This window comes from Pseudomonas sp. Mn2068, from assembly GCF_049319725.1.
Classification (GTDB): Bacteria; Pseudomonadota; Gammaproteobacteria; order Pseudomonadales; family Pseudomonadaceae; genus Aquipseudomonas; species Aquipseudomonas gingeri.
In genome coordinates this window covers 113,194-228,116 of sequence record NZ_JBMOUG010000006.1, presented here as the reverse complement: position 1 = coordinate 228,116, position 114,923 = coordinate 113,194, and the positions used below count along the sequence as shown (strand labels likewise).

At 64.0% G+C, this 114,923-nt stretch carries 95 protein-coding genes and 1 riboswitch (1 of these 96 running past the window's edge); of the genes, 53 read left to right on the top strand and 42 right to left on the bottom strand.

Going from position 1 to position 114,923, the window contains the following annotated elements:
* Positions 1–21: 21 nt before the first annotated feature.
* The 15 genes from gltB (at position 22) to gspM (ending at position 18,712) form a co-directional block, all read left to right on the top strand.
* Positions 22–4,470, top strand: coding sequence for a glutamate synthase large subunit (gene gltB / locus ACL9RJ_RS16110; RefSeq protein ID WP_177119840.1), 4,449 nt, complete (start codon positions 22–24; stop codon positions 4,468–4,470).
* Between the two features lie 31 nt (positions 4,471–4,501).
* Positions 4,502–5,920 (top strand): FAD-dependent oxidoreductase, encoded by a 1,419-nt coding sequence (locus ACL9RJ_RS16105; protein WP_017126906.1) that lies wholly within the window; start codon positions 4,502–4,504, stop codon positions 5,918–5,920.
* A 238-nt stretch (positions 5,921–6,158) separates the two neighbouring features.
* A complete protein-coding gene (gene hemE, locus ACL9RJ_RS16100) occupies positions 6,159–7,226 on the top strand; it encodes a uroporphyrinogen decarboxylase (RefSeq protein ID WP_017126905.1) in 1,068 nt (355 codons plus the stop codon).
* Between the two features lie 457 nt (positions 7,227–7,683).
* The gene (locus ACL9RJ_RS16095) at positions 7,684–9,132 is read left to right on the top strand and encodes a lytic polysaccharide monooxygenase (RefSeq protein ID WP_244861803.1); all 1,449 of its coding nucleotides are present in this window, start codon (positions 7,684–7,686) and stop codon (positions 9,130–9,132) included.
* A gap of 244 nt (positions 9,133–9,376) precedes the next feature.
* Complete coding sequence (locus tag ACL9RJ_RS16090; RefSeq protein ID WP_212811162.1) at positions 9,377–9,886, top strand: type II secretion system protein N; 510 nt, start codon at positions 9,377–9,379, stop codon at positions 9,884–9,886.
* Positions 9,887–11,797, top strand: coding sequence for a type II secretion system secretin GspD (gene gspD / locus ACL9RJ_RS16085; RefSeq protein WP_177119059.1), 1,911 nt, complete (start codon positions 9,887–9,889; stop codon positions 11,795–11,797).
* Positions 11,794–13,257, top strand: a complete 1,464-nt coding sequence (gspE, locus tag ACL9RJ_RS16080) for a type II secretion system ATPase GspE (RefSeq protein WP_422765462.1) — start codon at positions 11,794–11,796, stop codon at positions 13,255–13,257. The genes gspD and gspE overlap by 4 nt, the downstream gene beginning before the upstream one ends.
* 2 nt (positions 13,258–13,259) lie before the next feature.
* A complete protein-coding gene (gspF, locus tag ACL9RJ_RS16075) occupies positions 13,260–14,471 on the top strand; it encodes a type II secretion system inner membrane protein GspF (protein WP_177119061.1) in 1,212 nt (403 codons plus the stop codon).
* Positions 14,472–14,474: 3 nt separating this feature from the next.
* Positions 14,475–14,915: a type II secretion system major pseudopilin GspG gene (gene gspG, locus ACL9RJ_RS16070; RefSeq protein WP_177119062.1), complete on the top strand. Its 441-nt coding sequence runs from the start codon at positions 14,475–14,477 to the stop codon at positions 14,913–14,915.
* A gap of 3 nt (positions 14,916–14,918) precedes the next feature.
* On the top strand, positions 14,919–15,389 hold the full coding sequence (gspH, locus tag ACL9RJ_RS16065; protein WP_177119063.1) for a type II secretion system minor pseudopilin GspH: 471 nt from the start codon (positions 14,919–14,921) through the stop codon (positions 15,387–15,389).
* Complete coding sequence (gene gspI, locus ACL9RJ_RS16060; protein ID WP_177083477.1) at positions 15,379–15,759, top strand: type II secretion system minor pseudopilin GspI; 381 nt, start codon at positions 15,379–15,381, stop codon at positions 15,757–15,759. The genes gspH and gspI overlap by 11 nt, the downstream gene beginning before the upstream one ends.
* Positions 15,752–16,297, top strand: a complete 546-nt coding sequence (gene gspJ / locus ACL9RJ_RS16055) for a type II secretion system minor pseudopilin GspJ (protein WP_177119064.1) — start codon at positions 15,752–15,754, stop codon at positions 16,295–16,297. The genes gspI and gspJ overlap by 8 nt, the downstream gene beginning before the upstream one ends.
* Complete coding sequence (locus ACL9RJ_RS16050) at positions 16,297–17,154, top strand: type II secretion system protein GspK (protein WP_422765460.1); 858 nt, start codon at positions 16,297–16,299, stop codon at positions 17,152–17,154. Before gspJ ends, ACL9RJ_RS16050 begins: the two co-directional genes overlap by 1 nt.
* Positions 17,151–18,245 carry a type II secretion system protein GspL gene (gene gspL / locus ACL9RJ_RS16045; RefSeq protein ID WP_177119066.1) on the top strand — a complete coding sequence of 365 codons (1,095 nt, stop codon included), beginning with the start codon at positions 17,151–17,153 and terminating at the stop codon, positions 18,243–18,245. Before ACL9RJ_RS16050 ends, gspL begins: the two co-directional genes overlap by 4 nt.
* The gene (gene gspM / locus ACL9RJ_RS16040) at positions 18,242–18,712 is read left to right on the top strand and encodes a type II secretion system protein GspM (protein ID WP_017126894.1); all 471 of its coding nucleotides are present in this window, start codon (positions 18,242–18,244) and stop codon (positions 18,710–18,712) included. The genes gspL and gspM overlap by 4 nt, the downstream gene beginning before the upstream one ends.
* 16 nt (positions 18,713–18,728) lie before the next feature.
* Here the strand turns inward: gspM and ACL9RJ_RS16035 are convergent, their stop codons facing one another.
* The gene (locus ACL9RJ_RS16035) at positions 18,729–19,973 is read right to left on the bottom strand and encodes an MFS transporter (RefSeq protein WP_420902250.1); all 1,245 of its coding nucleotides are present in this window, start codon (positions 19,971–19,973) and stop codon (positions 18,729–18,731) included.
* 151 nt (positions 19,974–20,124) lie between these two features.
* Here ACL9RJ_RS16035 and ACL9RJ_RS16030 point away from each other — a divergent pair, with 151 nt between their 5' ends.
* Positions 20,125–21,024 carry a LysR substrate-binding domain-containing protein gene (locus tag ACL9RJ_RS16030; RefSeq protein WP_422765458.1) on the top strand — a complete coding sequence of 300 codons (900 nt, stop codon included), beginning with the start codon at positions 20,125–20,127 and terminating at the stop codon, positions 21,022–21,024.
* A gap of 100 nt (positions 21,025–21,124) precedes the next feature.
* On the opposite strand, the gene ACL9RJ_RS16025 is transcribed toward ACL9RJ_RS16030, so the two are convergent.
* The 22 genes from ACL9RJ_RS16025 to ACL9RJ_RS15920 all read right to left on the bottom strand — a co-directional run bounded on the left by ACL9RJ_RS16025 (position 21,125) and on the right by ACL9RJ_RS15920 (position 40,253).
* Positions 21,125–21,571, bottom strand: a complete 447-nt coding sequence (locus ACL9RJ_RS16025) for an excinuclease (RefSeq protein ID WP_177117847.1) — start codon at positions 21,569–21,571, stop codon at positions 21,125–21,127.
* Positions 21,572–21,607: 36 nt separating this feature from the next.
* Complete coding sequence (locus ACL9RJ_RS16020; RefSeq protein WP_017126890.1) at positions 21,608–22,051, bottom strand: hypothetical protein; 444 nt, start codon at positions 22,049–22,051, stop codon at positions 21,608–21,610.
* A 28-nt stretch (positions 22,052–22,079) separates the two neighbouring features.
* A complete protein-coding gene (locus ACL9RJ_RS16015) occupies positions 22,080–23,306 on the bottom strand; it encodes a beta-ketoacyl-ACP synthase (RefSeq protein ID WP_017126889.1) in 1,227 nt (408 codons plus the stop codon).
* Complete coding sequence (locus ACL9RJ_RS16010) at positions 23,306–24,034, bottom strand: 3-ketoacyl-ACP reductase FabG2 (RefSeq protein ID WP_017126888.1); 729 nt, start codon at positions 24,032–24,034, stop codon at positions 23,306–23,308. Before ACL9RJ_RS16010 ends, ACL9RJ_RS16015 begins: the two co-directional genes overlap by 1 nt.
* Positions 24,027–24,491: a hotdog family protein gene (locus tag ACL9RJ_RS16005; RefSeq protein WP_017126887.1), complete on the bottom strand. Its 465-nt coding sequence runs from the start codon at positions 24,489–24,491 to the stop codon at positions 24,027–24,029. Before ACL9RJ_RS16005 ends, ACL9RJ_RS16010 begins: the two co-directional genes overlap by 8 nt.
* The gene (locus ACL9RJ_RS16000; protein WP_422765457.1) at positions 24,488–25,684 is read right to left on the bottom strand and encodes a beta-ketoacyl-[acyl-carrier-protein] synthase family protein; all 1,197 of its coding nucleotides are present in this window, start codon (positions 25,682–25,684) and stop codon (positions 24,488–24,490) included. Before ACL9RJ_RS16000 ends, ACL9RJ_RS16005 begins: the two co-directional genes overlap by 4 nt.
* On the bottom strand, positions 25,681–26,163 hold the full coding sequence (locus ACL9RJ_RS15995; RefSeq protein ID WP_422765456.1) for a DUF3261 domain-containing protein: 483 nt from the start codon (positions 26,161–26,163) through the stop codon (positions 25,681–25,683). Before ACL9RJ_RS15995 ends, ACL9RJ_RS16000 begins: the two co-directional genes overlap by 4 nt.
* Positions 26,160–26,894, bottom strand: coding sequence for a class I SAM-dependent methyltransferase (locus ACL9RJ_RS15990; RefSeq protein ID WP_178992216.1), 735 nt, complete (start codon positions 26,892–26,894; stop codon positions 26,160–26,162). The genes ACL9RJ_RS15995 and ACL9RJ_RS15990 overlap by 4 nt, the downstream gene beginning before the upstream one ends.
* Positions 26,891–28,138, bottom strand: coding sequence for an NAD(P)/FAD-dependent oxidoreductase (locus ACL9RJ_RS15985; RefSeq protein ID WP_017126883.1), 1,248 nt, complete (start codon positions 28,136–28,138; stop codon positions 26,891–26,893). The genes ACL9RJ_RS15990 and ACL9RJ_RS15985 overlap by 4 nt, the downstream gene beginning before the upstream one ends.
* Complete coding sequence (locus ACL9RJ_RS15980; protein WP_178992215.1) at positions 28,129–29,286, bottom strand: sodium:proton antiporter; 1,158 nt, start codon at positions 29,284–29,286, stop codon at positions 28,129–28,131. The genes ACL9RJ_RS15985 and ACL9RJ_RS15980 overlap by 10 nt, the downstream gene beginning before the upstream one ends.
* Positions 29,283–31,622: an MMPL family transporter gene (locus ACL9RJ_RS15975; RefSeq protein WP_422765455.1), complete on the bottom strand. Its 2,340-nt coding sequence runs from the start codon at positions 31,620–31,622 to the stop codon at positions 29,283–29,285. The genes ACL9RJ_RS15980 and ACL9RJ_RS15975 overlap by 4 nt, the downstream gene beginning before the upstream one ends.
* Positions 31,606–32,202 (bottom strand): outer membrane lipoprotein carrier protein LolA, encoded by a 597-nt coding sequence (locus ACL9RJ_RS15970; protein ID WP_256347745.1) that lies wholly within the window; start codon positions 32,200–32,202, stop codon positions 31,606–31,608. Before ACL9RJ_RS15970 ends, ACL9RJ_RS15975 begins: the two co-directional genes overlap by 17 nt.
* Positions 32,203–32,309: 107 nt before the next feature.
* Positions 32,310–32,735: an acyl-CoA thioesterase gene (locus ACL9RJ_RS15965; protein ID WP_017126879.1), complete on the bottom strand. Its 426-nt coding sequence runs from the start codon at positions 32,733–32,735 to the stop codon at positions 32,310–32,312.
* Positions 32,728–34,272: an HAL/PAL/TAL family ammonia-lyase gene (locus ACL9RJ_RS15960; RefSeq protein WP_017126878.1), complete on the bottom strand. Its 1,545-nt coding sequence runs from the start codon at positions 34,270–34,272 to the stop codon at positions 32,728–32,730. Before ACL9RJ_RS15960 ends, ACL9RJ_RS15965 begins: the two co-directional genes overlap by 8 nt.
* A complete protein-coding gene (locus ACL9RJ_RS15955) occupies positions 34,253–35,191 on the bottom strand; it encodes a glycosyl transferase (RefSeq protein WP_177109766.1) in 939 nt (312 codons plus the stop codon). The genes ACL9RJ_RS15960 and ACL9RJ_RS15955 overlap by 20 nt, the downstream gene beginning before the upstream one ends.
* On the bottom strand, positions 35,188–35,922 hold the full coding sequence (locus tag ACL9RJ_RS15950; RefSeq protein ID WP_042935678.1) for a glycosyltransferase family 2 protein: 735 nt from the start codon (positions 35,920–35,922) through the stop codon (positions 35,188–35,190). Before ACL9RJ_RS15950 ends, ACL9RJ_RS15955 begins: the two co-directional genes overlap by 4 nt.
* Positions 35,923–36,025: 103 nt before the next feature.
* Positions 36,026–37,696, bottom strand: coding sequence for an AMP-binding protein (locus ACL9RJ_RS15945; protein WP_422765454.1), 1,671 nt, complete (start codon positions 37,694–37,696; stop codon positions 36,026–36,028).
* Positions 37,693–38,238: a membrane protein gene (locus ACL9RJ_RS15940; RefSeq protein ID WP_017126874.1), complete on the bottom strand. Its 546-nt coding sequence runs from the start codon at positions 38,236–38,238 to the stop codon at positions 37,693–37,695. The genes ACL9RJ_RS15945 and ACL9RJ_RS15940 overlap by 4 nt, the downstream gene beginning before the upstream one ends.
* Positions 38,235–38,489 carry an acyl carrier protein gene (locus ACL9RJ_RS15935; RefSeq protein WP_010453727.1) on the bottom strand — a complete coding sequence of 85 codons (255 nt, stop codon included), beginning with the start codon at positions 38,487–38,489 and terminating at the stop codon, positions 38,235–38,237. Before ACL9RJ_RS15935 ends, ACL9RJ_RS15940 begins: the two co-directional genes overlap by 4 nt.
* Before the next feature lie 9 nt (positions 38,490–38,498).
* Positions 38,499–38,771, bottom strand: coding sequence for a phosphopantetheine-binding protein (locus ACL9RJ_RS15930; RefSeq protein WP_010453729.1), 273 nt, complete (start codon positions 38,769–38,771; stop codon positions 38,499–38,501).
* Positions 38,740–39,558, bottom strand: coding sequence for a lysophospholipid acyltransferase family protein (locus ACL9RJ_RS15925; protein WP_017126873.1), 819 nt, complete (start codon positions 39,556–39,558; stop codon positions 38,740–38,742). The genes ACL9RJ_RS15930 and ACL9RJ_RS15925 overlap by 32 nt, the downstream gene beginning before the upstream one ends.
* Positions 39,534–40,253, bottom strand: coding sequence for a beta-ketoacyl synthase chain length factor (locus ACL9RJ_RS15920; RefSeq protein WP_017126872.1), 720 nt, complete (start codon positions 40,251–40,253; stop codon positions 39,534–39,536). The genes ACL9RJ_RS15925 and ACL9RJ_RS15920 overlap by 25 nt, the downstream gene beginning before the upstream one ends.
* A gap of 362 nt (positions 40,254–40,615) precedes the next feature.
* On the opposite strand from ACL9RJ_RS15920, the gene ACL9RJ_RS15915 reads away from it, so the two are divergent.
* Positions 40,616–41,389, top strand: a complete 774-nt coding sequence (locus tag ACL9RJ_RS15915; protein WP_017126871.1) for a ParA family protein — start codon at positions 40,616–40,618, stop codon at positions 41,387–41,389.
* On the opposite strand, the gene trxC is transcribed toward ACL9RJ_RS15915, so the two are convergent.
* Positions 41,386–41,826 (bottom strand): thioredoxin TrxC, encoded by a 441-nt coding sequence (gene trxC / locus ACL9RJ_RS15910; RefSeq protein ID WP_017126870.1) that lies wholly within the window; start codon positions 41,824–41,826, stop codon positions 41,386–41,388. The two genes, ACL9RJ_RS15915 and trxC, sit on opposite strands and share 4 nt — an antisense overlap.
* A 227-nt stretch (positions 41,827–42,053) precedes the next feature.
* Here trxC and ACL9RJ_RS15905 point away from each other — a divergent pair, with 227 nt between their 5' ends.
* Positions 42,054–42,344, top strand: coding sequence for a type II toxin-antitoxin system HigB family toxin (locus ACL9RJ_RS15905; RefSeq protein ID WP_017126869.1), 291 nt, complete (start codon positions 42,054–42,056; stop codon positions 42,342–42,344).
* 2 nt (positions 42,345–42,346) lie between these two features.
* Positions 42,347–42,748 carry a helix-turn-helix domain-containing protein gene (locus ACL9RJ_RS15900; protein ID WP_017126868.1) on the top strand — a complete coding sequence of 134 codons (402 nt, stop codon included), beginning with the start codon at positions 42,347–42,349 and terminating at the stop codon, positions 42,746–42,748.
* Positions 42,749–42,769: 21 nt separating this feature from the next.
* Here ACL9RJ_RS15900 and selO read toward each other — a convergent pair whose 3' ends face one another.
* From selO to ACL9RJ_RS15880, 4 genes are all read right to left on the bottom strand, one after another.
* Entirely contained in the window at positions 42,770–44,233 is a 1,464-nt protein-coding gene (selO, locus tag ACL9RJ_RS15895) for a protein adenylyltransferase SelO (protein ID WP_422765453.1), read from the bottom strand.
* A 53-nt stretch (positions 44,234–44,286) separates the two neighbouring features.
* Positions 44,287–47,637, bottom strand: coding sequence for a mechanosensitive channel MscK (gene mscK, locus ACL9RJ_RS15890; RefSeq protein WP_177083446.1), 3,351 nt, complete (start codon positions 47,635–47,637; stop codon positions 44,287–44,289).
* A 36-nt stretch (positions 47,638–47,673) separates the two neighbouring features.
* Positions 47,674–49,416, bottom strand: a complete 1,743-nt coding sequence (locus ACL9RJ_RS15885; RefSeq protein WP_017126865.1) for a potassium/proton antiporter — start codon at positions 49,414–49,416, stop codon at positions 47,674–47,676.
* Positions 49,417–49,518: 102 nt separating this feature from the next.
* Positions 49,519–51,321 carry an acyl-CoA dehydrogenase gene (locus ACL9RJ_RS15880; protein WP_422765452.1) on the bottom strand — a complete coding sequence of 601 codons (1,803 nt, stop codon included), beginning with the start codon at positions 51,319–51,321 and terminating at the stop codon, positions 49,519–49,521.
* 222 nt (positions 51,322–51,543) lie between these two features.
* Here ACL9RJ_RS15880 and ACL9RJ_RS15875 point away from each other — a divergent pair, with 222 nt between their 5' ends.
* Positions 51,544–52,626, top strand: coding sequence for an anthrax toxin-like adenylyl cyclase domain-containing protein (locus tag ACL9RJ_RS15875; RefSeq protein ID WP_422765451.1), 1,083 nt, complete (start codon positions 51,544–51,546; stop codon positions 52,624–52,626).
* A gap of 50 nt (positions 52,627–52,676) precedes the next feature.
* Here ACL9RJ_RS15875 and putA read toward each other — a convergent pair whose 3' ends face one another.
* Entirely contained in the window at positions 52,677–56,630 is a 3,954-nt protein-coding gene (gene putA, locus ACL9RJ_RS15870) for a trifunctional transcriptional regulator/proline dehydrogenase/L-glutamate gamma-semialdehyde dehydrogenase (protein ID WP_422765450.1), read from the bottom strand.
* A 457-nt stretch (positions 56,631–57,087) separates the two neighbouring features.
* On the opposite strand from putA, the gene putP reads away from it, so the two are divergent.
* Positions 57,088–58,572, top strand: a complete 1,485-nt coding sequence (putP, locus tag ACL9RJ_RS15865; RefSeq protein ID WP_017126861.1) for a sodium/proline symporter PutP — start codon at positions 57,088–57,090, stop codon at positions 58,570–58,572.
* 61 nt (positions 58,573–58,633) lie between these two features.
* On the opposite strand, the gene ACL9RJ_RS15860 is transcribed toward putP, so the two are convergent.
* A complete protein-coding gene (locus tag ACL9RJ_RS15860) occupies positions 58,634–59,902 on the bottom strand; it encodes an O-acetylhomoserine aminocarboxypropyltransferase/cysteine synthase family protein (protein WP_017126860.1) in 1,269 nt (422 codons plus the stop codon).
* 171 nt (positions 59,903–60,073) lie between these two features.
* The gene (locus ACL9RJ_RS15855; protein WP_017126859.1) at positions 60,074–60,568 is read right to left on the bottom strand and encodes a DUF2165 family protein; all 495 of its coding nucleotides are present in this window, start codon (positions 60,566–60,568) and stop codon (positions 60,074–60,076) included.
* A 147-nt stretch (positions 60,569–60,715) separates the two neighbouring features.
* On the opposite strand from ACL9RJ_RS15855, the gene ACL9RJ_RS15850 reads away from it, so the two are divergent.
* Complete coding sequence (locus tag ACL9RJ_RS15850; RefSeq protein WP_177083438.1) at positions 60,716–61,552, top strand: 23S rRNA (adenine(2030)-N(6))-methyltransferase RlmJ; 837 nt, start codon at positions 60,716–60,718, stop codon at positions 61,550–61,552.
* A 164-nt stretch (positions 61,553–61,716) separates the two neighbouring features.
* Here the strand turns inward: ACL9RJ_RS15850 and msrA are convergent, their stop codons facing one another.
* The 4 genes from msrA to aceE all read right to left on the bottom strand — a co-directional run bounded on the left by msrA (position 61,717) and on the right by aceE (position 70,078).
* On the bottom strand, positions 61,717–62,364 hold the full coding sequence (gene msrA / locus ACL9RJ_RS15845; protein ID WP_017126857.1) for a peptide-methionine (S)-S-oxide reductase MsrA: 648 nt from the start codon (positions 62,362–62,364) through the stop codon (positions 61,717–61,719).
* A 79-nt stretch (positions 62,365–62,443) separates the two neighbouring features.
* Entirely contained in the window at positions 62,444–65,137 is a 2,694-nt protein-coding gene (locus tag ACL9RJ_RS15840) for a sensor domain-containing phosphodiesterase (protein ID WP_212810406.1), read from the bottom strand.
* A gap of 328 nt (positions 65,138–65,465) precedes the next feature.
* Positions 65,466–67,421 (bottom strand): dihydrolipoyllysine-residue acetyltransferase, encoded by a 1,956-nt coding sequence (gene aceF / locus ACL9RJ_RS15835; protein ID WP_103032944.1) that lies wholly within the window; start codon positions 67,419–67,421, stop codon positions 65,466–65,468.
* A gap of 11 nt (positions 67,422–67,432) precedes the next feature.
* Positions 67,433–70,078 (bottom strand): pyruvate dehydrogenase (acetyl-transferring), homodimeric type, encoded by a 2,646-nt coding sequence (aceE, locus tag ACL9RJ_RS15830; RefSeq protein ID WP_017125128.1) that lies wholly within the window; start codon positions 70,076–70,078, stop codon positions 67,433–67,435.
* A gap of 384 nt (positions 70,079–70,462) precedes the next feature.
* Here aceE and glnE point away from each other — a divergent pair, with 384 nt between their 5' ends.
* The 16 genes from glnE to ACL9RJ_RS15750 all read left to right on the top strand — a co-directional run bounded on the left by glnE (position 70,463) and on the right by ACL9RJ_RS15750 (position 89,378).
* Positions 70,463–73,402, top strand: a complete 2,940-nt coding sequence (gene glnE, locus ACL9RJ_RS15825) for a bifunctional [glutamate--ammonia ligase]-adenylyl-L-tyrosine phosphorylase/[glutamate--ammonia-ligase] adenylyltransferase (RefSeq protein ID WP_017125127.1) — start codon at positions 70,463–70,465, stop codon at positions 73,400–73,402.
* 60 nt (positions 73,403–73,462) lie between these two features.
* Positions 73,463–74,497: a lipopolysaccharide heptosyltransferase II gene (gene waaF / locus ACL9RJ_RS15820; protein WP_177083432.1), complete on the top strand. Its 1,035-nt coding sequence runs from the start codon at positions 73,463–73,465 to the stop codon at positions 74,495–74,497.
* A gap of 1 nt (position 74,498) precedes the next feature.
* Positions 74,499–75,563 (top strand): lipopolysaccharide heptosyltransferase RfaC, encoded by a 1,065-nt coding sequence (gene rfaC, locus ACL9RJ_RS15815; RefSeq protein WP_177108395.1) that lies wholly within the window; start codon positions 74,499–74,501, stop codon positions 75,561–75,563.
* A complete protein-coding gene (locus ACL9RJ_RS15810; RefSeq protein WP_422765449.1) occupies positions 75,563–76,687 on the top strand; it encodes a glycosyltransferase family 4 protein in 1,125 nt (374 codons plus the stop codon). Before rfaC ends, ACL9RJ_RS15810 begins: the two co-directional genes overlap by 1 nt.
* Positions 76,684–77,490: a lipopolysaccharide core heptose(I) kinase RfaP gene (gene rfaP / locus ACL9RJ_RS15805; RefSeq protein ID WP_017125123.1), complete on the top strand. Its 807-nt coding sequence runs from the start codon at positions 76,684–76,686 to the stop codon at positions 77,488–77,490. Before ACL9RJ_RS15810 ends, rfaP begins: the two co-directional genes overlap by 4 nt.
* Complete coding sequence (locus ACL9RJ_RS15800; RefSeq protein WP_017125122.1) at positions 77,490–78,224, top strand: lipopolysaccharide kinase InaA family protein; 735 nt, start codon at positions 77,490–77,492, stop codon at positions 78,222–78,224. Before rfaP ends, ACL9RJ_RS15800 begins: the two co-directional genes overlap by 1 nt.
* Complete coding sequence (locus ACL9RJ_RS15795) at positions 78,221–78,973, top strand: lipopolysaccharide kinase InaA family protein (RefSeq protein WP_017125121.1); 753 nt, start codon at positions 78,221–78,223, stop codon at positions 78,971–78,973. The genes ACL9RJ_RS15800 and ACL9RJ_RS15795 overlap by 4 nt, the downstream gene beginning before the upstream one ends.
* Positions 78,973–80,424: a lipopolysaccharide kinase InaA family protein gene (locus ACL9RJ_RS15790; RefSeq protein WP_017125120.1), complete on the top strand. Its 1,452-nt coding sequence runs from the start codon at positions 78,973–78,975 to the stop codon at positions 80,422–80,424. Before ACL9RJ_RS15795 ends, ACL9RJ_RS15790 begins: the two co-directional genes overlap by 1 nt.
* A gap of 168 nt (positions 80,425–80,592) precedes the next feature.
* Entirely contained in the window at positions 80,593–82,350 is a 1,758-nt protein-coding gene (locus ACL9RJ_RS15785) for a carbamoyltransferase family protein (protein ID WP_017125119.1), read from the top strand.
* Positions 82,334–83,464 (top strand): glycosyltransferase, encoded by a 1,131-nt coding sequence (locus tag ACL9RJ_RS15780; protein ID WP_017125118.1) that lies wholly within the window; start codon positions 82,334–82,336, stop codon positions 83,462–83,464. The genes ACL9RJ_RS15785 and ACL9RJ_RS15780 overlap by 17 nt, the downstream gene beginning before the upstream one ends.
* On the top strand, positions 83,464–84,360 hold the full coding sequence (locus tag ACL9RJ_RS15775; protein WP_017125117.1) for an antimicrobial resistance protein Mig-14: 897 nt from the start codon (positions 83,464–83,466) through the stop codon (positions 84,358–84,360). Before ACL9RJ_RS15780 ends, ACL9RJ_RS15775 begins: the two co-directional genes overlap by 1 nt.
* The gene (locus tag ACL9RJ_RS15770) at positions 84,357–85,769 is read left to right on the top strand and encodes a PIG-L deacetylase family protein (protein ID WP_177117825.1); all 1,413 of its coding nucleotides are present in this window, start codon (positions 84,357–84,359) and stop codon (positions 85,767–85,769) included. The genes ACL9RJ_RS15775 and ACL9RJ_RS15770 overlap by 4 nt, the downstream gene beginning before the upstream one ends.
* A gap of 57 nt (positions 85,770–85,826) precedes the next feature.
* Positions 85,827–86,711, top strand: a complete 885-nt coding sequence (locus ACL9RJ_RS15765) for a DUF6625 family protein (protein ID WP_017125115.1) — start codon at positions 85,827–85,829, stop codon at positions 86,709–86,711.
* Complete coding sequence (locus tag ACL9RJ_RS15760; protein ID WP_017125114.1) at positions 86,708–87,862, top strand: glycosyltransferase family 4 protein; 1,155 nt, start codon at positions 86,708–86,710, stop codon at positions 87,860–87,862. The genes ACL9RJ_RS15765 and ACL9RJ_RS15760 overlap by 4 nt, the downstream gene beginning before the upstream one ends.
* The gene (locus ACL9RJ_RS15755; RefSeq protein WP_017125113.1) at positions 87,859–88,743 is read left to right on the top strand and encodes a glycosyltransferase; all 885 of its coding nucleotides are present in this window, start codon (positions 87,859–87,861) and stop codon (positions 88,741–88,743) included. The genes ACL9RJ_RS15760 and ACL9RJ_RS15755 overlap by 4 nt, the downstream gene beginning before the upstream one ends.
* A 14-nt stretch (positions 88,744–88,757) precedes the next feature.
* Positions 88,758–89,378: a CatB-related O-acetyltransferase gene (locus ACL9RJ_RS15750; protein WP_017125112.1), complete on the top strand. Its 621-nt coding sequence runs from the start codon at positions 88,758–88,760 to the stop codon at positions 89,376–89,378.
* A gap of 48 nt (positions 89,379–89,426) precedes the next feature.
* Here the strand turns inward: ACL9RJ_RS15750 and ACL9RJ_RS15745 are convergent, their stop codons facing one another.
* Positions 89,427–91,286, bottom strand: coding sequence for an O-antigen ligase family protein (locus tag ACL9RJ_RS15745; protein WP_422765448.1), 1,860 nt, complete (start codon positions 91,284–91,286; stop codon positions 89,427–89,429).
* Between the two features lie 157 nt (positions 91,287–91,443).
* Between ACL9RJ_RS15745 and msbA the strand changes: the two genes are divergently transcribed.
* The 4 genes from msbA to hldE all read left to right on the top strand — a co-directional run bounded on the left by msbA (position 91,444) and on the right by hldE (position 96,269).
* Positions 91,444–93,249: a lipid A export permease/ATP-binding protein MsbA gene (gene msbA, locus ACL9RJ_RS15740; protein WP_422765447.1), complete on the top strand. Its 1,806-nt coding sequence runs from the start codon at positions 91,444–91,446 to the stop codon at positions 93,247–93,249.
* 186 nt (positions 93,250–93,435) lie between these two features.
* Positions 93,436–94,140 (top strand): sulfotransferase family 2 domain-containing protein, encoded by a 705-nt coding sequence (locus tag ACL9RJ_RS15735; protein WP_042934909.1) that lies wholly within the window; start codon positions 93,436–93,438, stop codon positions 94,138–94,140.
* A complete protein-coding gene (gene cysC / locus ACL9RJ_RS15730) occupies positions 94,133–94,783 on the top strand; it encodes an adenylyl-sulfate kinase (RefSeq protein ID WP_017125108.1) in 651 nt (216 codons plus the stop codon). Before ACL9RJ_RS15735 ends, cysC begins: the two co-directional genes overlap by 8 nt.
* A gap of 64 nt (positions 94,784–94,847) precedes the next feature.
* On the top strand, positions 94,848–96,269 hold the full coding sequence (hldE, locus tag ACL9RJ_RS15725; protein ID WP_042934908.1) for a bifunctional D-glycero-beta-D-manno-heptose-7-phosphate kinase/D-glycero-beta-D-manno-heptose 1-phosphate adenylyltransferase HldE: 1,422 nt from the start codon (positions 94,848–94,850) through the stop codon (positions 96,267–96,269).
* 90 nt (positions 96,270–96,359) lie between these two features.
* Here the strand turns inward: hldE and ACL9RJ_RS15720 are convergent, their stop codons facing one another.
* The 4 genes from ACL9RJ_RS15720 to ACL9RJ_RS15705 all read right to left on the bottom strand — a co-directional run bounded on the left by ACL9RJ_RS15720 (position 96,360) and on the right by ACL9RJ_RS15705 (position 99,754).
* A complete protein-coding gene (locus ACL9RJ_RS15720; protein WP_017125106.1) occupies positions 96,360–97,325 on the bottom strand; it encodes a hypothetical protein in 966 nt (321 codons plus the stop codon).
* Between the two features lie 41 nt (positions 97,326–97,366).
* Entirely contained in the window at positions 97,367–98,179 is an 813-nt protein-coding gene (locus tag ACL9RJ_RS15715) for an aldo/keto reductase (protein WP_017125105.1), read from the bottom strand.
* Positions 98,176–99,351: an NAD(P)/FAD-dependent oxidoreductase gene (locus ACL9RJ_RS15710; protein WP_017125104.1), complete on the bottom strand. Its 1,176-nt coding sequence runs from the start codon at positions 99,349–99,351 to the stop codon at positions 98,176–98,178. The genes ACL9RJ_RS15715 and ACL9RJ_RS15710 overlap by 4 nt, the downstream gene beginning before the upstream one ends.
* Before the next feature lie 70 nt (positions 99,352–99,421).
* Entirely contained in the window at positions 99,422–99,754 is a 333-nt protein-coding gene (locus tag ACL9RJ_RS15705) for a DMT family transporter (protein WP_017125103.1), read from the bottom strand.
* 108 nt (positions 99,755–99,862) lie between these two features.
* Here ACL9RJ_RS15705 and ACL9RJ_RS15700 point away from each other — a divergent pair, with 108 nt between their 5' ends.
* A complete protein-coding gene (locus ACL9RJ_RS15700; protein ID WP_177083402.1) occupies positions 99,863–100,747 on the top strand; it encodes a LysR family transcriptional regulator in 885 nt (294 codons plus the stop codon).
* Positions 100,748–100,769: 22 nt separating this feature from the next.
* On the top strand, positions 100,770–102,047 hold the full coding sequence (gene waaA / locus ACL9RJ_RS15695; protein ID WP_103033104.1) for a lipid IV(A) 3-deoxy-D-manno-octulosonic acid transferase: 1,278 nt from the start codon (positions 100,770–100,772) through the stop codon (positions 102,045–102,047).
* A 94-nt stretch (positions 102,048–102,141) separates the two neighbouring features.
* On the opposite strand, the gene ACL9RJ_RS15690 is transcribed toward waaA, so the two are convergent.
* Positions 102,142–103,581 (bottom strand): TolC family outer membrane protein, encoded by a 1,440-nt coding sequence (locus ACL9RJ_RS15690; protein WP_017125100.1) that lies wholly within the window; start codon positions 103,579–103,581, stop codon positions 102,142–102,144.
* Between the two features lie 188 nt (positions 103,582–103,769).
* Positions 103,770–103,875, top strand: a riboswitch (TPP riboswitch).
* A gap of 146 nt (positions 103,876–104,021) precedes the next feature.
* Here ACL9RJ_RS15690 and thiC point away from each other — a divergent pair.
* Both thiC and cytX read left to right on the top strand, forming a co-directional pair.
* On the top strand, positions 104,022–105,911 hold the full coding sequence (gene thiC, locus ACL9RJ_RS15685) for a phosphomethylpyrimidine synthase ThiC (protein ID WP_017125099.1): 1,890 nt from the start codon (positions 104,022–104,024) through the stop codon (positions 105,909–105,911).
* A gap of 116 nt (positions 105,912–106,027) precedes the next feature.
* The gene (cytX, locus tag ACL9RJ_RS15680; protein WP_017125098.1) at positions 106,028–107,320 is read left to right on the top strand and encodes a putative hydroxymethylpyrimidine transporter CytX; all 1,293 of its coding nucleotides are present in this window, start codon (positions 106,028–106,030) and stop codon (positions 107,318–107,320) included.
* Here the strand turns inward: cytX and ACL9RJ_RS15675 are convergent.
* Complete coding sequence (locus ACL9RJ_RS15675) at positions 107,289–108,029, bottom strand: RsiV family protein (RefSeq protein ID WP_017125097.1); 741 nt, start codon at positions 108,027–108,029, stop codon at positions 107,289–107,291. The genes cytX and ACL9RJ_RS15675 overlap by 32 nt on opposite strands.
* Positions 108,030–108,239: 210 nt before the next feature.
* On the opposite strand from ACL9RJ_RS15675, the gene ACL9RJ_RS15670 reads away from it, so the two are divergent.
* The 7 genes from ACL9RJ_RS15670 to parC all read left to right on the top strand — a co-directional run.
* On the top strand, positions 108,240–108,860 hold the full coding sequence (locus ACL9RJ_RS15670; RefSeq protein WP_017125096.1) for an NUDIX domain-containing protein: 621 nt from the start codon (positions 108,240–108,242) through the stop codon (positions 108,858–108,860).
* Complete coding sequence (locus ACL9RJ_RS15665; RefSeq protein ID WP_017125095.1) at positions 108,851–109,306, top strand: DUF1249 domain-containing protein; 456 nt, start codon at positions 108,851–108,853, stop codon at positions 109,304–109,306. Before ACL9RJ_RS15670 ends, ACL9RJ_RS15665 begins: the two co-directional genes overlap by 10 nt.
* Positions 109,307–109,444: 138 nt before the next feature.
* Complete coding sequence (gene cpdA, locus ACL9RJ_RS15660) at positions 109,445–110,263, top strand: 3',5'-cyclic-AMP phosphodiesterase (protein ID WP_178991073.1); 819 nt, start codon at positions 109,445–109,447, stop codon at positions 110,261–110,263.
* A 176-nt stretch (positions 110,264–110,439) separates the two neighbouring features.
* Positions 110,440–111,048: a YqiA/YcfP family alpha/beta fold hydrolase gene (locus ACL9RJ_RS15655; protein ID WP_042934918.1), complete on the top strand. Its 609-nt coding sequence runs from the start codon at positions 110,440–110,442 to the stop codon at positions 111,046–111,048.
* Between the two features lie 39 nt (positions 111,049–111,087).
* The gene (gene parE, locus ACL9RJ_RS15650) at positions 111,088–112,992 is read left to right on the top strand and encodes a DNA topoisomerase IV subunit B (protein WP_103033103.1); all 1,905 of its coding nucleotides are present in this window, start codon (positions 111,088–111,090) and stop codon (positions 112,990–112,992) included.
* The gene (locus ACL9RJ_RS15645; RefSeq protein ID WP_178991071.1) at positions 112,992–113,990 is read left to right on the top strand and encodes an esterase-like activity of phytase family protein; all 999 of its coding nucleotides are present in this window, start codon (positions 112,992–112,994) and stop codon (positions 113,988–113,990) included. Before parE ends, ACL9RJ_RS15645 begins: the two co-directional genes overlap by 1 nt.
* Positions 113,991–114,107: 117 nt before the next feature.
* Positions 114,108–114,923, top strand: the beginning of a protein-coding gene (parC, locus tag ACL9RJ_RS15640; protein ID WP_177083390.1) for a DNA topoisomerase IV subunit A. Its footprint extends 1,443 nt past the window's final position; the window shows 816 of its 2,259 coding nt (coding positions 1–816); its start codon is at positions 114,108–114,110; the stop codon falls past the right edge of the window.

The window sequence follows — 114,923 nt, the reverse complement described above, 5'->3', positions numbered from 1 at the left end:
CAGCCTGGTGAGAAAGTGTCTATGAAAGCAGGTCTGTACCAACCAGATGAATTCAAGGATAACTGCGGTTTCGGCCTGATTGCTCACATGCAAGGCGAGCCCAGTCATCACCTGTTGCAGACGGCCATTGAGGCCCTGACCTGCATGACCCACCGCGGTGGGATCAACGCCGACGGCAAGACCGGTGACGGTTGCGGCCTTCTGATTCAGAAGCCGGACCAGTTCCTGCGCGCCGTCGCCAAATCGACATTCGGTAGCGATCTGCCCAAGCAGTATGCGGTGGGCATGGTGTTCTTCAACCAGGACCCGGTCAAAGCCGAAGCCGCCCGCGAACACATGAATCGCGAAATCCTCGCGGCCGGCCTGCAACTGGTGGGCTGGCGCAAGGTGCCGATCGATACCAGCGTCCTCGGCCGCCTGGCCCTGGAGCGCCTGCCGCAGATCGAGCAGGTATTCATCGGCGGCGAAGGCCTGAGTGACCAGGCCTTCGCCATCAAGCTGTTCAGTGCCCGTCGTCGTTCGTCGGTGGCCAACGCCGCCGATACCGACCACTACATCTGCAGCTTTTCGCACAAGACCATCATCTATAAGGGCCTGATGATGCCGGCGGACCTGACCGCCTTCTATCCGGACCTCAACGATCCGACGCTCAAGACCGCCATCTGCGTGTTCCACCAGCGTTTCTCCACCAACACCCTGCCGAAATGGCCGTTGGCGCAACCGTTCCGCTTCCTGGCGCACAACGGCGAGATCAACACCATCACCGGCAACCGCAACTGGGCCCAGGCCCGTCGCACCAAGTTCGCCAACGACCTGATCCCCGATCTCGACGAACTGGGCCCGCTGGTCAACCGCGTCGGTTCCGACTCCTCGAGCATGGACAACATGCTGGAGCTGATGGTGACCGGCGGTATCGATCTGTTCCGTGGCGTGCGCATGCTGATTCCGCCGGCGTGGCAGAACGTCGAGACCATGGACGCCGACCTGCGCGCGTTCTATGAATTCAACTCGATGCACATGGAGCCGTGGGACGGTCCGGCTGGCGTGGTGATGACCGAAGGTCGCCACGCGGTCTGCCTGCTCGACCGTAACGGCCTGCGCCCGGCGCGCTGGGTGACCACCAAGAACGGCTATATCACCCTGGCGTCGGAAATCGGCGTATGGAACTACCAGCCGGAAGATGTCATCGCCAAGGGCCGTGTAGGTCCCGGGCAGATCTTTGCCGTGGACACCGAGACCGGCCAGATCCTCGACACCGATTCCATCGACAACCGCCTGAAGTCGCGTCATCCGTACAAGCAGTGGCTGCGCAAGAACGCCCTGCGTATCCAGGCGACCATGGAAGACAACGACCATGGTTCGGCGTTCTACAACGTCGAGCAACTCAAGCAGTACATGAAGATGTACCAGGTCACGTTCGAAGAGCGCGACCAGGTGCTGCGGCCGTTGGGCGAGCAGGGCTACGAGGCGGTCGGCTCCATGGGCGACGACACGCCGATGGCGGTGCTGTCCCAGCGCGTGCGCACGCCGTACGACTACTTCCGTCAGCAGTTCGCCCAGGTGACCAACCCACCGATCGACCCGCTGCGTGAAGCCATCGTCATGTCGCTGGAGATCTGCCTCGGTGCCGAGCGCAACATCTTCGAAGAGTCGCCGGAACACGCCTCGCGGGTGATCCTCAGCTCGCCGGTGATTTCCCCGGCCAAGTGGCGCTCGTTGATGAACCTCGAGCGTCCGGGCTTCGAGCGCCAGATCATCGACCTGAACTACGACGAGAGCGTCGGCCTGGAAGCGGCCGTGCGCAACATCGCCGACCAGGCCGAGGAAGCCGTGCGCTCCGGGCGGACCCAGATCGTCCTCAGCGACCGTCATATCGCGCCGGGCAAGCTGCCGGTGCACGCGTCCCTGGCGACCGGTGCCGTGCACCACCGCCTGACCGAAAAGGGCCTGCGTTGCGACAGCAACATCCTGGTGGAAACCGCCACCGCCCGCGACCCGCATCACTTCGCGGTGCTGATCGGCTTCGGTGCGTCGGCGGTCTATCCGTTCCTCGCCTATGAAGTGTTGGGCGACCTGATCCGTACCGGCGAAGTGCTGGGCGATCTGTATGAAGTCTTCAAGAACTACCGCAAGGGCATCACCAAGGGCCTGCTGAAGATCCTCTCGAAAATGGGGATCTCCACCATTGCCTCGTACCGCGGTGCGCAATTGTTCGAGGCCATCGGCCTGTCCGAGGAAGTGGTCGGCCTGAGCTTCCGTGGCGTGCCGAGCCGGATCAAGGGTGCCCGTTTCGTCGACCTCGAAGCCGAGCAGAAGCTGCTGGCGACCGAAGCCTGGAGTGCGCGCAAGCCGATCCAGCAAGGTGGCCTGCTGAAGTTCGTCTACGGCGGCGAATACCACGCCTACAACCCGGATGTGGTCAGCACCCTGCAAGCCGCCGTGCAGCAGGGCGACTACGCCAAGTTCAAGGAATACACCGCGCTGGTGGACAACCGTCCGGTGTCGATGATCCGTGACCTGTTCAAGGTGAAGACCCTGGACACGCCGCTCGCGATCGACGACATCGAGCCGCTGGAGTCGATCCTCAAGCGTTTCGACTCGGCCGGTATCTCCCTCGGTGCGTTGTCGCCGGAGGCCCATGAAGCCCTGGCCGAAGCCATGAACCGCCTGGGCGCACGCTCCAACTCCGGTGAGGGCGGCGAAGACCCGGCGCGCTACGGCACGATCAAGAGCTCGAAGATCAAGCAGGTCGCGACCGGCCGTTTCGGCGTGACCCCCGAGTACCTGGTCAACGCCGAAGTGCTGCAGATCAAGGTGGCCCAGGGCGCCAAGCCCGGTGAAGGCGGCCAGTTGCCTGGCGGCAAGGTCAACGGCCTGATCGCCAAGCTGCGCTACGCGGTTCCGGGCGTGACCCTGATCTCGCCACCGCCGCACCACGACATCTACTCCATCGAGGACTTGTCGCAGCTGATCTTCGACCTCAAGCAGGTCAACCCGCAGGCACTGGTCTCGGTCAAGCTGGTGGCGGAAGCCGGCGTCGGCACCATCGCGGCTGGCGTGGCCAAGGCCTATGCCGACCTGATCACCATCTCCGGCTACGACGGCGGCACCGGCGCATCGCCGCTGACCTCGATCAAGTACGCTGGTGCGCCGTGGGAACTGGGCCTCGCCGAAACCCACCAGACCCTGCGCGGCAACGACCTGCGCGGCAAGGTCCGGGTACAGACCGACGGTGGCCTGAAAACCGGCCTCGACGTGATCAAGGCGGCCATCCTCGGCGCCGAGAGCTTCGGCTTCGGCACCGCGCCGATGATCGCCCTGGGCTGCAAGTACCTGCGTATCTGCCACCTGAACAACTGCGCCACCGGCGTGGCGACCCAGAACGAGAAACTGCGCAAGGATCACTACATCGGTACCGTCGACATGGTGGTGAACTTCTTCACCTACGTCGCCGAGGAAACCCGTGAGTGGCTGGCCAGGCTCGGCGTGCGCAGCCTCGAAGAGCTGATCGGGCGTACCGACCTGCTGGAAATCCTCCAGGGCGAAACCGCCAAGCAGAACCATCTGGACCTGACCCCGCTGCTCGGCAGCGATCACATTCCGGTGGACAAGCCGCAGTTCTGCCAGGTTGACCGCAACCCGCCGTTCGACAAGGGCCTGCTGGCCGAGAAGATGGTCGAGATGGCCCGGCCTGCGATCAACGACCTGAGCGGTGCCGATTTCTCCCTGGATATCTGCAACTGCGACCGTTCCATCGGTGCGCGGATTTCCGGCGAAATCGCCCGTGTCCACGGCAACCAGGGCATGGCCAAGGCGCCGATCACCTTCCGCTTCAAGGGCACGGCCGGCCAGAGCTTCGGCGTGTGGAACGCCGGCGGCCTGAACCTGTACCTCGAAGGCGATGCCAACGACTACGTGGGCAAGGGCATGACCGGCGGCAAGCTGGTGATCGTTCCGCCCAAGGGCAGTGCCTACAAGACCCAGGACAGCGCCATTATCGGCAACACCTGCCTGTACGGCGCCACCGGTGGCAAGCTGTTCGCCGCCGGTACCGCGGGCGAGCGTTTCGCGGTGCGCAACTCCGGCGCCCACACGGTCGTGGAAGGCACCGGCGATCACTGCTGCGAGTACATGACCGGTGGTTTTGTCTGCGTACTGGGCAAGACCGGCTACAACTTCGGTTCGGGCATGACCGGCGGTTTCGCCTACGTGCTGGACCAGGACAATACCTTTGTCGACAAGGTGAACCACGAGTTGGTGGAGATCCAGCGGATCAGCGGCGAAGCGATGGAAGCCTATCGCAGCCACCTGCAACGCGTGCTGGACGAGTATGTCGAGGAGACCGACAGCGAATGGGGTCGTAACCTCGCCGAGAACCTGGACGACTATCTGCGGCGCTTCTGGCTGGTCAAGCCGAAGGCGGCCACTCTGAAGTCGTTGCTTTCCAGCACCCGTGCCAACCCGCAGTGATGCGCCTGAAGAGTTTGATGAGGTTTTTGTAATGGCTGAACGTCTGAGTAACGACTTCCAGTTCATCGATGTCGGGCGCAAGGATCCGAAGAAGAAACTGTTGCGTCAGCGCAAGAAAGAGTTCGTGGAAATCTACGAACCCTTCAAACCCCAGCAGTCGGCCGACCAGGCCCACCGCTGCCTGGGTTGCGGCAACCCGTATTGCGAATGGAAGTGCCCGGTGCACAACTTCATTCCCAACTGGCTGAAGCTGGTGGCCGAGGGCAATATCCTCGCCGCCGCCGAGCTGTCCCACCAGACCAACACCTTGCCGGAAGTCTGCGGCCGGGTGTGTCCGCAGGACCGCCTGTGCGAGGGTGCCTGCACCCTCAACGACGGTTTCGGCGCGGTCACCATCGGTTCGGTGGAGAAGTACATCACCGATACCGCCTTTGCCATGGGCTGGCGTCCGGACATGTCCAAGGTCAAGCCGACCGGCAAGCGCGTTGCGATCATCGGTGCCGGGCCTGCGGGCCTGGGTTGTGCCGACGTGCTGGTGCGCGGCGGGGTGACCCCGGTGGTGTTCGACAAGAACCCGGAAATCGGTGGCCTGCTGACCTTCGGTATCCCCGAGTTCAAGCTGGAAAAGACCGTGCTGAGCAATCGTCGCGAAGTCTTCAGCGGCATGGGCATCGAGTTCCGCCTCAACACCGAGGTGGGCAAGGACGTGACCATGGAAGAGCTGCTCGCCGAATACGATGCGGTGTTCATGGGCATGGGCACCTACACCTACATGAAGGGCGGCTTTGCCGGCGAGGACCTGCCGGGCGTGTACGACGCCCTGGATTTCCTTATCGCCAACGTCAACCGCAACCTGGGCTTTGAAAAGTCGCCGGAAGATTTCGTCGACATGAAGGGCAAGAAGGTCGTGGTGCTCGGTGGTGGCGACACGGCGATGGACTGCAACCGCACCTCGATCCGCCAGGGCGCCAAGTCGGTGACCTGTGCCTATCGTCGTGACGAGGCGAACATGCCCGGCTCGCGCAAAGAGGTGAAGAACGCCAAGGAAGAAGGCGTGAAGTTCCTCTATAACCGCCAGCCGATCGCGATTGTCGGTGAAGACAAGGTCGAGGGCGTGAAGGTGGTCGAGACCCGTCTCGGCGAGCCGGATGCCCGCGGTCGCCGCAGCCCCGAGCCGATCCCGGGTTCCGAAGAGATCATCCCGGCGGATGCCGTGGTCATCGCTTTCGGTTTCCGCCCGAGCCCGGCGCCGTGGTTCGAGCAGTTCAGCATCCAGACCGACAGCCAGGGCCGTGTGGTGGCTCCGGAGCAGGGTCAGTTCAAGCACCAGACCAGCAATCCGAAAATCTTTGCCGGTGGCGATATGGTGCGTGGTTCGGACCTGGTGGTGACGGCGATCTTCGAGGGGCGCAATGCCGCCGAGGGGATCCTCGATTACCTGGGCGTTTGACCCGCATTCCAATATTGGACTGCTGTACCTGTGGGAGCTGGCTTGCCAGCGGTGAATGATAACGCGGTGTACCTGATACACCGTGTCGCCTGAATCGCCAGCAAGCCGGCTCCTGCACAGGTCGTGTCGCTCTCGATACCCGCGACAAATTGACCCGATAGACAAAAGGCACGGCTCTTGCCGTGCCTTTTGCGTCGCGCTCTGAGAAAATGCCCGCACTTTTTTTCCGGATGCCGACATGACTGCCCTGAAGAACGACCGTTTCCTGCGCGCCCTGCTCAAGCAACCCGTAGACGTCACTCCCGTGTGGATGATGCGTCAGGCCGGCCGCTACCTGCCTGAATACCGCGCCAGTCGCGCCAAGGCCGGCGACTTCATGAGCCTGTGCATGAACCCGTCGTTCGCCTGCGAAGTCACCCTGCAGCCCCTGGACCGCTACCCGGGCCTGGATGCCGCCATCCTATTCTCCGACATCCTGACCATCCCCGATGCCATGGGCCAGGGCCTGTATTTCGAGACCGGCGAAGGCCCGCGCTTCAAGAAAGTCGTCAGCACCCTGGCGGATATCGAAGCCCTGCCGATCCCCGATCCACAGAAGGACCTGGGTTATGTCATGGACGCGGTCAGCACCATTCGCCGTGAACTCAATGGCCGGGTGCCGCTGATCGGCTTCTCGGGCAGCCCCTGGACCCTGGCGACCTACATGGTCGAAGGCGGCTCGTCGAAAGACTTCCGCAAGACCAAGGCCATGCTCTACGACAACCCGCAGGCCCTGCACCTGCTGCTGGACAAGCTGGCCCAGTCGGTGACCTCGTACCTCAACGGGCAGATCCTGGCCGGTGCCCAGGCCGTGCAGATCTTCGACACCTGGGGCGGCAACCTGTCGGCGGCGGCCTATCAGGAGTTTTCCCTGGCCTACATGCGCAAGATCGTCAGCGGGCTGATCCGCGAGCATGAAGGGCGCAAGGTGCCGGTGATCCTGTTCACCAAGAACGGCGGCCTGTGGCTGGAAAGCATTGCCGAGGCGGGCGCCGATGCCCTGGGCCTGGACTGGACCTGTGACCTGGGCGAAGCCCGTCGTCGGGTGGGCGGCAAGGTCGCGTTGCAAGGCAACATGGACCCTACCGTGCTTTATGCCAAACCCGAGGCGATCCGTGCCGAAGTGGCGCGGATCCTCGGCAGCTACGGCGAGGGTTCGGGCCACGTGTTCAACCTGGGCCATGGCATCACCCCGGAAGTCGATCCGGAACATGCCGGCGCCTTTATCAACGCCGTGCACGAGTTTTCCGCGCAGTACCATCGCTGACCCCTCGGCCAAAGCCCCGCCCCGGCGGGGCTTGCGGCCTGTCTCGCTTTATCCCGCCTTGTCTCTTCTTTCTCCTGGAATACGGGTTTTCCAGGGGTTGATGCCTGATTGCTGACCGATCCTTCCTCATAGTCGGAGTTATCCGACAGCTAAAAAACTAAATATTCGTACAATACAAAGCCTGATTCTTATTCGGAAAGTTACAGCGGCGCATCTCTCGATAACTTTGCTGTAGGACTATTTGTTTTCGCTTGTACGAACAATGAGAAGTTTTTCTCCGGACTTCTGATGTTCGAACGTCTTGTATCTTTCAGGTTCGCATAGTTTCGAATAGATGAGGTTGGTCATCATGAACATGATGTTCGTGATAATTAAAAGTGGCATCGATAAGGAAGCGGCGTGCTTCGCACAGGGAGAGTGCGTGGCCTCGTCAAATATGACTCTGGAGTTGGATTGCATGATAAAAAGACGTTCAAGTTCGGTATCGGGAGGGGCTTCTTCCCTGGCCATGCTGGCGGCGCTGATCGCTTCGCAACAGGTGGCGGCCCATGGTTACCTGAGTGATCCACCTTCACGGGCCTATGCCTGTCAGCAAGGCCTCAACAAGGATTGTGGAGGCGCGCAGTACGAGCCGCAAAGCGTCGGCGAGACATTCAAGGGATTCCCTGCGGGGGCGGGCGGCAACCCGTTGCAAGGTCCCGTCGATGGCCGGATCGCCAGTGGCGGCGCGGCCAATTTCTCCGCGCTGGACGCCCAGAGCGCGACGCGTTGGCACCTGACCGAAATCAAGGACCGCGAGATCCAGTTCGCCTGGCAGTACACGGCGGCGCACCCGGCGACCCGGCACGAGTATTTCATTACCCGCTCCGGCTGGAACCCCAACCTGCCACTGAGCCGTGCCTCGTTTGACGGCACGCCCTTCTGCACGGTCGATGGCGGCAACGCGCTGCCGGTTTCCGGCGCCCGGCATGCCTGTGTCATTCCGCCGGACAAGAGCGGCCAGCACGTCATCCTGGGCGTATGGACGGTCGGCGATACCGATGCGGCCTTCTACAACGTGGCCGATGTGAACATCCTGGCCGAGGCGGTCGCGCCGGACGGCTGGAACACCGTCGGCCACATCACCCCGGCGCCGGCGGCCTTGCTGGTGGGGGACGCGGTCAAGGCCCGGGCCTTTGGCGCCGATGGCGAGATCAACGAGCGGCGTGTCGGGATCAGCATCGATACCGCCGAGGAAGGCCGACCGGAAAACTGGTCGTTCAAGCTGGCCGAGCAGATCAACCGCACCCAGGAACTGGTCCGCGCCGGCGTGCGTGACGAGGACGGCAACATCCATCCGATCAAGGGGGCGAACAAGGTCTTTGCCAAGGCCGAAAGTGGCGTCAGGCGCTACGAATTGCAGATGGAGTTGAAGGAAGATGCCGACGCCGACCTGCGCATCTCGGCAATCAGCAACGACTACGCGCTGGACAAGGGGCGGGTGAGCCTGCCGGTGCCGATCCTTGGCAACCGTGCGATGAATGTCGAGGTCACGGTCTTCGACGCCGGCAACAAGCCCGTGGGTTCCGTCACGCAGCAGGTGGAAGCCGGTTCGACCTGGCTGAACGTGGATGTGCGCAGTGCGCCGGGCACTCACCAGCTCAAGCTGGTCGGCACGACCGTCGATGGACGGACCACGCGCCAGGACCTGGTATCCATCGAGCTGGGCGGCGAAGGCAGCGATCAGGAATACGACGCGGTCTATCCGCAGGGCATTGCCGACTACAAGCCCGGTACCACGGTATTGCAGGGTGACAAGGTCTACGAGTGCAAGCCTTTTCCCGCCGGAGATTGGTGCAAGATCAATAGTCACCACTATGTACCCGGACATGGTTCCAACTGGCAGGATGCCTGGATAGCCAGATAACCCGAGTATCAGGAATCTGAGGCAACGTCTGGATAAGTTGCTTCAGATTCGTGTGATAGTTTTTTAACGTGTTATTGATTTTTTATTGTTCTGTTTTTGTTTGTGATGTTTTAAATGACTTTTAAGTGACTGTTTTTGAATGAGTGGTTTATATAAATAATGAGTATTTATTTTTGATCGGGGTGCCGGTACTTGTGAATACAAAGAATTCGATTCTCTGGCGCATGGTCTGGTGAATATCCAGATGGGGCGGTACGCCACGATTCTGCTGCGTGTCCTGTTGTGCCTGGCGCCGCTGGTGTATGGCGGCTGGCTGGGCTGGCGCGAGTGGGTCTTTCGCCAGGACCTGCCGGCGGCTCCGGTCTTCAACTTCATTTCGACGGCCCCGGCGCCCCGGCCCGAGCCCCTCGACCCGGTAGCAGTGGCTACGGTGCTTGGCCTGTCGCCCACCGATGCGCTGGTCCGTAGCGCCGAGGCGCTGCAACTGCGCGCCAGTTTCGTCGCCAGTTCAGGGGCGTCACGGGCGTTGCTGGGCGGGGCGCAGGGCCAGCGAATCTATCAGGTCGGCGATCGCCTGCCCGGCGGTAGTGTCCTGCGCCGGGTCGAGGTCGGGCGCGTGGTGCTCTGGCGCAACGGACGCGAGGAGTCGCTGGCCCTGGAGCAGCCTGCGAGGCTGCTGCTGGCGGCCGGCGGGAGTGCCGCTGCCGGGTCTTCCCTTTACCTGCGGCCAACGGCCCAGCATCAGAGTGAGTGAATGAAGCCGTCCGCCGCAACCGCTGCGTGGTGCCTGATGGTCCCCGGCCTGCTCTTGTCGATGCTGCTCCTGGTCACCGCGGCGGGCGCCGAGGAGCCGCAATGGCAACTGGCGATGAACGATGCCGAGCTGCGCGACGTGGTCCGGGAAATGTCCTCGATACTCGGCACCACGGTGGTCCTCGACCCACGGGTGCAGGGGCGTGTCACCGTGCTCTCGGAGCAGGCCCTGGACCGTGAGGGTGTGCGGCGGCTGTTCTATTCGGTACTGGATGCCCACAACTTCACGGTCATCGATGAAGGCGATCGTATCCTGGTCACGCCGGTGGCGGATGCGCGCACCCGTGCCAGTGGTATCGACAACGCTGCGGCCGGGACCGGGCAGTTCGTCACCGAAGTGGTGGCCTTGAACAACAGCGTGGCCACGGATATCGCCGCACTGGTGCGCCCGCTGGTGTCGGTCAATGGTTATGTCGGCCCCTCGGCCTCGGCCAATGCGCTGGTGATCACCGATGGTGCGGCCAATGTCCGGCGGGTCGCGAAGATCGTCCGGCAACTGGACGCGGGCCACAAGAATACCCACGGCGTCGTGCAACTGAAGCACGGTCTGGCGGCTGACCTGGCCCGCGTGATGGAGCAATCCCTGGGCAAGCAGGGTGCCGAGTCGGGCAGCCAGGTGATTGCCGATACCCGCAACAATCGCCTGCTGCTGATCGGCCCCGAAGTCGTGCGCAGGCGCCTGGGCGAAATGGCCCGTTCACTCGACACACCGGCGCCGGTGCTCGCGGACAACGCCCGGGTGATCCGCCTGCGACACAGCGATGCCAGGCAGTTGGCCGAAGTGCTGGATGCCATGGGGCAGGGGCTCGGTCAGGATGCCGGTGGCGGCGCCAGCCGGGACGCGTCGTCGGGCAAGGCCGTGGTCAAGGCCGACGAGAGCCAGAACGCACTGGTGTTGATTGCCGAACCGGCCCAGGTGCGAACCCTGGAGAGCATCGTGCGCCAGCTGGACCAGCCGCGTTCGCAAGTGCTGATCCACGCGGCGATTGTCGAGATTTCCGGGGATATCAATGAGGCCCTGGGGGTGCAGTGGGGCGGCAGATCCGGCAGTGTCCGGGGCAGCATCGCCTTTCCCGGTACCGACATCACCCTGCCGGCTTTCGCCGCCGGCACCCTGCCGCGCGAAGGCGGTGCCGTGTTACACATCGGCAGTGATCGTTTCGGCATGCTGGTGTCCGCCCTGGCCAGCAATACCCGCAACAATGTGCTGTCCACCCCCAGCCTGCTGACCCTGGACAACCAGGAAGCGGAGATCCTGGTGGGTCAGAACGTGCCCTTCAAGAGCGGCTCCTACCAGCCCTCCGACGACGGCAACGGCAAGCCCTACAACACGGTCACGCGCCATGATATCGGGATCAAGCTGAAGATCCGCCCACATATCAACGAAGGCTCGACCCTGCGGCTGCAGGTCGAGCAGGAAAACTCCGAGCTGACCAAGAGCACGGAGATCACCGACGACCTGATCACCAACAAGCGTACCCTGAAGAGCACCATCCTTGCCGACGATGGCGAAATCATCGTGATCGGCGGCCTGATCAAGGACAGCATCCGCACCCAGGAAAGCGGCGTGCCGCTGTTGCGCGATATCCCGTACCTGGGCGCGCTGTTTCGCTGGAACAGTGAAAAGCACGAAAAAACCAACCTCATGGTATTCCTCCGGCCGAGCATCGTGCGCGGCAAGGAAGACCTGGTCGAGGTCAGTGCCCAGCGCTACGACCGATTGCGCGAACTCAGCCGGCCTTCGGTCCGCCAGGGCAATTCGCTGCTGCTGCCCAGCGACCCGCAGCAACTGTTCGAGGGGCGCGACGAGGCGGCGATCGATCTGCGCCGCAATCAGGCGGACGCACCATGAGGCAACGGTTGCCGTTCGGCTTTGCCCGGCGTTCTGGCGTGTTGCTGGAGCCGCAGGGCGAGACAGCGCTCCTGTCGATACGCGAGGACACACCGCTGACCGCCTTGTCCGAGGCACGGCGAATGCTCGGCCGGGACTGGCCTGTGCAGGTGCTCGACGGGCCGACGTTCGCCGCTCGCCTGGCCGCCGCCTACAGCGATGGCCAGAGCGCCGCCGAGCAGGTCGCCCAGGGCCTGGACGACGAACTGGACCTGATCAGCCTGGCCGATCGACTGCCGCAGACCGCCGACCTGCTGGAGCAGGAAGGCGATGCGCCGATCATTCGCCTGATCAATGCCCTGCTCAGCGAGGCCGTGCGCGAGAAGGCCTCGGACGTGCATCTGGAGACCTTCGAGCACAGCGTCTCGGTCCGCCTGCGGATCGACGGCCAGTTGCGCGAAGTGCTCAGGCCCCGGCGGGAACTGGCCACCCTGCTGGTGTCGCGGATCAAGGTCATGGCGCGGCTGGATATCGCCGAGAAACGCGTGCCCCAGGACGGCCGCATGGCCTTGCGGCTGGCCGGGCATGAGGTCGACGTGCGGGTTTCCACCCTGCCTTCGGCCCATGGCGAGCGGGTGGTGTTGCGCCTGCTCGACAAGCAGGCCGGACGTCTCGAGCTTGAAAGCCTGGGCATGCCGGCGCAAACCCTGGAACGGTTCCGGCGGATCCTCGGCAAGCCCCACGGGATCTTCCTGGTCACCGGGCCGACCGGCTCCGGCAAGACCACCAGCCTCTACGCGGCGCTGAGTCATCTCAACGACCAGACGCGCAACATCCTCACGGTCGAAGACCCCATCGAGTACCACCTGCCGGGCATCGGCCAGACCCCGGTCAATCCCAAGGTCGAGATGACCTTTGCCCGCGGCTTGCGGGCGATCCTGCGCCAGGACCCGGACGTGGTGATGGTCGGCGAGATACGCGACCGGGAAACCGCCGCCATTGCCGTGCAGGCGTCCCTGACCGGGCACCTGGTGCTCTCGACCCTGCACACCAACAGCGCGGCGGGTGCGGTGACACGCTTGCTGGACATGGGCGTCGACGCGTACCTGCTGGCGTCATCGCTGGTCGGCGTCCTGGCCCAGCGCCTGGTGCGTACCCTGTGTCCCGCGTGCAAGCTGCCCGAGGTCGCGGACCTGGCGGCCCGCCAGCGTCTCGGCCTGGAGCCGTGGGCCACGGCGACGCTGTTCCGCGCCGTGGGCTGCGAGCATTGCCAGCAGGGTTATCGCGGGCGCACCGCGATCCATGAACTGATCGGCATCACCCCGGACCTGGCCGGTTTGATCCACCACGGTGCCGGCGAACCGGAACTGGCACGCCAGGCCCGGTGTGTCGCGCCGAGCCTGTTCCAGGACGGCCAACGGCTGGTCCTGGAAGGTCGCACCAGCCTCGATGAACTGCTGCGCGTCACGCAGGAAGACTGAGGATGCCGACCTTCGATTATCACGCCCAGGACGTTCACGGCCGCCGTTGCCGTGGTCAACAGCAGGCCGAGAGCGCCCGGCATGCGCGGCAGTTGTTACGCGAGCGTGGCCTGTTGCCGACCGGACTGAAAGCGACCCGGAGCCCGTCCGTCGCGTTCGCCGGCCATGGCGCCGATACGCGCCTGAGCGCTGCCGAGCTGGCGCTGCTGACCCTGCAATTGTCGACCCTGATCCAGGCCGGGTTGCCGCTGGAAGAAGCCCTGCTGGCCGTGGCGGCGCAGAGCGGGAAGCGCCGGGCCGGCAACCTGTTGACGGCGGTTCGCGGCCGGGTCATGGAGGGCTATGCGCTGTCCTCGGCGCTGGCCGGTTTCCCCAGGGCCTTCCCCCAGCTGTTCCGCGCCACCCTGGCGGCCGGCGAGCGCTCGGGGCACCTGGGGCAGGTACTGGAGCAACTGGCGCACTACACCGAAGCCCGCCAGCAATCACGGCAGAAGATCCAGCTGGCGCTGGTCTACCCGCTGATCCTGCTGCTGGCATCGATGGGCATCGTCGGCTTTCTACTGGGCTATGTGGTGCCGGATGTGGTGCGGATCTTTATCGACGGCGGCCGCGAGTTGCCGTTGCTTACCCGTGGCCTGATCGGCCTCAGCGACGGCCTGCGCGCCTACGCGGTGCCGATCCTGGTCGGAGTGTCCGGCCTGGGCCTGCTCCTGCGGTTGGCCTTGAGCCGCCAGCGGATGCGCCTGCGCTGGCATGCCTGGCTGTTGCGCGCGCCGCTGGCCGGCGGGGTGTTTCGTGCGGTGGAAGCGGCGCGCTTTGCCAGCACCCTGGCGATTCTCTGCAAGAGCGCCGTGCCCCTGGTGGATGCCCTGGAAATCTCCGCCACGGTGATCGGCAACCTGGCGATTCGCGCACGCATGCTCGAGGTCGCCCGCTCGGTGCGCGAAGGCGGCACCCTGACCCGGGGGCTGGAGCAGAGCGGCGATATCCCGCCGCTGATGCTGCACATGATCGCCAGCGGCGAGCGCGCGGGCGAACTGGACAGCATGCTGGCGCGGGCCGCCGAGCAACAGGAGAAAACCCTCGCGGCCCGCATTGCGCTGGTCGTGAGTCTGTTCGAGCCGGCAATGCTGGTGGTGATGGGCGGCGTCGTGCTGCTGATCGTCATGGCGATCCTGCTGCCGATTCTCAGCCTCAACCAAATGGTGAATTGACCCATGAAAACTTCTCGAACCTCTGTGCAACGCGGCTTCACCCTGATTGAAATCATGGTCGTGGTGGTGATCATCGGCGTGCTGGGCGCGCTGGTGGTGCCTCAGTTCATGGGCCGCACGGACCAGGCCAGGGTCACGGCCGCCCGCACCGATATCCAGGCCATCGGCACCGCGTTGGAGATGTACCGTCTCGACAACTTCAACTATCCCTCGACGCAGCAGGGGCTGGAGGCCCTGGTGCGCAAACCGCTGGGCACGCCGGAACCAGGGAACTGGAATCCCCACGGCTACCTGAAGCACCTGCCGGTCGATCCCTGGGGCACGCCCTACCAGTACCTGAGCCCGGGCACCCGCGCCAAGGGCTACGACCTCTACTCCTTCGGCGCCGACGGTGTGTCCGGCGGCGAGGAATTGGCCGCCGATATCGGCAACTGGGGCAGTTGACCGATGCACGGGCGTTCGCGTGGCTTCACCCTGCTGGAGTTGCTGGTGGTCGTGGTGATCATGGGCGTGGTGGTCGGCCTGATCGGCTTCTCCATGAAACCCAGCCCGGCCCGCCAGGCCCGTGATGAAGCCGGCGCGCTGGTGCAACTGTTGCAGCAACTGCGCGAGCAGGCCGTGCTCGATGGCCAGGAGTTCGGCCTGCGGATCAATGCCAGTGGTTATCAGGTGGTGGTCTTCGAGCGTCCCGACTGGCGTGCGGCGGGGGCGCCTTATCGGCTGCCCGATGGGCTGTACTTTCGCCTGGAACTCGAAGGGCGACCGCTGAAGCTCGGCGACCGCCTGAACCAGCCGCAATTGCTGGTACTCAGCAGCGATGAAATGAGTGCCTTCACCCTGCACTATGAAACCGCGCAACGGCGCTGGCTGAGTGTCTCGGGGGACGGCCTTGGCGATCCGGCCATCGATGAAGGCTGAGCGCGGTTTTACCTTGCTGGAAGTCATGCTCGCCCTGGCGATCTTCGGCCTGCTCGCCGCCGCGGTGCTGTCGGCCAGCCAGTATGTGCTGCGCCAGGCCGGCACGCTGCAGGAGCGTCTTTTCGCCAGTTGGCTGGCGGATAACCAATTGGCCGAGCTGCGCCTGCAATCCTCGTTGGCGCCGGGGCGGCAGGAGCTGGTCCGGCACTTCGACCGACGTGAGTGGCGTTTGAGCCAGCGCCTGACGCCGGCGTTCGACAAGCGCCTGATCAAGGTCGAACTGGACGTCCGCCTCGGCGACCGCCCGCAGGTGCTGCATCGCGGCACGGGCTGGCTGCCGGTCGCGGATGGGGTGTCGCGTGATGAGTAGGCAGGCCGGCTTTACCCTGCTGGAGCTGGTCATCGCCCTGGCGATCTTCAGCCTGCTGAGCCTCGGCTGCTGGCGCCTGTATGACGGGCTGGTGCGGGTCCAGGGCCAGGTGTCCCTGTATGAACAGGCATTGCGCAAGCTGCAACGGGCGATCGGCGTGGTGGAGCGGGATGTCCTGCAGGTCGTGGTGTCCGGGGACACTGCGTCGTTGGTGTTGCGCGAGGGTGTGCTGAGCCTGCAACGGGCTAACTGGCGCAACCCGCTGGACCAGCCGCGCAGCGAGCGCCAGGAGATCAGCTACCGCCTCAAGGATGGCTTGTTGTGGCGAGACAGTCGCAGTCCCGAGCTGGCGACGGTCCAGCGCCAGGCTCTGCTGGCGGATGTCCGGCGGTTGCAGTGGCGATTCTACGACGCCAAGGTCGGCTGGCGCGCTGACTGGCCGAGCCCGACCAGTCGGCCCCGGGCCCTTGAGGTGACCTTGTCCGCCGGGCGCTTCGAACACATCCGTCGGGTCATCCCGTTGCCGGAGGGCCCGTGATGCCGGGACCACAGCGTGGGGTGGCGCTGATCACCGTGCTATTGATCATGGCCCTGGCGCTGTTGCTGACCGCCAGCCTGCTGCGCAGCCACCGCCTGACTTTGCACAGCAGCGCCCAGCATATCCATCAGGTGCAGCTGCGACAGTGGGCATTTGCCCTGGAGGACTGGGCCGGGCAGTTGCTGCAGAATGCCGAAATGACGGCATCGGAGAACGTCAACCTGGCCCAGGAGTGGGCGCGGCGGCCGGTGGATTTCGCGCTTGCCGATGCCGACGTGCAGCTGGAGATCGAGGATCTGGCCGGGCGTTTCAACCTGACTCCGTTGCTCCGGCCCGGCAAGGCGGATGAGCTGGTCCTCGGCCGTTGGTCGCGGCTGCTGGCGTTACTGGAGATTGCGCTCATCGACCTCGCGCCGCTGCGGGGCATCGGGATCAGCGATCCGAGCCAGTTGCGGCTGCTTCCCGGCGTGGATGGGGCGAGCCTGCACCGCCTGCTGCCGCGAGTGGCCTTGTTGCCGGGCGATGCCACCCTGAACGTCAACACCGCCGGCGCGCTGCTGCTGGCGACCCTGGAAGGCCTGTCCGCCACCGAGGCACAGGCTCTGGTCCAGCAACGTCCGGCCGGGGGGTATCCCGATGCGGGCGCCTTCGCCCTGGCCTCCGGTCTGCAGGGCCGGGGCATTGCCAGCCACGGCCTGGGTGTCGGCAGCCGCTGGTTCCGGGTCACCGTCGACGTGAGCGCCGGGAGCAGTCGCCTGCGGCTGGTCAGCGACCTTGAGCGTGATGCGAAAACCCGGCGTGTGCGTGTTGTACAACGCCGTTTCCCGGCCCCGACCCACAGTGAACCGCCGTCATGAACCACTGGCTTTACCTTTATCCCGCCGGGCTCGATGTGCCGGGCGCCGACTGGCCGGTTGCCTGCTGGCAGGACGCCGGCGAACCACGCGACATCAGCCTGGCCGAAGCCGCCCGTGCATGGGCGGGGCAGTCCGTACGGGTGATCCTGCCGATGGAGGCATGCAGCTGGCTGCGCAGCGAATCGTGGCCCGGACGCCGGCAGCCGACCACCCAGGCACTGGCCTTTGCCATCGAGGAGCAGTTGGCGGATGACCTGGAAAACCTGCACATCGCCGTGGGTACGGCTGATCAGGCACGTCGCTACCCCTTGCTGGTGATCGACAAGGCGCGTCTGCGCGGCATTATCGATGTGTTGCGGGAGTCGGGCCTGCAACTCGCCAGTGTCCAGGTCGATGCCGACTTGCTGCCTGCCGATCGGGCATACGGGGTCTGGTGGGCCGGCCGCTGGTTGCTGGGCGGGGCACTGGAGGCGCGCCTGGCGTTGTCGGAGCCGGCCTTGCAATGCCTGCGTCCGCGACTGCCGGCCGAGCTCTGCTGGCTTGATCGGCAGCCAAACTCGGCGGTCGGCGCGTTGCTGGGTTCGGGGCAGGGCACGGACTTGCTCCAGGGGGCATTCCGCCGCACCGCCGGACATCGGCCCTGGCCGCTGTTGGTGGCTTCGGCGCTGGCGCTGTTCGCCCTGTCCTGGGGGTTTACCCAGGCCCGCAGCCGGCATCTCGAAGACAGTGCCTCGCAGTTGTATGAACAGAGTGTCCGGCATTTCCAGGCGCTCTATCCGGAGCAGACCCGCATTGTCGATCTGTCGGCCCAGCTCAAGGCCCTGGGCGCCGCCGATGCCCAGCCGCCACGGCAGATGGTGCGTCTGGTGCAACTGGTCGAACAGGTGATCGGCGGTAGCAGTGTCGAGGTGCAGCGCATCGAGTATCGGGTTGGTACGGGCTGGACGGTGGTGCTGGCGGCGAACAGCTTCATCGAGTTGGAGCAACTGCGTGAACGCGGGCGGCAAAGCGCGCTGCCGATCCAGCTGGGCAATGCGAGCAAGGACCGCAAGCGCGTGCAGGCGGTGCTGACCCTGGGGGAGAACGGATGATCAGGCGTGTGCCTATCGCTGTCGCGCCGGCGCTGGTCGAGCGCTGGCAACGCCTGGCCCGGCGAGAGCGCCAACTGTTGGCCGGGCTGGGTGTCTTCCTGCTGGCGGCGACGCTGTTCAGCGGCCTCTGGCAGCCGGCACAACAGCGCCTGGAGCAGGCCCGGCGCCTGTATCAGCAGCGCTGGGCCCTGGCTGCCGAAGTGCAGCGTGCCCGGCCGGCAACCGTGCAGGCGACCTCCACGCAACCGCTGTCGACCCGTCTCGGCGAAAGCGCGTTGGCCGCCGGGCTTGAGTTGCAGCAACTGGACCAGGACGGACAGTCGCTGCGGCTGACGATCTCGGGAGAGGCCCTGGCCCTGCTCGGCTGGCTGGACCAGATCGAACAGGGCGGAGCCTTGTTGCAGACCCTCAGCCTGGAAAAACGCGACAAGCAGCTGGAGGCGAGGGTGGTGTGGACGAGCCCCTGACTCGGCTGGCCAGGGCTCAGGCTGACTGGTTGCCCGCCAGCACCGGCAGCCGCGCCAGCTTCAGCGCTACCAGCAGGGCCAGTACCAGCAGCCCACCGATAAACAGGCCGATGCCGTTCCAGGCCGCGTAGTGCCAGGCCACACCGCCCAGGGTGCCGGCGACGCTGGAACCGACGTAGTAGCAGAACAGGTACAGTGACGATGCCTGACCCTTGGCTTTCAGGGCCCGGCGACCGATCCAACTGCTGGCCACCGAGTGCGCGCCGAAGAAACCGAAGGTGAACAGCAGGACACCCACGATCACCACCGGCAGCGGCATGGCCATCGTCAGCGCGATCCCCACCAGCATGATCAGGATCATCGCCCACAGCACCTTGCGCCGGCCCAGTTTGTCGGCCAGGGAACCGATCTGCGCGGAGCTGTAGATCCCCGACAGGTAGACGATCGACAGCAGGCCGACAAAGGCCTGGCTCAGGCCGTAGGGTTCGGCCAGCAGGCGATAGCCGATGTAGTTGAACAGGGTCACGAAGGCCCCCATCAGCAGGAAGCCTTCGACAAACAGCCATGGCAGGCCGGCGTCGCGAAAATGGATGGTGAAGCCGTTGAGCAGGCTGCGGGTATTGAGTTTGCTCGGGCGGAAGTTGCGTGATTCCGGGAGGATCTTCCAGAACACGGTCGCCGCGATCAGCGCCAGGCCGCCGATCACTAGCAGGGCGGTGTGCCAACTGACGAAGTCGATCAGCACGCCGATGATCAGTCGCCCGCTCATCCCGCCGATGGCGTTGCCGCCGATATACAGGCCCATCGCCAGGCCGATGTGCTGGGGATGGATTTCCTCGCTCAGGTAGGTCATGCCGACCGCCGCCAGGCCGCTCAGTGACAGCCCCACCAGCGCCCGCATCAGCAGCACGCCCTGCCAGTTGGGCATGAACGCCCCGAGGATGGTGAACAGCGCCGCGCCGAACAGGGCCACCACCATCACCGGCTTGCGCCCGAGGCTGTCGGAAATCGGTCCGGTGATCAGCAGGCCGATGGCGAGCATCGCGGTCGCCACCGACAGGATCAGGCTGCTCTGGGCCGCGTTGATGCCGTATTCCCTGGACAGCACCGGCATCATCGGCTGCACGCAGTACAGCAGGGCGAAGGTGGCGAAGCCGCCGGAGAACAGCGCCAGGACCGTGCGCATGAACGCCGGGGTGCCTTTTTCGATATAGGTATCGTTGAGTTGGGCGACAACATCGTCCAGCGCACTGGGGGGGATTTCGTGGGCGAGTGGAGCGACAGCAGTTTTCACGGGGGACCTCGGGAGGAGCAGCCGGTCAGGCAATGGAAAAAGCATATAGCTGGCTAACTATTCTTTCCAATATATTGTTCGACCTGTTTGATAGGTTTTACGACTCAATGAGGTGTCTATGGAATTGCGGCATTTGCGCTACTTCATCGCCGTGGCCGAGGAACTGCATTTTGGCCGTGCCGCGGAGCTGCTGGGGATCTCCCAGCCACCGTTGAGCCAGCAGATCCAGGCGCTGGAGCAGGAGCTCGGGGCGCGGCTGTTCGAGCGGACCAATCGTCGGGTCGAGCTCAGCGAGGCCGGTCGGCTGTTCCTCGAAGAGGCGCGGCTGGTGCTGGCGCAGGTCGACAAGGCGGCGGATGTGGCCCGGCGCGCGCAGTTGGGGGAACTGGGGGAACTGAAGATCGGCTTCACTTCGTCGGCGCCGTTCAACTCGACGATTCCCCAGGTACTCTTTGCGTTCCGCCAGTCCTTTCCGGCGGTGCATCTGAACCTGCGGGAAATGAGCAGCAAGATGGTCGCCGACGGGCTGATGGACGAGTCGATCGAGGTCGGCCTGATGCGCCCGTTGCCCTTGCCCGAGGCGCTGGATGTCGTCGAGCTGATGCATGAGCCGCTGGTGGCGGTGCTCAATTCCAAGCATCCGCTGGCAACGGGCAGCGAGGCGGGCTTGCACCTATCGGAGCTGGCGCTGGAGCCCTTTGTATTTTTCCCGCGCAGCTATGGCAGCGGTTTGTACGCGCAACTGATGACCCTGGCGCGACAGGCCGGTTTCAGTCCGCACTTTGCCCAGGAAGCCGGCGAGGCGATGACCATCATCGGCCTGGTGGCGGCGGGTCTGGGCGTCTCGGTGCTGCCGGCGTCCTACCAGCGGATCCGCATCGACGGCGTGGTCTATCGCCCCCTGCTCGATCCGGACGCGGTGTCGGCGGTGTGGCTGGTGCAACGCAAGGACCAGAAGTCGCCGATGGCCAAGGCGTTTGTCGAGTTGCTGACCAGGCGGACGGTGCCACAGGACTGAGATTTTTGATCGTTCCCACGCAGGTGGGAACGAACGATGGAGGTCGCGCAGGCCTGCTCAGGCCGATTGAAGCACCCCGGCTCCACCGGCCATTTCCGGCTTACTGCACCTTCGCCAGGTCACCCTTCAACGCGACGCCGCCGATAAACGCACCGGCGTGGCACTCATAGGTACTCGTGCTCCGGGTCTCGTTGCGCTTGTAGTAGCTGACGATGTTGGTCACGGCGTTGGCGCCGACTTTCTTCGCCGCGTCGTTGAGGGTGATCAACGCCGATTGCAGGGCCCAGGCGCAGGCTTCTTCGTCGCTCTTGTTGAAGGCATTGGTCTTCTTGTTGGTGACGGCATCCGGGCTGACCACGGTGATCTTGCCCTTGGGGGCGTTGCCTGCCAGGTAGAACTTCACGCTGCCGTCGATCTTGCCGGTGCTCACCGCTTCGGCCACCACCTTGTCGAAAGGCAGGTTCAGCGTGGTATCGCGGGCCTGGCTCAGGCCCGGCAGGCTGCACAACATCAATGTGACGGCCGCGGCCCAGGTTTTTGCTTTCATGGTCAACTCCTTGTTTGATGCAGGGAAGAAACGCGGTTACTGGCTGATCGGTTGCGGCTCGCCCACGCCAATGGCACGGGCGGTGCTCTCGGCGTCGTGGTCGCGCAACTCGCGCAGGATGCCCTTGTCCAGCAGGCGCACCCAGCGGATGTAGTTCTTGTGGATCTTGCCGTCCTTGTAGTCCATGCCGCTGCTGTCGCGGTAGGCGATGCTGTAGCCGCTGGCGCTGTAGTTGATGTCGATCTCGACGTGGAATTGCTCACGCACGGTGATCTCGGCCTGGATCTGTGTCGGGTTGACCCGCTGCACGCTCCACTTGCGCTTGACCAGGGTGGTGAGGATCGCCTGTTTCATCTGTTCCTGGCTGGCCTGGATCTGTGGCGCGACGGTGCGCGTCGGGGTGATGATTTTCTTGCTGGTACAGCCGGCGGTGACGAACAGGGCCAGGGCGATCAGTGCAACGCGAAGCAGGGAAGACATTCCATTTTCTCCAGGAGAGGTTAAAAAATCAGGACCAGCGCCGGAACACCAGCGAGGTGTTCACGCCGCCAAAGGCAAAGTTGTTGTTCATCACATACTCGTTGCTCATCTGCCGGAACTCGCCGCGCAGGTAGTCCAGCTCGCCGCATTGCGGGTCGATCTGGTCGAGGTTCAGGGTATGGACGTAGCTGTCGCGGTTCATCATCTCGATGCTGAACCAGGATTCCAGGGCACCGCAGGCACCCAGGGTGTGGCCGAAGAAGCTCTTCTGCGAACTGATGGGCATGCGGCTGCCGAACAGGCTCTGGGTCGCCAGGGTCTCGGCGATATCGCCTTGCTCGGTAGCGGTGCCGTGGCCGTTCACGTAGCCGATGGCATCCGGCGCGAGGCCGGCGTCTTCCAGTGCCAACTCCATGGCCCGGCGCATGGTGACCTGCTCCGGCCGGGTCGCGTGCTGGCCGTCGGCATTGCTGCCGAAGCCGACGATTTCCGCATGGATATGGGCGCCCCGGGCCAGCGCGTGCTCCAGCTCTTCGAGCACCAGCATGCCGCCGCCTTCACCGATCACCAGGCCATCGCGGCCGCTGTCGTAGGGGCGCGGGCTGGTGTGCGGGGCATCGTTTTTCAGGCTGGTGGCGTAGAGCGCGTCGAACACCATGGCTTCGGTCGGGCACAGCTCTTCGGCACCACCGGCGAGCATCAGCGGCAGGCGGCCGAACTTGATCGCCTCGTAGGCGTAGCCGATGCCCTGGCTGCCGCTGGTGCAGGCGCTGGAGGTGGGGATCAGGCGTCCGGTGAGGCCGAAGAAGATGCTGATATTGGCCGCCGTGGTGTGGGGCATCATGCGCACGTAGGAGTTGGCGTTCAGTCCTTCGGCCACGGAGTTGATCAGCATCATGCCGAAGGCCTTGATCTCGTCGGTGCTGCCGGTGGACGAACCGCAGGCCACGCCCATGCGCCCGTCGCGGATGATCGGATTGTCCAGCAGGCCGGCATCGGCCAGGGCCATCTCCGCGGCGCCGACGGCGAAGCGCGAGACCCGGCCCATGCTGCGCAGCTGCTTGCGGGTCCAGTGCGACGGCACCGCGTAGTCATCGATGGGCCCCGCCAGGCGGGTGTTCAGTTCGGTGAAGCGGTTCCACTCATCCATGCGCCGGATACCGCTGCGGTTGGCGCGGAAGTTGGCTTCGATGCTGGCCCAGCCACTGCCCAGCGAAGTGATGCCGGCCATGCCGGTGACGACGACGCGCTTCATCAGCACAGGCCTCCGTTGACGGCCAGAACCTGCCGGGTGATATAGGCCGCTTCCGCGGACATCAGGAAGTTCACGGCACCGGCGACTTCTTCCGGCGTGCCCATGCGCTGGGCCGGGATCATTTTCAGCAACTCTTCCACCGGCACGTTTTCGTCGAGCATGGCGGTGTCGATCAGCCCCGGCGCGACGCAGTTGACGGTAATCCTGCGCTTGCCCAACTCGATGGCCAGGGCCTTGGCGGCGCCGATCAGGCCGGCCTTCGAGGCGCTGTAGTTGACCTGGCCACGGTTGCCGATCAGCCCGGAGACCGAGGTGATACAGACGATCCGCCCGGGGGCGCGGCGCCGGATCATCGGCATCATCACCGGATGCAGGACGTTGTAGAAGCCGTCGAGGTTGGTCCGCAGCACCTGGTCCCAGTCTTCTTCGGACAGCGCCGGGAAGGCGCCGTCGCGGGTCAGGCCGGCATTGAGCACCACGCCGTAGTAGGCACCGTTGGCCTCGACGTCGGCCTCGAGGATTTCCCGGCAGGCCGCGCGGTCGGCGACATCGAATTGCAGCACCCGGGCATTGCGGCCCAGGGCCTGGATTTCGGCCTGCACCGCGTCGGCTTCGGCGCGGCCGCTGCGGCAATGCAGCACCAGGTCATGGCCGGCCCGGGCCAGGCGCAGGGCGATAGCACGGCCGATACCACGGCTGGAGCCGGTGACCAGGATGGATTCAGTCATGGCTGGATTCCTGTGATTCGTTGAGATAGGCGGCGGCCTGTGGCGGACGGAACACGTTCAGGCGGGCCGTGGCGTGGATGTCGGGACCGGTCAGGTGGCATTCGAACACCCCCATGCCGTTGTCGTCTTCCAGGGAGCGTTGGGCGTGGATGGTCAGCTCGCTGCCCGCGGGAAAATGTTCCACATTGCACTCGAACCTGCGGGTCCCGAGCAGGAACCCCAGCTCCACCGGCTGGCCGGCGCCACGGGCGCGACAGCCGGCGTAGGCGGCGACGCTCTGGGCCATCAGTTCGATCCCGACCCAGGCCGGCAGGCTGCCGTCGGCGTGGTTGAACAGGCCGCCGGGGCGCACGGTGAGCCGGGTATGGATCTGTTCTTCATCGAACGCCAGGACCTGATCGATCAGGATCATGTCACCGGCGTGGGGCAGCAATTCGGCGAGCGGCCAATCGATCATGGGGCGTCTCCGATAATCAGGCTGACGTTGTTGCCGCCGAAGGCAAACGAGTTGCTCATCAGGCGGCGCGGGGTGGTGGGGTCGAGACTCGCGTCTTTGCCGACCCAGCGAAGCGGCGGTAACGCCGGGTCGGGCTGGCCGTCCCAGATATGCGGTGGTAGCGCCCCGGTGGGGTTGTCGGCACTCAGGCTCAACCAGCAGAACGCCGCTTCCAGTGCCCCGGCGGCGCCGAGGGTGTGGCCGGTCATGGGCTTGGTCGAGGAGCAGGGTACTCCGGCGGGAAACAGCCCGGCCACCGCCAGGCTTTCCATGGCGTCGTTGTGCTGGGTCGCGGTGCCGTGCAGGTTCAGGTAGGCGATCTGGTCCGGTCGCAGGCCGGCTCGGTGCAAGGCCTTGACCATGGCTTGCGTTGCTCCCCGGCCACTCGGTTCCGGGGCGGAGATATGGTACGCATCGCTGCTGGCCCCGGCACCCAGCAGGGCGAGTGGCTGGGGGCCGGTGGCCTGCCTGCTCATCAGGAACAGCACGGCGGCTTCGCCGATATTGATGCCGTTGCGGTTCACCGAGAACGGGTTGCAGCGTTGCCCCGACACCGCCTCCAGCGAGGTGAAGCCGTTGAGGGTCAGCTTGCACAGGCTGTCGACCCCGCCGCACAGCACCGCGTCGCACAGCCCGAGGTCGAGCAGGCGCTGGGCGCTCATCAGCGCGCGGGCGCTGGAGGTGCAGGCGGTGGAAATCACATAGGCGGGGCCGCTCAGTTGCAGCCAGTCGGCGAGAAAGTTGGCCGGGGCGCCCAGTTCCTGCTGGCGGTAGTCGTAGTCGTCGGGGAACTGCCGGTCACGCAGGTAGCTGGCAATGCCGCGGCTGGCTTCGTCGATGCCCGAGGTGCTGGTGCCCAGGACGATACCGATACGCTCGCGGCCATAGGTGTCGATGGCGCGCTGGATCGGCTCGGCGATCTGCACGGTGGCTTCCATCAGCAGCTGGTTGTTGCGGCTGCTCTGCCCGTCGAGCTCGGCCGGAATCGCTGCCAGTTCGCCACGCACGGCGGCGACCGGCAAGATCCGCCCGGGGACCCAGCCGCTTTCGTCGCGCAGGCCCGAGCAGTCGCCGGCGAACAGGTTGCGCGCGACTTCGCGCTTGTCGCGGCCGAGGGCGCAGATCAGCCCGAGTGCGTTCAGGTAGGCGGTCATGGCGTGCCCTCGTTCAGCGGGCTGATGCGGTAATGCAGACCTTGCGGCAGGTCGAGGCTGAAATCCAGCGGTTGGCGATAGCGGACCTGCCACTGCTCGCCGAGGCTGCGCTGAGCCGGTTGCTGGCGGGCAGCCGGATAGTTGGCGGGCAATTCGGCTTGCGGTGTCAGCGCGAACAGCAGTGCGGCGAACAGTTCGCGGGCCTGCGGGTTGGGCGGCAACAGGCCGTCGGCCTGCCAGTCGCCGTCCTGCAGGCGCTGGCGTGCCAGGGGAATCCCCAGCGGGTCCATCAGCGACCAGCGCAGGCCACCGGCTTCGCGCTGGATCACCAGCAGCCAGTCCTGCCGGGCGCCGTCCTGCTCGCGCTGGATATGCAATTGCAGGGGCAGGACCAGGGTCGGGGTATGTGCGGGCAGCGGCAGCCGGCTGGCGCAGGCGCTCAGCAGCAGAAGACAGCCCAGCAGCAGTGCGCGAATCATTCGGTGTGACCTGCGAGCGGCTTGCGCGCGACCACGTTGACCAGCGTTTCCTCGCGCTGGCCGACCGGCGGCGGGTTTTTCAGGCGCAGGCGTTCGAGCAGGCCGAAGTCCTTGGCGCGGCTCCACCACAGGTACGGGTAAGAGACGTTGCGGGCCTCGAACTCGAAGCCCTGGTCGCGGATCATGTCCAGGTACTGCGCGGCACTTTTCTGCACGTGCATCGGGTGGCGGAACAGCCAGCGGATCACCCAGGTATCGATATAGGCCTCGGTGGACTCGGCGAACAACAGGTAGCCGCCCGGCTTGAGCACGCGGTAGAACTCGGCCAGGGAGCGATCCTGCTGGACCAGGTGATGGAATGTCTGGTGGCAGAACAGGATATCGACGCTGTCGGAAGCCACGTCCAGGGTCGCGCAGTCGCTGCCGATCAGCTCGATCGCGATATCGCGTCGTTGGGCTTCTTCACCGCTCAGCTTGAGGCTGTGCGGGTCGGCGTCGAGGCCGATCAGGCGCTGCGGCGAGAACACCTGCTGCAGATACTGGAAGGACTTGCCCTGGCCGCAACCGGCATCCAGCACCACCGGGTTTTCCGGCGGAGCTTCACTGAACAGGCCGCGCAGGTCGTTGATCGCCACGCGCAGCACGTGGTGCTGCCAGGTGTGGCTGCGCAGGAACCAGAAGCCGAAGCGGGTTTCCTCGACGTAGGTATCGCTCAGGTATTGATTGTTCATGCCGGCGTGCTCGCACAGATTTCGGAGAGCATGCGCAGGCGGCGCTTGGGCTCACTGACAAACGGATTGCGCTCGTCCCAGGCATAGCCGGCGAGGATCGAGCTGATCATGGCGCGGATTTCCGGCGAGCTGCCGGGGTGAAAGATCACATCCTGGAAGGTCCCGGCGTACCAGCCTTCGACGTAGCAGCGGAAGGTGTCGACACCACGTTTCAACGGTTCGGCGAACTGGCTTTGCCAATCGACGCTTTCGCCCTGCAACTGGCGGTGCAACAGGCCGGCGGCCATGCTCGCCGAGCGCATGGCGATGGTCACGCCCGAGGAGAACACCGGGTCGAGGAATTCCGCGGCATTGCCCAGCAGGGCGAAGCCCGGGCCGTGCAGGCGCTTGACGTTGGCCGAGTAGCCGCCGATGGTCCGTGCCGGGGTGTCCCACACGGCGTTTGCCAGCACCCGTTGCAGGCTGGGCGTCTCGGCGATGAAGCCTTTCAGGCTGGCGTCGAGGTCGTCGCCGCGACCGGCGAAGTGCCCGGCGGCGGCGACCACGCCGATGGAACAGCGGCCGTTGCTGAAGGGAATGGTCCAGAACCAGATGTCGCGCTGCTCGGGATGGGTGGTGATGAGGATCTTTTCCCGTTCGAAACCTGGCGCGTCGATCCGGTCTTCGACATGGGTGAAGATGGCCTGGCGTACCGGGAAGTTCGACGGTGCCTCAAGGTCCAGCAGGCGTGGCAGGACGCGGCCGTAACCGCTGGCATCGAGAACGAACCCGGCCTCGATCAGGTACTCGCTGCCATCCTCGCGCCGGGCCCGCAGTTGCGGTTGCGGGCGCTCGAAGTCGGCGCTGACGATTTCCTCGCCGTAGCGGATTTCCACGCCCTGCAGGGCGGCCTGGTCGGCCAGCAGCTTGTCGAAATCGGCGCGCTGGACCTGGAAGGTGGTCGGCTTGCCCTGGCAGAAGGTCTGGCCGAAATCGAAGGCACTGTAGCGCTCGCCCCAGGCGAAGGCCGCGCCGTTCTTCAACTGGAAGCCGGCGGCGTTCACGGCGTCGAGCATGCCGGCTTCCTCGACGAAGTCCAGGCAATGGGACAGCAGGCTTTCACCGATGGAGAACCGCGGGAAGTGCTGGCGTTCGACGATCAGCACGTCGTGGCCATTGCGCTTGAGCAACGCGGCGGCGATCGCACCGGAAGGGCCGGCGCCTATCACCACGACTTCGCGGCGTTGCGTTTCAACTATTGGCACACAGGCTCCTTGCCGGTCTCGGCGCTATTGAAGGGGATTCGGTTCATGCCCGCCAGGGCCGGCAGCAGCGTGGCGAGCAGGCCCATCAGCATCAGCGCGAAGTACAGCGCCGGGCTGATCAGCCGTTGTTGCAGCAGCAGGTTGAGGAAGACGATTTCACTCAGGCCGCGAATATTCAGCAGCAGGCTTTCCTTCCACAGGCTGGCGCCCGGGAACGAACGGCTGGCCCAACGCAGGCCGAGCCAGTTGCCGAGCAGTTTGCTCGCCACCGGGAACAGCAGCAACGCGGCGAACTGCACGGCGCTCAGGCTGCTCATGGCGCTGTGCACGTCGATCTGCACGATGCCGAAGGTCAGGATCAACGGGATAGCCAGGCCGGTCTGCAGGCGGTTCATCCACACGGCCGGCAATGGCAGTACCAGCGGCACCTTGAGCCAGGCCATGCAGAACAGGTAGCCGATGCCGAAGATCAGCGCGTTGAGCTTGTAGTGCTCGGCCACCACCAGCAGGCCGAAGAACATCAGGCTGTAGGTCAGTGGCTTGCGCACCCGGCACAGGTGCAGGAGCAGCGGCAGCAGGGCGCCCGCCAGGGGCAACAGCAGGCTGCTCAGGTGCAGGCTGCCCTGGGCCAGGCCGAACAGGGTCCAGCAGCTCAGGTCGATGAGGATCGCGGTCTGCACCAGGCGGCGGGTGGCGGCGGGCGGATAGCCGATGTGCTTGAGGTACAGGTACAGCACCGGGATCGCGGTGATGGCGAACACCAGCCCGATGGCCAGGGAACTGAGCCAGTGCTGTTCCGGCAGCAGCCAGACGGCGCAGGCCAGCCCGCAGGCGAACGGCACGCAGAAACTCGGCAGGGCGATCTTCAGGCTCTGGCGGTCCATCTTCAGTTCGATCACGTCGCTGAGGATATGCCCCAGGACCAGCGCGAAGGCAAAACCGTAGGCGGTCCTCAGCCAGTCGGGAGCGACCAGCGCGGCCCCGCTCAATTGCCAGTGCGGTTCGATCCAGAACAGCATCAGCAATGGCAGGCCGAAGGTGGCCAGGAGCAACTGGCTGACGATCGGGATCAGGCCGAACTGTCGACCGATGCGCGTCGCCACGGCGAAGGCGACGAGGGCCATGCCCCAGAACAGGAGGATCATCATGGCGCGGGCTCCGTCACCGCGGTGACATGGGGTTGGCGACCGGCCCAGGGCGCGAGCAGGAAGCTGAAGGCCAGGCCGAGGCTGACCGACAGGCCGAAGTTGCTGACCGCCGGGGTGCTGGAAATCGCCAGCAGGCCAAACGACAACCAGGTGGTCAGCGCCGCCAGCAGGGTGCCGAGCAGGCTGACGGCGGCGCCACCGATCTGCTCGCGCATCAGGATCGCGTAGTCGACGCTGATGGCCGTGACCAGCAGCAAGCCGAACAGGCTGAACAGGGTCAGCGGCTGGCCCAGCCAGCCGAGGCTGGCGAGGCTGCACAGCGCCGCCAGCAGCGGCAGCGCGACGATGCGCAAGGCGCCGCCGAGACCGAACGGCAGGATCAGCAGCAGAACGATCAGCACGCAGGAGGCGAGCTTCAGTTCCGCCGCGCTGATCTGCGTCGCGGCGAACACCTTGTTCAGGTCGCCGAGACGATCCACCAGTTGTACCCCCGGCAGGTCCATGGCCTGGACGCGCAGCAGGTCGGCGTTGTTCAAGCCTTGCAGGCTGACCATGCCCGCCACGCCGTCGGCATTGGGGCCGAGCCAGAGCGCGCGCCAGGGCTCGGCCAGGGGCCCGACCAGGGCGCTGTCGATATCCTGGATCGGCAGGGCCTGCAACTGGCTCAGTTCGCCCTGCAAGGCCGCCAGCGGCACGCCGAGGTCGAGCAGCGGTTGCCAGTACCCTGGCAGTTGCCTGAGCGAGTCACGCAGGCGTTGCTGTTCACTGGGCAGGCTCACCAGCTGGTTCAGCGACAGGTAGCCTTGCAGCTTCTCCAGGCTGACCAGTTGCTCGAGGCGCTTGCCCAGCGCTGCCGAACGCTCCAGCAGTTGCTGTTGATCGGCGGCGCGGACGAGGAAGAACTGGCTGGTCGGCTGGTAGCCGGTGATCCGCGCGATGGCCTGGGCCTCGGCCTGCAATTGTGGCGGTGCACCGACCCATTGGCGGATGTCGTTCTTGCTGTTCAGCTGCCACAGGCCGGCACCACAGAACAGCAACAACAGGACCAGCAGCAGCGGGCTGCCGAGCTTCTTCAAGAGCTGTTCGCGCAGGGCCAGCAAGCCTTCGCAGATCCGCAGCGGCCACTGCGTGGGACGCAGGTCGGCGCCTTTGAGCAGCGCCGGCAACAGGCATACCGCGCTGAGGTAGGCGCCGAGCAGGCCGGCGGCGGAGAACACCGCGATCTGGGTCAGGGCCGGGAACGGCGTCCAGGCCAGTGCCAGGTAGCCGATGCAACTGGTCGCCAGGCTCAGGGTCAGGCCGGGCAGGGTGATGCGCAGGGCCGGCCAACTGTGCCAGGGTTTCAGGCTCCAGCTCTTGGACAGGTAATGCAGCGGGTAATCCACCGCGACGCCGATCAGGCTGGAGCCGAGCACCAGCGTCATCACATGCATATGGCCGAACAGCGCCACGCAGGCCACGGCACCGAACAGCATGCCCACCAGCACCGGGACAAACGCCAGCAACACGCGCAAGCGACGGAAGGCCAGCAACAGCAGCAGGAGAATGCCCAGGGTGGCGCCACCGCCGACCCAGGTAATTTCCCGGGTCGCCTGCTGCTGGCCGTTGGCGGCGTACAACAGGCCGCTGGCGGCCAGCAGTTGTACATCGGCCCGGCTCGCTTCCTGGCGGCTTTGCCGGAGCAGTTCGGCCACTTGCAGCGGCAGTTTCATATCGAAGGCATTGCCGGTGGTGCGCGCCCGCAGCAATACCCAGCTCTTGCCGTCGGCATCGGCCACCAGGGCGCCACTGCCGATGTCCAGTTGCACCGCGCCACGCTGCGGCTGGCTGTTCTGGATTCGTCCGGTCAGGCCTAGCCAGTCATCCTGGCTCGGCACCAGGCTGAAGCCGGTGAAGGGGTCATACAGCGCCTGCAGCCGTTGCTGGATAAAGGCCGCCGGATCGTCGATCAACTGCCGGCGATCCTTCGCGGCGAGCATGGCCAGGCGGCCGTTCAGCAGTTGCTGGCGCAAGGCGGGCAGATCGGCCTGCAGGTCCCACTGGACCTTTTCGAACAGACCGCTGGCCTGCCATTGCTCACCCAGTTGGCGGGCCATGGCGATGGCTTTCTGGCGATCGGCCTGGCCGACCAGGACCAGCATTTCCCGGTTCAGCGGTTCCTGCATGCGCTGTTCGGCCTTGAGGTCCAGGGCATCGGGCGAGGAGCCCGGCACCAGTTCCATCAGGTTGGCCGACAGCGGCGCGCCGTGCCGCCATTGCCAGCCGGCGAGCGCCAGCACCGCCAGCAGCAGGATCAGGAACAGGCGCGGCAGCAGGCGTTCACTCGGCAAAGTCATGCTGCTCCGCATCGCTCAATGGCAGGTTCGCCGTGCTGTCCTGCATGCGCAGGACGGTGCTGTCGCCCTGGGTTTCCAGCAGCTCGATACGCTGTACCAGCTCGCCGCCGTCGATATTGATGCGGGTGAAGATCTGCTTGAGCAGCACGGAGCGTGGGATCAGCACCAGTTGCCAGGCCTTGGCGTCGCCTTGCAGTTGCAGTTCGAAGTCCCGTTGCAGGCCGCTGCTGTCGCCTTGCAGCACGGCAATGAACAAGCGGTTCTGTTCGGCGCCGGCGCTTTTGTTCGGGACCATCTGCCAGCCGCCGGCATCGCGCCGGGCAATGCCCCTGGCGCTGATGCGGTAATCCTGTTGCAGCGGGGTCTTGAGCAGCCAGAGCAGGCCATGGTCCCTGGCCAGGACAAAAGTGCCCTTGCTGGTCAGCGGTTGCGGCAGGGCCCGCAGGTGCTTTTCCTGGATGAAGCTACCGTGGATCACGGTCGGTTTCGCCAACTGATCGCTCAGTTGCTGCAGGTCGAAAGCCGCTGCGTGGGCGGACAGGCCCAGGCAGAGCATCAGCAGCAGGCCGCGCACGGTCATTGTGGGAGCCGGCTTGCCGGCGATGAGGCCTTTGAGTCTCGCGATGACTTTGCTGATGCTATCGCCGGCAAGCCGGCTCCTGCAGGTTTTGTGGCGTACCTGAATGTTCATGCCAACACCTTCTCGACCGCGTCGACAAACACCCGGGGCGAGGCCAGGAGCATCTCGCGGCTGTTGATATCCACGGCGACCTGCACCGTGCTGGCGCGGGTCAGGCGTTCACCGCTGGCGAGGTCGGTGATCAGGTAATTGACCTTCAGGCGGTTTTCCCACTCCACCAGGTCGGCCCGCACGTTGATCTTCTGACCGAACACTGCACCGCGCACGTAGCGCAGTTGCAGGTCGATCACCGGCCAGGCGTAGCCCGATTCGAGCATCTGCGCGTAGTTGTGGCCGATATGGTCCAGCAGCGCGCAGCGGGCCACTTCCAGGTACTTCACGTAATGGCCGTGCCAGACCACGTTCATGGTGTCGACGTCGAAGAACGGCACGAGGATTTCCGTATCGACCTGCAGCACGCCGCGGCTACGCATGCAGCCTCCAGTGTTGCTCGGCAATGCGTTGCAGGCACAGGCGCAGCTCGGCTTCCAGGGCGCGATCCTCGATCACCGGCGGGAAGTCCCGGGCCAGCTCTTCGCGCATGGCCGCCAGGGCCGGTGGCAGCGGGCGGGCGTCGGCTTCGCGGCTGCGCAGCCAGACCCCCTGGTTGGCGGCCAGCAGGGTGGCGGCGGCGACCTGCTCGGTCAGCTCCAGCACCCGGATCGCGTCGCGGGCGGCGATGGTGCCCATGCTCACCTTGTCCTGGTTGTGGCATTCGGTGGAACGCGAGAACACGCTGGCCGGCATGGTGTTTTTCAAGGCTTCGGCGGTCCAGGCGCTGGTGCCGATCTGCACGGCCTTGAAACCGTGGTTGAGCATCGCCCGCTCGGCCCCGGAGCCGGACAGGTTGCTCGGCAGGCCGTGGTTGTAGCGTACGTCCACCAGCAGGGCGAGCTGGCGGTCGAGCAGGTCGGCGACGTTGGCCACCAGGGTCTTGAGGCTGTCCATGGCAAAGGCGATATGCCCGCCATAGAAATGCCCGCCGTGGAGCACGCGCTCTTCCTCGGCGTCGATGATCGGGTTGTCGTTGGCGCTGTTCAGTTCGGTCTCGATAAAGCCGCGCAGCCAGCCCAGGCTGTCGGCCAGCACGCCGAGGACGTGGGGCGCGCAACGCAGCGAGTAGCGGTCCTGCAAGCGGTGCAGCGGCGCGGTCGGGGCATCGATGGCCAGGTCCTTGCGCAGCCAGGCGGCGACCTGCATCTGCCCCGGGTGTGGCTTGGCGGCGAACAGGCGCTCGTCGAAATGCTCCGGATTGCCCTGCAGCGCCACGACGTTCAGCGCGGTGATACGGGTCGCCAGTTGCAGCAGGTAGTCGGCGCGGGCGAAGGCCAGGCAGGCCAGGCCGGTCATCACGGCAGTGCCATTCATCAGCGCCAGGGCTTCCTTGGGCCGCAGGACCAGCGGGTCCCAGCCGAGTTCGCGGTGCACGTCGCAGGCCTGGCGGCGTTCACCACGGAACAGCACTTCACGCTCGCCGGACAGGGTCGCGGCCACATAGGACAGCGGCGTCAGGTCGCCGCTGGCGCCCACCGAGCCCTCTTCGGGAATCAGCGGCAGGATGTCCTGGTCGAGAAACGCCTGCAGGCGTTCCAGCAGTTCCACGCGCACCCCGGAGACACCGTGGCACAGCGACTGCAGACGGGCCGCGAGCACGGCGCGGGTGGCCTGCGGATCGAGCAGCTTGCCCAGGCCGCAGCCGTGGAAGGTGTAGAGATGACGGGGCAGGGCCTCGACATGCTGCAAGGGCACCGCGACCACGCAGGAGTCGCCGTAGCCGGTGGTGACGCCGTAGATCACGCCTTCCTTGTCCAGCAGCGAATCAAGGAACTGCGCGCCCTTGGCGATGCGCTGGCGGTAGGCCGGATCGTTTTGCAGTTGCGTCGGCACCTGACGGTTGGCCAGGGCCAGCACGTCTTCGATGCGCAGCGGGAGTTCGCCGAAGGTTACCGGCTCAAGCGGATGCGTCGTCATCGGTCTTCCAGAAAGGGTAGAAATTGAACCATTGTTGGGGCGCTTGCAGGCAGTACTGGCCCAGGCGTTCGGCATAGCGGGCGGTCCAGTGGGCGATGACCTGTTCGCGGTCGCTGCGCTTCCATTGCACGGCGTCGGTGAAGGGTTCGAGGGTGATGCGGTAGCGGCCCTGGAGCTTCAGGCAGAACAGCAGGTTGACCGGGCATTTGAGCAGCCCGGCGAGCAGCCAGGGGCCCTGGGGGAACGCCGCCGGGTGACCGAGGAAGTCCACCCGCACGTTGCGCCCGCCATGCAGCGGAACGCGGTCGCCGGCAATCGCCAGCCACTCGCCACGGTCCAGGCGCTGGCTCAGTTGCAGCATGATCGCCGGGTCCAGCTCGCTGACCTGGATCAGGCGCAGGTTGGTCGCGCCGGCCTCGCCCAGCAGGCGGTTGAAGCGTTCGGCGTGCTTGGTGTGCACCAGCACGTTCATCGTGACCTTTTCCCCCAGCTCGGCGAGGGCGCGGCAGACTTCCAGGTTGCCCAGGTGGGCGCCCACCAGCATCTGCCCGCGTTCGCCGCGCAGCTGATTGCGCAGCAGCGCCGGGTCGACGATCTCGATCTGCTCGAGGCTCAGCTTGCCGTTCCAGACGTCGAGCTTGTCCAGCAGCGCGTCGGCAAAGGCCATGAACTGGCGGAAGACGTTCAGGCGCGTCGGCTGCAGTGCCTTCTGCCCGCTCCAGGCCGCCAGGCGCTGCTGGTACTGCCAGGCGCTGCGACGGGCGGTGCGACCGAACAGGAAGAAGTACAGGACGATGCCGTGCAGCACCGGGCTGAGCAGGCGCCGGCCCAGGACCCTGACGCCGAAGGCGGTGAGCTTCATCAGCCAGAAGCTGCCGCGCTCCTGGCGGTCGGCCCAGTGTTTCTGCGTATCGCTCATGCCCGCCACCGTCGCCAGAGGATGCCGGGCAGACGCAGCAGCATGCCGAAGAACAACCGGGTGTGCATCCCGGAAATCAGCGCGTTGTCGTGGAACAGGCGGAAATGCGACAGGCCGTCCTGCGGGTAATGGACCCGGGTCGGCAGCCAGCGCATGGGCTGGTTGCGCCAGGCCAGGCGTACGAGGATTTCCGGATCGAAGTCCATGCGCTTGCCGAGCCGGGCACTGTTGATCAGGGCCAGCACTGGCGGCAGCGGATAGACCCGGAAACCGCACATGGAGTCGGGGATCTGCAGCGACAGGCTGTTGATCCAGACCCAGACGTGGGTCAGGTAGCGGGCGTAGAGGCGACCCTTGGGCACGCTCTCATCGTATTGCGGATAGCCGCAGATCAACGCCCCGGGATGGCTGCGAGAGGCGTCGAGAAAGGTCGCGACATCGTGCAGGTCGTGCTGGCCGTCGGCGTCCACCTGCAGGGCGTGGCTGAAGCCCAGGCGCGAGGCTTCCCGCAACCCGGCCATGACCGCGCCGCCCTTGCCCTGGTTGACCGGCAGCCTGACCAGGAAGATCCGCTCGTGTCCGGCCAGTTGTTCCAGCACCTTGGCACAGGCCGGGCTGCTGGCGTCGTCGACCAGCACGCAGGGCAGGCCGGCGGCCAGCAGCGCTTCGACCACGGCGGGCACGGCGGTCTCATGGTTGTAGACCGGGATCACGGCACATGGCTTGTGCAGGCGGTCGGGCAGCCTTTGCGAGTCTTGCGCAAACACCGTGTCATCGTTGTTCGCGGGCAAGCCCGCTTCCACAGGGGCAACCCTGTCATCAGGAAGGTCGAGCTCAGTCATGCGCGGCCTCCAGCACGATCCGGCCGCTGGAGCAGGTGGCGCTGGCGTTGCGAAAGGCGAAGTGCAGTTTGCTGCGTTCCGGGTCGAAGCGCAGGCTCAGTTCGATCCGGTCGCCGGGGCGCACCAGTTGCTGGAACTTCAGCACTTCCATGCCGGCGAATTTCGCCGGCAGTTCAAGCCGTTCGCGACCCAGTTCGAGCGCCCAATCCACTTGCACCACACCCGGCAGCACCGGTGTGGCCGGGAAGTGGCCGCTGAAGTAGGCGAGGTCCGGCGGCACGGCGAGGTGCAGCAGCCATTCGCCATCCGTCTCGTTCTGCGCCAGGACTTCCGGCCCCTTGGGGCGCGGGGCTTGCAGCAGCGCCTGGACGTCGGCTTGCGGCAGCTTGCCCTGGGCGTTGAGCGGCAGTTGCCGCAGCAGGCGCCAGCGCCGTGGCAGCGCCAGGGCTTCGCAATGTTTCAGCAGGTGTCGGCGCAGGGTTTCGGTCAGCGTCCGCCGACCCTGGTTGCGCAGGGCGTGCAGGCCTTGTTCGGAGAGCACCAGCAGCGCCCCGAGGTAGGCCCGGTTTTCCTGGACCACACCCAGTCGTGCCTCGTCGACCCAGGCGTGTTCTACCAGGGCCTGTTCGAGCATCGGCAGGGAGATGCGTTTTTCCTCCAGCTTGACGATGCGATCCAGTCGACCGAGCAGCTCGAAGCGGCCATCGGCCTCGAAGCGCACGGCATCCGCCGTCTGCTCGACATGCCCGGCCGGCAAGTAGGGCGAGGCCACCCGCAAGGCGCCATCGGCGTCCTGGTCCAGTTGTACATCGGCGAAGGGCTGCCACAGCCGGGCACCCTGGCGCCAGGCGATACCGCCGGTCTCCGAGCTGCCGAGGATTTCGGTCGACCATTGCTGCAAGCGTTGTCGCAGGCTGTCGGCGGCGTCTTCCGGCAAGGCGCCGCCGGAGGAGAATACCCGGCGTACCTGGCTCAGGGCCGGCCAGTCGAGGTTGTCGCCCATGCGCTTGAGCAGGGCCGGGCTTGCGACCCAGGCGAACTGCGGATGCTGGCGACTGGCGCGTTGCAGGTCCTCGGGGAAGGCCAGTTGCGTGCGCACGAAGGGGCGGCCGGCACACAGGGGCCAGAGCACGCGGAACAACAAGCCATAGATATGCTGGGTGGCGACACTGCCGATGATGCAGGCCTGGCCGAGGTCGGCGCCCCAGAGTTGTTCCAGGGCCCGCACTTCATTGGCCAGTTGCCGCAGGCTTTTTTCGATGCGCTTGGGTTCACCGCTGGAGCCGGAGGTGCATAGGCTCAGGCGGCAGGCATCGAGATCGAGCGCGGCCGGGGCCAGGGCCTCGGCACGCAGCTCGGCGAGGGCGCTGCTGTCGGTCAGCCACAGGTCGACATCGGCGGCCCAGCGCCGGCGCGTCTGTTCCTGCAGGTCGGCCACCAGCAAGACGGCGACCCCGGCCCGCCAGGCGCCGAACAGGGCGATCGCCAGTTCCCCGGCGTCCTCCAGGTGCAGGGCCATGCGCTGCACGCCACGGGCCCGCAGCCCGGCGGCCAGGCCCAGGGCCTGCTGACACAGGTCGGCATGGTCCAGGGGCGGGTCCATCGTCACGGCACGTGCGGCGTGCGTCTCGAGCAGCAGTTGCTCAAGGTTTATCCAATTCATGCGCGGCCTCTTACGCGTTGTCGTATCAGCCATTCAATGGCAAACAGCAGGCCCATCAACCCGTAGGCGATCAGGCCGTTGTACAACGTCCACCAGCTCAGCGGCGCCCACAGGGTCAGCGCGGCCGCGAGCAGGCCGTTACAGAGAAAAAACAGGCTCCAGGCCTGGGTCACCCGACGTGTGTAGCTGATCGCCACCTCCGGCAGGTCCGGTTCGCTCAGGCGCGCCAGGCGCTCGGCCACCGGCGGTCCGAACTTCAGGCTCAGGCCGAACAGGCCGAGCATGAAGCCGCTGATCAGCACCGGGTACCAGCGCAGCAACGACGGGTTGTTCAGCAACGCCAGCAAGCCGCAGAACGCCATGGCGCACAGGGCCATCCACAGGCTGCCGGGCTTGCGTTCGCCGGTCAGGGCCCGGGCCAGCCACAGGCTGCCGAGCAACAGCCCGAACTGCCAGGGCGCGAAATGCTCCATGCCGAAATACACCGCGAAGGGGTACAGCAGGCCGGCCAGCAGCAGGCCCAGGCCGATCAGTCGGCTCATGCGGCCGGCTGGACCAGGCGGAACACGGCCTCGACCACGTCGTTGACGGTGCGTACCGACTTGAACTCCTCGGCGGCGATTTTCTTGCCGGTCTGACGCTTGATGTGGTCGATCAGGTCGACGGCGTCGATGCTGTCGATTTCCAGGTCCTGGTACAGGTTGCTGTCCAGGGTGACGCGTTCGGGTTCGAGTTCGAAGAGTTCGACCAGGGCATCGCGCAGGGTATTGAAGATGTCTTCACGGGTTTGCATGGTGGTGTCTCACGCTGCCTGTTTTGCCGTGACGAAAGCCGCAAGGCTGGCCACGCTGGAGAAATGGTCGCGGGTGTCCTTGGCGTCGGCATCGATCTTGATGCCGTAGCGTTTCTGGATCGCCAGGCCGAGCTCGAGGGCGTCCACCGAGTCCAGGCCCAGGCCTTCGCCAAACAGCGTTTGCTCGTTGCCGATGTCCTGGGCGCTGATGTCTTCGAGGCCGAGGGCGTCGATGATCAGTTCCTTGATCTCAAGGTGCAGGGCGCTTGTTGGATCGCTCATCTGTGGCGAGCTCCTTAATGAAGTAATGGTGCAGAAAGTCGTTGAGCTTGCGCGAAGCCTGGGGCGCTGGGCCCTGGCTGGCGAAGGTCTGTGGGTCTATATCGGCCCCGACGCGAAAACTGAAGTGCACGCGGCGCCCGGGGATGCGATACCAGGGTTCGGCCTTGGTCAGGGTGGTGGGGCTGACCTTGATCACGACCGGGGTGATGATTCTCGCACCTCGCAGGGCAATCGCGGCGGCGCCGCGATGAAAGGCCGGCGCCTCTCCTGGGGACGTGCGCGTGCCTTCGGGAAAAATGATCAGGGTCTGGCCGCCTTGCAGCGCGGCGACGGCCGCGTCGAGCATTTCCATGCTGCCGTCGTTGCTGATGTATTCGGTCGAGCGTACCGGTCCGCGGGTGAACGGGTTCTGCCAGAGGCTCTGCTTGACGACACAGTTGGCGTTGCGCACCAGGCCGATGAGGAACACCACGTCGATCAGCGACGGGTGGTTGGCGATGATCATCTGTCCGGGGCGGCCGAGTCGTTCCGCGCCCTCGACTTCATAGGTCAGCACGCCGGTACGCGCCATGAACCGGATAAACAGCCAGAACAGGCGGCTGACCGTTTGTCGTGCACGCAGGCGCTGGCGTTGCGCATCGCCGGGCAGGCAACCGAGCAGGGGGAAGATCACCAGGCGCAGGCACAGGCCGCCCAAGCCGAACAGGGCGAAGCTGGCAGCGGTGGCCAGCAGGCGCCAGTAGTAGGCGTCACGGGGCTTGTTCACGCTCGGCGTTGCCAGTTCCATGCCCGGTTCTTCCATGTGTGTTGGCAGGTGGTGTCCGGGCCGAGCAGGGTCCGTACCAGATTGAGGGCATGGGGCCACCGGGTTCTGCTGCCATCGTCCGGGCAACGAGCGAGGGACAGTTGCCATTCATCACCCGGGGTCAGCAACAGACCGACGGCATAGGGGAACGGCACATCGTCGATCCAGTGGCTGTAGGCCGCGGGCGGTTGTTCTTCGGTGATCACCAGCAGTACCGCCGGGGCGCCTTCGCCGAGCAGCGCGGCGGCCTCCAGCATGCCGTGCTCCAGGCCGTCGCCATTGGCGGCCAGTGCGGTCATTTCGCTGGTTTCGCCGCGCATGATCGACCACAGGCCGATGATGGCGTTATGTACCGAAAGGCTGAACTGCGTGGGCGAGAGCGGCTGGTCGGCCGCCAGGTCGCTGAGGATTTCCAGGGTCCGCGGGGTCTCGCCATGCCGGGAGATGAACACCAATGGCAGGGCTTCGCGACCTTGCGCCAGCGGCCAGCCGACGCTGAAGGCCATGCGCGCCAGGCGGCTGAGACGGCGGCGCTGCATGGCCGGCAGGAACGACACGTCGGGAGCGGCATCGCTCGGCACAAGCACCGTGGGCTGGCGGCTCCAGGCCTGCCAGTCGTCCACGCTCCCGAGGCCCGGGGCCCAGGCGCGCCATTGGGCGATATTGAAGTTGATCACTGAGTGTCTTCCCGCCCCTGCGGGCTTCCTTGAACGCTACGGCTGGTTCCTTGACCGATACCAACCTTGGCGTGGCGCTGTGGCCGAGTGGCGCGCATTATCCCGGTGCGGCGGACTTGTAGCAAACAATTGGCTACATTTTGCACGATAAAATTTACAAATGACGAACGTGCTATGTGTCATATGGCCATTATCGATGTTTTCGGTGATACGTCTGTCAGTCGTTTCCCCGCTTTGAGTGGAATGATCGAGGGTTTGCGCAGCTATTGCTGATGATGGAGTAGTACTTGTCTCTCCGAGGTGGCGAAGCAGCGGCCAAGCCCTCTACACTCGGTCATTCATTGATACACGGAGGTCTTGTCATGCGGCGTGTGGTGTTCAATCAGAAGGGTGGGGTCGGCAAGTCGAGCATTGCCTGCAACCTGGCGGCGGTCAGCGCCAGCGAGGGCTATCGGACCCTGTTGGTGGACCTCGATGCCCAGGCCAACTCCACGCAGTACCTGACCGGTCTCACCGGTGAGGACATTCCCATGGGGATTGCCGATTTCTTCAAACAGACCCTCTCGTCCGGGCCGTTCTCGAAGAAGGGCCAGGTGGACATCTACGAAACCCCCTTCGACAACCTGCATGTGATCACGGCGACTGCCGAGCTGGCCGACCTGCAACCCAAGCTCGAGGCGAAACACAAGATCAACAAGCTGCGCAAACTGCTGGACGAGCTGGCCGAGGATTACGACCGGATCTACCTGGATACCCCGCCGGCGCTGAATTTTTATGCGGTTTCAGCGCTGATCGCCGCTGATCGCGTACTGATTCCCTTCGACTGCGACAGTTTTTCCCGGCAGGCGCTGTATGGCCTGCTGGCGGAAATCGAAGAGCTGAAGGAAGACCACAACGAAGGCCTGCAAGTGGAAGGGATCGTGGTCAACCAGTTCCAGCCGCGGGCCAGCCTGCCGCAGCAGATGCTCGACGAACTGATCGCCGAAGGGCTGCCGGTGCTGTCGGTGTACCTCAACAGTTCGGTGAAGATGCGCGAGTCCCACGAAGCCAGCAAGCCGCTGATTCACTTCGACCCGCGCCACAAGCTGACCCAGCAGTTCGTCGACCTGCACAACCTGCTGGAAGACAACGCTTAGGCGGCAATGCCCTGGCTGCGCAGCCACGCCAGTAGTTGCGGCAACGGAAATGCCCCGCTCTGCCGCGCGACTTCCCGGCCGTTCCTGAACAGGATCAGGCTGGGAATCGAGCGAATCCCCAGTTGTGCGGAGAGTTGCGGGTTGGCTTCACTGTCGAGCTTGGCCAGCCGGCATTTGCCCGCCAGTTGACCTGCCGCCTGCTCGAACACCGGTGCAAAGGATTTGCACGGCCCGCACCAATCCGCCCAGACATCCACCAGCAACGGCAGGTCGCCCTTGATCTGGCTGGCGTAGTCGCCCTGTTTCAACTCGAAAGGTTTGTCCAGCAGGACCCCGGCCTTGCAGCGCCCGCATTTTGGCTGGTCGCCCAGGCGGTCGGCAGGGATGCGGTTGAGGCCGTTGCAGTGGGGGCAGGGGATCAACAGGGGTTCGGACATCAGAGGGGGCTCCGGATAAGTGGCCAATGGTTCTCTATCTGGAGTCGTGGGCGGGTTTTATCAAGGCTTCAGGGGCTTGTCGCATACCCTCACATTTTCGCCGACCGGTGTTCTGTCCGGGAATCTAGTCTGGAAGAGCGCGCCGTCAGTCGGATTTTATGTATATCAAATTGCGATATTTTGACGGTGAGCTTAACCTCCATAGCAATATGCGATAGGGAGATTGCATGCGTGTCATCACTGAGAAACGTATTTGGGAAGCCAAGGGCCGCTGGCCTGATTCGGCCTCTGCGCTGGATGCGTGGTATCGCCGAATCAAAAACTGTCATCCCGCCCATTTTGCGGCAATGAAGGCCATATTTCCGGCGACGGACAAGGTTGGTGATTTCCATGTGTTCGATATCGGCGGGAACAAGTTGCGGCTGATCGCGGTGGTGCATTACACGGTATGCCGTCTCTATATCAGGCATGTGCTTGATCATCGCGAATATGACAAGGGTAAATGGAGGGAGGAATAGTGATGAGCCTCATGACCCGACAGGCTTTCGAGCATTGGCACTTTGTCGAGCCGTTGCTGCGCAAGCCGAAAAACGAAGCTGACTACGATGCATTGGTCGGCATGCTCGACGAACTGCTTGAGGTGATTGGCGAGGACGACTCGAGCCCGCTCATGAGCCTGGTGGATATCCTCAGTGACCATATCGAGGCGTATGACCAGGAGCATCGGCCGATGCCGGTGGCCAGCGGGGCCGATGTGTTACGGGAAATGATGCGTGAGCACGGCCTGAACCAGAGCGACCTGCCCGGCGTGGGGCCGCAATCGGTGGTTTCCGAGATTCTCAGTGGCAAGCGCCAGCTCAACCTGCGCCAGATCCGCTGGTTGGCTGAACGCTTCGGGGTGCGTGAACAGATCTTTATCTGAAGGAGACGTACGTCTTGTACCTCAAGACGAGCAGCTGATCTCCAGGTGCTTGCCCCACTCCGGTGGTCGCTCGGCGTAGGCCTCCATGCCGGGCTGCTCCTCGAACGGTCGGCTCAGCACCGTGTGTAGTTGCCTTGTTTCGGCGTAATCGCCTTTTTCCGCCGCCTCGATGGCCCGTTGTGCCAGGTAGTTACGCAGGATGTACAGTGGATTGACCGCATGCATGCGCGCCTTGCGTTGTGCTTCATCCTGATCCGGTTCGCGGGCGACGCGCGCCAGATAGCGCTCGGCCCAGGCATCGAAGCCCCTCAGGTCGATGAAGTCGTCGCGCAGGCGCGCCACCGCCAGGTGGGCCGGCTGGTCGCCCAGGCGACGGAAGAACAGGGTGTAGTCGACGCCGCCGACCTGCATCCGTTGCAGCAGGTCTTCCACCAGTTGCTGGTCGCTGTCTTCCGCCGTGGTCAGGCCGAGGCGGCGGCGCATCAGGTCCAGGTAGTGGGCCTGGTACAGCGGCAGGAACAATCCCAGGGTTTCGCGCAGGGCCTCGACCGTGATGAAGGGCGTCAGCGCCTGGGCCAGCGCGCTGAGATTCCACTGGCCGATCGGCACCTGGTTGCTGAAGGAGTAGCGCCCCTGGTCATCGGAGTGGTTGCAGATGAAATGGGCGTCGAAATCGTCGAGGAAGGCGAAGGGCCCGAAATCGAAGGTGATGCCGAGGATCGACATGTTGTCGGTGTTCATCACGCCATGGCAGAAACCATAGGCCTGCCATTTGGCGATCAGCTCGGCGTTGCGCTCGACGATCTCCTTGAACATCGCCAGGTACGGCTCCGGCTGTTCCAGGCATGCGGGGAAGTGCTGCGCCAGCACATGCTCGCCGAGTTGCTTGTGCTGCTCGGTCTGCTGGGTGTAGTAGAAATATTCGAAATGACCGAAGCGGATATGGCTCGGTGCCAGGCGCAGGACCATCGCCGCGCGCTCCTGCTTTTCCCGCCAGACCGGGGTGTTGGAGCCGATCACGCAGAGTGCCCGGCTGCTGGGGATACCCAGTGCCTGCAGGGCTTCGGAGGCGAGAAACTCACGGATCGACGAGCGCAGCACTGCGCGGCCATCGCCCATGCGCGAATAAGGGGTCTGGCCGGCACCCTTGAGATGCAGGTCCCAGTGTTCGCCCGCCTGGTTGTAGACCTCGCCCAGCAGCAGCCCGCGACCGTCGCCCAGGCGCGGGTTGTAGGAGCCGAACTGGTGACCCGAATAGACCATCGCCCGTGGTTCGGCTTCGGCCCATAGCTTGTGGCCGCCAAACAGCTGGGCAAACACCGACTCTTCGGCGACCGCCGGCTCCAGGTCGAGCAGGGCCATGGCCGCCGGGCTCGCGACGACCAGGCGCGGGTTGTCGATGGGCTCGGGCAGCACATGGGTGGAAAAACCGTCGCCCAGGCGGGCGAAGCGGTTGTCGAAGGTCAGTTCGTCGAGGGCTTTCAACGGCCATCTCCAGCAGAATGTCCGAGCATTCTGCTGGGATCAGGCGCCTGACGCTAGTCGAGCTTGCTCAGCGGCGATGGCTGATCAGGCTCGGCAGGGGGCTTGGGCACCAGGCCGTCCGCTTCGCCTTCGACCGGCACCAGCTTGTATTCCTGGCCGTGCAGGTTCTTGAGGTAGACCTCCATCTGCCGGAACGAGATGTTGATGTGCTCTTTCTTGAACTCGCGGTTGATGAAGCGGTTGACCTCGTCGATCACCGGGTTGCGGTCGCCCAGGTCACGCACGTGCATGCGCAGTTCGTGGTCCAGTGTGCTTTCGCCGAAGTTGAGGAAATACACATGGGGCTCGGGCTCCTTGAGCACCCGCGGGTTGTCGCGGGCGGCCTTGAGCAGCAGTTCCTTGACCCGGTCCAGATCGGAGCCGTAGTCCACGCCGAGCTTGAGGGTCACGCGGGTGACGGTATCGGTCAGCGACCAGTTGATCAGTTGCCCGGTGATGAAGGTCTTGTTCGGGACAATGATGTCCTTGCGGTCGAAGTCGGTGATGGTGGTCGCGCGGATGCGGATCTTGCTGACCGTGCCCGACAGTGTGCCGATGGTAATGGTGTCGCCGATCCGCACCGGACGTTCGAACAGGATCATGATGCCGGAGATGAAGTTGGCGAAGATTTCCTGCATGCCGAAACCCAGGCCTACCGACAGGGCGGCCACCAGCCACTGCAGCTTGTCCCAGCTCACGCCCAGGGTCGACAGGGTCGACACGAAGCCGATGCCAGCGATGACATAGGACAGCAGGGTGGTGGTGGCGTAGGCGCTGCCCTGGGCCAGTTCGAGCTTGGACAGCACCAGCACTTCCAGCAGGCCGGGCAGGTTGCGCGCCAGGGCGAAGGTGATGCCGACGATCGCCAGGGCACCGATGACGTTGCCGATGGTGATCGGCACCATGCTCATGGCGGCGCCGGTGCCGCTGGTGTACTCGTAGAGGGTGATGTTGTCCAGGTACGAGAACACCGTGATCAGGTCCGACCAGACCCAGTACAGCGCGGCGACGAAGCCGCCGAGCAGGGCCAGGCGGATCAGGCGCAGGGATTGCTGGTTGACCTGCTCGATATCCAGGGTCGGCTCTTCGAGCACCGGCTCGCCATCGCCCGCCTCCTTGGCCGCCTGGCGCTTGCTCAGGGCGCGCTGGTAGGCCAGGCGCCGTGCCGCCACCGCCAGGCCGCGGACGAAGGTGGCTTCGATCACCAGCCAGAACATCAGCAGGTAGAGCGTGTTGATCAGTCGGTCGCTGAGCTTCAGGGCGGTGTAGTAGTAGCCGAAGCAGACCGCGACGAACAGCGCGATGGGCAGCGCGGTGAACACTACCCCCACCAGTTTGCGGAACAGCGAGGCATTGTGGTGGTTCGGGCTGCCCAGCAGCAGGCGACTGAGCAGCCAGGCCATCAGTGCGTAGCAGGTCAGGACTACGGCGATGCCGAGCACGTCGTCGGCCAGCGAGGCCGGCTGGTGTTCGGCCACCGCCACCACGGCCACCAGTGCCATGACCACGAAACCGAGGCGTCGCACCCAGCCCTGGAGAAACTCGACCTGGGGTTTTTCCCAGTGGAAATGCAGCTCGGCCACGCCGCCCGGGGCGAGGATCCGATAGGCGGTGTAGAACACCAGCCAGGCCTGGGACATCTGCAGCAGCGCGGCGCCGAGGTTGGCGTTCTGGCCCCGGGCGTCGATCTGCAGGGCGTAGCCGCAAAGCGCCAGGGCCAGGGCGATCGGCATCGCCAGCAGGACGTTGACCAGGATCGCCAGCGGCGTATGCCACTGACTGTCGCGCTTGAAGTGGCCGATGTCCTTGTGGACCTTGGTCAGCCGTTCATACAGGTAGTTGCGTTTCCACAACAACGCGCCGATCAGCAACAGCAGGGGCAGGAACAGCAGCGGCCGTTGCAGCAGGCCGTCGGTCAGCTCGCTGAGGCTGGAGAGCCAGGGCAGGGTATTGACCTGCTTCTGCAGGCGGTTGGGCACGCCTTCCAGCCATTCCAGGTCCAGCGGCTTGTTGCTGGGGATCCAGAACATCTGCTCGTCCAGGGTCGAGCGCAGGCTCTGGGCGGTGCTGAGCAGCTGTTTCTGGTTCAGTTGCAGGGTGATGGATTCGTTGAGCAGCGCGCTCAGTTCGCGGTTCAGGCGTTCCAGCAGGTCGCTGCGGGTGACGGCGAGGTCGAGCAGGGTGCGGCGCAACTGTGGGTTGACCTGTTCCGGTGGCTGGGTCGCCAGCAGGTTATCCACGTAGGTGGACGGACTGCTGATCAGCTCGCGCTGCTGGTTGACCTCGAACTGGTACAGGCGGATATCGGCGATCTCGTCCGCCAGGTCCTTGTCCACCTGCAGGCGCGGCAGGGCCTGCTTCTGCTTGTAGAGAATCTTCGACAGCAACAGGCTGCCCTTGAGCACGCTGATCTGTTCGTCCAGGGCCTGGTCGCTCTGGGTCACGCTGTCGAGCTGCTGCTTGGTCTGCAGGTTCTGCTGGGTCAGTTCGTTGAGGCGGTCGGTGCTTTTCAGCAGGTAGTCGGAAAGCTTGAGGTTGGTCGCGCTCTCGGTCGCCAGCAGGCTGCTGTCACCGGCTTTCTGGGCTTCGATGGATTGCTGGGTGACGGTCTGCTGGGACTGGGCCAGGCGCTTCTGGTTGATCAGCGTCTGCATGTCCTGGATTTCCTGCTCCAGGCGCGCGGTCTTCTCCATCAGCAGGTCGTGCTGGCTGTTGCCCAGGTCCTGCAGTTGGCTGTTGCCGGCCAGCTCCTGGCGGCGCAGCAGGATCAGGGCGTTGATCGAGGCCAGCTCGGCGTTCAGCTGATTGCGCTGGTCGCTGCTCAGGGTCTTGCCGTTGTCCTTGCCCAGCTTGAGGAGGGTGTTGATCTGCTGGATGCGGGTCTGGCTGCTGCTGATTTCCGACTGTGCCCGTTCGGGGCGGGTCTGGGCGGTGATGATCAGGCTGTTGGCATCGGCCAGGGCCTTTTGCAGATCGCCCTGCTGGGTGGTGCGCTCGGCCAGCAGTTGCTCGAGCTGCGGCACCGATTGGCTGGCATAGCGCTGGGCGACCGGGACCACCTTGGTGACTTTCAGGCGGGCCAGTTCGCGCTGGTTTTCGCTGGTCTGGCGCGGTGCTTCGGCGACTTGCTGCTTGGTCGCGGTCAGGCGCTTGTCGTAGTCGTCGGCGCTCGACAGCCAGGTCAGGGTCTGTTGCAGCACCAGTTGCAGGGCTTTCTGATCGGCGTCAGGCAGCTTGCGGTCGGCGATCTTGTCCAGGCTCTGCTGGACCGACTCGCTGGTGGGCGGCTCGGCGGCCTGCAGCGCGCCGACGGAAAGACTCAGGCCCAGCAGGGCCGTAACGAAAAGAGAGCGCAAGAAGGACATAGGTACCGGTCGAGCAAGGTGAAGAGAGTGGGCAGTTTAGAGGAAGAGTCCCGGCCCTGGGCGACTTCCTTCGGGGAATCTGACGCCCACTTTGCCGATCTTGTTCCCGTCCATGACCGCGACGGTCCAGATCGTGTTGTTCCACTCCACCTGGTCGCCGACGATCGGGGCGCCACCGACCTTGTGGGCGATGAAGTTGCCCAGTGGGGTATTCGGGTCGACCCCTTCGAGTTTCAGGCCATAGAGGGCCGAGACCGCGCCCAGCTGGGCGTCGCCCTCGAGGACGAAGTCGCCGAAGAAGCGCAAATCCAGGCCGCGTTGCGGTGCCTGGCTGAACAGTTTGCCGAGGGCCGGCAGGTTGTGTTCGTGGCCGATGACACACAGCAGGTCGCCGACCTCCAGGGTCGTACTACCCGACGGATGGAGTAGTTGCTGGCCGCGGAACAGCGCGGCGATCCGCGTGCCCTCGGGCATCTTCAGCTCGCGCAGGGCGGCACCGATGCACCACTTCTCGGCACCCAGGCGGTAGACGAACAGTTCCCACTCGCTGGTGACATGGACTTCCAGGGCGGCCCGGGAGATCGGCGCCGGCTCCGGCGGTACCGTGACCTTGAGCAGCTTGGCGACCCACGGCAGGCTGGTGCCCTGCACCAGCAGCGATACCAGCACGATAAAGAACGCCAGGTTGAAGTACAGCTGCGCATGGGGCAGGCCGGCCATCAGCGGGAACACCGCGAGAATGATCGGCACCGCGCCGCGCAGGCCGACCCAGGAAATAAAGGCTTTTTCCCGGCCATGGAAGGCCTTGAACGGCAGCAGGCCGACCACCACCGAGAGCGGCCGGGCGAACAGGATCATCCACAGCGCCAGGCCCAGGGCCGGCAGGGCGATGGGCAGCAGGTCGTGTGGTGTGACCAGCAGGCCCAGCACCAGGAACATGCCGATCTGCGCCAGCCAGGCCATGCCGTCGAGCATGTGCAGGATGCCGTGGCGGCTGCGTACCGGACGGTTGCCGATCACCAGGCCGCACAGGTAGACCGCGAGGAAACCGCTGCCGTGCAGGGCGTTGGTCAGGGCGAAGACCACCAGGCCGCCGGCAATCACCAGGATCGGGTACAGGCCGTTGGCCAGGTTGATCCGGTTGACCAGTTGCAGCATCAGCCAGCCGCCACCGAGGCCGATGATGCCGCCGATGCCGAACTCGCGAAGCAGGTGGCCGAGCAGGCTCCAGTGCAGGCCGGTCTGGCCGCTGGCAAGCATGTCGATCAGGGTCACGGTGAGGAACACCGCCATCGGGTCGTTGCTGCCGGATTCGATTTCCAGGCTGGCGGTCACCCGTTCGTTCAGGCCCTTGCCGCCGAGCAGGGAAAACACCGCGGCGGCGTCGGTCGAGCCGACGATGGCGCCGATCAACAGGCCCTGGATGATGTTCAGGTCGAACAGCCAGGCGGCGGCCATGCCGGTCAGCCCGGTGGTGATCAGCACGCCCACGGTGGCCAGCGACAGCGCCGGCCAGAGGGCTACGCGGAAACTCGCGACCCGCGTACGCAGGCCGCCGTCGAGCAGGATCACGGCGAGGGCGAGGTTGCCCACCAGGTAGGCGGTCGGATAGTTGTCGAAGATGATGCCGCCGCCGTCAACGCCGGCGGTCATGCCCACGGCCAGGATGATCACCAGGATCGGGATGCCGAGACGCGAGGACAGGGAGCTCACCAGGATACTTGCGCCTACCAGCAACGCGCCGATCAAGAACAGGCTGTTGATGGTCGTCGCATTCAAAGGCAGTACTCCAGGAAAGCTAGAAAGGCGGTGCGCAGACTGACCATGCAGTCTGCGTGCCAGCGATTCTAACCTGTTGAAATGTACTGCTGTCAAAAAGCTTTAGAACCAATCGTCCTGCATGGCCAGGCAGGTATCGTCCCGTGCTTCGAGAATCGTCAGCTCATGATGGCAGCCGGGGACTTCCCAGGTCAGGAAGTAGCGGGCAGCCTGCAACTTGCCCTTGTAGAACGCCCGGTCCGCCGGGTTGCCCCTGGCCAGGCCTTCTTCGGCCCGGACCGCCTGTTCCAGCCAGCGCCAGCCGATCACCGTGTGGCCGAACGCTTTCAGGTACAGCGCCGAGTTGGCGAGGCTGCCGCTGACCTTGCCCTGGGCCAGGTCGGTCAGCAGGCCGATGGTCACCGTCTGCAGGCGGGCGACCAGTTGCTCCAGCGGTTCGCGCAGGGCGTCCAGCGAGGTGTGGGCGGTTGCCCGTCTGGCCGTGTCGGCGATCAGCCGGATCAGTTGCTTGAGCCCGGCACCGCCATTCTGCGCCAGCTTGCGGCCCAGCAGATCCAGCGACTGGATACCGTGGGTGCCTTCGTGGATCGGGTTGAGGCGGTTGTCGCGGTAATACTGTTCCACCGGGTATTCGCGGGTATAGCCGTGGCCGCCGAGGATCTGGATCGCCAACTCGTTGGCCTTCAGGCAGAACTCCGAGGGCCAGGACTTGACGATCGGGGTCAGCAGGTCGAGCAGTTCATGGGCCTGGCGCCGTTCGACTTCCGAGGCCAGGGTCGTGGTGTCGTCGAACAGCCGGGCGGCGTACAGGCCGAGGTCGAACGAGCCTTCGACATAGGCCTTCTGGGTCAGCAGCATGCGCTTGACGTCGGCATGCTGGATGATCGCCACCGGCGCGGTGCCCGGGTCCTTGCTGTCGGGCAGACGGCCTTGCGGGCGTTCCCGCGCATATTCCAGGGAGTACAGGTAGCCGGCATAACCGAGCATCACCGCGCCCATGCCGACGCCGATGCGTGCCTCGTTCATCATCTGGAACATGTAGCTCAGGCCATGGTGCGGCTTGCCCACCAGATAGCCGACGCAACTGCCGTTATCGCCGAAGTTCAGCGCGGTGGAGGTGGTGCCCCGCCAGCCCATCTTGTGGAACAGCCCGGCCAGCAGCACATCGTTGCGCGGGCCGAGGCTGCCATCGTCGTTGACCAGGAACTTGGGCACGATAAACAGCGAAATCCCCTTCACTCCGGGCGGTGCGTCCGGCAGCTTGGCGAGGACCATGTGCACGATGTTTTCCGACAGCGGGTGATCGCCGCCGGAAATGAAGATCTTGTTGCCCTTGAGGCGATAGCTGCCGTCGGACGCCGGTTCGGCGCGGGTACGGATATCGGCCAGCGACGAGCCGGCATGGGGTTCGGTCAGCGCCATGGTGCCGAAGAAGCGTCCGTCGATCATCGGCTGCAGGAAGCGTCGTTTCTGCTCCTCGCTGCCGAAACTCTCGATCAGGTTCGCCGCGCCCATGGTCAGGAACGGATAGGAAGTCGAGGCGGCGTTGGCCGACTGGAAATGCGCGAAGCAGGCTTGCGACAGCAGCGTCGGCAATTGCATGCCGCCCGCGTCGAAGCTGCGCGCGGCGTTGAGGAATCCGGCTTCGAGAAAGGCATCCACCGCCGTCTTCACTTCCGGGATCAGGATCGCCTCGCCGTTTTCATAGCGCGGCTCGTTTTCATCGTTCTTGCGGTTGTGCGGGGCGAAGAACTTTTCGGCGATGGTGCGGGCGGTGCCGAGGGCGGCGTCGAAGGTTTCCCGTGAGTGCTCGGCAAACCGCTCGCGCTGGGTCAGGCCTTCGGCATCGAGGACTTCATACAGCTCGAAAGCCAGATTACGGGAACTGAGCAGCGTCTCGGACATGGCGGCCTACCTTTGATGGGATGGACCGAGTCTAGGTGGCTGAATGGGCAGTGCCTAGCAAGATTGATCTGGGTGATGGAGGGTCAAAGCAGTGACAGGGGCGTCGCTTGGGTTTGTAGTATTTGTCGGCGCGCGCGAGTGCCGTGTAGGGGTTTTTTCTGATATTTGAACGAATCGGTTGCCGTCAGAGTGGTCCTTCGAGTTTTTTTGATGGAGCGCTCCATGCTGGAAAAACTGTCAACCACCCCGTCTCTCGGCGTCGGGCCTTTGAGGGATGGCTTGCCTTCGGTCTTGTCCGAGTCGCTGAAAGCGGTCGCGAACAGCCCCCAGGCGTTTCAGAAAATCCCGGCGCAATCCGTATCGTCCGCTGCCGGCCCCGGATTGTTGTATGCCGAAGCGATTCAGGCCGTGGCGGACCGCTACGGCGTCGTGCTCGGCATTCGTGCGCCCAACCCCCTGAGTGCGAGCCTGCTCAGGGAAGGATTTTCCTCGAAGAATTTTCACGTCAAGGCCAAATCCAGCAGCACCGGGCCGACAGCCGGTTTCATCCCGTTGAATCCTGCCTACTCGAAGGTGGCGCCAGGGCAAGTCGCCAGGCAGCAGCGCAGTATCGAGGGGGCATTGGCCGGCGGGGCGAAGGCGGTGAACCTGATGTTGTCCCCGGCACGCATTGAAGAGTTGCTGGCGACCGGGCACATGGTGGCGCGGGGTTCAGGCTATCGGGCCGAGTACCCGTCAGGTGCATCCGCTCATTTCAGCATCGACGCGAAAGGCCAGGTCTTCGACGAGGCCGGGCCGGTGAAGGTGTTGAGCAATCCGGGCAGCGACAGGGCGATCACGGCGGACTATGACCTGTTTTCGATTTATCCGCGCAGGGCCCAGGGTGACAACGTACGGCCGCTGCGGGCTGCACCGATGTTCGTGGGGAACGCCTGCGAAGAGTTGAGACAGAGGGCCAGGCCGCTGCTCACCGGGCAGCCCGCTTTCGACGGGGCGCAGGAACATGTGGATATGGGCAATATCCATCGTTTCGGCATCGCTATCGTGCAAGCGCTGAACCGGGAAATTGCCGGGGCGGGTTACACCGGTGGCAACCTGGTCTGGCACAACGATGAGACCGGCAATCCCTTTTCCCCCGGGTTCGATGCGCGGGATGCGCCGATTTTCTTTTTTCCCAGGGATCGCGGGAGTGGAGCGACGCCTCGGCCTCGACAGGTGTCATCCAGGGAGGAGTTGCTGGCGCTGCAGGGGCAGTTGAGGGAGGCGGGGTTTCAGGTTGAATACAGTCCCCGGTTCGGGTTCTGAGCGAGAGTGGAAACAGGCGCCCGTTGCGGGCGCCTGGTCTTTCAGGTGGTTCAGCCGATGGTCATCAGGCTGGCGTTACCGCCCGCGGCGGCGGTGTTGACGCTCAATGCCCGCTCGATCACCAGGCGTTCCAGGGCAATCCCGGTTTCGCCCTGGGACAGGCCCTGCACGCCGACAATCGCTCCGGCCCGTTTGGCCACCTGTTGGCAGACCGCCTGCAACTGGTCGGAATGACCGTGATGCAGCACGGCATCGAAGATCACCTCGTCCTTCTGCCAGTCGGCTACCCGCTGGATGCGCGCCTGTACTTCTTTGGGCAGGCGCGCATACAGCGCCTTGCCCGGCTCACCCTCCGGCCATACCGCCGAACTGCCCACCGCCAGCACCGCGGCGAGCTGGGTCAGCAGGTCGGTTTCGAGGTCCGCCAGGCACAGCACGTGTTCGCGGGGCAGGATGGCATAGGTGTTGCGCTCGCCGGTCGGGCCGACCAGAGGGCGGGTGATGCCGCTTTGCGATTGCGTAGCGAAGCGCGCGCACAGCTCTGCCAGATCGGCCTGCTGGTTGGCGCCTGCCCAGGTTTGCAGTGCGGTCAGCGGCTTGCTCATGGCATCGCGCAAACGCACATCCGGCGCATTCAGGGCATCGACCCGCACGAACGATTGCTCGATGGCATCGCTTGGCCGGGTTGCCAGCAGGCGATACAGGTACAGCGGACCGCCGGCTTTCGGACCGGTGCCCGACAGGCCTTCGCCGCCGAACGGCTGCACGCCGACCACGGCACCGACGATGTTGCGGTTGACGTAGACGTTGCCGGCATTGACGTTGTCGATGACCTTGGCGATGGTTTCGTCGATCCGGGTGTGCACGCCCAGGGTCAGGCCGTATCCCGAGGCGTTGATCTGGGCGATCAGCTGGTCGATTTCCTTGCGCTTGTAGCGCACCACGTGCAGCACCGGGCCGAAGATCTCCCGCTGCAGTTCGTCGAAGCTTTCCAGTTCGATCAGGGTCGGCATGACGAAAGTGCCGCGCTTGCATTCCTCGCTGTCGGCGATGGCGACCTGGTAGACGCTGCGGCCTTTGTCGCGCATGGCCTGGATATGTTTCTCGATGCCGGCCTTGGCCTCGGCGTCGATCACCGGGCCGATATCCACGGACAGGCGTTCCGGGTTGCCGAGGCGGCATTCGGCCATGGCACCCTTGAGCATTTCGATCACGCGGTCGGCGGAATCTTCCTGCAGGCACAGTACGCGCAGGGCCGAGCAGCGTTGGCCGGCGCTGTCGAAAGCCGAGGAGACGACGTCGATGACCACTTGTTCGGTCAGTGCCGAGGAGTCGACGATCATCGCGTTCTGCCCGCCGGTTTCGGCGATCAGGGGGATCGGTCGGCCCTGGTTGTCCAGGCGCCCGGCGACATTGCGCTGCAGCAGGCGGGCGACTTCGGTGGAGCCGGTGAACATCACGCCCTTGACGCGATCGTCGCCGACCAGGCGGGCACCGACGGTTTCACCGCGACCTGGCAGCAGTTGCACCACGCCTTCCGGAATCCCGGCTTCGAGCAACAGGCGCACGGCCTGGGCCGCGATCAGCGGGGTCTGTTCGGCCGGCTTGGCCAGCACCGGGTTGCCGGCGGCCAGTGCGGCAGCCACCTGGCCGCTGAAGATGGCCAGCGGGAAGTTCCACGGGCTGATGCAGACCACGGGGCCCAATGGGCGGTGGGCATCGTTGCTGAAATCATTGCGTGCCTGCACCGCGTAGTAGCGCAGGAAATCCACGGCCTCGCGGACTTCGGCAATGGCGTTGGCGAAGGTCTTGCCGGCCTCGCGGACCAGCAGGCCCATCAGCGGCTGGATCTCGCCTTCCATCAGATCGGCGGCACGCTCCAGGATCGCGGCGCGCTCGGCCGGCGGGGTGGCCTGCCAGATCGGCGCGGCGTTCAGGGCGCACTGGACGGCGTTGTCGACGTCTTCGACCGTGGCCTCCTGGACATGACCGACCTGGTCACGGTGATCCGATGGGTTCAGTACCGGCGCCGCGGTTTCGTTGCTGGACTCGCAGCCCAGCATCGGCACGGCTTTCCAGTGGTTGTGGGCGCTGGCCAGCAATGCGCAGGACAGCGAGGCCAGGCGATGTTCGTTGGCCATGTCGATGCCCGCCGAGTTGGCGCGCTCCGGGCCGTACAGCTCGCGCGGCAAGGCAATGCGCGGATGTGGCAGGCCGAAGCCGCCTTCCTGCAGGGCCATCTGCTCGATGCTGCTGACCGGGTCGGCGACCAGTTCCTGGATGGAAATGGACTGATCGGCGATGCGGTTGACGAAGGAGGTATTGGCCCCGTTCTCCAGCAGCCGGCGAACCAGATAGGCCAGCAGGGTTTCATGGGTGCCGACCGGGGCGTAGACGCGGCACGGACGGTTCAGCTTGCCCTCGGCAACCTTGCCCACGACCTGTTCGTAGAGCGGCTCGCCCATGCCGTGCAGGCACTGGAATTCGTACTGGCCCGGGTAATAGTTCTGCCCGGCGATATGGTAGATGGCCGACAGGGTGTGGGCATTGTGGGTGGCGAACTGCGGGTAGATGACTTCCGGCACCGACAGCAGCTTGCGTGCGCAGGCAATGTAGGAAACGTCGGTGTACACCTTGCGGGTATACACCGGATAGCCTTCCAGGCCTTCGACCTGGGCGCGCTTGATCTCGCTGTCCCAGTAGGCGCCCTTCACCAGGCGGATCATCAGGCGATGGCGGCTACGGCGCGCCAGGTCGATGACGTAGTCGATCACGTACGGGCAGCGCTTCTGGTAGGCCTGGATGACGAAGCCGATACCGTTCCAGCCGGTCAGTTGCGGTTCGAAGCACAGGCGTTCGAGCAGGTCCAGGGACAGCTCAAGGCGGTCGGCTTCCTCGGCATCGATGTTCAGGCCGATATCGTATTGCTTGGCCAGCAGGGTCAGCGACAGCAGGCGCGGGTACAGCTCGTCCATCACCCGTTCGTACTGGGCGCGGCTGTAGCGAGGGTGCAGGGCCGACAGCTTGATGGAGATGCCCGGGCCTTCATAGATGCCGCGGCCGTGGGAAGCCTTGCCGATGGCGTGGATGGCCTGCTCGTAGGACGCCAGGTACTTCTGTGCGTCGTGTTCGGTCAGGGCCGCTTCGCCGAGCATGTCGTAGGAGTAGCGGAAGCCCTTGGCTTCGAAGCGGCTGGCGTTGGCCAGGGCCTCGGCGATGGTCTCGCCGGTGACGAACTGTTCGCCCATCAGGCGCATGGCCATGTCGACGCCCTTGCGGATCATCGGTTCGCCGCTCTTGCCGATGATGCGGCTCAGGGACGAGGTCAGGCCCGCTTCATTGTGGGTGGCGACCAGCTTGCCGGTCAGCAGCAGGCCCCAGGTCGCGGCGTTGACGAACAGCGACGGGCTGTTGCCCAGGTGCGGCTGCCAGTTGCCGGTACTGATCTTGTCGCGGATCAGGGCATCGCGGGTGCCCTTGTCGGGGATGCGCAGCAGGGCTTCGGCCAGGCACATCAGCGCCACGCCTTCCTGGGACGACAGGGAGAACTCCTGCAGCAGGCCCTGGACGATACCGGCACGGCCGCCGGCGCTCTTCTGGTTGCGCAGCTTCTCGGCGATGCCCGAAGCCAGTTTGTGGGTGGCCTCGGCCATGGCGGCAGGCAGTCGGGCCTGTTCCAGCAGCATCGGCACCACTTCCTGCTCGGGGCGACGGTAGGCGGCGGTAATGGCGGCGCGCAGGACCGATTGCGGGAGGATGCTTTCGGCGAATTCGAGGAAGCACTGGTGAGTGTGGTCGGCCTGGACCTCGCCGGCATCGTCGGTTTCACCCCGGGCCGTGCCGCTGAGTTCGGTCAGGGTTGCACCGCTCTCGAGTTTTTCCAGGTAGTTGAAAATGGCTTGCTTGATCAGCCAGTGGGGAGTGCGATCAATCGAGTGGGCCGCAGCTTTAAGGCGCTCGCGGGTCGGGTCGTCGAGTTTGACCCCAAGGGTGGTCGTAGCCATTTTCTTATCCTCATGGTTGCCACGACGGCGTGGCATCAGCTGGCAGCAAGATTAGCTTCGGGATAGTCAAGGTGCAACCGGGTGCAACCCTTTTTTCGGCGGAAAAAACCGATCGTGATCGGGAAAATTTTTCCGGTTGCCGGCCTTTGCCCCGATTTGAAGCCTTTTAATTATCAGCGCCGGGCTTTTTGCTCCGAAAAGGAGCAAGAAACAGTCGGAAAAGGTGGAAATGTCCAAAGGTGCAACTTAAACGGGCAAAACAGGTTGCACCTTCTTTGTTATGTTTAATAGCATGCGCGACCAAGGTGCAACCTCCTACAAGCGGGGTCATCGGCTGATGGTTTTCCTGGGGAAATATCAGTCATAAATGCCCGGCCCGCTCAGCCGTCTGACAGACAGTCGTCATAAGTGTCGGTCGCGGGCCGCCGCTAAATAAAAACAATGCCAGGGCTTTTGAATGAGTGTAAGCAACCCAACCCTGATCACCTTTGTGATCTATATCGCTGCCATGGTGCTGATCGGTCTGATGGCCTATCGCTCCACCAACAACCTTTCCGACTACATTCTCGGTGGCCGCAGCCTCGGTAGTGTGGTGACCGCGCTTTCGGCCGGTGCTTCCGACATGAGTGGCTGGTTGTTGATGGGCCTGCCGGGCGCCATCTACATGTCCGGTCTGTCGGAAAGCTGGATCGCCATCGGCCTGATCGTCGGGGCCTACCTGAACTGGCTGTTCGTCGCCGGTCGCCTGCGGGTACAGACCGAGCACAACGGCGATGCGCTGACCCTGCCGGATTACTTCTCCAGCCGCTTCGAGGACCACAGCGGCGTGCTGCGGATCATCGCCGCAGTGGTGATCCTGGTGTTCTTCACCATCTACTGCGCCTCGGGCATCGTCGCCGGTGCGCGCCTGTTCGAAAGTACCTTCGGCATGTCCTATGGCACCGCGCTGTGGGCCGGCGCGGCGGCGACCATCGCCTACACCTTCGTCGGTGGTTTCCTGGCGGTGAGCTGGACCGATACCGTGCAGGCCACGCTGATGATCTTCGCGCTGATTCTCACGCCGATCATCGTGTTGCTGGCCACCGGTGGTGTCGATACCACCTTCCTGGCGATCGAAGCCAAGGATCCGGGCAATTTCGACATGCTCAAGAACACCACCTTCATCGGCATCATCTCGCTGATGGGCTGGGGCCTGGGCTACTTCGGCCAGCCGCATATCCTGGCGCGCTTCATGGCGGCGGATTCGGTCAAGTCGATCGCCAACGCCCGTCGCATCTCGATGACCTGGATGATCCTGTGCCTGGGCGGCACGGTGGCCGTGGGCTTCTTCGGTATCGCCTATTTCTCGGCGCATCCCGATGTGGCCGGTCCGGTCAGCGAAAACCATGAGCGGGTGTTTATCGAACTGGCGAAAATCCTCTTCAACCCATGGATCGCCGGTGTACTGCTGTCGGCGATCCTGGCCGCGGTGATGAGTACCCTGAGCTGCCAGTTGCTGGTGTGCTCCAGTGCCCTGACCGAAGACTTCTACAAGACCTTCCTGCGCAAGTCCGCCTCCCAGCGTGAGCTGGTCTGGGTTGGCCGGGCGATGGTACTGCTGGTGGCGGTGATTGCCATCGCGCTGGCGGCGAATCCGGAAAACCGCGTACTGGGCCTGGTGAGTTATGCCTGGGCGGGCTTCGGTGCCGCCTTCGGCCCGGTTGTCCTGATTTCGGTGATCTGGAAGGACATGACCCGTAATGGCGCCCTGGCCGGGATCCTGGTCGGCGCGATCACGGTGATCGTCTGGAAGCACTTCAATCTGCTGGGCCTCTACGAAATCATCCCGGGCTTCCTGTTCGCCAGCATCGCGATCTATATCGTCAGCAAGATGGGCAAGCCTTCGGCGCTGATGTTGCAGCGTTTCGACGCGGCAGAGAAACAGTTCCGCCAGGAACACTGATCGCACTGAACGTTCGCTGATCGGCAAGCGGCCCGTCTCCCTGGAGACGGGCCGTTTTGTTTCAGGCGCGCAATGCCTGTTGCAGGTCTTCGAGGAGATCCTCGATCGCCTCGATGCCGACCGACAGGCGAATCATCTCCGGCTTCACCCCGGCCTTGGCCTGTTCCGCAGCGTTCATTTGCCGGTGGGTGGTGGAGGCCGGGTGGCAGGCCAGGGACTTGGCGTCGCCGATATTCACCAGGCGCTTGAAGATCTGCAGGGCATCGTAGAAGCGCACGCCGGCTTCGTATCCGCCCTTGAGCCCGAACGACAGAATCGCCGAAGGCTTGCCCTTCATGTACTTGAGCGCCAGCTCATGGTGCGGGTGGTCCTGCAGGCCGGCATAGCTGACCCAGGCGACCTGGTCGTGGGCCTTGAGGAATTGCGCCACCTCGAGTGCGTTGTCGGTATGCCGCTCCATGCGCAAGGCGAGGGTTTCCAGGCCCTGCAGCAGCAGGAAGGCGTTCATCGGCGCCAGTGCGGCGCCGGTGTTGCGCAGCGGGACTGTCCGGGCGCGGGCGATAAAGGCCGCCGGGCCGAACTTTTCCGTATAGACCACGCCGTGATAGGCGGCTTCCGGGGTATTGAGGCCGGGGAATTTTTCCGGATGGTCGGCCCAGGGGAAGGTCCCGGCATCGACGATCACCCCGCCCAGGGAGTTGCCATGTCCGCCGACGTACTTGGTCACCGAGTGCACGACGATATCGGCACCGAACTGGATCGGTTTGCACAGGATCGGCGTCGCCACGGTGTTGTCGACCATCAGCGGTACGCCGTGGGCGTGTGCTACCTCGGCGAAGCGTTCGAGATCGACGATATTGCCCGCCGGATTGCCGATGCTTTCGCAATAGACCAGCTTGGTATTCTCGTCGATCAGTTCGGCGATGGCTGCGGCGGAGTCATCGCGGGCGAAACGGACCTCGACGCCGAAGCTCGGCAACAGGTGGGCGAAGAGGGTGTAGGTGCCGCCATACAGCTGTGGCGTGGAAACGATATTGTCGCCGGCCCGGGTCAGGGTCTGGATGGCGTAGTGAATCGCCGCGCTGCCGGCGGACACGGCCAGTCCGGCGATCCCGCCTTCGAGGGCTGCCAGGCGTTGTTCCAGCACATCGTTGGTGGGATTCATGATCCGGGTGTAGATATTGCCCGGTACATCCAGGTTGAACAGGTCGGCGCCGTGCTGGGCGTTATCGAATTCGAAGGCGACGTTCTGGTAGATGGGTACGGCCACGGCCTTGGTGGTCGGGTCCGACTTGAAACCGTGATGGAGCGCAATCGTTGCGTCTTTCATAAAGTCTCGACTCAGTGAAATTCCATTAATGAGCACTGCCAGGCAGTTGCGGTCGCTTAATGGTCTCGTGTGTCTGAGTCGCCAATGACCTCCGGGTCCTGTACCCGTTGTCGGACCGCAAGCCGGTGCGCCAGTGTCCGATACTGGCGCCTGGTCGGCAAGTGACCTGGCTCAAGCCGGCTCGTTGTCCGCCTGATTGACGAAGATCAGTACACCGAGCACGGCCATGTAGAACCTGAAGGCGCCTTCCTGGCCATTCCAGATCTGCGATTGCCACATCAGGAACCATTCGCCGCCGACCACCATGAAACCGAAGAACCAGACCAGGAAACCCACGGTAGCGCCAGCGATGACCCCTTTCTTCGCCCGGTCGAAGCTGGCGGCATCGGCCTTGCGCGCTCGCCACAGGGACAGTGCGCCCGCGGCCAGCAGCACCGCGGTCAGGCCCTCGCCGAAGATGATCAGCCAGTAGGCCGCGTGCCACAGCAGCGGGGTGGTGATCGCACGGTACATCGCGGCATTGTGCGCGAAGGTGGTGTCCATGCTCAGCACATGACTGACGAAGGCGAAGTTGGAGCCATAGTCGGTGACGTTGTTGAAGGTGACCATAAAGGCGAAGGCGGCAAGGGCGAGGCTCAGGACAATCTTGGCGTAGCGGACGGTCATTGTTTTCGGGTCCTTCGTGGGCGGGAAAGGGACGTTATCACGGCCGATGGCGGGAAATATGTCAGCGCCCGACCCTGCCGTTTGTACGTTGCGACCTGACGGCGGGTGGACCACAAGGTAAACTTCGCCTCCTTCGCAGGAGTCGCCATGAACTACCGTCACGCCTTCCACGCCGGCAATCACGCCGACGTCTTGAAACACCTGGTCCTGACCCGCCTGATCGCCCTGATGGCGCGCAAGGAACAGCCGTTCGCCTACCTCGACAGCCATGCCGGCATCGGCCTGTATGACCTCAAGGGCGACCAGGCCAGCCGCACCGGCGAATACCTGGAGGGGATCGCCCGCTTGTGGGGCGAGCAGGACCTGCCCGCGGTAACCGCCGATTACCTGCGCGTGCTGCACGAGATGAACCCGGATGGCGAGTTGCGCTATTACCCCGGCTCGCCGGAACTGGCGCGGCGCCTGAGCCGGGCCCAGGACCGTGTGCTGCTCAATGAAAAGCACCCGGAAGACGGCAAGCTGCTCAAGGACAACATGAAGGGCGACCGGCGTGTGGCGGTGCACCTGGGCGAAGGCTGGCATGTTGCGCGGGCGCTGTTGCCGGTGCCGGAAAAGCGCGCGGTGCTGCTGATCGATCCGCCGTTCGAGCAACTGGACGAGATGCAGCGTTGTGCCGCGTCGCTGAAGGAAGCCATTGGCCGTATGCGTCAGACCGTGGCGGCGATCTGGTATCCGATCAAGGACCAGCGCGCCCTCAAGCGTTTCTACCAGGACCTGGCCGGCACCGGGGCGCCGAAGTTGCTGCGGGTGGAGCTGCTGGTGCATCCGCTGGATACGCCGGCAAGCCTCAATGGCTCGGGCCTGGCGATCGCCAACCCACCGTGGGGCCTGGAAGAAGAGTTGCGCGAATTGTTGCCATGGCTGGCGCAGAAGCTGGGTCAGACCCAGGGCGACTGGCGGATGGACTGGCTGATTGCCGAGTGAGTGGCGTTTCCGCTCTCGGGTGTTCACCCAAATACTGAAAACACCACCCACCCTGTAGGAGCCGGCTTGCTGGCGATCCGCGCGAAGGCGGTCATCCACCCCGGATTCGGCGATAGCAAGAGCGCTATCGCCGGCAAGGCGGCTCCCACAAGGGAGCGCCGTCATCAGATCGGGCAGGTCACGCCCGTGCCGCGGATCCCGCAATAGCCTTCGGGGTTCTTCGCCAGATACTGCTGGTGATAGGCCTCGGCGTAGAAGAAGGTCGGCGCCTCGTCGATTTCCGTGGTGATGCTGCCGTGGCCGGCCTTGCTCAGTTCGGCCTGGAACACCTGCTTGCTCTTCAGTGCCGCTTCCAGTTGTTCCGGCTTGGTGGCATAGATCACCGAGCGGTATTGGGTGCCGATATCGTTGCCCTGGCGCATGCCCTGGGTCGGATCGTGCAGTTCCCAGAACAGTGCCAGCAGTTCTTCATAGCTGACGATTTCCGGCTCGTAGACCACCAGCACCACCTCGCTGTGGCCGGTCAGGCCCGAGCAGACTTCTTCGTAGGTGGGGTTGGGCGTGTAGCCGCCGGCGTAGCCCACCGACGTGCTGTAGACGCCCGCGCGCTGCCAGAAGCGCCGCTCCGCGCCCCAGAAGCAGCCCAGGCCGAAGATCGCGAATTCCACGTTGCCGGGGAAGGGGCCCAGCAGCGGGTTGCCATTGACGAAATGTTTGTCCGGAACCGCGATAGGGGTTTCGCGGCCAGGCAGAGCTTGTTCTTTGGTAGGGAGCACGTTTTTGTTCACCAGGATTTCCGAGCGCAAGACCATGTCGCAGTCCTCTCAGTCAGGTTGAAATGAGCTGTAACTATGAAATAGACCGACAGTGTGCCCGAGTGTTACAGCGCTGTCAGGTCAGGGGGCCGCGTGGATAGCGTTTGAGCTGGCGCACCAGTTCGACTCCGGGGATCGGCCGGTCGAACAGGTAGCCCTGGCCGACGTCGCAACGGTGGCGGCGCAGGAACGCCAGTTGCTCGGAGGTTTCGATGCCTTCGGCGACCACCTTGAGTTTCAGGTTGTGGGCCATGGCGATCACCGCGGAGGTGATTTCCATGTCGTCCTGGTTGTCCGGGATTTCATGGATGAAGCTGCGGTCGATCTTGATGATGTCGATCGGGAATTTCTTCAGGTAGCTCAAGGACGAGTAGCCGGTGCCGAAATCGTCCATGGCCAGGGTCAGGCCGAGCTTTTTCAACTGGTCGAGTTGCTGGCGGGTGTCTTCGGTGGCTTCCAGCAGCAGGCCTTCGGTCAGTTCCAGCTCCAGCAGCGACGGCGGCAGTTGCTCTTCCTTGAGGATGCTGGCGATGGACGCCACCAGGTCCGGATCGGAGAACTGCTTGGGCGACAGGTTGATCGCCACCTGCAGGTTGCCCAGGCCGCGGGCGGTCAGTTCCTTGCTCATGCGGCAGGCCTGGCGGGCGATCCACTTGCCGATCGGAATGATCAGGCCGGTTTCTTCGGCGACGCTGATGAACTGGTCCGGGCGGATCATGCCTTTTTCCGGATGGTTCCAGCGCAACAGCGCTTCCATCCCCAGCAGGCGCCCGCTGCGCAGGCACAGCTTGGGCTGGTAGAACACGTCCAGTTCGTTCTGGGTCAGGGCGCGGCGCAGGTTGTTCTCGACGAACAGCTTGTAGCTGGCTTCGGCGTTCAGCGCTTCGGTGAACACCTGCACCTGGTGCTTGCCGTTGGCCTTGGCCTTGTGCAGCGCGAGGCCGGCGTTGCGCATCAGGGTCTGCGGGTCGCGGCCGTGCAACGGCGCGCTGGCGAGGCCGACGGAGCCGGTGACGCTGATCAGCTGGTTGTCGACGAACATCGGCTTGTCGAGGGTGGTCAGCAACTGGCTGGCGATCTGCTGGCCGGTTTCCAGGTCGGTATCGTCCAGCAGTACCGCGAATTCGTTGCTGGCAAAGCGCGCCAGGCTGCCGCTCGGGCTCAGGCTGTTGCGCAGGCGCCGGGCCAGGCTGATCAGCAGCTTGTCGCCGGTCTGGTGGCCGAGGCTGTCGTTGATCCGCTTGAAGTTGTCGATATCCACCAGCAGCAGGCTGATGGGCGAGTCGCTGTCGCGGGCGAAGCGCTCGTCGAGGTTGCGGATGAACGCCGGGCGGTTGCCCAGGTTGGTCAGGTTGTCGGTGTAGGCCAGGCGCTCGATGCGTTGTTGGGCGAGCTTGGTCTGGGTGATGTCTTCGTAGATGCCGATGTAGTGGGTCAGTTCGCGGTTGTCACCGTAGACCTTGGAAATCGACAACTGGCCCCAGTAGGGTTCGAGATTCTTGCGCCGGCTCTTGAATTCGCCCTGCCAGCTGTTGCTCTTGGCCAGGCTCGACGGTGCGTCGAACAGCAGCTCGCTGAGGTTTTCCAGGGCCGGCAGCTCGGAGAGTTTCTGGCCGTGGACTTCCTCGGTGCTGTACTGGGTGATGGCGGTGAAGCTCGGGTTGACGTACTCCACCACGCCGTCGCAATTGACCAGCAGGAAGGCGTTGGCGCTCTGCTCTACTGCCCGCTGGAACAGGTGCAGGGCGCTGGTGGCGGTGCGCCGGTTGTGGTTGTTGATGACCTGGGCGAACTGGTCCGCCAGCTCTCCGGCAAAAGCGATTTCATCCGATTGCCAGGCGCGGGTCTGGCCGGTCTGTTCCAGGCACAGCACGCCGACCACCTGGCCGTCGATGCGGATGCTGGCGTCGAGCATGGCGTTGATGTCGCGGGGCCGCAGGCTTTCGGCCATCTCCCGGGTACGCGGGTCGCGAATGGCGTTGTGGGCGTCAATGGCGCGGCTGGTGTGCAGGGCTTCCAGGTAGTCGGGGAAGTTGCTCGCGTCGATCACGTCCGGCAGCACGTATTCCTGGCTGGCACGGTGATAAGCGGAGATCGGCACCAGGCGCTGATCCTCGAGGTTCCAGATGCTCGCACTGTCGATTTCGTAGATGTCGCAGGCGCTGCGGGTGATCAGCTCGGCGGCTTCCTGCAGCGAGTTGTTCAGGCTGTAGCGCTGGCGGGCCAGGCGCAGGATCAGGTCCTGCTGGGCACGCACGCGGTCCAGGTGCAGCAGTTGTTCCTGCTGGGCGCGCTGGTTCAGTTCGAGGGCGATCTGCAGGCGGCTGTTCTGGGTCTCCAGGTCGGCCACGGGCAGTCCCGGCTCCTGGCCGAGCAGCCCTTCGACCACCAGCAGATAGCCGCGCAACAGGTGGCGGTTATGCTGTTTGTAGGCTTCGCCGAGTTCCAGCAGGGTCAGCGGGCCCTGGGCGGTGTGCAGGGTGTAGCGGATCAGGTAATGCGGGCTGTCGACCAGTTGCGTCTGGATCGCGTCATGCAGGCGATAACGCGCTTCCGGCTCCATCAGGCTGGCATAGGGCGAGCCGACGAGGGCGCAGAGTTCGATGGCCGGCAGGCCGAACTGGCGTTCGCAATTGGGATCGAGAAACAACAGCGCCCAGCTTGCTTCATTCAGCCGTTCGAAACGCAGCATGCCGAGCCGCGAGGGCACCGGCAGTTGCGTCACTACCTCGGCCGCCAATCTATTGGCGACATCGGGTTGGCTTTTCATTGAGAGCTCGCTTCAAGAGTACTGATCACGCGGGGTAATGACCCTTTTTCTGGCGCGTTGGGCAAGGTTGCATTAAGCGGGTCGGGCTGACAAGCAGAACAGTGGCTCCGTGCCTTCAATGTATCGGCCGGGGTGTGAAAATCTTCAGAAAAGGGCGATGGGCGGAAGGCGCTTGGCGCTCTGCACCGTACCTTTGCGTGGTGCTTTCGCGTGGCGGAGGGCGGGCAAAAAAAAGCCCCGCCAGTTGGCGGGGTTGAGGTACGAGCGTGGCGCTCGGAAATCGCTACGGCGAACCCGGCTTCCTCGCGAGAGAAAGCCGGGTCGCGGGTTACAGCAGGATAGTACGGATATCCGCCAGCAGGTCGCTCAGGCGCTTGGTGAAGCGCGCCGCCGCGGCACCGTTGATCACACGGTGATCGTAGGACAACGACAGGGGCAGCATCAGCTTCGGCTGGAAGGCCTTGCCATCCCAGACTGGCTGGATGGCGGCCTTGGAAACGCCGAGGATCGCCACTTCCGGTGCGTTGACGATCGGCGTGAAGCCGGTGCCGCCAATGTGCCCGAGGCTGGAGATGGTGAAGCAGGCGCCCTGCATGTCGTCGGCGGAGAGCTTCTTGGTCCGGGCCTTTTCAGCCAGGGAAGCCGCTTCGGCAGCGAGTTGCAGCAGGTTCTTCTGGTCGACGTTCTTGATGACCGGTACCAGCAGGCCATCCGGGGTGTCGACGGCGAAGCCGATGTTGACGTACTTCTTGCGAATGATCGCCTTGCCGCTCGGGGCCAGCGAACTGTTGAAGTCCGGCAGTTCCTTGAGCAGGTGCGCGCAGGTCTTGAGCAGCAGCGGCAGGATGGTCAGCTTGACGCCAGCCTTCTCGGCCACGGCCTTCTGGGCCACGCGGAACGCTTCCAGCTCGGTGATATCCGCCGAGTCGAACTGGGTCACGTGCGGCACGTTCAGCCAGCTGCGGTGCAGGTTGGCGGCGCCAGCCTGCATCAGGCGGGTCATCGGCACTTCTTCGGTTTCGCCGAAGCGGCTGAAGTCCACGACCGGGATCGGCGGGATACCGGCACCACCGGTTGCGCCGGCAGCAGCGGCCGGTGCTTCCTTGGCCTTCTGCATCATGGCCTTGACGTAGACCTGCACGTCTTCCTTGAGGATACGACCGTGCGGGCCGCTTGCGCTCACCGCGTTCAGCTCGACGCCGAATTCGCGGGCCAGCTGGCGTACCGCCGGGCCGGCATGAACCTTGGCGCCGGAATTGGCCGGTGCGACAGCCGGAGCGGCGGCGGGGGCTGCAGCGGCAGGCGCTGGAGCCGCTGCCTGGGCCGGTGCGGCAGGTGCTGCGGCGGGGGCCGGTGCGGCGGCCGGGGCTGCGCCCTTGACCTTCAATTTCAGGATCAGGTCACCGGTACCGACTTCGTCGTCCAGCTTGATCGATACGCTTTCCACGACACCGGCGGCCGGCGACGGGATTTCCATGCTGGCCTTGTCGGATTCGAGGGTGATCAGCGATTGATCGACTTCGACGGTGTCACCGGCCTTGACCGAGACTTCGATGATCTTGGCCTTGCCCGACGAGCCGATATCCGGCACGTGGATGTCCTGGACGCTGTCGGCTGCCGGAGCAGCCGGTGCAGCGGCTGGCGCTGCTGCTGGAGCGGCGGCAGGCGCGGCGGCCTGGGCCGGTGCCGGAGCTGCGGCCGAGGCGGCGCCCGCGACTTTCAGGACCAGGATCAGGTCGCCGGTACCGACTTCGTCGTTGAGCTTGACGCTGATGCTTTCCACGACGCCGGCGGCCGGCGAAGGGATTTCCATGCTGGCCTTGTCGGACTCGAGAGTGATCAGCGACTGATCGGCCTCGATGCTGTCGCCGACCTTGACCGAGATCTCGATGATCTGGGCCTTGCCCGACGAACCGATGTCCGGCACGTGCACTTGCTGGGCCGAAGCCGCGGCAGGTGCGGCGGCGGGAGCGGCAGCCGGTGCCGGCGCAGCGGCTGGAGCCGCCTTGGCAGCAGGCGCAGGAGCTGCCGCTGGGGCCGCGGCGGCGGCGCCTTCGACTTCCAGCTCAAGCAGTTCGTCGCCTTCTTTCAGGCGGTCGCCCAGCTTCACTTTCAGGCTCTTGATGATACCGGCCTTCGGGGCGGGCACTTCCATGCTCGCCTTGTCCGATTCCAGCGTCAGGATGCTCTGGTCGGCTTCGATGCGGTCGCCGACCTTCACAAACAGTTCAATTACTTCACCTTCACCGCTGCCGATGTCAGGTACGCGAATGAGTTCGCTCACAGGGTGTCTCCTCAGCAGTCCAGTGGGTTGCGTTTTTCCGGGTCGATCCCGAACTTGACGATGGCCTCGGCCACCACTTTAGGTTCGATATCGCCACGGTCAGCCAAGGCTTCCAGGGCTGCCAACACCACGAAATGACGGTCGACTTCGAAGAAGTGACGCAGCTTCTTGCGGCTGTCACTGCGGCCGAAACCGTCGGTACCGAGGACTTTGAACTCCTTGGATGGGACCCACTGGCGGATCTGTTCAGCAAACAACTTCATGTAGTCGGTAGAAGCGATCACCGGACCCTTGCGGCCGTTGAGGCATTCCTCGACGTAGCTCAGCTTCGGCTTCTGGCCAGGGTGCAGGCGGTTGCTGCGTTCCACTGCCAGGCCGTCGCGGCGCAGTTCGTTGAAGCTGGTGACGCTCCATACGTCGGCGCCGATGTTGAATTGCTCGCGCAGGATCTTCGCCGCTTCACGCACTTCGCGCAGGATGGTGCCGGAGCCCATCAGTTGCACGTGGTGAGCCGCTTCCTTGGTGTCTTCCTCGAGCAGGTACATGCCCTTGATGATGCCTTCCTCGGCGCCGGCCGGCATGGCTGGCTGCTGGTAGGATTCGTTCATCACGGTGATGTAGTAGAAGATGTCCTGTTGCTCTTCGGTCATCTTCTTCATGCCGTCCTGGATGATCACCGCCAGCTCGTAGCCGTAGGTTGGATCGAAGGTGCGGCAGTTCGGGATGGTGGCGGCCAGGATGTGGCTGTGACCGTCTTCGTGTTGCAGGCCTTCGCCGTTCAGCGTGGTCCGGCCGGCGGTGCCGCCGATCAGGAAGCCACGGGTACGGCTGTCGCCGGCGGCCCAGGCCAGGTCGCCGATACGCTGGAAGCCGAACATCGAGTAGAAGATGTAGAACGGCAGCATTGGCTGGTTGTGGCTGGAGTACGAAGTACCGGCAGCGATGAAGGAGCTCATGGCGCCCGCTTCGTTGATGCCTTCCTCGAGGATCTGGCCCTTCTTGTCTTCCTTGTAGAACATCACCTGGTCTTTATCGACTGGCTCGTAGAGCTGGCCGACGGAGGAGTAGATGCCCAACTGACGGAACATGCCTTCCATACCGAAGGTACGGGCTTCGTCCGGGATGATCGGAACGATGCGCGGGCCGATTTCCTTGTCCTTGACCAGTTGCGCGAGGATCCGGACGAAGGCCATGGTGGTGGAGATTTCACGGTCGCCCGAACCGTCGAGGATCGCCTTGAGGGTATCCAGGGACGGCGTCGGCACGCTGAAGCTCTGGGCGCGACGCTGTGGCACGAAACCGCCCAGTGCGGCACGGCGCTCGCTCAGGTAGCGGGCTTCGGCGCTGTTTGGCTCAGGCTTGAAGAACGGCAGGTTCTCCAGCTCTTCGTCCTTGACCGGGATGTCGAAGCGATCGCGGAACAACTTCAGGCTGTCGACATCGACTTTCTTGGTGTTGTGCGCGGTGTTTTTCGCTTCGCCGGCACCGGTGCCATAACCCTTGATGGTCTTGGCCAGGATGACGGTCGGTTGTTCCTTGTGGTTGACCGCTTCGTGGTACGCCGCGTAGACCTTGTACGGGTCGTGGCCGCCACGGTTGAGCTTCCAGATCTCGTCGTCGGACAGATCGGCAACCATCGCCTTGAGTTCAGGCGTGTTGAAGAAGTGCTCACGGACGAACGCGCCGTCCTTGGCCTTGTAGTTCTGATACTCGCCGTCGATGACTTCGTCCATGCGACGTTGCAGGATACCGTCGACGTCCTTGGCCAGCAGTGGGTCCCAGAAACGGCCCCAGATGACTTTGGTGACGTTCCACTGGGCGCCACGGAACACGCCTTCGAGTTCCTGGATGATCTTGCCGTTGCCGCGAACCGGGCCGTCGAGGCGCTGCAGGTTGCAGTTGATGACGAAGATCAGGTTGTCCAGCTTCTCGCGGCCGGCCAGGGAGATGGCGCCGAGGGATTCCGGCTCGTCGCACTCGCCGTCGCCCAGGAAGCACCAGACTTTCTGCTTGCCTTCCGGAATGAAGCCACGGGCTTCCAGGTACTTCATGAAGCGTGCCTGGTAGATCGCCTGGATCGGGCCCAGACCCATGGATACGGTCGGGAACTGCCAGAAATCAGGCATCAGCCAAGGGTGCGGGTAGGACGACAGGCCCTGACCGTCGACTTCCTGGCGGAAGTTGTTCATGTGTTCTTCGGTGATGCGGCCTTCCATGAACGCACGGGCGTAGACGCCTGGCGAGGTGTGGCCCTGGAAGTAGATCAGGTCGCCGCCGTGTTCGTCGGTCGGGGCCTGGAAGAAGTAGTTGAAACCGATGTCATACAGGGTGGCGCTGGAGGCGAAACTGGAGATGTGACCGCCCAGGTCAGAATCTTTCAAGTTCGTGCGCATTACCATGGCCATCGCGTTCCAGCGCACCAGCGAGCGAATGCGGCGTTCCATGAACAGGTCGCCAGGCATGCGTGCTTCGTGGGTGACGGGGATGGTGTTGCGGTAAGGCGTGGTGATGGCGTAGGGCAGTTGCGAGCCGCTGCGGGTCGCGAGTTCGCCCATACGGGTCATCAGGTAGTGAGCACGGTCTTCGCCTTCTTTGTCGAGAACCGATTCCAGGGCGTCCAGCCATTCCTGGGTTTCGACGGGATCGAGGTCTTGCATGGCTTGCTCCAGGGCGGAAAGGCTTCCAGAATCGGTTGCCTGAGTTTGCGACTGGCCTTGTGGGCAGACGACATAAATTCTTGGATGGTCCGGAGGTTGTTCCGGGGGTTCTGTAGTTTTACTACAAATCGTCAAGCATTTCAGCCTTCCGAATGTATAGACGAGTAGTAAAACTACAGATCAGCGAGCGAAAACTTCCTGTTACGTTGTGAGAATAATCGATATTGTTGGTCGAAAATAAACATTATCAGATGGGCGCTTGATGTTGGCTGCCAAGAAAAACCGATTATCAGCTATTTCTAACTTTTGTTCGACAGTCCTTTTCAGAGCGTGTTTCTCGCCATCACAGTTTGCGGCTGCTTGTTCGCCGATCAAGGATAGACCATGAGCCTACCTGCACTGGCCGTTTTACCGGCCATTCTCCTGCCTTTTGTCAGCCGCGCCGAGCAGTCGTTCCGCACGGCCGTCGCCGCGCTGGACGACGACCACGGCCTGGCCGGCTGGTCGCCCGAGCGCTGGGCGGACTTCGCCAGGGTCAGCGCCGCCAGCGACTTCTTTATTGAACAATCGGTGCGTGACCCTTTGATGTTGCTGGAACTGGTGCAGTTCGGCGACCTGGATCGCGGCTTCGCTCCGGGAGAAATGTGCGGGCAGATTGCCGCCGCGGTGCAGCAGGCGCAAAGCGAGGATGAGCTGGGGCGCCTGTTGCGGCGCCAGCGGACCCGTCAGCAGGTGCGGATCATCTGGCGCGACCTGACGCGCCAGGCGGACCTGGTACAGACCTGTCGCGATCTCTCGGACATGGCCGATGCCAGCATCGACCAGGCCTACCAGTGGTTGTACCAGCGTCATTGCCAGCAGTTCGGCACGCCCACCGGTCGGCGCAGTGGCGAGCCACAGCAGATGGTCATTCTCGGCATGGGCAAGCTCGGCGCCGTGGAGCTGAACCTGTCCTCCGACATCGACCTGATCTTCGCTTACCCGGAAGGTGGCGAGACTGTCGGGGTAAAACGCCCGCTGGACAACCAGGAATTCTTTATCCGCCTGGGGCAGCGACTGATCAAGGCGCTGGACCCGATCACCGTCGACGGATTCGTCTTCCGTGTCGACATGCGCCTGCGGCCTTATGGTTCGGCGGGTGCGCTGGTGCTGAGCTTTAACGCGCTGGAGCAGTATTACCAGGACCAGGGTCGCGACTGGGAACGCTACGCGATGATCAAGGCGCGGGTGGTGGCCGGCGACCAGGTGGCGGGCGCGCAGTTGCTGGAGATGCTGCGACCATTCGTCTATCGGCGTTACCTGGATTTTTCCGCGATCGAAGCGTTGCGCACCATGAAGCAACTGATCCAGCAGGAAGTCCGCCGCAAGGGCATGGCCGAGAATATCAAGCTGGGCTCCGGTGGTATCCGCGAGGTCGAGTTCATCGCCCAGGCGTTCCAGCTGATTCACGGCGGGCGTGACCTGAGCCTGCAGCAACGGCCGTTGCTGAAGGTCCTGGGCACCCTCGAAGGCCAGGGTTACCTGCCGCCGGCGGTGATCGCCGAGTTGCGCAACGGCTACGAATTCCTGCGCTACACCGAGCATGCGATCCAGGCGATTGCCGATCGCCAGACCCAGATGCTGCCCGATGACGAGAAGGATCAGGCGCGTATCGCCTTCATGCTCGGTTTCGACAACTGGGCGGCGTTCCATGAGCAATTGATGTACTGGCGTGGCCGGGTCGACTGGCACTTCCGTCAGGTCATCGCCGACCCGGACGAGGAAGATGGCGAAGAATGTCAGGTCGCCGTGGGTGGAGAGTGGTTGCCGCTGTGGGAAGAGGCCCAGGATGAAGAGGCCGCCAGTCGCCAGTTGGAAGAGGGCGGGTTCAAGGACGCGCCGAAGGCGCTGAAGCAACTCGCGGCCTTGCGCGGCAGTCCGCAATTGCGCGCCATGCAGCGCCTCGGCCGGGAACGCCTCGATGCCTTTATTCCGCGTCTGCTGGCCCAGGCGGTCGAGCACGCCGATCCGGACCTGGTGCTGGAGCGGGTGCTGCCCCTGGTCGAGGCCGTCGCACGGCGCTCCGCCTATCTGGTGTTGCTCACGGAGAACCCCGGTGCGCTGCGCCAGTTGCTGACCTTGTGCGCCGCCAGTCCGTGGATTGCCGAGCAGATCACCCGTTTCCCGATGTTGCTGGACGAATTGCTCAACGAAGGCCGGCTGTTCAAGCCGCCGTTGGCACCGGAGCTGGCCGCCGAGTTGCGCGAGCGCCTGACGCGGATTCCCGAGGACGACCTCGAGCAGCAGATGGAGGCCTTGCGGCACTTCAAGCTGGCGCACCGGCTGCGGGTTGCCGCCTCGGAAATCTCCGGCAGCCTGCCGCTGATGAAGGTCAGCGATTACCTGACCTGGCTCGCCGAGGCGATCCTCGAACAGGTGCTGGCCCTGGCCTGGCGCCAGACCGTCGGCAAGTACGGCTCGCCGCAACGGGCGGACGGCACCTTGTGCGATCCCGGCTTTATCATTGTCGGTTACGGCAAGGTCGGCGGGATCGAACTCGGGCACGGCTCGGACCTCGACCTGGTGTTCATCCACGACGGCGACCCGAATGCCGAGACCGATGGCGCCAAGCCGATCGACACGGCGCAGTTCTTCACCCGGCTGGGGCAGCGGATCATTCACCTGCTGACCACCCAGACCAACTCCGGCCAGCTCTATGAGGTGGACATGCGCCTGCGGCCATCCGGCGCTTCCGGTCTGCTGGTCAGCTCTCTCGGGGCCTTCGAGCGTTATCAGCAGAACGAGGCCTGGACCTGGGAGCACCAGGCGCTGATCCGCGCCAGGGTACTGGTGGGTTGCAAAGACGTCGGGAGCGCTTTCGAGAAAGTCCGCGCGGCGGTGCTGGGGCGCGAGCGGGATCTGCCGACCCTGCGCCAGGAAGTCAGCGAGATGCGCGCCAAGATGCGCGACAACCTCGGCAGCAAGGCGACTGCCGCCGGCACCGCGGCCAATGCCTTTGATGCCGCGGCGCCGTTCGACCTCAAGCAGGACGCCGGAGGTATCGTCGATATTGAATTTATGGTGCAATACGCGACCTTGGCCTGGTCGAAAGAGCACCCGGCGTTACTGCGCTACACGGATAATATCCGCATTCTCGAGGGGTTGGAGCAGGCCGGGCTGATCCCCGCGACCGATGCCGCCCTGCTGCGCGAGGCTTATAAGGCCTACCGTTCCGCCGCCCATCGCCAGGCCTTGCAGAAGGAAGCCGGCGTCATCGGCGGTGACCAGTTCATGGTCGAGCGGCGCGACGTGATGCGGATCTGGGCTGAACTGGGACTAAGCTAGGACGGCCACACGCAAAGACCGGGGAGGCCACAGGCCTCCCTGATCGTTTCCGGGATATTTATGAAGATTCTCATCGTTGGGCCCAGCTGGGTCGGTGACATGGTGATGGCTCAGACACTCTTCCAGTGCCTGAAACACCGCCACCCGCAGTGCGAGATCGATGTGCTGGCCCCCGAGTGGAGCCGCCCGATCCTCGAACGCATGCCCGAAGTGCGTGCGGCCTTGAGCTTTCCGCTCGGCCACGGTGCCCTGGAGCTGGCCACCCGGCGCCGGATCGGCAAGTCCCTGGCCGGCCAGTATGACCAGGCGATCCTCCTGCCCAACTCGCTGAAGTCGGCGCTGGTGCCGTTTTTTGCCGGCATCCCGAAACGCACCGGCTGGCGCGGTGAGTTCCGCTACGGCCTGCTCAATGATGTGCGCAAGCTGGACAAGGAACGCTATCCGCTGATGATCGAGCGGTTCATGGCCCTGGCCCATGAGCCGGGTGCCGAGCTGCCGACGCCTTATCCGCGGCCGAGCCTGCGGATCGACCCGGCCAGCCGCGAGGCGGCGCTGGGCAAGTTCGAACTGGCCCTGGACCGCCCCGTCCTGGCCTTGTGCCCCGGCGCCGAGTTCGGCGAGTCCAAGCGCTGGCCTTCGGAGCACTACGCCAAAGTCGCCGAGGCGAAGATTCGCGAAGGCTGGCAGGTCTGGCTGTTCGGCTCGAAGAACGATCATGGCGTCGGCGAGGATATTCGCCAGCGGCTGATTCCCGGCCTCCGTGAAGAAGCGGTGAATCTCAGTGGCGCGACCTCGTTGGCCGAGGCCATCGACCTGCTGTCCTGCGCTGATGCCGTGGTGTCCAACGACTCCGGCCTGATGCACGTGGCCGCGGCGCTGAACCGCCCGCTGGTGGCGGTCTATGGTTCGACGTCCCCGGGCTTCACCCCGCCGTTGGCGGACCAGGTGGAAATCGTCCGGCTGGGCCTCGATTGCAGTCCGTGTTTTGACCGTACCTGCCGCTTCGGCCATTACAACTGCCTGCGCCAACTGATGCCGGCCCCCGTGAACGAAGCCTTGCAGCGCTTGCAGGGTGCCCCGGTCGAGGTCGAGTAAGTTGCGAGTATTGCTGGTCAAGACGTCTTCCCTGGGGGACGTGATCCATGCCCTGCCGGCCCTTACCGATGCGGCCCGGGCCATTCCCGGTATCCGTTTCGACTGGGTGGTCGAGGAGGGGTTCGCCGAGATTCCGAGCTGGCATCCGGCGGTGGACAAGGTGATTCCGGTGGCGATCCGGCGCTGGCGCAAGAACCTCTGGCAGACCATCAGGAGCGGCGAGTGGAAGCGCTTCAAGCAAAGCCTGCGCGCGACGAAATATGACTTGGTGATCGATGCCCAGGGCCTGGTGAAAAGTGCTTTCCTGACCCGCTATGCGAAGGCCCCGGTGGCCGGGCTGGACAAGCAGTCGGCCCGCGAACCGCTGGCCAGCCGTTTCTATTCCCGGCGTCTGGCGGTGGCCCGTGGGCAGCACGCGGTCGAACGAGTGCGGCAGCTGTTCGCCGTGGCATTGGGGTATGACTTGCCCAAGGGCCTGGGCGACTACGGCCTGGATGTCGACAAGCTGGTGGCCTTGCCGCGCAGCAAGACGCCATTTGTGCTGTTCCTGCATGGCACCACCTGGGACACAAAGCACTGGCCCGAGGCCTACTGGCGCGAACTGACCGAGCGCATGGGGCAATTGGGCGTCGAGGTGAAACTGCCCTGGGGCAATCCCGTCGAAAAGGCTCGTGCCGAGCGTATCGCCCGTGGCTTCAGGCATGCGGTGGTCCTGCCGAAACTGAACCTGGCCGGGGTGGCGAAGGTCCTGGCCGACGCCAGCGCCTGCGTCGCCGTGGATACCGGCCTCGGTCATCTGGCCGCGGCGCTGGATGTGCCGACCCTGTCGCTGTTCGGTCCGACCAATCCGGGCCTGACCGGCGCCTACGGCAAGTCGCAGGTTCATCTGGCGAGCAACTTCCCCTGCGCGCCCTGCCTGCAGAAAAAGTGCACCTATGTGCCGACCCCGGAAGACCAGCAGCGCTTCGATCTGAAGCGCGAATGGCCGCTGTGCTTCACGCGGCTCAATCCCGAGCGTGTCGTCAGCCGACTGAGCGCGATGTTACTGGCTGAGGAGCGACACTGATGCAACTGGCTTTTGTCCTGTACAAGTACTTTCCCTTCGGCGGCCTGCAGCGGGATTTCATGCGCATCGCCCTGGAGTGCCAGCAGCGCGGCCATGCCATTCGCGTCTATACGCTGATCTGGGAGGGTGACATTCCGCCCGGCTTCGAAGTGCTGGTGGTGCCGGTCAAGGCGTGGTCCAACCATCGGCGCAACGAGAAGCTCAGCGCCTGGATGGCCGCCGACCTGGCCAGGCGTCCGGTGGATCGCCTGATCGGTTTCAACAAGATGCCCGGCCTGGACGTGTACTACGCCGCCGATGGCTGCTTCGAGGACAAGGCGCAGAACCTGCGCCATTCGCTGTACCGCCGCTGGGGTCGCTACCGACACTTCGCCGAGTACGAAAAAGCGGTGTTCGCCAGGGAGGCGAACACCGAGATCCTGATGATTTCCGAAGTCCAGCAGCCACTGTTCATCAAGCACTACGACACGCCGCTGGAACGCTTTCACCTGCTGCCGCCGGGGATTGCCCAGGACCGCCGGGCACCGGCCAATGCCGCCGAGATCCGTGCGGGGTTTCGCAGGGAATTCAAGCTGGCGGACGACGATTACCTGCTGGTACAGATCGGTTCCGGGTTCAAGACCAAGGGGGTCGATCGCAGCCTCAAGGCCCTGGCCGCCTTGCCATCCGCGTTGAAAAAACGCACCCGGCTGTTTGTCATCGGCCAGGACGACCCCAAGGTATTCCAGGTGCAGAGTGCCGCGCTGGGCCTGGGCGAGCACGTGCAGTTTCTCAAGGGGCGCAGCGATATCCCGCGCTTCCTGCTGGGCGCCGACCTGTTGATCCACCCAGCCTACAACGAAAACACCGGCACCGTGTTGCTTGAGGCGCTGGTCTCGGGGTTGCCGGTGCTGGTCAGTGCGGTCTGTGGTTATGCCCACTACATTGCCGAGGCCGATGGCGGCCTGGTGCTGGATGAACCTTTCGAGCAGAACCAGCTCAATCAATACCTGAACCGGATGCTGTCCGACGAGACGGCACGCACGGCATGGAGCCGCAACGGCCTGGCCTTCGCCGAGACGGCCGACCTCTATAGCATGCCGCAGCACGCGGCGGATGTGATTCTGGCGGAGCAACACCGATGAAGTTGATCCTTGCCGAGCCCTTCAAGAGCCTGTGGGCCGGACGCGATGCGTTCGCCGAAGTCGAGCAGTTGCAGGGCAAGGTTTACCGTGAGCTGGAGGCTCGCCGGACCTTGCGCACGGAAGTCGCCGGACGTGGCTATTTCGTGAAGATCCACCACGGCATCGGCTGGCGCGAGATCTTCAAGAACCTGCTGACCGCGAAAATGCCGGTGCTGGGTGCCGGCCAGGAGTGGCGGGCGATCCAGTGCCTGCAGAAGGCTGGCGTGCCCACCATGACCGGTGTGGCCTATGGCGAGCGCGGCAGTAATCCGGCCGGCCAGGATTCGTTCATCGTCACCGAAGAGCTGGCGCCGACCATCAGTCTCGAGGACTTCACCCTGCAATGGCCCGTGCAGCCGCCGCAGCCCCGGCTCAAGCGTGCGCTGATCGCCGAAGTGGCGCGCATGACCGGTGGCATGCACAGGGCCGGGCTCAACCATCGTGACTGCTATATCGCCCATTTCCTGCTGCATACCGACAAGCCGGTGACGGCCGATGACCTCAAGCTGTCGGTCATCGACCTGCATCGTGCGCAGGTTCGCCCGAGCATCCCGCGCCGCTGGCGCAACAAGGACCTGGCGGGGCTGTATTTCTCGGTGCTGGACATCGGCCTTACCCGTCGCGACAAACTGCGTTTCCTGCGGGGCTATTTCCGCCAGCCGTTGCGCCAGGTCCTGCGTGACGAGGCGGCGCTGCTGACCTGGTTGGAAAGCAAGGCCGACAAGCTGTACAAGCGCAAGCAGCGCTACGGGGACGCACTCTGATGTCGGGGTGGAAGCTGGAGCCCGAGTACGCGGCGCTGGCCGATGATTTCGGCAGCCTCGAGGCGGTGTTCGCCCTGGAAGGCGAGCACCTGACCCGCGATCCGTTGTCCGAGGTCATCCGGGTCAATCGGGATGGCGTCAATTATTACGTCAAGCGCTACACCGGCGCGGGCAAGGGGTTGCGCCAGTACCTCGGCAGGCCCCGGGTGCGATCGGAGTGGCAGAACCTCAAGCGTTTCGCCAAGTGGGGTATCCCCACCGCCGAAGTGGTGGGCTGGGGGCTTGAGCGGCGGGGCGCGGCTTATCATCGCGGGGCGATGATCACCCGTGAACTGCCGAACACCGAAGACCTCTCGGCCCTGGCGAACCGCGACGATCCCCTGCTCCATGACCGGGCCTGGGTCGACGGTATCAGCCGGCAGCTGGCACGCTATACGCGGACCATGCATGATCAACGGTTTACCCATAACGACCTGAAGTGGCGCAACCTGCTGGTGGACGATCAGGCCCGACTGTTCCTGATCGATTGCCCCAACGGCGAGTTCTGGCGTGGTTTCTGGCTGCGCTACCGGATCACCAAGGACCTGGCCTGCCTGGACAAGGTCGCCAAGTATCACTTGTCGGCTACCCAGCGGTTGCGTTTTTACCTGCAGTATTGCCAGCGCAGCCGGCTGAATGCCGCGGACAAGAAGCGCATCCGGCATGTACTGAGATTTTTCGAGGGGCGGGAATGACCGATTTCCTGGCGGCGACGGACCGCGCATTGCTGGAGCGTAACGGCCTCGGCAACTTTGACGCCTTATGGGCGACCGAGCTCGATGCGGTGGATGAGCCCAATACCAGCGGCGGCGGTTGGAGCAGCGTGTTTCGCCTGGAGCTGGAGGGCCAGGGGTTCTACCTCAAGCGCCAGAGCAATTACCTGACGCGGACCTTGCACAGCCCATTGGGCGAACCGACCTTTGCCCGCGAGTTTCGCAATATCAGTCGTTACCAGCAGTTGGGTATTCCGGCCTTGCAGGCGGTGTTCTTCGGTGAGCGCAATGTGCGGGGCGAGCGCCGGGCGATGTTGCTGACCCGCGCACTGGATGGCTGGAACGACCTGGATTCGCTGCTGGAACAATGGGCGCAACTGACGCTGGATCAGCGTCAGGCCATCCTGCGTGCCTGCGGCCAACTGGCCCGGCAGCTGCACGCCTTGCGCCAGGTCCATGGCTGTTTCTATCCCAAGCATATCTTTCTGCAGGCGGCGGCCGACGGTTATCGGGCGCAGTTGATCGACCTGGAGAAAACCCGGCCGTTGCTGTTCGGTCGGCGTGACCGGGTCAAGGATCTGGAGCCCCTGCTGCGTCGCGCGCCGATGTGGAGCGAGAGTGACGTGCGCACGCTGCTGGCGGCTTATCTCGATCAGCCGGTGGACAGTTCGCTGGTGGACACTTGGCTTCAGCGCCTGGGTGCGCGTGGCAGCAAAAAAGGAAATCGTTGATGCGTTTGTCCGAGTTGAAGGCCGCCGGGCGTACGCCGGTCCTGCCCTTGAGCATCGAGCTGGCGGACGCCGCCGGCCCCGGGCAGTTGCAACTGCTCAGCCTGTTGCGGGTGCTGCCCGGTCAGCGTTATGTCGGGGCCGGGGTCTGGCGCGGACGCACGGTGCTGGCCAAGCTGCTGGTGGGCAACAAGGCGGCCCGGCACTTTCAGCGGGAACTGCAGGGTGTGCGCGTGCTCGCCGAGCAGGGACTGACCACGCCACTGCTGCTGGCCGACGGCTTGCAGGAAGGTGAAGGCGGTTGGTTGCTGTTCGAGTTCCTCGAAGGCGCCGAGAGCCTCGGCGAGGCCTGGCAGCGGGTCGAGTCGCTGCCGGTTCTGGCGGATGAACAACAGCAGGTGCTGGGCGAGGCATTGAGCGCTATTGCGCAGATGCACGGCAAAGGCGTGCGGCAGGAAGACCTGCACCTGGACAATCTGCTGCGCCATGCCGGAAAACTGTATGTGATCGACGGCGGTGGCATCTGTGTCGAGCAGGCCGGCAAACCCTTGTCGCGGCAGAAGGTGCTGGAGAACCTCGGGGTGTTCTTTGCGCAGTTGCCCAGGTCCTTCGAGCCGTTTATCGAAGAGTTGCTGGTGCATTATCTGCTGAGTAATGCCGAGCACGCCTTGCCGCTGGAGGCCTTGCTCAAGCAGGTCGAGAGGATTCGTGGCTGGCGCCTGAAGGATTTCCTCGCCAAGGTCGGGCGCGAATGCACGCTGTTCAGCGTGCAGCGCGGGCCGTTCGCCCTGCGTGCCATCCGTCGCGAGGAAGAGGCCGCCATGCTACCGGTACTGGCCCGGGCGGATGCCTTGCTCGACCAGGGGCATCTGTACAAGACCGGCGGCGCGGCCAGTGTCGGCCGGGTCGATGCGGGCGGGCGCACACTGGTGGTCAAGCGCTACAACATCAAGGGCTTCGCCCATTGGCTCAAGCGTTTCTGGCGCCCGAGCCGCGCCTGGCATTCCTGGCGCGAAGGCAATCGCCTGGCGTTCCTCGGGATCGCCACCCCCAGGCCGCTGGCGGTGCTGGAGCGGCGTTTCTGCTGGCTGCGCAGCCGTGCCTACCTGGTGACCGAGTATCTGGCCGGTCCCGATATCATCGAGCGTTTTGCGCCCCATGTGGAGTCCGGCATGGCTCCCGAGGCGGAGCTCCAGGCCCTGGACCAGTTGTTTGCCGAGTTGATCCGCGAGCGCATCAGCCACGGTGACTTCAAGGGCCACAACCTGTTCTGGCATGAAGGACGCTGGGCCCTGATCGATCTTGACTCGATGCATCAGCACCACTCCGACAGCGGCTTTGCGCCGGCCTATGCCCGGGATCGTGCGCGCTTCATGCGCAACTGGCCCGAGGACAGCGCCTTGTACCAGGCCATCGACGCCCGCCTGCCGAAGACCCCGGTGCCGGCAAACTGAGGGGATGATCGCTGCCGCGCGCGGCGCGGGAGCGATCAGCAGCCGCTAGAGGATTGCCGCTGCTTTTAAGCTATAATCCCGCCCTTTAGCTGTTTCTCGCCCCTTGCGGGAACACATTTTCTCAGGCGCATAGCTGCCTGTATGCAGACTTAAAGAGGCTAGACCCCTGTGGCATTGACGATTCTTGGCCTGTCCGGCGCCCTTAGCCATGATCCTTCCGCAGCCCTGTATATCGACGGCAAGCTGATTGCGGCCGCTGAAGAAGAGCGCTTCGTACGCGATAAACATGCAAAGAACCGCATGCCCTACGAATCGGCGAAGTTCTGTCTGGAACAGGCCGGCATCAAGCCGTCCGACGTCGATGTGGTGGCGATCCCGTTCGCGCCGATCAGTCTGTTCGGCAAGGCCCGCTGGCACTACGCCAAGCGTTACTGGTACGCCCCGGATCGCGCCCTCGACGCGATCCTGATGGGCAACCGGCGCTACAAGCGCTATCGCAACAAGATCGTCTGGTGCCTGGAGCAACTGGGCTTCGATCCGAAGAAGATCAAGATCGAGCCGGTCGAGCATCACCTGGCCCACGCCTCCAGTGCCTATCACTGCTCCGGCTTCAAGGAGAAGACCGCGATCCTCGGGATCGACGGCAAGGGCGAGTACGCCACCACTTTCTTCGGCTACGGCGAAAACGGCAAGATCCACAAGATCAAGGAGTTCTTCGATCCGGACTCCCTGGGTGGCCTGTATGGCGCGATCACCGAGTTCCTCGGCTTCGAAATGCTCGACGGCGAGTTCAAGGTGATGGGCATGGCCCCCTACGGCGACGCCAGCAAGTACGATTTCTCGCGCCTGGCCTCGTTTGAGAACGGCGAGCTGGTGATCAACACCGACTACGCCAACGTGATCGGCCTGCGTCGCTACAAGGAGAAGGGCAAGGGTTTCTACTTCTCGCCGAAACTGATCGAGTGGCTGGGGCCCAAGCGCGAAGGCGATATCGCCGACGAACCGTATATCCATTACGCGGCCAGCATGCAGGCGCTGTTCGAGAAGCTCGCGCTGCAGATGATCGACCACTACCTGGGCGACGTCCTCAAGGAAACCGGCAAGCTGGCCTTCGCCGGCGGCTGTGCGCTGAACGTCAAGCTGAACCAGAAGATCATTGCCCGCGACGACATCAAGGAGCTGTTCGTGCAGCCGGCGTCCGGCGATGCCGGTACGGCGGTCGGCGCCGCGGCCTATGTGTCCCACGCCCGTGGCGTCCCGGTGGAGAAGATGGAACACGTCTATCTCGGCCCGTCCTACAGCAATGAAGACGTGATCGCCGCCTGTGCCCGGCATGCCAATGCGCCGAAGTGGCGCAAGCTGGACAACATGCCTGAACAGATCGCCCGGATCATGGTCGACGGCAACCCGGTGGCCTGGTTCCAGGGGCGCATGGAGTTCGGTCCGCGTGCCCTGGGCGGTCGTTCGATCATCGGTTGCCCGAGCGTCGCCGGCGTGGCGGACCGGATCAACCACCAGATCAAGTTCCGCGAGCGCTGGAGGCCTTTCTGCCCGTCGATGCTCGACACCGTCGCACCGCAGATGATCAAGATCGATCATCCGGCACCGTTCATGACCTTCACTTTCGAAGTGGCGGAGGAGTGGAAGACCCGCGTGCCGGAAGTCGTCCATGAAGACGGCACGTCGCGGGCCCAGGTGCTCAAGCGTGAGTACAACCCGCGCTATTACGACATGATGAAGGCCCTGGAAGTCCTCACCGGCAACGGCGTGTCCCTGAACACCTCGCTGAACCGTCGCGGCGAACCGATGATCTGCTCGCCGACCGATGCCCTGAACATGTTCTTCGGTTCCGACCTGCAGTACCTGATCATGGAAGACATCCTGGTGGTCAAAGACGGCGCGGATGCTTATGACTCGCTCGGCTGAGCGCCATGTCCTGCAGCTCTGCCACGGTTATGACGGGCCGTTCCTCGACTGTGCCCGTCAGTACGCCAGCCTGTTCAGTGGTACCGGCTATCGGGTGACCACGGTGTTCCTCACCGGTGCTGCCGATGCGGAGGTCGCCGCGGGCTGCGCGTCCGACGAGGTGCTGTTCATGGAGTACAGCTCCAGGGCCATTCGTGGCCTGAAGCTGGGGGCGATCCGCGACCTGCGCAAGATCGCCGCTTCGCGCAACTTCAGTTTCTGCATCGCCCACCGTTTCAAGCCGGTCTATATCGCCCTGCTCGGCACGGCGCTGCCGGTGATCGGCGTGCACCATGCCTTTGGCGACTACGTGCGGGGCAGCCGCCGGCTGTTCGCGCAGCTGTTCCGCCGCCGTCTGAGTCTGCTCGGCGTGTCCGATGCGGTTCGCGACGATATGCGCAAATGCCTGCCGAAGTGGCCGACCGGACGGATCCGCACGCTCTATAACCGGATCGATATCGAGGCTCTGCAAGCCACTCAGGTTACCGTCGCCGAGGCGCGTGAAGCCCTGGGGCTGCCGGTCGATGCCTGGGTGGTCGGCAACGTCGGCCGCCTGCACCCGGACAAGGACCAGGCGACATTGATCCAGGGTTTTGCCCAGGCACTTGAGCGCTTGCCGGCCAACAGCCGGCTGGCGATTCTCGGCACCGGGCGCCTGGAGCAGGATCTGAAGGAACTGGCCCGTGAACTCGGGATTGCCGAGCAGGTGTTGTTCCTTGGGCAGGTCCCGGAGGCGCGACGCTATTTCCGTGCCTTCGATGTGTTTGCGCTGAGCTCCGATCACGAGCCGTTCGGCATGGTCCTGCTGGAAGCCATGGCTGCTGGCGTACCGCTGCTGGCCACTTCGTGTGGCGGTGCCAGGGAAGTGGTCGAGGGCGTGGGTATCCTGTTCCCCCTGGGCGATGCCGGGCACCTGGCCCAGGGCCTGCAACACCTGGCCGCCCTCGACGACGAGCAACGCCAGGCCTGTGCCGGGCTGATGCTGGCGCGCCTGCACGAGCGGTTCTCGGACCAGGCGGTCCGCGAGGCGTTCTGGCGTCTGCCGCAAGTCACCGACCTGACCGCGGAGGCCTGATGCTCAACCGATTCCAGGGCTGGCGCGAGCGCGGCTGGTCGGTGGTCGATGCCACGACCTATGCGCAGGTCTGGCAGCGTTTTGGCGGCAGTGTCGCGACGCATCCGCTGGTGGTCGAGCGCCTGGCGCAGTTGGCGCAGATCCCGGTTCGTTATCTGGCGTTCGAGCAGGGTGGCGAGCTGAAGGCGGCCATCGCGACCTGGGGACGTGACCTGGCACTGTCCAAGGATGTGCTCAAGCGCCACGGCAAGAAGGGGCTGTTCGACCTGGGCAACGCCGAGCTGATCCTGCCTGCCGCCGCCGACGCCCAGGCGCCCCTGCGCCATCGCGGGCGTTATCTATCCGAACTCAACGGCGGCCGTTTCAGTACCCTGCAACCGCAGGCCGAACAGCTGGCCATGGCGCGCGCGCCTGAAGACCTGTCGAAGAAGTTTCGCTACAACCAGCGCCGCGAGCTGCGCCTGCTGGAAGAGGCGGGCGGCGTGGTGCGCCCGGTCGGCGAGTTCTCCAGTGTCGAACTGGCGGCGATCTACTGCGATCTCTTTCAGCGACGCTGGGGCTTTCCGGCCACCGGAGCGGCACGCATGGCCGAGGTCATCGAACTGCTGCGCGAGTTGTTGATCGGCTCGGTGATCTTTCTCGACGATGCGCCGATTGCGGTCCAGTTGGTCTATCGCGTCGAGGCGCCCGAGTGGGTCAGCGTCGAATACATCAATGGCGGTGTCGATCCCGAGACCCGTTCGTTCAGCCCCGGCAGCGTGCTGAGCTTCCTCAATACCCAGGGTGCCTGGGAAGACGCCCGGGCCTTGGGCAAGACCCTGCGCTTTTCGTTTGGGCGTGCGGATCGCGAGTACAAGGATCGTTGGTGCAACCCCGTGCCGGTATTCAAGGTATGAGTCGTAAACAGCAATTGCTCAAACGCCATCGGCGGACCAAGCGCCTGGCGTTGTTGGTCGGCCTGATGCTGCTGATCGCGGTCGGCCTGCTAGTGACCTGGTGGCTGCCGCTGGTGCTGGCGGTGCTGGCCTGGGTCGCCCATGAAGCCTGGTTCGCCGATCATCTGTTCTATTCGCCGGGCGACGATTATCAGTACGCGTTTCCCGAGGATAGCGAACGCCTCGGCGCTCGCCTGGAGGCTGGGGGGCTGAAGCTCGAGGCACCCTTGAGCCTGGTCGGCGATGAAACCCTGGTCCTGGCCGTGCGGCTCAAGAGTCGCTGGCTGGGGCGTTTTTGCGATCCGGCGGTGGAGATCCAGGGGGACGGGTTCGCCGATCGCCAGACGTTCGAGCGCGGAGTCAACGGCCTGCGTTATCTCAATCTCGGCGGTTTCGCATCGGCATTGGCGACGGGCTCGCTGCGCTTGCGTGGACGTTTCTGTCGCCTGCTCGGCGAGCCGGTCCTGTGGGTTTTCCGCCAGCCGGACCTGCGACGCCAGCGGGTCATGGTGATCGCGCCCCATGCCGACGATGCCGAGCTGGCGGCCTATGGCTTGTACAGCCAGGCCGACGAAACCTGGGTGGTGACCCTGACCGCCGGTGAGATCGAGGCCGGGCATTACCAGGCGATGGGCCTGCCCCGCGCCGAGGCGGCGCGGCTCAAGGGGCGCCTGCGCGCCTGGGACAGTATCGCGGTGCCGCGTTGGGCTGGTGTACCCGAGGCGCACTGTGTGCAGCTCGGTTACTTCTGTCTGCAACTGCCGGCCATGCAGGCCGCTCCGGATCAATCGATCGCATCCCGCGAGGCAGAACTGAGCGATATCCGCCTGTTTCGCCAGTTCAACCCGTTTGCGTTACCCGCCGATCGGGACGGTGTTCCCAGTTGGAACAACCTGCTGGCCGACTTGCGTGAGTTATTGACGCGGGCCCGCCCGCAAGTGATCGTCCTGCCGCACCCTTCTCTTGATCCGCACCCGGATCATATCTGTGCCCAGGCGGCGGTCATGGAGGCTCTGCAAGGGCTGGAGTGGCAGCCGACAACGCTGCTGGGGTATGCCAACCATCTGCATGACAATGATCGCTGGCCCATGGGCGATTCGGGAGCGGGCATTGCCTTGCCGCCGGTATTTGATACGGCACAGAGGTTGCAGCCCTATTGCCTGCCGCTGTCTCTCGAGCAGCAACGCGACAAGGCAATGGCGTTGGGCATGATGCATGACCTGCAGCCGCGTGCACCTTTCAAGCGCCGGCTGCGGCGGTCGATACAGTGGCTTCTGGCCAGTAGGGTACAATCCCCCTACGGCGAGAATGAGTTCTTTCGTAAAGCGGTCAGACGGCATGAGCTGTTCTGGTTGCTGAAACGTCAGTGACCTCGTCCGGGGACATAGTGTTGTCCCTGAATTCCAGAAGCTTACAGTGAGTTCCAAGTGATCAATCCATCCCCGCGTATTCTCTTTATCATCCCTTATTTCGGGCGTTGGCCATTCTGGATGCCGTTCTTCCTGGAAAGCTGCCGTCACAATCCGGATATCGACTGGTTGTTGTTCAGCGATTGCGGGACTCCGGAAAATCTGCCGCCCAACGTTACCGTCGAGGCGATCGGCTTCGGCGATTACTGCCAGTTGGTGTCGCGCCGGCTGGATATCGACTTTGCGCCCAAGGCGGCCTACAAGCTCTGCGATATCAAGCCGGCCCTGGGTCATATCCATGTCGACCGTCTCGAAGGTTATGACTTCTGGGCCTTCGGCGATATCGACCTGGTGTTTGGCAATTTGCGCGAATATTTCACCGCCGAACGCCTGGCCGGCTACGATCTGTTCTCCACTCACGAGCGACGGGTTGCCGGGCATCTGTGTCTGATGCGCAATACCGCGCGCAAGCGCGAGTTGTTCATGCGCATCGAGAACTGGCGTGAGCGGTTTACCGATGACCAGCACCACGCCCTGGATGAAGGCGCGTTCAGCCGTATTTTCCTGTGGCGCAAGAACTTTCCCAGGCCGCTGTTCAAGCTGGTTGGAAAATTCAATCCCTGGCGGCGGCGTAGTGAGTTCACCGAGTGTTTCAGTACGCCGGGCGGCGTGATCAAATGGCATGACGGAACCTGTAACTTTCCGCGTCACTGGTATTGGCGTGAAGGACGCCTGACCAATGACCGTGACGGTGATCGCGCTTTTCCGTATTTTCACTTCGTGTGCTGGAAGCGCAATGAGTGGTCCAGACTGCCCGAGCCCGAACCCGAGCAGCTCAAACACCTGGCCCTGGAACCGGCATGGATCATCGATGCGACAGGGTTTCAGCGGGGAGATTTATGAGTCAACGTTTCAAGGTCCTGCAATTGCAGCCGGACTACAACGTCAAGTCGCACGATTTTGCCGATCTGGCCGAACAGATCGTCAAGGCCCTGCCTGTCGAGCGTTTCGAGGTCACGGCCGCGTTTCTGCGTGGGCGGCCCGGACCGGGCGAAGCGGTTAGCCGGGCCGATCACTCGGTGTATTTCGAGTTCTCCGACAAGTCGCTCAAGGGCATGCGTCTCAGGGCCATGTGGCAGTTGTACAAGTTCTGCCGCAAGGAGCAGTTCGATGTGGTGGTGTGCAACCGTTTCAAACCGGTGAACATGCTGCTGCAACTCAACCGCTGGTTGAAGATTCCCCTGTGCATCGGGATCTCCCACGGCTTTGGCGAATATGACCGTTTTTACCGGCGTCGGCAGACACAAGGACTGATCGATAAAAGCTGGCGTTTCGTGGGCGTTTCACCCGCCGTGAAACAGTACCTGCTGGATTGCCGGTGCGGCTTTACCGAGGCCAACACCCATGCCATCACCAACGCGATCGATATCGAGCAGGCCGAAGGCCTGCAGCACTCGCGCGAACGGTCCCGGGAACTGCTCGGATTGTCGCCTTCGACCCGGCTGATCGGCGCCCTGGGGCGCCTGGTGCCGGTCAAGGGGCATACTTATCTGCTCCAGGCCTTTGCCGCGCTCAAGGACAAATACCCGGACACGCAACTGGCAATCATCGGCGCCGGCCGTGAGGAGGGGCGCCTGCAGCAGGAAATCGAGCGTCTCGGCCTGGGCGGTCGTGCCCATCTGCTGGGCTTTCGCGAAAATGCCCTGCAATACGTCCGGGCTTTCGATATCTGGACCATGCCTTCCCTCGCCGAGGGCCTGGGCCTGGCCTTGCTGGAGGGCATGAGCGGGCACCTGCCGGTCATCGCCTCCAATGTCCCGGCCATGTTGCCGTTGATCCAGGGCGCCGGTGGCCTGGCGGTGGAACCGGCGAATGTCCCGGCCCTGACCGCGGCGCTGGACAACTACCTGGGTCTTGCGGATGACGAACTGCGGGCCAAGGGCGAACAGGCCTACCGCTACCTGCAGGACCAACACGATATCGAGGTGTTCCGTCGGCAATACCTGGATTTGATTGAATCAGGCCTGGCCCAGGCTGGTAAGGAACACCCATGACAGACACCCAGCCCCTGGTGACGGTGATCATCGCCTCGTACAACCACGCTCCCTACATTGAGCAGAGCATTCTCAGTGTGTTGAACCAGACTTACCCGAACATCGAATTGCTGGTGGTCGATGACGGTTCCACCGATGACAGCGTCGAGCGTATCCGTCGACTGCAGGCGGAGCATGGGTTCGATTTCCAGGTCCAGAAGAATCAGGGCCTGACCAATACTCTCAATGGGGCCATTGCGCGTTCGCACGGCAGCCTGATTGCGCCGTTCGGTTCCGATGACATCATGTTGCCGGAGCGTATCGCGGTCCAGGTCGCCTATATGGACGGCAAGCCCGAGGTCGGGATCTGTGCCGGCAATATCGAGCTGATCGATTCCGAGGGCAACCTGTTCCCGGAGAAGCGCCAGCGTCGTGACGTGCCGTTCCGCCGCCTGGATTTCGATGACATGTTCCTCGAGCGCAAGCCTTATCCGCCGGCCCCCACCTTGTTGATTCGACGCGAGGCGCTGGAAAAGGTCGGAGGGTTCGACCCGAAGATCCGCCTGGAAGACCTGCTGATCGAGCTGAAGATTACCCGCGCCGGCTACTTTATCGATGGACTGGGTGTGCTGATGGCGCGCTATCGCAAGCACGCCACCAACTCCTACAAGAATCACCGGTTCATGATCGACAATATCCTGCGCTCCTATGCGCTGTTCAGCGATCACCCGTTGTATGAGGAAGTACGCTACAAATTCCTCAACTCGATGTTCCTGAAAACCTCCAATCGCGATCGCAAGCTGGCCCGCGAGCTGCTGGCGCAGATTCCTTTCAAGGCCTGGACGCGGAAAACCTGGCGAGCCCTGGCGCGCTTGTATTTTTCTCCGCTGGAAAAAGACTGAGCGGAGCTCGAAGCATGGGTTGGATTCAGCGTTTTCTCGACAAGCGGGCCAAGCGGGCCATCCGCAAGCTACCGAAAATCGAGCGGGGCGCCGCGCGTTTCAAACAGCGCTATCCCGATTACGGCTTTGGTCGAGGCAGTTACGGATTGCCCCAGGTGCATGACTGGCAGGAAGGCTCGACCCTGAATATCGGCGCCTACTGCTCCATTGCCGAAGGGGTGCAGATTTTTCTCGGCGGTCATCATCGGGCTGACTGGGTGACGACCTTTCCTTTTCCAGCGATGGTTTCCCAGGCCGCGCATATCGGCGGATACAGCGGCACCCACGGTGACGTGACGATCGGCAATGACGTGTGGCTGTGTTCCAACTGCACAGTGCTTTCCGGCGTCACCGTCGGCAGTGGAGCCATCGTGGCGGCAGGTGCCCTGGTGACCCGGGATGTCGAGCCCTATGCGGTGGTGGGTGGCAATCCGGCGCGCTTCCTGCGCTGGCGCTTCCCCGAGGAACAGCGCCAGGCGTTGCTGGCGAGCGCCTGGTGGGACTGGCCCGAAGAAGAGCTGCATGGCCTGGGCGACAGGCTGTGCAGCGACGATATCGAGGGGTTTCTGCAGTACGTTCGACAGCGCCAGGCGTAGCGGCATGACGCCAGGATGCAGCGCCGGCACCGGCGCTGCGCAGGCTCATCAGGCTTTCGCGATCTGGCGCAGGAGCAGGGCTTCCTTGTGCAGGGCGGCGGCCGACTGGTCGGACGCCGCCGAGGCATAGCCCTTCAATAGCGCCGGTAATTGTTCTTCGAACAGCCAGCCACGATCTTCCTGGTAGCGTTGCATGTGGCGCAGGTTGCGCTGGCGCAGCGATTGTCGCAGCGGCGAAGGATAGATCCGCATATCGGCCAGATCGATCAGGCCGAACTCGCCATCATCCATCAGCAGGACATTCCCCAGGTGCAGCGAGCGGAAGTACACGCCACGTTCGTGCAACTGTCCGAGGAATTTGCCGAAGCGCTCGACCAGGGCCTCGCGGACCGCCGGGGCACCCATCGACTGCAGCACCTGGCGCAAGGTCTGGCCGGGAAGCGGCTGGTATTGCACCGAACTGCTGCCATCGTCCAGTTGGTGAAGTCCGAGAATCACCGGTGTCGCAATTCCCAGGGGCCGCAAGCGCTCGCTGTTGATCGCGAAACGTTCCGAGAGCGGGTTGAAAGCACCTGAGCTGTAGCAGTGGCGACGCCGAAACAGTTTTAGAAAGGTGCCGTTTTCCAGACGCAGGACCTTGGGGCCGAGGCCGTCTTCCTCGATGATCCGGGCGTTGTGTCCCAGCTCGGCGAACCCTGTGCTACTGAGCGACTTTACCGGCTTGTCCAGCAGTTGGTGGGCGCGCCGGGCAACGGTCAGGGCGAGGATCAGGGCAAGGGGGATCCACAGCAGGTACCAGTGTTCTTTCGGACGTGACATTGTCCCGCCACCTTCGGTAAGTCCGGCACCGATCCCGAACACCAGCCAGCTGGAGGCCAGCACGAAGAGTGGCTGGGCCCGTTGCCGCCAACTGCTGAACAGGCCCCAGGCAATCATGAAGACCCAGGGGATGAAACCGATGATACCGGCGTAGAAAAGCACGCCCAGGGCAAAGTTGTGGGGTTCGCTCAGGTTGTAGCCGGTTCCGGGGTCGATGCTCAATTCGGCGTTATAGCCGTGACCGATCCAGGGGTGGAAGGCGATCTGTTCCAGTGTCATGCGCCAGAGCTCGAAGCGGAACGAGTTGCCGCGCTCGAACAGCATTTCGGAGAAAAACGCGAAGACCGCGGCGCCACAGACCAGCATGGCTCCCAGCACCATCAGCGAGCGTCGATTCCAGCAGATGAAACTCAGCCACAGCGCTGCAAGTGTCAATGCTACCAGGGGCGTTCGCGAGCCTGTCGCGATCACTGCGCCGAACATGATGGCCAACGCCGGCAGGCTCAGCCACAGGGTCTGCGGACGCTTGCACGTCATGCTCAGGCTCATCCAGTAGGCGCAGAAGAAACCAAAGGCATGGGAGCTGAGCAGCGGGTTATCGAATGCTCCGGCGCCGATCATCCTCATCTCTGGAGTACGGATCTGCCAGAAATGAAACAGGTTGTACAGGGTAGCGATCAGGGCAATGGTCGCGGCACCGAAGATCAGCGGTTGCAGGCTGTCCGGGCGGTAGCGCACCAGCAGGCTGCAACCGATGAACAGCATCAGTGTGTGCAGTGGCGGTTTCGTGTCGCCCAGCGCATCCGGTACGGGCGGGCTCCACAGCAGGCTCAGGATGGTCCAGAGGACAAAGGCCAGGATGCCGATGAAGAGTGGCTCGCGTACCAGTTCCTTCAGCTCGCGCGGGCGAAGCAGGATGGCTATCAGGGCGGGAGCACTGAACAGCGCATAGTAGATCTTGTGGTGCACGCTGCGGCCAGGGAGGAAAAACATGTCACTTAATAACAGCAGGTAACCCAAGGGCAGCAGCCACAGGCAGATAAAGTCAAAAACTCGATTTGAGGCGGTGTTCAAGCTGCTGAATTGCATGCTGAAAAATTCATTCCATAGAGTGAAAGGCCATACTAACGTACTGGCTATTTAATGTCGTCTGCCGGGCCTGCGGGTACCTTGAACCAAGCGGCTGCCAGTACAGCAGAGAAGCTGTGCTAAAGTCAGCCTCCTTTTTCAATTACCGCCGCGTGATATGACCGACTCCAGTCTCTCCGCAAGCCCGTCAAGCTTGAAAATCTACTTCCGCCTGCTGGGATATGTTCGGCCTTATATCGGCCTGTTCATGCTCAGCATCGTCGGCTTCCTGATTTTCGCTTCGACGCAGCCAATGCTGGGCTACATCCTCAAGTACTTTGTCGATGGCCTGTCCAATCCCGACGCCGCACTGTTTCCCACGGTGCCCTATCTGCGCGACCTGAAGTTGCTGCAGGCAGTGCCGTTGCTGATCATCCTGATCGCCACCTGGCAGGGCCTGGGTTCCTACCTGGGCAACTACCTGTTGGCCAAGGTCTCCCTCGGCCTGGTCCATGACCTGCGGGTGCAACTGTTCAACAACCTGCTGACCCTGCCCAACCGCTACTTCGACCAGCATAACTCCGGGCACCTGATTTCGCGTATCACCTTCAACGTCACCATGGTCACGGGGGCGGCGACAGATGCGATCAAGGTCGTTATTCGTGAAGGCATGACGGTGATCTTCCTGTTTGCCTCGCTGCTGTTCATGAACTGGCGCCTGACGCTGGTGATGGTCGCCATCCTGCCGTTGATCGCGGTCATGGTTCGCACGGCCAGCAAGAAGTTTCGCAAGCAGAGCAAGAAAATCCAGGTGGCGATGGGCGACGTGACCCATGTGGCCTCGGAAACCATCCAGGGTTATCGCGTCGTGCGCAGCTTCGGCGGCGAAATCTACGAACAGCAACGCTTCCTGAAGGCCAGCCAGAGCAATACCGACAAGCAACTGCGCATGACCCGCACCGGTGCGATCTACACGCCGATGCTGCAGTTGGTGATCTATAGCGCCATGGCGGTGCTGATGTTCCTGGTGCTCTACCTGCGTGGCGATGCATCGGCCGGTGACATGGTGGCCTACATCACCCTGGCGGGCCTCCTGCCCAAGCCGATCCGCCAGTTGTCGGAAGTCAGTTCGACCATCCAGAAAGGCGTGGCCGGTGCCGAAAGCATTTTCGAGCAGCTGGATGTCGAGCCGGAAGTGGATCACGGCACCATCGAGCGGGATGTGGTCAAGGGCCGGCTGGATGTACGTAACCTGAGCTTTACCTACCCGAATACCGAGCGACTGGTACTGGACGACATCTCGTTCAGTGTCGAGCCGGGTCAGATGGTGGCACTGGTGGGGCGCTCCGGCAGCGGCAAGTCGACCCTGGCCAGCCTGATTCCGCGCTTCTATCACCACGAAACCGGTGAGATCCTGCTCGATGGCGTTGAAGTCGAAGACTATCGCCTGCTGAACCTGCGTCGGCATATCGCCCAGGTGACCCAGCATGTGACGCTGTTCAGCGACACGGTGACCAACAACATCGCCTATGGCGATCTGGCGGGAGCGCCGCGCGAAGACATCGAGAAAGCCGTCGCCGACGCCTACGCCAAGGACTTTATCGATCAGTTGCCCAAAGGCCTGGATACCCAGGTCGGCGAGAACGGCGTCCTGCTGTCCGGAGGCCAGCGCCAGCGTCTGGCAATCGCCAGGGCCTTGCTCAAGAACGCACCGTTGCTGATTCTCGACGAGGCTACCTCGGCGCTCGATACCGAGTCCGAGCGGCATATCCAGGCCGCGCTGGACAAGGTCATGAAAGGCCGCACCACGCTGGTGATCGCCCACCGGCTGTCGACGATCGAAAAGGCCGATCTGATTCTGGTCATGGATCAGGGGCGTATCGTGGAGCGTGGCACTCATTCTCAATTGTTGGAAAAGAATGGCTACTACTCTCGCCTGCATGCCATGGGGCTGGATGAGCCGACCTCCGCTGGAACCGCGTGATCCAGGCGCCCGGGAGTGAGTGATTCACTCCCGGGCAGGCCCTGCGTGCAATACGTCAGGGCTTTGTATCGGGATCTTTACACAGCTTGACCATCGCTAAATATTTTCAGACACCTCGATTGTTATGGTTCTGCAACGAACCCTCTATATCAACGGAAGGGCTATCCCTTTCGCGCAGGTACTGGAATGTTGCAGCGCTACCTATGGAAACTCATGCCCAAGCCTCAGCGGGAGTTCCTGCTGGGGCGCTTGTCGGTCGTCGATCGGCAGGTCGTCAACAAGGCGATGTCCGGCAATGTTCAGTTTCCCGAGTTGTTTGTCGAGCGCGCCTGCCTGTTCATCCATGTTCCCAAGTGTGCGGGCAGCAGTGTCTGCGGGGCGTTGTTCGGTGGCTGGCATCCCGGGCATCTGCCGTTGCACTGGTATGAACATCAGTTTCCCGAGCAATACGCCAGCAGTTTCAAGTTCGCTTTCGTGCGTGATCCCCTGGAACGAGCCTACTCGGCCTATGCCTTTCTCAGGGGCAACGAGCCGTGTCGGCGGGATATGGCTGCGCGCCACCTGGTGACTTCGTACCGTGATTTCGACGACTTCGTTCATCGCTGGCTGCACCCCGAGAACGTTCAGAAACAAATGCATTTCGCTCCCCAGACTGACTTTCTCGTGGACTCGCTCGGACATCTGGCCCTGGACTTCATCGGTTACCAGGAGCACCTGGAACAGGATTTCCGCTCTGTCTGCGACCGGATCGGCGTCGACTCAGCATTGCCGCACCTCAATCATTCACGCCAACGACGTCAGGAGCCGGTCAGGGATTTCTGCTCGGTGAGAACCCGTCGACTGGTACGTCGTGTCTACCAACGAGACTATGAGCTACTGGGCTATGAATAGACTGGCAACGATCCCCCTGGAAAAACCGCAGATCCGTCCTTATACCCTGGCGTTGTCGACGGCCCGGCGGGCTGCGATCAAGCATCAGCGACCCTGCTGCATCTGGCTCACGGGGCTCTCGGGTTCCGGCAAGTCGACCTTGGCCAACGAGCTGGAACTGCAACTCAATCGGCGCGGCCTGCACACCTTCCTGCTCGATGGCGACAACGTGCGCAATGGCTTGTGCAGCGACCTGGGAATGTCCGCCAGGGCTCGCAAGGAAAATATCCGCCGGGTGTCCGAGGTGGCGCGGCTGATGGTCGATGCCGGGTTGATCGTGATCGTCTCGGCGATCTCGCCGTTCCGCGCTGACCGTGAGGTCGCCAGGTCGCTGTTCCAGCCCCAGGAGTTCTCCTGCGTCTATGTCAGCACGCCTTTCGATGTCTGCGCCCAGCGTGATCCCAAGGGGCTGTACAAGGCGGCGCTGGCGGGGCGGATCAAGGATTTCACCGGCCTCGACAGTCCTTACGAGGCACCGCTGGATGCCGACTGTGAAATCGATACGACGTCCATGTCCCTGGAGGACTGCACCCAGGCGCTTCTGGCGTTTCTGATCAATAAACGCACAATTTCCGACGGCGAAGCCAGTCACTTGAAGCCATAGAACTAGCCTGCGGCAACCCTGTGTTAATATCGCGCCCCTGTTCATTTTGTATGTGGGTTGCTCCATGAAGTTGTCCATGCCGCGATTCGATCAAGCCCCTGTCTTGGTGGTCGGCGATGTCATGCTCGACCGTTACTGGCATGGTGGTACCTCACGGATTTCCCCTGAGGCACCGGTACCGGTAGTCAAGGTCGAGCAGATCGAAGACCGCCCGGGCGGTGCTGCCAACGTCGCCCTCAACATTGCCGCCCTCGGCGCGCCGGCTTCCCTGGTGGGTGTCACCGGTGACGACGAGGCCGCCGACAGCCTGGCCAACAGCCTCAAGGGCGCGGGCGTGCGGGCGTTGTTCCAGCGCATTGCGCACCAGCCGACCATCGTCAAGCTGCGGGTCATGAGCCGTCACCAGCAACTGCTGCGCATTGATTTCGAGGAGCCGTTCGCCACCGACGCCCTGGCGTTGGGGGCTGAAGTGGATAGCCTGCTCGAAGGCATCAAGGTGCTGGTGCTGTCCGACTACGGCAAGGGTGCGCTGAAAAATCACCAGGCGCTGATCCAGGCGGCGCGTGCCCGGGGTATTCCGGTGCTCGCCGATCCCAAGGGCAAGGACTTCTCGATCTATCGCGGAGCCAGCCTGATCACGCCGAACCTCAGCGAGTTCGAAACCATCGTCGGCGGTTGTGCCGACGAACATGAGCTGGTCGCCAAGGGTGCCAAGCTCATGCAGGACCTGGACCTCGGCGCCTTGCTGGTGACCCGTGGCGAGCACGGCATGACCCTGCTGCGTCCGGATCATCCGGCGCTGCATCTGCCGGCCCGGGCGCGGGAAGTGTTCGATGTGACCGGTGCCGGCGATACCGTGATCTCCACCCTGGCGGCGGCGATCGCCGCGGGCGAGGAGTTGCCGCACGCGGTGGCGCTGGCCAACCTGGCGGCGGGTATCGTGGTCGGCAAGCTGGGCACGGCGGCCATCAGCGCGCCGGAACTGCGCCGCGCTATCCAGCGTGAGGAAGGTTCCGAGCGCGGTGTGCTGGGGCTGGAGCAGTTGTTGCTGGCAGTGGATGACGCTCGGGCACACAACGAGAAAATCGTCTTTACCAATGGCTGCTTCGATATCCTGCATGCCGGACATGTGACCTATCTGGAGCAGGCGCGGGCCCAGGGCGATCGACTGATCGTCGCGGTCAACGACGATGCCTCGGTCAGTCGCCTGAAAGGTCCGGGACGGCCGATCAACAGCGTCGACCGGCGCATGGCGGTTCTGGCCGGCCTTGGCGCGGTGGACTGGGTGATCAGCTTCCCCGAAGGCACTCCGGAAAACCTGCTGACGCAGGTCAAGCCCGATGTGCTGGTCAAGGGGGGAGACTACGGGATCGACCAGGTGGTCGGTGCCGGCATCGTCACGGCCTACGGCGGTACGGTAAAAGTGCTGGGTCTGGTGGAGAACAGCTCGACGACGGCGATTGTCGAGAAGATCCGCAGCAACTGACACGCGCCAGGCCCGTCCGACGGCCCTGTGTCGACGGTCCCGCCTGGCAGGAGCCGGCAAGCCGGCTCCTGCAGGGGACGTTTTTTCCCGTCAGCGCCGGGCCTTGGTCGGTACGATCTTGCGCAGGATCTGCCGGGCCTTGCCGGTCAGTCGCTTGAGTTTCGAGTCCTTCTCCACGGGGGCCAGCCCTTGCTGGCGCACCCAGTCCTTCCAGCGAATCCGTTCGTCGCGCACCAGCCAGCCTTCCTGTTGGGCAAAGCTTTCCGCCAGGTACAGGCCGCGGGTGCTGGCCGGAACCAGCTGGTCCTTCTTCAGGGTGTACAGCTCGGCGCAGGGCTGTCCGTCCTTCAGCGGCATCAGATAGAGGTCTGGACGTCCGCGATCCAGGCGGGCCACCAGTTCATCGTTTTCCAGTCGCTCATCGACATGGAACAGGCTCAGGGACTTGGCTTCCCTGGGCACATCCAGGCGCAGGTCGTAGATCAATTGCAGCGATGCGGTGGGCAGGTGCACATAGGCCCGTGGTCGCTCCATCAGCTGTTGCGCGCCGCAACGCACCGGCAATGCCGAGCCCGACAGCGGCGTCAGGCGAAAGGGCAGGGCCTCGCGGTAATGCAGGGCCGCGGAGTAGGGCGCCGGTAGCCAGGTGTCGTTGAAGCGTCCGCTCAGCCAGCCTTCCGGTGTCTCCAGCAGGCATTCCTCGGCGATTTCCTGGATGGCGGTGTGCAACGGCAGGTTCAGTTCCTGGGCCGGGACATACCCGGAAATCAGCTTGAGCACCACATCGCCACGGTCCTGCCGGCGTTGCCGGACCAGTACCCAGTAGTCGCGGTTCTGCCAGTGCAGGGTGAGGCGTACCGACACGCCGAGGTTGGCCAGTTCCAGGGCGAAACGCTCGGCATCGGCGACGCTCACCGGCTTGCGCTTGTGCAGGGTTTGCGCGAAGTTCAGCGGCATCCCGACGCTCTGGTAGCTCAGGCCTTCGGGCGTCGCCTCGACGAATAACGGCAGGGTCTTGAAGTTGCTGGGGTTCTTTCTTATCAGCGTTCGCGGCATGTCGGCTCCTTCTTGCGTCGGGGTCGGCCGCGTGGGCGGCATCAGTTCTGGCGAATGACCCGGGCTACTGTCGCAACGTTATGGGCGAGGTGCAGCGGGTTGATGGTACCGACAATAGCACTGGCAACGCCGGGCTGCGCAAACAACAATTCGAAGCTGGCCCGTACCGGATCGGTGCCCGGGCTCAGGCAGACGTGACCGCTGGCCAGGGCCTTCTTGACCAGGATCGCCTTGCCGTGGGCCGTCGCATAGTCAATGACCGGCCGCTCGCCCTGTTCGTTCAGATTGTAGGTGATCATGGCGCAATCGCCTTGTTCCAGAGCCTTCAAACCCCCTTCGACGGTTTTTCCGGAAAAGCCGAAGCCGCGGATCTTGCCTTCGCGCTTCAGCTCGGCGAGGGTCTGGTAGACGCCGCTCTGTTCGAGGATCGCCAGGTCGTTGCCGTCGGAATGCACCAGCACCAGGTCGATAAAGTCGGTTTCCAGGCGTTGCAGGCTGCGTTCGACGGACAGGCGGGTGTGCCCGGCGCTGAAGTCGTGGCGCGATTGGCCGGCCTCGAACTCTTCACCGACCTTGCTGACGATCACCCATTCGTGACGCTGCCCGCGCAGCAGCGGGCCGAGGCGTTCTTCGCTGCGGCCATAGGCCGGGGCGGTATCGATCAGGTTGATGCCCAGGTCGCGGGTCAGCTTGAGCAACTGGCGGGCCTCCTGGTCGTCGGGGATCTGGAAGCCGCTGGGGTATTTGACGCCCTGGTCGCGGCCCAGCTTCACGGTGCCCAGGCCCAGTGGCGAAACGCTCAGGCCGGTGCTGCCGAGGGGGCGGTGCAGGTCGTGCAGGGTCGGCAGGCTCATGGCAGCAGTTGCTCCCAGGCGGTTTGCGTCATGGGCGGCCTTGGCAGTTCGGGTAACGCCGGCGGATGGCCGGGTTGGATACCGTCCCGTTGCAGGCTGGCGAGTACCCGGTCGGCGAAGTCCGGCGCCAGGGCCAGCTTGGTCGGCCAGCCCACCAGCAGGCGATCCTGCTCGGCGAGAAAGGCGTTGTCCGGGCGGGTCAGGCCGGACTGCAGGGGTTCGGCGCGATCGACGCGCAGGGTGGCCCATCGGGCCTGGCTCAGGTCGATCCAGGGCAGCAGGTTGCCCAGTTCCTTGCGTGCCGTGGCAATCTGCTCGGCGGGTTCGCGTGCGACGCCTTCGGCTTCGGAAATATCGCCGCCGAGGTACCAGACCCACTGGCCATCGGCCGCCGGGTGGGTGGTCACGGTGATCCGTGGCTTGGGCCCGCCGCCCAGGCAGTGGGCATACAGCGGCTTGAGGCTCGGGCCCTTGACCAGCACCATGTGCAACGGACGCTTCTGCATGGCCGGCTGGCTCAGGCCCAGGGCGTCCAGCAGATCGGCGTTGCCGGCGCCGGCGCTGAGCACGATGCGCTGGGCACGGATCTCGCGCTCGTCGACACGCAGGCCGACCAGTTGGCCATTGTCCAGCAGTGGTTCGATCTTCTGCCCGGCCAGCAGGCCGTCGCCCGCCAGTTCGGCGAGACGCGCAATCAGGCTGGGAACGTCGATCACCAGTTCGGCCAGGCGATAGACCTTGCCCTTGAACTTCGGGTGCTGTAGGGCCGGTGGCAACTGGTCGCCCTTGACCTGGTCGACCCGTCCGCGCACCGCCTTGCTGGCGAAGAAACTGGTGAGATTGCCGGCGAGGGTGCCGGGGGACCACAAGTAATGGGCATCGGACAGCAGGCGCACGCCGGTCAGGTCGAGCTCGCCGCTGCCGGCCAGGGCCTCGCGCCAGCGGCGGGGCATGTCGGCGATGGCTTCCGAGGCGCCGGTCAGGGCACCGTGCAGCGCGTATTTGGCGCCGCCATGGATGATGCCCTGGGACTTCACGCTTTGCCCGCCGCCGAGGCTGGCGCTCTCCACCAGTACCGTCGAAAAACCCTGGCGACGCAGGCGCGCGTTCAGCCAGAGGCCGGCGACGCCGGCGCCGACAATCAGGACATCGGTGGAAATAGCGGATGGCATGCGGCGACCTCGGTTTTCATGAGCAGGGTCGCAGTATACAGATTCGCGGGAATCGGCGATTTGCCTGCCATCAATGTCCGGCGGTTTTCGAGAACAGTTGGATCACCACCACGCCGAGGACGATCAGCGCCATGCCGAGCATGGCCGGGATATCCAGCTTCTGCCCGTAGAGAAACAGCGCGGCGACGCTGACCATGACGATCCCCATGCCCGCCCACACCGCGTAGGCCACGCCCACCGGTACCGTGCGCACCACCAGGGTCAGCATCCAGAACGCCGTGGCGTAGCCGACGATGATCAGCGTCAGCGGCAGGGGCGTGCTCAGGCCCTTGACCGCTTTCATGGAGACGGTGGCGATGACTTCGGCGCAAATGGCGATGGCGAGGTAGTAGTAAGCATTCATGGAGCGATCTCTCGTGTCTGGGCCTGCTGATGAGATCGGCATTTTAGACATTGCCCAGATGGGGTAAAGTCATTACCTATCTGAGTTTGAGATAGGTTGGGCGTCAGCATGCAATGGAACCTGGAGCAGATGCGCCTGTTTGTCAGCGTTGCCGAGCAGCGTTCGTTTTCCGCGGTGGCCCGTCATCAGCGCAAGGCGCAATCGGCGATCAGTTCGGCGATTGCCTTGCTGGAGGCCGACCTGGGGGTCAGCCTGTTCGAGCGTAGCAGCGGTCGCCAGCCGCGCCTGACCGAAGCCGGCGAGGCGTTGCTGGAGGAAGCCCGTGAAGTCCTGCGCCAGTGCGAACGCCTCAATGGCCGGGCATTGGCGCTGATGCGCGGCGAGGAAGCCAGCCTGCGCCTGGCCCAGGATGAGGCGATGCCCTATCAGCCGGTGATCGACAGCCTGGAGGCGCTGGCCAACCGCTTTCCCAGCCTGGAAGTGCAACTGACCAGCGCCGCCCAGGGCGATGTGGCGCGCAAGCTGGTGGAGCGGCGCGCCGATCTCGGACTGCTGTTCTATCACGACCAGATCCCCGAGGCCCTCGAGCGGCGGGTGCTGGGCAGTATCGAAATGGTCACGGTGTGTGGCATCGGGCACCCATTGGCGGCGACCCGTCGCGTCGACGCCCAGCAACTGGCACGGCACCGGCAATTGCTGATGTCCACGCCCTCGAGTGTGTATCCCGGTGGCGAGGCGGCCAGTCCGCAGGTCTGGCGCGCCGACAGTTTCTACGTCATGGCCGAGTGGCTGGCCCGCGGTCTCGGCTGGGCCTGGTTGCCGCGGCATGTGGTGCAGTACCCGACGTACCAGGGGCAGATGGTCGAGCTGGTCAGCGAATGGACCCCGCCGGCGCTGGTGGTGGAACTGGTCTGGCGGCGTGACGAGCCCCTGGGCCCGGCCGCGCGCTGGCTGGCCGAACGTTTTGCCGAACACCTGCAGGCGATCGGCTGAAAACACAGTAAACTCCGCCGCCATGAATAGAACTCTCTACACCTTGCTGTTTCATCTGGGGCTGCCGCTGGTGGCGTTGCGTCTATGGTTGCGGGCACGCAAGGCTCCGGCCTATGCCCGGCGTATCGGTGAGCGTTTTGCCCGTGGCCTGCCACCGATGCGCCCGGACGGTATCTGGGTCCACGCGGTGTCGGTGGGCGAGAGCATTGCCGCCGCGCCGATGATCCGCGCGTTGCTGGCGCAGTACCCGCAGTTGCCGATCACCGTGACCTGCATGACTCCCACCGGTTCGGAGCGGATCAAGGCACTGTTCGCCAGTGAGCCGCGTATCCAGCATTGCTACCTGCCCTACGACCTGCCCTGGGCCGCGGCGCGCTTTCTCGATGCGATACGGCCCAGGCTGGCGGTGATCATGGAAACCGAGCTGTGGCCCAACCATATCCATCAGTGCGCCCGGCGCGGGATTCCGGTGGCATTGGCCAATGCGCGGCTGTCGGCGCGTTCGGCCAGGGGATACGCCCGGTTTGCCCGGCTGACCCGGCCGATGCTGGAGGAGATGAGCCTGATCGCGGTGCAGACCGAGGCCGAGGCCGAACGTTTCCGGCAATTGGGCGCGCGTCCGGAATCCGTCGAGGTCACCGGTTCGATCAAGTTCGACCTGAGTATCGATCCGCAATTGCTGGCGCGTGCCGCCGAGCTGCGCGGGCAATGGCAGGCACAGCAGCGGCCGGTGTGGATCGCCGCGAGCACCCACGAGGGCGAGGACGAGGTGGTCCTGGCGGCGCATCGGCAACTGCTGGCCAGTCATCCGGATGCCTTGCTGATCCTGGTGCCCCGGCATCCGGAGCGCTTCAACAGTGTCTTCGAATTGTGCCGGCAGCAGGGTTTCCCCACTGTTCGGCGCTCCACCGCCGAACCGGTCAGCGCACAGGTTTCGGTGCTGCTCGGCGACACCATGGGCGAGTTGCTGTTTCTCTATGCCCTGGCGGACAGCGCCTTTGTCGGCGGCAGCCTGGTGCCCAATGGCGGGCACAACCTGCTGGAGCCGGCGGCCTTGTCCAAACCGGTATTGAGCGGGCCGCACCTGTTCAACTTCCTCGAGATCGCCGCGTTGATGCGCGAAGCGGGAGCATTGCAGGAAGTGGACGATGCCGAAGGGCTGGCGGTGGCGGTGCAGCGCCTGTTCGAACTGCCGCGGGATGCGCAGAAGATGGCTGAGGCGGGGTTGAAGGTGATGCAGGCCAACCAGGGCGCGTTGCAGCGATTGCTGGATGGGTTGGGGCGGTTGTTGTCGCTGTAGGAGCCGGCTTGCCGGCGATGAGGCCCGTGAGTCTTGCGCTGTCTCAGGTGACGCCATCGCCGGCAAGCCGGCTCCTACAGGGTTTGTGGCGCCATCAATAACCCGGATTGGCCTTCAGATTGGCCGCTGCCGCCTTCGCCAGGTCAGGTGGCAGGAAGTCCTTGTCCGGGTTGTAGTCGGCCTTCAGGTAGCGCGCCAGGGCGCTCAGGTCGTCCGGGCTCAGGGTCCCGGCCGCCTGCTTCAGGCGCAGGTTGTCGAGGATGTAGTCGTAGCGGGTGTTGTTGTAGTCACGCACCGAGGTGTACAGCTGGCGCTGGGCATCGAGCACGTCGACGATATTGCGCGTGCCCACCTGATAGCCGATTTCGGTCGCTTCCAGCGCGCTCTGGTTGGAGATGATCGACTGCTTGCGCGCCTGTACCTGTTCCACATCGGTATTGACCGCGCGATGCAGGTTGCGGGTGTTTTCCACCACCTGCCGACGCAGGGCTTCACGTTGCTGCTCGGTCTGGCTCAGGCGCGAATAGGATTCGCGGACCTGCGAGCTGGTCAGGCCGCCGCTGTAGAGCGGGATGTTCAATTGCAGGCCGACCGTGGTCTGCTTCACCGGGCCGCCATAGTTCTGGCCCAGGGCATTGGGGTTGCTCAGGCCAAAGCCGTCGTTGTCGCCAGCCTGGTACTGGGCCACCGCGTCCAGGGTCGGTGCGTGGCCGGCCTTGCGCTGCTTGAGGGTTTCCTCGGCGGCGCTGACCGCGTAGTTGCTGGCCAGCAGGTTGAGGTTCTGCCTGGCCGCGGTATCGACCCAGGCCTTGGCGTCATTGGGCGTGGGCGCCAGCACCGGCAAGGTATGGACGATACCCTGGATCGAGTTGTACTGGCGGTTGGTCAGGGTAATCAGCGCTTCGAAGGCGTCTTCGACCTGGCGCTGGGCGACGATCCGGTTGGCCCGCGAGGTGTCGTAGCTGGCCTGGGATTGCAGCACATCGGTCTTGTCCGACAGGCCCACGTCGAAGCGTTCGTTGGACTGGTCGAGCTGGCGCTTGAACGCCGCTTCCTCGGCCTTGGTCGAAGCCAGGGTGTCCTGGGCGCGCAACACCGCGAAGTAGCTTTCGGCACTTTGCAGGATCAGGTTCTGCTCGGTGGCCGACAGTTGCAGGGCGGCCTGTTCGTTGACGTCCTTGGCCGCCTGGAACTGGAACCAGCGGTCGGCGCGGAAGAGCGGTTGGCTCAGGGTCGCCTGATAGACATTGGCGCTGCGGTTCATGGTCGCCGACGGCCGATCGATCGAGGTGTGGACGTTGTTGCTGCTGGCGCCCGCCGAAAGGTTCGGCAGCAGGCCGGCACGGGCCTGGGGCACGATTTCCTTGCGCGCGTCGTAGTCGGCGCGGGCGGCGGCCAGATCGGCGTTGTTGTCGACGGCTTCCTGGTAGACGCTGACCAGGTCGGTCTTGGTCGACAAGGGCGCTTCAGCTGCCCAGACCATTCCGTTGGTCGCACAAGACACGGCCAGGGCCAGTGAGAGTTTGCGCAGCATGTGGCGATCCTTGGAGTAAATATTACGGTGATAATTCGGTGGCCGAGGCTACTGCGCGGTGCGGGCAGCGTCAAGCCGTAGGCGAGTGTAGTTGCCGTGGGGTTTCGCAACAATCCTGCATATCGGCCATTTATCCAGACGAACACGAGGGTGGTGGCGTTATGTCGCAGTCTTGGTCTACACTCGGCCCGTTCTTGTCGGGGTGCCTTGCTATGGGGCTGAGATCGGATAATTCCGGATCCCGTTGAACCTGATCAGGTTAGCGCCTGCGTAGGGAACAAGATTTCTCGTCCCCCGGCGAGTCCTCTTGTGCTCCGTCCGGGATGTTGTTCGACAATCGAACAGCGTTCGCGAGGACAGAGCACAGCACCAGTCCTGGTGCGTCCGTGCCTTTCAGGTTCGTCCCGACAATCCCCCTGGATGCCGTCTGGAGAGCCGTGATGAGTACAAAATTGAGAGATGCCGCGAACCTCAGCGATTCCGCCAAGGTCGACGAGCAATCCGTGCAGCCGTTTACCCGCTCGCAAAAAATCTACGTGCAGGGCTCGCGCCCGGATATCCGCGTGCCGATGCGTGAAATCAGCCTCGACGTGACGCCGACCGACTTCGGCGGCGAGATCAACGCTCCGGTGACCGTCTACGACACCTCGGGCCCCTACACCGATCCCAACGTTGTGATTGATGTGCGCAAGGGCCTGGGCGATGTGCGTTCGGCATGGATCGACGACCGTGGCGACACCGAGCGCCTGAGCGGTCTGAGCTCGAACTTCGGCCAGCAGCGCCTGGCCGATCCCGAGCTGACCAAGCTGCGTTTCGCCCACGTCAACAACCCGCGCCGGGCCAAGGCCGGGGCCAACGTCAGCCAGATGCACTACGCGCGCAAGGGCATCATCACCGCCGAGATGGAATACGTCGCCATCCGCGAAAACATGAAGCTGCAGGAGGCCCGCGCAGCCGGCCTGTTGAAGCAGCAGCACGCCGGCCACAGCTTCGGCGCAAGCATCCCGAAAGAGATCACCGCCGAATTCGTCCGCGAGGAAATCGCCCGCGGCCGCGCGATCATCCCGGCCAACATCAACCACGTGGAGCTTGAGCCGATGATCATCGGCCGCAACTTCCTGGTGAAGATCAACGGCAATATCGGCAACAGTGCCCTGGGCTCTTCCATCGAGGAAGAAGTGGCCAAGCTGACCTGGGGCATCCGTTGGGGTTCGGACACGGTCATGGACCTGTCCACCGGCAAGCACATCCATGAAACCCGCGAGTGGATCATCCGCAACTCGCCGGTGCCGATCGGTACCGTGCCGATCTACCAGGCGCTGGAGAAGGTCAACGGCGTGGCCGAGGACCTGACCTGGGAGCTGTTCCGCGACACCCTGATCGAACAGGCCGAGCAGGGCGTCGACTACTTCACCATCCACGCCGGCGTACTGCTGCGCTACGTGCCGATGACCGCCAAGCGCGTCACCGGGATCGTTTCCCGCGGCGGTTCGATCATGGCCAAGTGGTGCCTGGCGCACCACAAGGAAAACTTCCTCTACACCCATTTCGACGAAATCTGCGAAATCATGAAGGCCTACGACGTCAGCTTCTCGCTGGGCGATGGCCTGCGTCCGGGCTCGATTGCCGATGCCAACGACGAAGCGCAGTTCGGCGAACTGGAAACCCTGGGCGAACTGACCAAGATCGCCTGGAAGCACGATGTGCAGTGCATGATCGAAGGCCCCGGCCACGTGCCGATGCAACTGATCAAGGAGAACATGGACAAGCAGCTGGAGTGCTGCGACGAGGCGCCGTTCTACACCCTCGGTCCGCTGACCACCGACATCGCCCCGGGCTACGATCACATCACCTCCGGCATCGGTGCGGCGATGATCGGCTGGTTCGGTTGCGCCATGCTCTGCTACGTCACGCCCAAGGAACACCTGGGTCTGCCGAACAAGGATGACGTGAAGACCGGGATCATCACCTACAAGATCGCCGCCCATGCGGCCGACCTTGCCAAGGGCCATCCGGGCGCGCAGATCCGTGACAATGCCTTGAGCAAGGCGCGGTTCGAGTTCCGCTGGGAAGACCAGTTCAACCTGGGCCTGGACCCGGATACCGCGCGCTCGTACCACGACGAGACCCTGCCGAAGGACTCGGCCAAGGTCGCGCATTTCTGCTCCATGTGCGGGCCGAAGTTCTGCTCGATGAAGATCACCCAGGAAGTCCGTGAATACGCGGCCAACCAGCGGATCGAGGCGGTCGATGTGGAGGCTGCCCAGGGCATGGCGGAACAGGCGGAGCGCTTCAAGCGCGAAGGCAGCCAGTTGTACCAGAAGGTCTGATCCGATCCGGGATGAGGGGCGCCCGTACGGGCCTCTTCGCGGGCTTGCCTGCGAAGGGGGCCTGACAGACGCCGCTGCATTCACAATAAAAATATTTGTCTTCGAGATACCTTCCCTTGAGCACACCCAGCAGTACCTATTCTCCCGATCTCGCGGTCCCGGCCGGCCAACGTGTGTTCGGTGCGCGCGATCTGTTTTCCCTGTGGTTTTCCCTCGGCATCGGCCTGATGGTCTTGCAGACCGGCGCCTTGCTGGCGCCGGGCCTGGGCCTGTCCGGCTCGCTGCTGGCGATCCTGCTCGGTACGGCGGTGGGCGTGCTGCTGCTGGCCGCCGTCGGCGTGATCGGCAGCGACACCGGCCTGGCCTCGATGGCCGCCCTGAAACTCACCCTCGGCCAGCGCGGCGCGAGCCTGCCGGCGATCCTCAACCTGCTGCAACTGGTGGGCTGGGGTTCGTTCGAGATCATCGTCATGCGCGATGCCGCGAGCCTGCTCGGCACCCGGGCATTCAGCGAAGGCAGCCTGATGGCCAACCCGTTGCTGTGGACCCTGGTCTTCGGCGCACTGGCGACCTTGCTGGCAGTGAGCGGTCCACTGACCTTCGTGCGCAAGATCCTGCGCAAATGGGGCATCTGGCTGTTGCTGGCCGCCTGCCTGTGGCTGACCTGGAACCTCTTTGCCAGGGCCGACCTGGGCGCCTTGTGGGCCCAGGCCGGTGACGGCTCGATGCCATTTGCCGTGGGCTTCGATATCGCGATTGCCATGCCGTTGTCCTGGTTGCCGCTGATCGCCGACTACTCGCGGTTCGGCAAGCGCGCGAAAAGCGTCTTCGGCGGGACGGCGCTGGGCTTTTTTATCGGCAACTTCTGGTTGATGAGCCTGGGCGTGGCCTACACCCTGGCCTTCGCCCCGAGCGGCGAAACCAACGCCCTGCTGTTGGCCCTGGCAGGTGCCGGGCTGGGGATTCCACTGCTGCTGATCCTGCTCGACGAGTCGGAAAACGCCTTTGCCGATATCCACTCGGCGGCGGTCTCCAGTGGCATCCTGTTGCGCCTGAAGGTCGAGCACCTGGCCCTGGGCATCGGCGTGATCTGCACCCTGATCGCCTGCCTCGCGCCGCTGGCGCAGTACCAGAACTTCCTGCTGCTGATCGGCTCGGTGTTCGCACCGTTGTTCGGCGTGGTGCTGGTGGACCACTTCATCCTGCGCCGGCGCAGTGCCCAGGTGGCTTCGTCGCTGCTGCGCTGGCCGGCACTGCTGGCCTGGCTGGGCGGCATCAGCACCTATCACCTGCTGGCCAATCTCTACCCGGACCTGGGCGCAACCCTGCCGTCACTGGTGCTGGCAGGGCTGCTGCAACTGCTGCTGGGCAAGGCCTTCACTTACGGGCGGGAAACCGCTCGGGCCTGAGGATGCCATTGAGGCGCGAATAGTCGATCTTCAGCTCGATCAGGCCTGCCGCGTAAGGGGCAATGGTCATCACGTTGTACTTGAGGATCACGCCATCGCTGGCCAGGGTGACGTTCGGGGTCTTCTGGAAGGGCCAGGCGCGGATGAAGTCCAGGTCCTGGCGGTTGCTGATCTGCCAGTTGTTGTGGGCGACCTTGGCCAGTTTCCAGAAGGCCTCTTCCTGGCCCGGCAGCAGCATGTCCTGCAGGGTCAGGGCCTTGTGTTCCTGGCGCGACCAAGTGATGAAGCTGCGTCCCGGCATGCCGTGGGCACCGCCATCATCCAGGTAGCTGGACAATTCGATGATCACCAAGCCGTCATGCTGCTCGCGTACCTTGGCTTGCAAATAGCTGCTGTGGCGGCTGGCCGAGGTGGCGAGGAACTGCTCCCGATAGGCCTTGAGCGAAGGCGGCAACGGCGCGTCGGGCGAGGTGCGGGCCATTTGCAGCAGGCTGCGCTCGATCAGGCCGTCCAGTTGCGGCTCGCTCGGAAAGTGCACGGTATCGATATTCACCAGCGGGCAATCCGGTTCGTTGCAGCCTGGCTTGATCTGTTCGGATGCGTCGCCCTTGAACTCCAGCGGTTTCTGCAGGGCGGGTTGGAACAGGCTCTGGCAGGCACCCAGGGTCAGGGCGATGCAGGTCAGTGAAGCGATTTTTAGAAACGACATGTACGTCCTTCGTCAGCGAAAGAAAGGCCAAAGTGATCGGGCTTCGACTCCCGGCAGCGCACTCGGTTCGCCACTAAGCTGATTAGAGTAGGTTTCAGGGGCGGCCGTCTATCCCGGCGATGGGAAAGGGGCTGCATCGGCAGGTGTCGGCGCGTTAGGATGGCGCGAAGTCGAGGGGGAGCCTCGCCGCTACAGCTAGAGAGGATCAGCATGACCGATACCATCAAGGCCAGTCCGACGACCGTCGAGATCACCCGGCGGGAGAACTGCTTCAAGGGATTCTACCAGCTTGATCGCCTGCATCTGCGCCACGAACTCTTCGCCGGCGGCATGGGCAATGAGATCACTCGCGAAGTGTTCGTGCGCCATGATGCGGTATGCGTCCTGCCCTACGATGCGCGGCGCGATGAAGTGGTCCTGCTGGAGCAGTTCCGGGTGGGAGCCATGGTGGGCAATGCCGGTAATCCGTGGATGGTCGAACTGGTCGCCGGTCTGATCGACAAGGATGAACAACCGGAAGAGGTTGCTCAGCGCGAGGCGCAGGAGGAAGCTGACCTGAATCTGCAGGCCCTGTGGCCGATCACCCGATACTTTCCGTCGCCGGGTGGCAGCAACGAATTCGTTCACCTGTACCTGGGACGCTGCGAGACCGAGGGGGCTGGCGGCCTGTTTGGCCTGGTGGAGGAGAGTGAAGATATCCGGGCGTCGGTCTGGGCTTTCGAAGATGCCCTGCAGGCCGTGCGTGACGGACGAATTGCCAATGCGGCGTCGATCATTGCCTTGCAATGGCTGGCATTGAATCGCGCCGAAGTGAGGGGGTTATGGTCGTAAGTCTGCTGCGTGAACGTTATCGGGTCGATCTGATCGGGCTGCAGGCGGCCTGCGAGGCGAACTATGCCCGTCTGATGCGCCTGCTGCCGGAGATGCGCGACCAGCAGCAGCGCGCCCGGCGGATCGCCGTGACCCAGGGCGAGCAGATGCTTGGCGTCCTGGCGCTGGAGGTCCTGCAGGACAACCCCTACACCACGACGCTGCTGGTTCGCCAGGAACACAGCCTGCCCTGGTTGCCGGTGCCGGAACTGCAGGTACAGGTCTACCACGATGCGCGCATGGCCGAAGTGATCAGTGCCGAACATGCCCGGCGTTTTCGCAGCATCTACCCGTACCCGAACGCGGCCATGCACCAGCCGGACGAGAAGGCCCAGCTCAACGTGTTCCTCGGGGAGTGGTTGAGTCATTGCCTGGCCTGCGGCCATGAATTCGAGGCAGTGCGTTAGGTTGTATCCGGCTAAATGTGAACTGTGCCCCGTTTCAGCCATTTCCTCTTTCCAGGTTCCCCGACCATAATTGCGCCCAACGCGGTTTTGAACGAAACGGTTCAAAACGGTCCAGCCAGTATTTCCCGGGAGAGCGCCTTGTCGAGCGTAGCCACTCAGTCGACCACCACGGATTCGGTGCTGTTGGTGCAACTGTCCGACAGCCATCTGTTTGCCGAGGCAGACGGTACGCTGCTGGGCATGAACACCCGCGAGAGCCTGCAACGGGTGATTGATTGTGTCCTGGTCGAACAGCCCCGGGTTGACCTGGTGCTGGCCAGTGGCGACCTGTCCCAGGACGGCACACTTGAGTCCTACCAGTGCTTCCGCCAGATGAGCGGGCGCATCCCGGCGCCGGCCCGCTGGTTCCCGGGCAACCATGACGAGTTGCGGGAAATGGCCGAGGCCGCCAGCCACAGCGATCTGCTGGAGGCCGTGGTGGACATCGGCAACTGGCGCGTGACCCTGCTGGATTCCGCCGTGCCGGGTTCGGTGCCGGGGTATCTGCAGGACGAACAGTTGCAACTGCTGGTGCAGTCCCTGAGCGAGGCGCCGCAGCGTCATCACCTGGTCTGCTTCCATCACCATCCGGTGTCCATCGACTGTGCCTGGATGGAGCCGATCGGCCTGCGCAATCCGGAGGCACTGTTCGCCGTGCTGGATCGCTTTCCCCAGGTGCGGGCGCTGTTGTGGGGGCATATCCACCAGGAATTCGACCAGCAGCGCAATGACGTGCGCCTGCTGGCCTCGCCCTCGACCTGCGTACAGTTCGCGCCGGGCAGCGAGGACTTCAAGGTCGACGACAAGGCCCCGGGCTACCGCTGGTTGCGCCTGCATCCGGACGGACGGCTGGATACCGGTGTTTCGCGGGTCCGCGGCTTCGATTTCAAGGTCGACTACGGTGGCACCGGTTACTGAGCTTCTCCAATATCGGTAGGAAATATCTCTGGGCGAGTCATGGCCCCGGACTCAGGCTAAACTGCGCGTCTTTGTCCGTGCACTGCCTGGCGTCCTGAGCCGCCGGGCGACTGCGCAAGGCAGCGGCTGCCTGTGCGGGGCTGCCTATGGATAGCTTACCTATGGAGAGCAGCGACATGTCCGGATCGATCCTCTATATCCACGGTTTCAACAGCTCGCCCGAGTCGCAGAAGGCGAGCCAGCTGATCTCGGTGATGACCCGCCTGGGCCTGGGCGAGCAGCTGCGGGTCCCGGCCCTGCACCATCATCCGCGCCAGGCCATGCCCCAGCTGGAAGCCGCCATTGCCGAACTCGGTCGTCCGCTGCTGGTCGGCAGCTCGCTCGGCGGCTACTATGCGACTCACCTGGCCGAGCGCCATGGCCTGAAGGCCCTGCTGGTCAACCCGGCGGTCAGCCCGCATCGGATGTTCGACGGCCATCTCGGCCCGCAGCAGAATCTCTACAGCGGCGAAACCTGGGAACTGACCCTCGACCACGTGGCGGCCCTGGCCGAACTGGAAGTGCCGGCGCCCCAAGACCCGCAGCGATTTCAGGTATGGTTGCAAACGGCCGATGAAACCCTTGATTATCGTGCGGCGCAACAGTATTACCGGGCGTGTGCCTTGCGTATCCAGGCTGGCGGCGACCACGGTTTCCAGGGCTTTGCCCGACAATTGCCGGCGTTGCTGAGTTTTGCCGGCATCGGTGCCGATAAGTATCAAGCGATCGATTTCTCTGTACTTTGAGAATGACCCCTATTCATAGACGACTGACGACGAGACCCCATGGCCACTCCCAGCGCTAGCTCTTATAACGCAGACGCCATCGAAGTCCTCTCGGGCCTCGACCCGGTGCGCAAACGCCCGGGCATGTACACCGACACCAGTCGGCCGAACCACCTTGCCCAGGAAGTCATCGACAACAGCGTCGACGAAGCCTTGGCCGGGCACGCGAAGTCGGTGCAGGTCATCCTGCACGCCGATCATTCCCTGGAAGTGTCCGACGACGGACGCGGCATGCCGGTGGATATCCACCCGGAAGAGGGCGTGTCCGGTGTCGAGCTGATCCTCACCAAGCTGCACGCGGGCGGCAAGTTCTCCAACAAGAACTACCAGTTCTCCGGCGGCCTGCACGGCGTGGGCATTTCCGTGGTCAACGCCCTGTCGACCCAGGTGCGGGTCCGGGTCAAGCGTGATGGCAACGAATACCAGATGACCTTCGCCGACGGCTTCAAGGCCACCGAGCTGGAAGTGGTCGGCACCGTGGGTAAGCGCAATACCGGTACCAGCGTGTATTTCGCGCCGGACCCGAAGTATTTCGACTCGCCGAAGTTCTCCGTCAGCCGCCTCAAGCATGTGCTCAAGGCCAAGGCGGTGCTCTGCCCGGGGTTGCTGGTCAGCTTCGAGGACAAGGCCACCGGCGAGAAGGTCGAGTGGCATTACGAAGATGGTCTGCGTTCCTATCTGGTGGACGCGGTCAGCGGCTTCGAACGCCTGCCGGACGAGCCGTTCTGCGGCAGCCTGGCCGGCAACAAGGAGGCGGTGGACTGGGCCCTGCTGTGGCTGCCCGAAGGCGGCGACAGCGTCCAGGAAAGCTATGTCAACCTGATCCCCACGGCCCAGGGCGGCACCCACGTCAACGGCTTGCGCCAGGGCCTGCTCGATGCCATGCGCGAGTTCTGTGAATTCCGCAGCCTTTTGCCGCGTGGCGTGAAGCTGGCGCCGGAAGACGTCTGGGAACGGATCGCCTTTGTCCTGTCGATGAAGATGCAGGAGCCGCAGTTCTCCGGGCAGACCAAGGAACGCCTGTCGTCCCGCGAAGCCGCGGCGTTTGTCTCCGGGGTGGTCAAGGATGCCTTCAGCCTGTGGCTCAACGCCAACCCCGAACTGGGCATGCAACTGGCCGAGCTGGCGATCAACAACGCCGGCCGCCGCCTGAAGGCCAGCAAGAAGGTCGAACGCAAGCGTATTACCCAGGGACCGGCCTTGCCGGGCAAGCTGGCCGACTGCGCCGGCCAGGACCCGATGCGCTCCGAACTGTTCCTGGTGGAGGGTGATTCCGCCGGCGGTTCGGCCAAGCAGGCGCGGGACAAGGAATTCCAGGCGATCCTGCCGTTGCGCGGCAAGATCCTCAATACCTGGGAAGTCGACGGCAGCGAAGTGCTCGCCAGCCAGGAAGTACACAATATCGCCGTGGCCATCGGTGTCGATCCGGGTGCGGCGGACATGAGCCAGCTGCGCTATGGCAAGATCTGCATCCTCGCCGACGCCGATTCCGACGGCCTGCACATCGCTACCTTGCTCTGTGCCTTGTTCGTCCAGCATTTCCGACCGCTGGTGGATGCCGGTCACGTCTACGTGGCGATGCCACCGCTGTACCGGATCGACCTCGGCAAGGAAATCTTCTATGCCCTGGATGAGGCCGAGCGCGACGGTATTCTCGATCGCCTGGTGGCCGAGAAGAAACGTGGCAAGCCGCAGGTCACCCGATTCAAGGGCCTGGGCGAAATGAACCCGCCGCAACTGCGCGAAACCACCATGGATCCGAACACCCGGCGCCTGGTGCAGTTGACCCTGGACGATTTCGAGGCGACCTCGGAAATGATGGACATGCTGCTGGCGAAAAAACGCGCCGGTGACCGCAAGAGCTGGCTGGAATCCAAGGGCGACCTGGCGGAGGTGCTGGCCTGATGCGCAGAGCCCTTGCGGCGCTGTTGCTGCTCGTCGCCTGGCCGGCGTTCGCCGATTCGAGCGCGGAACCCGGGTTTCCCGAACTGAAGTTGCTGTCCGAGCACCCGGTCGAAGGCATGCGCGGCGGCAACCTGTCCGGGCTGGCGCTGTGTGGCAAGACGTTGTGGACGGTCTCGGATCGCGACGACGATCTGCTCTACCGGCTGGATACCGCGAACCGGGTCTGGCAGGCCGAGGGCGTGCACCTGGAAGTGCCGCCGGTGCCGGACAGCGGCTTGCCCTGGGGCTTGCAGGTGCGCACCTGGGCGGCCTCGTTCGTCCGGGGTGGCGAGCTGGATTTCGAGGGGGTGAGCTGTGATGACGCGGGTAACCGCTATATCGTCAGCGAAGCCCACGCCGCGGTCCTCAAAGTACCCGCGAACGGCGCGCCGGAGTGGCTGAAGATCACCCCGAACCTGGTACGCCAGGCGCGGGGCAGTGGCATGTTGCTGCATTTCAATGCGATCTTCGAAGGCCTGGCCGTCAGCCCGGAAGGTGACCGTCTCTGGCTGGCTGCCGAGCGCGAGCGCCGGGGCCTGTTGCTGGTCAAGCGCCAGCAGACGGTGTGGGATTGCGAGGGCGCCTGCGTGCTGCTCAGCGAAGGGGGTCGCGAGATGCAGCCGCCACAGTTTCCCAAGGCCAAGGCGGCCACCCGGGACTTTGCCGATCTGTCGCTGTTCGATGGCAAGCTGTTCACCCTGGAACGCAATGCCTACCGGATCTGTCGCCGCGATGCGCACAGCGGGCAGGTCGAGCGCTGCTGGTCGTTTGCCGCCGAAGCGCTCACCGCCCCGCGTATCTATCCGCAGAACTACGGCCTGGCCGAAGCCCTGGTGGTCGACGCCGAGGGGGCGTGGATCGGCCTGGATAACAACAACGGGGCCCGCGCCGATGGCGAGGCCCGGCCGATCGTCTGGCGTTTTGCTGCGCCGGAAGGTGGCTGGAGCGCCGGATCATGAGCCGGTGCTTGCCTGGCAAGCGCGCCGGCCTTGTGTCGAGTGCTTTGAACAAACCTGAATTCACCCAGCGTGGCGGCGCTTTGCCGTTGCGCCAGACTACGAACTGATGAGGCCCGCATGAGCGATTCCCTTGATCTCAGCCTGGATGGCGTAGAACGCCGGTCATTGGCTGACTTCACCGAACAGGCCTACCTCAACTACTCCATGTACGTGATCATGGACCGTGCACTGCCGCATATCGGCGACGGCCTGAAACCGGTACAGCGGCGGATCGTCTACGCCATGAGTGAGCTGGGGCTGGACGCCGACGCCAAGCACAAGAAGTCCGCGCGGACCGTCGGTGACGTGCTCGGTAAATTCCACCCCCACGGCGATTCGGCCTGCTACGAAGCCATGGTGCTGATGGCGCAGCCGTTCAGCTATCGCTACACCCTGGTGGACGGCCAGGGCAACTGGGGTGCGCCGGATGATCCGAAGTCCTTCGCTGCCATGCGTTATACCGAGTCGCGGTTGTCGCGCTATTCCGAAGTGCTGCTCAGCGAACTGGGTCAGGGCACCGCGGACTGGGTGCCGAACTTCGACGGTACCCTCGACGAACCCGCCGTATTGCCGGCACGTTTGCCGAATATCCTCCTCAACGGCACCACCGGCATCGCCGTGGGCATGGCCACCGACGTGCCGCCGCACAACCTGCGGGAAGTGGCCAACGCCTGTGTGCACCTGCTGGATGAGCCCAAGGCCACGGTCGAGGATTTGTGCAAGTTCATTCCCGGCCCGGATTACCCCACCGAAGCGGAGATCATCACCCCGCAGGCCGACCTGCTGAAGATCTATGAAACCGGTCGTGGCTCGGTACGCATGCGCGCGGTCTATCGCATCGAAGACGGCGATATCGTGGTGCATGCCCTGCCGCATCAGGTCTCCGGGGCCAAG

Excerpts from the sequence above, each read along its gene's own strand:
- gspF (WP_177119061.1), top strand. The coding sequence starts at position 13,260 with ATGCCGACCTTCGATTATCACGCCCAGGACGTTCACGGCCGCCGTTGC.
- ACL9RJ_RS16020 (WP_017126890.1), bottom strand. The coding sequence starts at position 22,051 with ATGTCTTCCCTGCTTCGCGTTGCACTGATCGCCCTGGCCCTGTTCGTC.
- ACL9RJ_RS16050 (WP_422765460.1), top strand. The coding sequence starts at position 16,297 with ATGCCGGGACCACAGCGTGGGGTGGCGCTGATCACCGTGCTATTGATC.
- ACL9RJ_RS15670 (WP_017125096.1), top strand. The coding sequence starts at position 108,240 with ATGACCGATACCATCAAGGCCAGTCCGACGACCGTCGAGATCACCCGG.
- ACL9RJ_RS16095 (WP_244861803.1), top strand. The coding sequence starts at position 7,684 with ATGATAAAAAGACGTTCAAGTTCGGTATCGGGAGGGGCTTCTTCCCTG.
- gspI (WP_177083477.1), top strand. The coding sequence starts at position 15,379 with ATGAAGGCTGAGCGCGGTTTTACCTTGCTGGAAGTCATGCTCGCCCTG.
- waaF (WP_177083432.1), top strand. The coding sequence starts at position 73,463 with ATGAAGATTCTCATCGTTGGGCCCAGCTGGGTCGGTGACATGGTGATG.
- ACL9RJ_RS15795 (WP_017125121.1), top strand. The coding sequence starts at position 78,221 with ATGACCGATTTCCTGGCGGCGACGGACCGCGCATTGCTGGAGCGTAAC.
- ACL9RJ_RS15715 (WP_017125105.1), bottom strand. The coding sequence starts at position 98,179 with ATGAGCCTGCCGACCCTGCACGACCTGCACCGCCCCCTCGGCAGCACC.
- ACL9RJ_RS15760 (WP_017125114.1), top strand. The coding sequence starts at position 86,708 with ATGAGTCAACGTTTCAAGGTCCTGCAATTGCAGCCGGACTACAACGTC.
- ACL9RJ_RS15655 (WP_042934918.1), top strand. The coding sequence starts at position 110,440 with ATGTCCGGATCGATCCTCTATATCCACGGTTTCAACAGCTCGCCCGAG.
- ACL9RJ_RS15665 (WP_017125095.1), top strand. The coding sequence starts at position 108,851 with ATGGTCGTAAGTCTGCTGCGTGAACGTTATCGGGTCGATCTGATCGGG.
- gspG (WP_177119062.1), top strand. The coding sequence starts at position 14,475 with ATGAAAACTTCTCGAACCTCTGTGCAACGCGGCTTCACCCTGATTGAA.
- gltB (WP_177119840.1), top strand. The coding sequence starts at position 22 with ATGAAAGCAGGTCTGTACCAACCAGATGAATTCAAGGATAACTGCGGT.
- ACL9RJ_RS15945 (WP_422765454.1), bottom strand. The coding sequence starts at position 37,696 with ATGAATTGGATAAACCTTGAGCAACTGCTGCTCGAGACGCACGCCGCA.
- ACL9RJ_RS15750 (WP_017125112.1), top strand. The coding sequence starts at position 88,758 with ATGGGTTGGATTCAGCGTTTTCTCGACAAGCGGGCCAAGCGGGCCATC.
- ACL9RJ_RS15935 (WP_010453727.1), bottom strand. The coding sequence starts at position 38,489 with ATGCAAACCCGTGAAGACATCTTCAATACCCTGCGCGATGCCCTGGTC.
- ACL9RJ_RS15690 (WP_017125100.1), bottom strand. The coding sequence starts at position 103,581 with ATGCTGCGCAAACTCTCACTGGCCCTGGCCGTGTCTTGTGCGACCAAC.
- ACL9RJ_RS15770 (WP_177117825.1), top strand. The coding sequence starts at position 84,357 with ATGAGTCGTAAACAGCAATTGCTCAAACGCCATCGGCGGACCAAGCGC.
- ACL9RJ_RS15915 (WP_017126871.1), top strand. The coding sequence starts at position 40,616 with ATGCGGCGTGTGGTGTTCAATCAGAAGGGTGGGGTCGGCAAGTCGAGC.
- ACL9RJ_RS15755 (WP_017125113.1), top strand. The coding sequence starts at position 87,859 with ATGACAGACACCCAGCCCCTGGTGACGGTGATCATCGCCTCGTACAAC.
- ACL9RJ_RS15745 (WP_422765448.1), bottom strand. The coding sequence starts at position 91,286 with ATGCAATTCAGCAGCTTGAACACCGCCTCAAATCGAGTTTTTGACTTT.
- ACL9RJ_RS15970 (WP_256347745.1), bottom strand. The coding sequence starts at position 32,202 with ATGACCGTGCGCGGCCTGCTGCTGATGCTCTGCCTGGGCCTGTCCGCC.
- gspH (WP_177119063.1), top strand. The coding sequence starts at position 14,919 with ATGCACGGGCGTTCGCGTGGCTTCACCCTGCTGGAGTTGCTGGTGGTC.
- gspE (WP_422765462.1), top strand. The coding sequence starts at position 11,794 with ATGAGGCAACGGTTGCCGTTCGGCTTTGCCCGGCGTTCTGGCGTGTTG.
- waaA (WP_103033104.1), top strand. The coding sequence starts at position 100,770 with ATGAATAGAACTCTCTACACCTTGCTGTTTCATCTGGGGCTGCCGCTG.
- ACL9RJ_RS15900 (WP_017126868.1), top strand. The coding sequence starts at position 42,347 with ATGAGCCTCATGACCCGACAGGCTTTCGAGCATTGGCACTTTGTCGAG.
- msbA (WP_422765447.1), top strand. The coding sequence starts at position 91,444 with ATGACCGACTCCAGTCTCTCCGCAAGCCCGTCAAGCTTGAAAATCTAC.
- ACL9RJ_RS15880 (WP_422765452.1), bottom strand. The coding sequence starts at position 51,321 with ATGTCCGAGACGCTGCTCAGTTCCCGTAATCTGGCTTTCGAGCTGTAT.
- ACL9RJ_RS16015 (WP_017126889.1), bottom strand. The coding sequence starts at position 23,306 with ATGAAGCGCGTCGTCGTCACCGGCATGGCCGGCATCACTTCGCTGGGC.
- ACL9RJ_RS15955 (WP_177109766.1), bottom strand. The coding sequence starts at position 35,191 with ATGAGCGATACGCAGAAACACTGGGCCGACCGCCAGGAGCGCGGCAGC.
- ACL9RJ_RS16025 (WP_177117847.1), bottom strand. The coding sequence starts at position 21,571 with ATGAAAGCAAAAACCTGGGCCGCGGCCGTCACATTGATGTTGTGCAGC.
- ACL9RJ_RS15905 (WP_017126869.1), top strand. The coding sequence starts at position 42,054 with ATGCGTGTCATCACTGAGAAACGTATTTGGGAAGCCAAGGGCCGCTGG.
- rfaP (WP_017125123.1), top strand. The coding sequence starts at position 76,684 with ATGAAGTTGATCCTTGCCGAGCCCTTCAAGAGCCTGTGGGCCGGACGC.
- ACL9RJ_RS15705 (WP_017125103.1), bottom strand. The coding sequence starts at position 99,754 with ATGAATGCTTACTACTACCTCGCCATCGCCATTTGCGCCGAAGTCATC.
- glnE (WP_017125127.1), top strand. The coding sequence starts at position 70,463 with ATGAGCCTACCTGCACTGGCCGTTTTACCGGCCATTCTCCTGCCTTTT.
- ACL9RJ_RS15710 (WP_017125104.1), bottom strand. The coding sequence starts at position 99,351 with ATGCCATCCGCTATTTCCACCGATGTCCTGATTGTCGGCGCCGGCGTC.
- ACL9RJ_RS15780 (WP_017125118.1), top strand. The coding sequence starts at position 82,334 with ATGACTCGCTCGGCTGAGCGCCATGTCCTGCAGCTCTGCCACGGTTAT.
- cysC (WP_017125108.1), top strand. The coding sequence starts at position 94,133 with ATGAATAGACTGGCAACGATCCCCCTGGAAAAACCGCAGATCCGTCCT.
- thiC (WP_017125099.1), top strand. The coding sequence starts at position 104,022 with ATGAGTACAAAATTGAGAGATGCCGCGAACCTCAGCGATTCCGCCAAG.
- ACL9RJ_RS16105 (WP_017126906.1), top strand. The coding sequence starts at position 4,502 with ATGGCTGAACGTCTGAGTAACGACTTCCAGTTCATCGATGTCGGGCGC.
- ACL9RJ_RS15720 (WP_017125106.1), bottom strand. The coding sequence starts at position 97,325 with ATGCCGCGAACGCTGATAAGAAAGAACCCCAGCAACTTCAAGACCCTG.
- gspM (WP_017126894.1), top strand. The coding sequence starts at position 18,242 with ATGATCAGGCGTGTGCCTATCGCTGTCGCGCCGGCGCTGGTCGAGCGC.
- ACL9RJ_RS15930 (WP_010453729.1), bottom strand. The coding sequence starts at position 38,771 with ATGAGCGATCCAACAAGCGCCCTGCACCTTGAGATCAAGGAACTGATC.
- ACL9RJ_RS15995 (WP_422765456.1), bottom strand. The coding sequence starts at position 26,163 with ATGATTCGCGCACTGCTGCTGGGCTGTCTTCTGCTGCTGAGCGCCTGC.
- putP (WP_017126861.1), top strand. The coding sequence starts at position 57,088 with ATGAGTGTAAGCAACCCAACCCTGATCACCTTTGTGATCTATATCGCT.
- ACL9RJ_RS15940 (WP_017126874.1), bottom strand. The coding sequence starts at position 38,238 with ATGAGCCGACTGATCGGCCTGGGCCTGCTGCTGGCCGGCCTGCTGTAC.
- ACL9RJ_RS15700 (WP_177083402.1), top strand. The coding sequence starts at position 99,863 with ATGCAATGGAACCTGGAGCAGATGCGCCTGTTTGTCAGCGTTGCCGAG.
- ACL9RJ_RS16000 (WP_422765457.1), bottom strand. The coding sequence starts at position 25,684 with ATGACCGCCTACCTGAACGCACTCGGGCTGATCTGCGCCCTCGGCCGC.
- hldE (WP_042934908.1), top strand. The coding sequence starts at position 94,848 with ATGAAGTTGTCCATGCCGCGATTCGATCAAGCCCCTGTCTTGGTGGTC.
- ACL9RJ_RS16010 (WP_017126888.1), bottom strand. The coding sequence starts at position 24,034 with ATGACTGAATCCATCCTGGTCACCGGCTCCAGCCGTGGTATCGGCCGT.
- ACL9RJ_RS15675 (WP_017125097.1), bottom strand. The coding sequence starts at position 108,029 with ATGTCGTTTCTAAAAATCGCTTCACTGACCTGCATCGCCCTGACCCTG.
- gspL (WP_177119066.1), top strand. The coding sequence starts at position 17,151 with ATGAACCACTGGCTTTACCTTTATCCCGCCGGGCTCGATGTGCCGGGC.
- ACL9RJ_RS15735 (WP_042934909.1), top strand. The coding sequence starts at position 93,436 with ATGTTGCAGCGCTACCTATGGAAACTCATGCCCAAGCCTCAGCGGGAG.
- ACL9RJ_RS16030 (WP_422765458.1), top strand. The coding sequence starts at position 20,125 with ATGGAATTGCGGCATTTGCGCTACTTCATCGCCGTGGCCGAGGAACTG.
- ACL9RJ_RS15855 (WP_017126859.1), bottom strand. The coding sequence starts at position 60,568 with ATGACCGTCCGCTACGCCAAGATTGTCCTGAGCCTCGCCCTTGCCGCC.
- ACL9RJ_RS15925 (WP_017126873.1), bottom strand. The coding sequence starts at position 39,558 with ATGGAACTGGCAACGCCGAGCGTGAACAAGCCCCGTGACGCCTACTAC.
- ACL9RJ_RS15850 (WP_177083438.1), top strand. The coding sequence starts at position 60,716 with ATGAACTACCGTCACGCCTTCCACGCCGGCAATCACGCCGACGTCTTG.
- ACL9RJ_RS15975 (WP_422765455.1), bottom strand. The coding sequence starts at position 31,622 with ATGACTTTGCCGAGTGAACGCCTGCTGCCGCGCCTGTTCCTGATCCTG.
- ACL9RJ_RS15645 (WP_178991071.1), top strand. The coding sequence starts at position 112,992 with ATGCGCAGAGCCCTTGCGGCGCTGTTGCTGCTCGTCGCCTGGCCGGCG.
- ACL9RJ_RS15800 (WP_017125122.1), top strand. The coding sequence starts at position 77,490 with ATGTCGGGGTGGAAGCTGGAGCCCGAGTACGCGGCGCTGGCCGATGAT.
- ACL9RJ_RS15790 (WP_017125120.1), top strand. The coding sequence starts at position 78,973 with ATGCGTTTGTCCGAGTTGAAGGCCGCCGGGCGTACGCCGGTCCTGCCC.
- ACL9RJ_RS15980 (WP_178992215.1), bottom strand. The coding sequence starts at position 29,286 with ATGATGATCCTCCTGTTCTGGGGCATGGCCCTCGTCGCCTTCGCCGTG.
- ACL9RJ_RS15810 (WP_422765449.1), top strand. The coding sequence starts at position 75,563 with ATGCAACTGGCTTTTGTCCTGTACAAGTACTTTCCCTTCGGCGGCCTG.
- ACL9RJ_RS15965 (WP_017126879.1), bottom strand. The coding sequence starts at position 32,735 with ATGCGTAGCCGCGGCGTGCTGCAGGTCGATACGGAAATCCTCGTGCCG.
- gspD (WP_177119059.1), top strand. The coding sequence starts at position 9,887 with ATGAAGCCGTCCGCCGCAACCGCTGCGTGGTGCCTGATGGTCCCCGGC.
- ACL9RJ_RS15775 (WP_017125117.1), top strand. The coding sequence starts at position 83,464 with ATGCTCAACCGATTCCAGGGCTGGCGCGAGCGCGGCTGGTCGGTGGTC.
- ACL9RJ_RS15840 (WP_212810406.1), bottom strand. The coding sequence starts at position 65,137 with ATGAAAAGCCAACCCGATGTCGCCAATAGATTGGCGGCCGAGGTAGTG.
- ACL9RJ_RS15875 (WP_422765451.1), top strand. The coding sequence starts at position 51,544 with ATGCTGGAAAAACTGTCAACCACCCCGTCTCTCGGCGTCGGGCCTTTG.
- hemE (WP_017126905.1), top strand. The coding sequence starts at position 6,159 with ATGACTGCCCTGAAGAACGACCGTTTCCTGCGCGCCCTGCTCAAGCAA.
- gspJ (WP_177119064.1), top strand. The coding sequence starts at position 15,752 with ATGAGTAGGCAGGCCGGCTTTACCCTGCTGGAGCTGGTCATCGCCCTG.
- ACL9RJ_RS16090 (WP_212811162.1), top strand. The coding sequence starts at position 9,377 with ATGGGGCGGTACGCCACGATTCTGCTGCGTGTCCTGTTGTGCCTGGCG.
- ACL9RJ_RS15960 (WP_017126878.1), bottom strand. The coding sequence starts at position 34,272 with ATGACGACGCATCCGCTTGAGCCGGTAACCTTCGGCGAACTCCCGCTG.
- parE (WP_103033103.1), top strand. The coding sequence starts at position 111,088 with ATGGCCACTCCCAGCGCTAGCTCTTATAACGCAGACGCCATCGAAGTC.
- ACL9RJ_RS16005 (WP_017126887.1), bottom strand. The coding sequence starts at position 24,491 with ATGATCGATTGGCCGCTCGCCGAATTGCTGCCCCACGCCGGTGACATG.
- trxC (WP_017126870.1), bottom strand. The coding sequence starts at position 41,826 with ATGTCCGAACCCCTGTTGATCCCCTGCCCCCACTGCAACGGCCTCAAC.
- mscK (WP_177083446.1), bottom strand. The coding sequence starts at position 47,637 with ATGTCCTTCTTGCGCTCTCTTTTCGTTACGGCCCTGCTGGGCCTGAGT.
- ACL9RJ_RS15860 (WP_017126860.1), bottom strand. The coding sequence starts at position 59,902 with ATGAAAGACGCAACGATTGCGCTCCATCACGGTTTCAAGTCGGACCCG.
- ACL9RJ_RS15990 (WP_178992216.1), bottom strand. The coding sequence starts at position 26,894 with ATGAACAATCAATACCTGAGCGATACCTACGTCGAGGAAACCCGCTTC.
- msrA (WP_017126857.1), bottom strand. The coding sequence starts at position 62,364 with ATGGTCTTGCGCTCGGAAATCCTGGTGAACAAAAACGTGCTCCCTACC.
- aceE (WP_017125128.1), bottom strand. The coding sequence starts at position 70,078 with ATGCAAGACCTCGATCCCGTCGAAACCCAGGAATGGCTGGACGCCCTG.
- putA (WP_422765450.1), bottom strand. The coding sequence starts at position 56,630 with ATGGCTACGACCACCCTTGGGGTCAAACTCGACGACCCGACCCGCGAG.